The 86,532-nt window shown below is 39.3% G+C and carries 74 protein-coding genes (1 of these 74 cut by a window edge); 37 read left to right on the forward strand and 37 right to left on the reverse strand.

All coding sequences use genetic code 11. The features are described 5' to 3' along the window. Window positions 1-3,045: the 5' portion of a formate dehydrogenase-N subunit alpha gene (fdnG, locus tag CBE70_RS05540; protein WP_100158557.1), read on the reverse strand. The gene continues 3 nt to the left of window position 1, outside the view; 3,045 of the gene's 3,048 nt are visible here — the first part of the coding sequence; the start codon lies at window positions 3,043-3,045; its stop codon lies beyond the left edge, outside the window. A 620-nt stretch (window positions 3,046-3,665) separates the two neighbouring features. Here fdnG and CBE70_RS05545 point away from each other — a divergent pair. The 10 genes from CBE70_RS05545 (at window position 3,666) to CBE70_RS05590 (ending at window position 14,518) form a co-directional block, all read left to right on the forward strand. Then, window positions 3,666-4,823 carry an N-acetylneuraminate epimerase gene (locus CBE70_RS05545; RefSeq protein WP_100158558.1) on the forward strand — a complete coding sequence of 386 codons (1,158 nt, stop codon included), beginning with the start codon at window positions 3,666-3,668 and terminating at the stop codon, window positions 4,821-4,823. Window positions 4,824-4,904: 81 nt separating this feature from the next. Then, window positions 4,905-5,600: an oligogalacturonate-specific porin KdgM family protein gene (locus CBE70_RS05550; RefSeq protein ID WP_100158559.1), complete on the forward strand. Its 696-nt coding sequence runs from the start codon at window positions 4,905-4,907 to the stop codon at window positions 5,598-5,600. Window positions 5,601-5,809: 209 nt separating this feature from the next. Next, window positions 5,810-6,508, forward strand: a complete 699-nt coding sequence (locus tag CBE70_RS05555) for an N-acetylmannosamine-6-phosphate 2-epimerase (RefSeq protein ID WP_100158560.1) — start codon at window positions 5,810-5,812, stop codon at window positions 6,506-6,508. Continuing rightward, window positions 6,505-7,374: an N-acetylmannosamine kinase gene (gene nanK, locus CBE70_RS05560; protein WP_100158561.1), complete on the forward strand. Its 870-nt coding sequence runs from the start codon at window positions 6,505-6,507 to the stop codon at window positions 7,372-7,374. The genes CBE70_RS05555 and nanK overlap by 4 nt, the downstream gene beginning before the upstream one ends. Before the next feature lie 51 nt (window positions 7,375-7,425). Beyond that, window positions 7,426-8,919, forward strand: coding sequence for a sodium:solute symporter (locus tag CBE70_RS05565; protein WP_100158562.1), 1,494 nt, complete (start codon window positions 7,426-7,428; stop codon window positions 8,917-8,919). A gap of 9 nt (window positions 8,920-8,928) precedes the next feature. Further along, window positions 8,929-9,402, forward strand: a complete 474-nt coding sequence (nanQ, locus tag CBE70_RS05570) for an N-acetylneuraminate anomerase (RefSeq protein WP_100158563.1) — start codon at window positions 8,929-8,931, stop codon at window positions 9,400-9,402. Between the two features lie 188 nt (window positions 9,403-9,590). Next, entirely contained in the window at window positions 9,591-10,478 is an 888-nt protein-coding gene (locus CBE70_RS05575; protein ID WP_088494247.1) for a MurR/RpiR family transcriptional regulator, read from the forward strand. Between the two features lie 172 nt (window positions 10,479-10,650). Beyond that, window positions 10,651-11,541: a dihydrodipicolinate synthase family protein gene (locus CBE70_RS05580; protein WP_100158564.1), complete on the forward strand. Its 891-nt coding sequence runs from the start codon at window positions 10,651-10,653 to the stop codon at window positions 11,539-11,541. A 176-nt stretch (window positions 11,542-11,717) separates the two neighbouring features. Then, window positions 11,718-12,434, forward strand: coding sequence for a 2'-5' RNA ligase family protein (locus CBE70_RS05585; protein ID WP_100158619.1), 717 nt, complete (start codon window positions 11,718-11,720; stop codon window positions 12,432-12,434). A 101-nt stretch (window positions 12,435-12,535) separates the two neighbouring features. Beyond that, the gene (locus CBE70_RS05590) at window positions 12,536-14,518 is read left to right on the forward strand and encodes an acyltransferase family protein (RefSeq protein WP_100158565.1); all 1,983 of its coding nucleotides are present in this window, start codon (window positions 12,536-12,538) and stop codon (window positions 14,516-14,518) included. A gap of 81 nt (window positions 14,519-14,599) precedes the next feature. Here CBE70_RS05590 and CBE70_RS05595 read toward each other — a convergent pair whose 3' ends face one another. The 3 genes from CBE70_RS05595 to CBE70_RS05605 are packed head-to-tail and all read right to left on the reverse strand — an operon-like array spanning window position 14,600 to window position 17,438. Beyond that, window positions 14,600-15,313 carry an MgtC/SapB family protein gene (locus tag CBE70_RS05595; RefSeq protein WP_100158566.1) on the reverse strand — a complete coding sequence of 238 codons (714 nt, stop codon included), beginning with the start codon at window positions 15,311-15,313 and terminating at the stop codon, window positions 14,600-14,602. A 42-nt stretch (window positions 15,314-15,355) separates the two neighbouring features. Then, complete coding sequence (locus CBE70_RS05600) at window positions 15,356-16,603, reverse strand: MFS transporter (RefSeq protein WP_100158567.1); 1,248 nt, start codon at window positions 16,601-16,603, stop codon at window positions 15,356-15,358. A gap of 13 nt (window positions 16,604-16,616) precedes the next feature. Next, entirely contained in the window at window positions 16,617-17,438 is an 822-nt protein-coding gene (locus CBE70_RS05605) for an MBL fold metallo-hydrolase (RefSeq protein ID WP_099076083.1), read from the reverse strand. A 345-nt stretch (window positions 17,439-17,783) separates the two neighbouring features. Here CBE70_RS05605 and CBE70_RS05610 point away from each other — a divergent pair, with 345 nt between their 5' ends. Further along, complete coding sequence (locus CBE70_RS05610) at window positions 17,784-19,991, forward strand: extracellular solute-binding protein (RefSeq protein WP_100158568.1); 2,208 nt, start codon at window positions 17,784-17,786, stop codon at window positions 19,989-19,991. 58 nt (window positions 19,992-20,049) lie between these two features. Here the strand turns inward: CBE70_RS05610 and ytfE are convergent, their stop codons facing one another. Genes ytfE through norV form a run of 3 tightly spaced genes read right to left on the reverse strand, consistent with a single transcriptional unit; the run spans window position 20,050 to window position 23,349 of the window. Further along, on the reverse strand, window positions 20,050-20,712 hold the full coding sequence (gene ytfE, locus CBE70_RS05615) for an iron-sulfur cluster repair protein YtfE (RefSeq protein ID WP_100158569.1): 663 nt from the start codon (window positions 20,710-20,712) through the stop codon (window positions 20,050-20,052). Window positions 20,713-20,749: 37 nt separating this feature from the next. After that, window positions 20,750-21,904: an NADH:flavorubredoxin reductase NorW gene (norW, locus tag CBE70_RS05620; RefSeq protein ID WP_100158570.1), complete on the reverse strand. Its 1,155-nt coding sequence runs from the start codon at window positions 21,902-21,904 to the stop codon at window positions 20,750-20,752. Next, window positions 21,901-23,349: an anaerobic nitric oxide reductase flavorubredoxin gene (gene norV, locus CBE70_RS05625; protein ID WP_100158571.1), complete on the reverse strand. Its 1,449-nt coding sequence runs from the start codon at window positions 23,347-23,349 to the stop codon at window positions 21,901-21,903. Before norV ends, norW begins: the two co-directional genes overlap by 4 nt. A gap of 191 nt (window positions 23,350-23,540) precedes the next feature. Here norV and norR point away from each other — a divergent pair, with 191 nt between their 5' ends. Further along, a complete protein-coding gene (norR, locus tag CBE70_RS05630; RefSeq protein WP_100158572.1) occupies window positions 23,541-25,058 on the forward strand; it encodes a nitric oxide reductase transcriptional regulator NorR in 1,518 nt (505 codons plus the stop codon). Window positions 25,059-25,157: 99 nt separating this feature from the next. On the opposite strand, the gene dmsD is transcribed toward norR, so the two are convergent. The 4 genes from dmsD to CBE70_RS05650 all read right to left on the reverse strand — a co-directional run bounded on the left by dmsD (window position 25,158) and on the right by CBE70_RS05650 (window position 29,760). Beyond that, window positions 25,158-25,727 (reverse strand): Tat proofreading chaperone DmsD, encoded by a 570-nt coding sequence (gene dmsD, locus CBE70_RS05635; RefSeq protein WP_100158573.1) that lies wholly within the window; start codon window positions 25,725-25,727, stop codon window positions 25,158-25,160. 78 nt (window positions 25,728-25,805) lie between these two features. Next, window positions 25,806-26,705 carry a dimethyl sulfoxide reductase anchor subunit family protein gene (locus CBE70_RS05640; protein WP_100158574.1) on the reverse strand — a complete coding sequence of 300 codons (900 nt, stop codon included), beginning with the start codon at window positions 26,703-26,705 and terminating at the stop codon, window positions 25,806-25,808. Then, complete coding sequence (locus CBE70_RS05645) at window positions 26,702-27,343, reverse strand: DMSO/selenate family reductase complex B subunit (RefSeq protein ID WP_100158575.1); 642 nt, start codon at window positions 27,341-27,343, stop codon at window positions 26,702-26,704. Before CBE70_RS05645 ends, CBE70_RS05640 begins: the two co-directional genes overlap by 4 nt. Further along, on the reverse strand, window positions 27,340-29,760 hold the full coding sequence (locus CBE70_RS05650) for a DMSO/selenate family reductase complex A subunit (RefSeq protein ID WP_100158576.1): 2,421 nt from the start codon (window positions 29,758-29,760) through the stop codon (window positions 27,340-27,342). The genes CBE70_RS05645 and CBE70_RS05650 overlap by 4 nt, the downstream gene beginning before the upstream one ends. Window positions 29,761-30,206: 446 nt before the next feature. Between CBE70_RS05650 and CBE70_RS05655 the strand changes: the two genes are divergently transcribed. After that, window positions 30,207-30,992, forward strand: a complete 786-nt coding sequence (locus tag CBE70_RS05655) for an AraC family transcriptional regulator (RefSeq protein ID WP_100158577.1) — start codon at window positions 30,207-30,209, stop codon at window positions 30,990-30,992. A 69-nt stretch (window positions 30,993-31,061) separates the two neighbouring features. Here the strand turns inward: CBE70_RS05655 and CBE70_RS05660 are convergent, their stop codons facing one another. Then, entirely contained in the window at window positions 31,062-32,564 is a 1,503-nt protein-coding gene (locus tag CBE70_RS05660) for an MFS transporter (RefSeq protein WP_100158578.1), read from the reverse strand. An 86-nt stretch (window positions 32,565-32,650) separates the two neighbouring features. On the opposite strand from CBE70_RS05660, the gene CBE70_RS05665 reads away from it, so the two are divergent. After that, on the forward strand, window positions 32,651-33,205 hold the full coding sequence (locus CBE70_RS05665) for a TetR/AcrR family transcriptional regulator (RefSeq protein WP_100158579.1): 555 nt from the start codon (window positions 32,651-32,653) through the stop codon (window positions 33,203-33,205). A 98-nt stretch (window positions 33,206-33,303) separates the two neighbouring features. On the opposite strand, the gene CBE70_RS05670 is transcribed toward CBE70_RS05665, so the two are convergent. The 4 genes from CBE70_RS05670 to CBE70_RS05685 are packed head-to-tail and all read right to left on the reverse strand — an operon-like array spanning window position 33,304 to window position 36,986. Beyond that, a complete protein-coding gene (locus tag CBE70_RS05670) occupies window positions 33,304-34,059 on the reverse strand; it encodes an iron ABC transporter ATP-binding protein (RefSeq protein WP_100158580.1) in 756 nt (251 codons plus the stop codon). 1 nt (window position 34,060) lies between these two features. Next, a complete protein-coding gene (locus CBE70_RS05675) occupies window positions 34,061-35,068 on the reverse strand; it encodes an iron chelate uptake ABC transporter family permease subunit (RefSeq protein WP_100158581.1) in 1,008 nt (335 codons plus the stop codon). Then, window positions 35,055-36,017, reverse strand: a complete 963-nt coding sequence (locus CBE70_RS05680; protein ID WP_100158582.1) for an ABC transporter permease — start codon at window positions 36,015-36,017, stop codon at window positions 35,055-35,057. Before CBE70_RS05680 ends, CBE70_RS05675 begins: the two co-directional genes overlap by 14 nt. 9 nt (window positions 36,018-36,026) lie before the next feature. Then, entirely contained in the window at window positions 36,027-36,986 is a 960-nt protein-coding gene (locus CBE70_RS05685; protein WP_100158583.1) for a siderophore ABC transporter substrate-binding protein, read from the reverse strand. 453 nt (window positions 36,987-37,439) lie between these two features. On the opposite strand from CBE70_RS05685, the gene CBE70_RS05690 reads away from it, so the two are divergent. The 6 genes from CBE70_RS05690 to chbG all read left to right on the forward strand — a co-directional run bounded on the left by CBE70_RS05690 (window position 37,440) and on the right by chbG (window position 42,804). After that, window positions 37,440-37,766 (forward strand): PTS sugar transporter subunit IIB, encoded by a 327-nt coding sequence (locus tag CBE70_RS05690; protein WP_069369489.1) that lies wholly within the window; start codon window positions 37,440-37,442, stop codon window positions 37,764-37,766. A gap of 94 nt (window positions 37,767-37,860) precedes the next feature. Then, complete coding sequence (gene chbC, locus CBE70_RS05695) at window positions 37,861-39,219, forward strand: PTS N,N'-diacetylchitobiose transporter subunit IIC (protein WP_023583173.1); 1,359 nt, start codon at window positions 37,861-37,863, stop codon at window positions 39,217-39,219. Between the two features lie 61 nt (window positions 39,220-39,280). Then, window positions 39,281-39,628, forward strand: a complete 348-nt coding sequence (chbA, locus tag CBE70_RS05700) for a PTS N,N'-diacetylchitobiose transporter subunit IIA (protein ID WP_088494268.1) — start codon at window positions 39,281-39,283, stop codon at window positions 39,626-39,628. Between the two features lies 1 nt (window position 39,629). Then, on the forward strand, window positions 39,630-40,487 hold the full coding sequence (chbR, locus tag CBE70_RS05705) for a transcriptional regulator ChbR (RefSeq protein WP_100158584.1): 858 nt from the start codon (window positions 39,630-39,632) through the stop codon (window positions 40,485-40,487). 160 nt (window positions 40,488-40,647) lie between these two features. Further along, window positions 40,648-42,003, forward strand: a complete 1,356-nt coding sequence (locus tag CBE70_RS05710) for a 6-phospho-beta-glucosidase (protein ID WP_100158585.1) — start codon at window positions 40,648-40,650, stop codon at window positions 42,001-42,003. Between the two features lie 36 nt (window positions 42,004-42,039). Then, complete coding sequence (gene chbG / locus CBE70_RS05715) at window positions 42,040-42,804, forward strand: chitin disaccharide deacetylase (protein WP_100158586.1); 765 nt, start codon at window positions 42,040-42,042, stop codon at window positions 42,802-42,804. Window positions 42,805-42,915: 111 nt separating this feature from the next. Here the strand turns inward: chbG and CBE70_RS05720 are convergent, their stop codons facing one another. The 13 genes from CBE70_RS05720 to CBE70_RS05780 form a co-directional block, all read right to left on the reverse strand. Beyond that, entirely contained in the window at window positions 42,916-43,428 is a 513-nt protein-coding gene (locus CBE70_RS05720; RefSeq protein ID WP_100158587.1) for an outer membrane beta-barrel protein, read from the reverse strand. A 60-nt stretch (window positions 43,429-43,488) separates the two neighbouring features. After that, window positions 43,489-44,040 carry an Ail/Lom family outer membrane beta-barrel protein gene (locus tag CBE70_RS05725; RefSeq protein ID WP_100158588.1) on the reverse strand — a complete coding sequence of 184 codons (552 nt, stop codon included), beginning with the start codon at window positions 44,038-44,040 and terminating at the stop codon, window positions 43,489-43,491. 257 nt (window positions 44,041-44,297) lie between these two features. Then, on the reverse strand, window positions 44,298-44,786 hold the full coding sequence (locus CBE70_RS05730; protein WP_232797366.1) for a hypothetical protein: 489 nt from the start codon (window positions 44,784-44,786) through the stop codon (window positions 44,298-44,300). Between the two features lie 17 nt (window positions 44,787-44,803). Further along, the gene (locus tag CBE70_RS05735) at window positions 44,804-45,487 is read right to left on the reverse strand and encodes a hypothetical protein (RefSeq protein WP_100158589.1); all 684 of its coding nucleotides are present in this window, start codon (window positions 45,485-45,487) and stop codon (window positions 44,804-44,806) included. Window positions 45,488-45,511: 24 nt separating this feature from the next. Beyond that, complete coding sequence (locus tag CBE70_RS05740; protein ID WP_198585693.1) at window positions 45,512-47,065, reverse strand: formylglycine-generating enzyme family protein; 1,554 nt, start codon at window positions 47,063-47,065, stop codon at window positions 45,512-45,514. After that, window positions 47,055-48,290: an ABC transporter permease gene (locus tag CBE70_RS05745; RefSeq protein ID WP_157925994.1), complete on the reverse strand. Its 1,236-nt coding sequence runs from the start codon at window positions 48,288-48,290 to the stop codon at window positions 47,055-47,057. The genes CBE70_RS05740 and CBE70_RS05745 overlap by 11 nt, the downstream gene beginning before the upstream one ends. Next, window positions 48,271-48,963 (reverse strand): ABC transporter ATP-binding protein, encoded by a 693-nt coding sequence (locus tag CBE70_RS05750; RefSeq protein WP_100158591.1) that lies wholly within the window; start codon window positions 48,961-48,963, stop codon window positions 48,271-48,273. Before CBE70_RS05750 ends, CBE70_RS05745 begins: the two co-directional genes overlap by 20 nt. After that, on the reverse strand, window positions 48,963-50,966 hold the full coding sequence (locus CBE70_RS05755) for a vWA domain-containing protein (protein WP_100158592.1): 2,004 nt from the start codon (window positions 50,964-50,966) through the stop codon (window positions 48,963-48,965). Before CBE70_RS05755 ends, CBE70_RS05750 begins: the two co-directional genes overlap by 1 nt. 9 nt (window positions 50,967-50,975) lie before the next feature. Continuing rightward, window positions 50,976-51,986, reverse strand: coding sequence for a hypothetical protein (locus CBE70_RS05760; protein WP_100158593.1), 1,011 nt, complete (start codon window positions 51,984-51,986; stop codon window positions 50,976-50,978). 3 nt (window positions 51,987-51,989) lie between these two features. Continuing rightward, the gene (locus CBE70_RS05765; protein ID WP_100158594.1) at window positions 51,990-54,704 is read right to left on the reverse strand and encodes a putative virulence factor; all 2,715 of its coding nucleotides are present in this window, start codon (window positions 54,702-54,704) and stop codon (window positions 51,990-51,992) included. Further along, on the reverse strand, window positions 54,701-57,685 hold the full coding sequence (locus CBE70_RS05770) for a virulence factor SrfB (protein WP_100158595.1): 2,985 nt from the start codon (window positions 57,683-57,685) through the stop codon (window positions 54,701-54,703). Before CBE70_RS05770 ends, CBE70_RS05765 begins: the two co-directional genes overlap by 4 nt. Before the next feature lie 3 nt (window positions 57,686-57,688). Next, a complete protein-coding gene (locus CBE70_RS05775) occupies window positions 57,689-59,164 on the reverse strand; it encodes an SrfA family protein (RefSeq protein WP_198585694.1) in 1,476 nt (491 codons plus the stop codon). A gap of 580 nt (window positions 59,165-59,744) precedes the next feature. Then, the gene (locus CBE70_RS05780; protein WP_100158597.1) at window positions 59,745-61,250 is read right to left on the reverse strand and encodes a vWA domain-containing protein; all 1,506 of its coding nucleotides are present in this window, start codon (window positions 61,248-61,250) and stop codon (window positions 59,745-59,747) included. Between the two features lie 344 nt (window positions 61,251-61,594). On the opposite strand from CBE70_RS05780, the gene CBE70_RS05785 reads away from it, so the two are divergent. The 6 genes from CBE70_RS05785 (at window position 61,595) to CBE70_RS05810 (ending at window position 67,406) form a co-directional block, all read left to right on the forward strand. Further along, window positions 61,595-62,380 carry a class I SAM-dependent methyltransferase gene (locus tag CBE70_RS05785; protein WP_100158598.1) on the forward strand — a complete coding sequence of 262 codons (786 nt, stop codon included), beginning with the start codon at window positions 61,595-61,597 and terminating at the stop codon, window positions 62,378-62,380. Between the two features lie 11 nt (window positions 62,381-62,391). After that, window positions 62,392-63,966 carry a nickel ABC transporter substrate-binding protein gene (nikA, locus tag CBE70_RS05790; RefSeq protein ID WP_100158599.1) on the forward strand — a complete coding sequence of 525 codons (1,575 nt, stop codon included), beginning with the start codon at window positions 62,392-62,394 and terminating at the stop codon, window positions 63,964-63,966. A 71-nt stretch (window positions 63,967-64,037) separates the two neighbouring features. Next, window positions 64,038-64,964 carry a nickel/cobalt ABC transporter permease gene (gene opp1B, locus CBE70_RS05795; protein ID WP_100158600.1) on the forward strand — a complete coding sequence of 309 codons (927 nt, stop codon included), beginning with the start codon at window positions 64,038-64,040 and terminating at the stop codon, window positions 64,962-64,964. A gap of 2 nt (window positions 64,965-64,966) precedes the next feature. Continuing rightward, on the forward strand, window positions 64,967-65,836 hold the full coding sequence (gene opp1C, locus CBE70_RS05800) for a nickel/cobalt ABC transporter permease (RefSeq protein ID WP_100158601.1): 870 nt from the start codon (window positions 64,967-64,969) through the stop codon (window positions 65,834-65,836). Next, a complete protein-coding gene (locus tag CBE70_RS05805) occupies window positions 65,814-66,629 on the forward strand; it encodes an ABC transporter ATP-binding protein (protein WP_100158602.1) in 816 nt (271 codons plus the stop codon). Before opp1C ends, CBE70_RS05805 begins: the two co-directional genes overlap by 23 nt. A gap of 24 nt (window positions 66,630-66,653) precedes the next feature. Beyond that, the gene (locus CBE70_RS05810) at window positions 66,654-67,406 is read left to right on the forward strand and encodes an ABC transporter ATP-binding protein (RefSeq protein ID WP_100158603.1); all 753 of its coding nucleotides are present in this window, start codon (window positions 66,654-66,656) and stop codon (window positions 67,404-67,406) included. A gap of 70 nt (window positions 67,407-67,476) precedes the next feature. On the opposite strand, the gene CBE70_RS05815 is transcribed toward CBE70_RS05810, so the two are convergent. Next, window positions 67,477-67,905: a hypothetical protein gene (locus CBE70_RS05815; protein WP_100158604.1), complete on the reverse strand. Its 429-nt coding sequence runs from the start codon at window positions 67,903-67,905 to the stop codon at window positions 67,477-67,479. A gap of 440 nt (window positions 67,906-68,345) precedes the next feature. On the opposite strand from CBE70_RS05815, the gene CBE70_RS05820 reads away from it, so the two are divergent. The 9 genes from CBE70_RS05820 to CBE70_RS05860 all read left to right on the forward strand — a co-directional run bounded on the left by CBE70_RS05820 (window position 68,346) and on the right by CBE70_RS05860 (window position 78,577). After that, window positions 68,346-69,932 (forward strand): FGGY-family carbohydrate kinase, encoded by a 1,587-nt coding sequence (locus CBE70_RS05820; RefSeq protein WP_100158605.1) that lies wholly within the window; start codon window positions 68,346-68,348, stop codon window positions 69,930-69,932. A gap of 50 nt (window positions 69,933-69,982) precedes the next feature. Then, window positions 69,983-71,629 (forward strand): signal transduction protein, encoded by a 1,647-nt coding sequence (locus CBE70_RS05825; RefSeq protein WP_099076042.1) that lies wholly within the window; start codon window positions 69,983-69,985, stop codon window positions 71,627-71,629. 10 nt (window positions 71,630-71,639) lie between these two features. Continuing rightward, on the forward strand, window positions 71,640-72,569 hold the full coding sequence (locus CBE70_RS05830; protein WP_036914337.1) for a dihydrodipicolinate synthase family protein: 930 nt from the start codon (window positions 71,640-71,642) through the stop codon (window positions 72,567-72,569). 22 nt (window positions 72,570-72,591) lie between these two features. After that, a complete protein-coding gene (locus tag CBE70_RS05835) occupies window positions 72,592-73,644 on the forward strand; it encodes a sialidase family protein (protein ID WP_100158606.1) in 1,053 nt (350 codons plus the stop codon). 20 nt (window positions 73,645-73,664) lie between these two features. Further along, window positions 73,665-74,639: a tripartite tricarboxylate transporter substrate binding protein gene (locus CBE70_RS05840; RefSeq protein ID WP_232797367.1), complete on the forward strand. Its 975-nt coding sequence runs from the start codon at window positions 73,665-73,667 to the stop codon at window positions 74,637-74,639. A gap of 61 nt (window positions 74,640-74,700) precedes the next feature. Further along, window positions 74,701-75,162, forward strand: a complete 462-nt coding sequence (locus CBE70_RS05845; protein ID WP_100158608.1) for a tripartite tricarboxylate transporter TctB family protein — start codon at window positions 74,701-74,703, stop codon at window positions 75,160-75,162. Between the two features lie 19 nt (window positions 75,163-75,181). Continuing rightward, window positions 75,182-76,699 (forward strand): tripartite tricarboxylate transporter permease, encoded by a 1,518-nt coding sequence (locus CBE70_RS05850; RefSeq protein WP_100158609.1) that lies wholly within the window; start codon window positions 75,182-75,184, stop codon window positions 76,697-76,699. 54 nt (window positions 76,700-76,753) lie between these two features. Next, entirely contained in the window at window positions 76,754-77,758 is a 1,005-nt protein-coding gene (locus tag CBE70_RS05855; protein ID WP_100158610.1) for a LacI family DNA-binding transcriptional regulator, read from the forward strand. A gap of 228 nt (window positions 77,759-77,986) precedes the next feature. Further along, entirely contained in the window at window positions 77,987-78,577 is a 591-nt protein-coding gene (locus CBE70_RS05860) for a DUF4291 domain-containing protein (protein WP_100158611.1), read from the forward strand. 51 nt (window positions 78,578-78,628) lie between these two features. Here the strand turns inward: CBE70_RS05860 and metF are convergent, their stop codons facing one another. Beyond that, window positions 78,629-79,528, reverse strand: coding sequence for a methylenetetrahydrofolate reductase (gene metF / locus CBE70_RS05865; RefSeq protein ID WP_100158612.1), 900 nt, complete (start codon window positions 79,526-79,528; stop codon window positions 78,629-78,631). A gap of 278 nt (window positions 79,529-79,806) precedes the next feature. Here metF and CBE70_RS05870 point away from each other — a divergent pair, with 278 nt between their 5' ends. Next, window positions 79,807-80,169: a DUF488 domain-containing protein gene (locus CBE70_RS05870; protein WP_100158613.1), complete on the forward strand. Its 363-nt coding sequence runs from the start codon at window positions 79,807-79,809 to the stop codon at window positions 80,167-80,169. A 113-nt stretch (window positions 80,170-80,282) separates the two neighbouring features. Here the strand turns inward: CBE70_RS05870 and glpD are convergent, their stop codons facing one another. The 6 genes from glpD to gntX all read right to left on the reverse strand — a co-directional run bounded on the left by glpD (window position 80,283) and on the right by gntX (window position 85,579). After that, a complete protein-coding gene (glpD, locus tag CBE70_RS05875; RefSeq protein ID WP_100158614.1) occupies window positions 80,283-81,776 on the reverse strand; it encodes a glycerol-3-phosphate dehydrogenase in 1,494 nt (497 codons plus the stop codon). A 309-nt stretch (window positions 81,777-82,085) separates the two neighbouring features. Beyond that, window positions 82,086-82,844, reverse strand: coding sequence for a DeoR/GlpR family transcriptional regulator (locus CBE70_RS05880; RefSeq protein WP_006534541.1), 759 nt, complete (start codon window positions 82,842-82,844; stop codon window positions 82,086-82,088). A 38-nt stretch (window positions 82,845-82,882) separates the two neighbouring features. Further along, complete coding sequence (gene glpG / locus CBE70_RS05885; RefSeq protein WP_100158615.1) at window positions 82,883-83,722, reverse strand: rhomboid family intramembrane serine protease GlpG; 840 nt, start codon at window positions 83,720-83,722, stop codon at window positions 82,883-82,885. A 19-nt stretch (window positions 83,723-83,741) separates the two neighbouring features. Then, window positions 83,742-84,068, reverse strand: a complete 327-nt coding sequence (glpE, locus tag CBE70_RS05890; RefSeq protein ID WP_100158616.1) for a thiosulfate sulfurtransferase GlpE — start codon at window positions 84,066-84,068, stop codon at window positions 83,742-83,744. Window positions 84,069-84,247: 179 nt separating this feature from the next. Beyond that, window positions 84,248-84,826: a Fe-S biogenesis protein NfuA gene (gene nfuA / locus CBE70_RS05895; protein ID WP_023583208.1), complete on the reverse strand. Its 579-nt coding sequence runs from the start codon at window positions 84,824-84,826 to the stop codon at window positions 84,248-84,250. Window positions 84,827-84,886: 60 nt separating this feature from the next. After that, on the reverse strand, window positions 84,887-85,579 hold the full coding sequence (gntX, locus tag CBE70_RS05900) for a DNA utilization protein GntX (protein WP_100158617.1): 693 nt from the start codon (window positions 85,577-85,579) through the stop codon (window positions 84,887-84,889). Between the two features lie 36 nt (window positions 85,580-85,615). On the opposite strand from gntX, the gene bioH reads away from it, so the two are divergent. Continuing rightward, on the forward strand, window positions 85,616-86,383 hold the full coding sequence (bioH, locus tag CBE70_RS05905) for a pimeloyl-ACP methyl ester esterase BioH (protein ID WP_100158618.1): 768 nt from the start codon (window positions 85,616-85,618) through the stop codon (window positions 86,381-86,383). The last annotated feature ends 149 nt before the right edge of the window (window positions 86,384-86,532 follow it).

Below are 86,532 nucleotides of genomic sequence, written 5' to 3' on the forward strand. Positions count from 1 at the left end.
TGCCTTTTCGATATTGACTAAAAACGCCTTATATTCAGGTGTGAATGAGTTTGCATCACCCACAGATGGCGTTAATGTATTGGCAAGGAAACCTTTACGAGTTGCTCCCTCAAAGCCCCAGTGGCACGGAATACCAATGGTATCGACAACTTTACCATTTATCGTTAGCGGTCTAATTCGCTTAGTTACCACGGCTTTGGCTTTGATATAGCCTCGTTTAGCACTGACTTTGACTTCATCACCTGCCACAATACCTTTTCGAGCAGCTAGTTGTTCGCCAATTTCGATAAACTGATCAGGCTGTGCAATGGCATTGATTAATGAGTGTTTTGTCCAATGGCGGAATAACTCAGTAATTGAATAGGTTGTTGCCACAAAAGGGAATTCATCTGCTTTGCCTAAATGTTCTGCATCATAACTGTATAAACGTGCAACAGGGTTACGAGAGACGTTCGGGTGCAGGATATTATCTTCTGTTGGTGATTCAAAGGGTTCATAGAATTCAGGGAAAGGACCATCTGCCATTTTATCAACAGCAAATAAGCGTCCCATGCCTTCTGGTTGCATAATAAAAGGACCTACACCGCTATTAGGCGCTGCATTGTTATAGTCTGGTACATCAGGGCCAACCCATTGATTACCATTCCATTTGATCAACTGACGTTTTTCATCCCACGGTTGACCTTGAGGATCAACGGATGCTCGGTTATATAACACGCGGCGGTTTTGAGGCCATGCAAATGCCCAACCCGGTGTACAGCCTAAACCTGATGGGTCTGCATTATCGCGGTTTGCCATTTGGTTGCCTTTTTCAGTCCAGCAACCCGAATAAACCCAACAGAAACTGGCGGTTGAACCGTCGGATTTAAGCTGGTGGAAACCATCAAGTTGTTGTCCTTTTTTAAACAACAATTTACCTGCATCATCGTAGATATCTTGCATCGCTTGACCATTAGCTTCTTTTGCCACTTCTTCAGGCTGTGGATCGTAAGGGTCAACGTAGTTCCAAGAAAGATTCATTACAGGTTCAGGGCAAACGCCACCTTCTTCACGATAAAGCTCGCGCAGACGCATCAACAGATGCCCTAAAATTTTACCATCGTGCCATGCTTGTACTGGTGGTTTAGCGCCAGCCCAGTGCCATTGTAGCCAGCGGCCTGAGTTTGCAATTGAGCCATTTTCTTCAGCAAAACAAGATGAAGGTAAGCGGAAAATTTCAGTTTGAATATCTTTTGGTGAGACTTCATTCATCTCGCCGTGGTTTTGCCAAAAATTAGAAGATTCAGTCACTAGTGGATCAATGACAACCATATATTTCAGTTTGGCTAATGCGGCGCTACATTTATTTTTATCGGCAAAGGCAGCTAACGGGTTAAAACCTTGAACGATATAGCCATTCATTTTGCCATCGATCATTAATTGGGTTTGCGCCATGATGTCATAGCTTTTATCCCATTTTGGTAACCAATGATAACCCCATTCGTTTTGTGCCGTTGCGTGTTCACCCCAGAAGCTTTTTAGCAAACTAATAAAGAAATCAGGGGTTCTTTTCCAGTAGTTAACTTGGTCTGCAACCACTGTTTTTGGTGTCACTTGGGATAAGTAAGTTTCTAATGATGTCTGTTTTTCATTAGGCAGAGGCATATAACCCGGTAGGTTTAATGATAATAAACCCAAATCGCTATAACCTTGGATATTAGAGTGCCCACGTAACGCATTGACACCACCACCCGGCATACCCACGTTACCTAATAATAACTGGATCATACCTGCTGCACGGATAGTCTGAGCGCCACCAGTATGGTGTGTCCAACCTAAAGCATAAAGAATGGTTGAGGTTCTGTCTTTTACGCTGGTAGATGCGAGCGCTTCACAGATATAAGTGAAGTCTTCTAATGGTGTACCGCACAGAGTAGTGACGATTTCAGGGGTATAACGCGAGACATGGTGTTTTAAAAGGTTCCACACACAACGAGGATGTTGCAGTGAATTATCTCTTAATGCCAAGCCATTTTCATCGAGTTCATAATGCCATGAGGTTTTATCATAGCTTTGATTTTCTTTATCAAACCCACTGAAAAGACCTTCATCAAAGCTGTAATCTTCACGCACAATAAGAGGCGCATTAGTATAGGCTTTGACATACTCGTGCTGAATTTTATCGTGCTCGATTAGGTAATTAATCACACCTAATAAGAACGCAGTATCAGAGCCAGCACGAATAGGGGAATAGAGGTCTGCAACGGCAGCACTACGGTTAAAACGGGGATCGACAACGATAACCTTCGCATTATTCTTAATTTTAGCTTCGATAACCCATTTAAAACCGACTGGGTGCGCTTCAGCAGGGTTACCGCCCATGATCAGCACAACGTTAGCATTTTTAATATCGACCCAGTTATTGGTCATTGCACCGCGACCAAAGGTTGGTGCTAATGCAGCAACTGTTGGCGCATGACAAAGTCGCGCCTGACAATCGATAGCAATCATGCCTAATGAGCGAGAAAATTTATTATCTAAAATACCGGTTTCATTACTGGCGGCAGAAGAACAAAGCATACCGGTTGTGAGCCAACGGTTAACTTCTTGCCCTTTTTCATTATGGGTAACAAAGTTTTCATCGCGATCTTTTTTCATTAAACGGGCGATTTTATCAATCGCTTCATTCCATGAAATACGCTCCCATTTATCAGCGCCAGGTCTACGATATTCAGGATATTTCAGGCGATTTTCACTGTGGATATAATCGACAAGTCCTGCACCTTTCGGGCATAAAGAACCTCGGCTAACAGGATGATCAGGGTCGCCTTCAATGTGATAAATACTTTTATCGACATTCTTTGCACCATCTCCAAGGCTATACATCAAAATACCGCAACCCACAGAGCAATAAGTACAGTTATTACGAGTTTCAACGGAACGTAATAATTTATATTGGCGAGCATTCGCAATAGATACTTCAGGTGCTAAGCCTAGTAATGCAGCAGATGTGCCTGCCATACCGCCAGCACAGATCTTAAAGAAAGACCTACGACTGATTTGCATCAGTGTCTCCTTGATAAATTGATAAATAACATCCGTACCGGGCGTTTAAAAAACGTCCAGTAAAGATACGATTTCATTTTTCAATCATTCAAGACAGACCTGAGTATCGTTTTGTGAACTCAATGTGATGAACTACTACTTAAAATGACGTTGGTGATTATAACGAGGAAAAAAAATAAATCCATACTAACAATGCGGATACAAATTATATTAAAAAATAACAATTTAGTTTGATTTCCATCATGTTAAATAACTAATTTTTCAATTAGCACACAAGGTGAAAATGGGCATTAAATCGATTAAAAAGATTATTGAAATAAAACGCCATTTTACCTTTGTTATAAAAAATTTTTACTGTAAAAGAAGTGACATTATATTCTGCATAAAATCTCAACAATGAATTATTATGGCTATTTTTTATTCTGTTTTCAGATTTTTATTCCTAAATTTGATTTAAGTAAAGCTGTAAAAATAAAAGGCTAAAAAATAGACATTTTGATCGCCTTCACAATTCAGAAAAGATCGATTTGAAGTTTAACTCCGAAAATAATTATATATTGGAGTTAACTTCAATATACAAAAAATATCCTACTTGATGACAATAATAAGAGCTAATAAGTATGAACAGAATAAAGAAAATATCTTACTCCTGTCTTTCTGTAATGCTAGTGTCAGCAATATTCACCTCTACTAGTTTTGCAGAAAAACTTCCTAACTTACCTGTTACATTTAAAAGTGGGGCAGGAACAATCAGCAAAAATGTTATTTATGTTGGTTTAGGCACAGCAGGAAAATCTTGGTATAAGCTTGATCTTAATAATCAAACAAAACAATGGGAAAAAATAGCAGACTTTCCTGGAACACAAAGAGATCAAGCTATTGCTCTAGAACTAAATAACGATATTTATATTTTTGGTGGAGCGGGTAAAGAAAATGAAAATAGCGAAACAATTAGTGCACTTACAGATGTATATCGCTATTCACCAAAAGAAAATAAATGGGAAAAGATCAACACACGAGCACCTTACGGATTAGTTGGGCACACAGGGATTAATATCAACAATGATCAAGCGATTATTCTTGGTGGTGTTAATCAACAAATATTTGACGGTTATTTCGTTGATTTAAATCGTACTAAATCGAATGAATCTGAAAATAAAAAAGTCATTAGTGATTATTTTAATCAGCCTGCTGAAGGTTACTTTTTTAATCGAAATATAATGGAATATAACGCTGAAAGTAATCAATGGCGATTATTAGGTGTTATGCCATTTAATGGAACGGCGGGTTCTGCATTAGCTTATGATGGCAATAAAATCACTTTAATCAATGGTGAAATAAAACCAGGATTACGCACCAGTGAAGTACAAACTGCCACATTAAAAAATAATCAATTACAGTGGAATTTAGCTGCTCAGAAATTACCCGATCTGATGCCTAATCAGCGGCAAGATGGTTTAGCGGGGGCATTTGCTGGTTATAGCATGCACACTTTACTTGTTGCTGGTGGGGCTAATTTTCCGGGAGCACAGGCAAACTATGCACAGCAACATTACTTTGCGCATCAAGGGTTAGAAAAAACATGGCATAAAGAAATTTATGGCTTTATTAATAATCAATGGAAAGTTATTGGTGAATTACCGCTTCCTCTTGGTTATGGCGTTACTGTTTCACATGATAATTCACTTTATTTAATTGGAGGCGAAACAAATAAAGGTGAAGCTGTTAATTCAGTTATTACTTTAACGATGAAAGATAAACAATTAATTATTGAATAATCTCTTCCTACATATAAATTAAAATAATTCATAAAGATCTCCTTGATTCATTCAGGGGATCTCACCTTTTGGAAAAATATTATGCTAAATAAAAAGAAAAAACTTTTATTGTCATGCTGTGCTTTATTAATGTCATCTCAATTATATGCGACTACATTAGACTTCCGTCATGAATATGCAGATTCGACACGAATTAATAAAGATAGAATTGCATTTATTCATTCTTTTTCAAATGGCATTGGTTTTTATATTGATGCAAGTGTCAAATCAGGTGGTGTTGATGGTGAAAAAGATAAATTATTTAGTGATGTTGTTAATAATGCCATTGAAATGGGGTTAAGCTACAATCATAAATTAAATAATAATGTCACATTACAGCCTGGTCTTATTTTCGAAACAGTTACCGATACTTCTATCTATAAACCTTATCTAAAAGCACAATATAATTTTGATAATGGTTTATATATTGCAGGGCGTTATCGTTTTGATTATGCCCGTAAAACAAAACAGGGTGTTGATGATGAAAAAACAAATCGCCTTGATGGTTTTATAGGTTATAAATATAACAAATTTAAAGTGGAATATGACTACACGCAAATGTATAGCGACGCTATAAAATATGATAATAAAAAACGCAATTATGAGCATAACGTCGCTTTCTCTTATCAAATCAACAGTACTTTCACACCTTATATTGAAGTTGGCAATATGGCTGTAAGCCCTCTTAGTGATTCTCGTCAGACACGTTATCGAGTCGGGTTGCAGTTCCATTTTTAATTTAAGTTAAGTAAAGCAAAATAAAAAAGAGGGAGAGTGGTGGAAATATCACTCTTCTTCTTATTTTATATAGTTATCAGTAAGTTGAGAAAGGTTGGTTATTGTTTGATCTTCTTCACAAATTACTGTTTTTTTGATTGAGAAATTAAACTCCGTAAAATATTATAAATTGGAGTTACATTTCAAAAGAAGAGAACAGTGAGTTCAAAATGGCGCTAATTGAAAAGATGACTAAAGATATTCAACAAAAAGGTGGACTAATTGTGTCTTGCCAGCCAGTTGATAATAGCCCAATGGATAAGCCTGAGATTGTTGCTGCAATGGCTCAAGCAGCGGTAAATGCGGGAGCAATCGCAGTGCGTATTGAAGGAATTGATAATTTAAGAGCAACTCGTCCTCTTATTGATGTGCCGATCATTGGTATCGTGAAACGAGATTTACCTGATAGCCCTGTGAGGATCACCCCGTGGCTTAGTGATGTTGATGACTTAGCTAAAGCAGGCGCGGATATTATTGCTTTTGATGGTACTGATCGAGTGCGTCCTGTACCAGTGAAAACGTTATTAGCGCATATTCATCGTTTAGGAAAATTGGCGATGGCAGATTGCGCCACCTTTGACGAAGGCATGTATTGCCAAGAGTTAGGCACCGAATTTATTGGTTCAACGATGTCAGGTTATACAGGTGGCGAAATACCAAAGTTGCCTGATTTACCGCTGGTCACTGCGTTGGCTGAAAAAGGATGCCGAGTGATTGCCGAAGGGCGTTATAACACACCGATGATAGCTGCAAGAGGAATGCAAGCCGGTGCTTGGGCTGTCACGGTAGGCTCTGCATTAACACGTCTTGAACATGTCTGTGATTGGTTCACTCAAGCATTAAAGTGGCAGCAGGAGTTAGATAAATGAATACATTAGCCATTGATATTGGAGGAACAAAAATTTCGGCAGCACTAATTAGCCGAGATAACCAATTGACACAACATACGCAGATCACCACACCCGCAAGTGCATCACCAACACAACTTTATGAAGCACTCGTTGCTATTACGACACCACTAAAAAACCATGCTAATAGTGTTGCCGTGGCATCAACAGGCATTATTTGTAATGGCATTTTAACGGCTCTGAATCCGGATAATTTAGGCGGATTAAAGGATTTTCCTTTAAAAGAAACGTTATCTGCGATCACGGGGTTGCCATGTTGGTTATTGAATGATGCTCAAGCCGCAACATGGGCTGAATATGATTATCGTCGTGAAACTATTTCTGATATGGCGTTTATCACTGTATCGACAGGTGTTGGCGGTGGCGTTATTCAACAAGGACAACTTTTTACAGGAAAACGAGGTATTGCCGGCCATTTAGGGCACACCTTAGCAGATCCTCATGGCCCACGTTGTGGCTGTGGTCGCTATGGTTGCGTTGAAGCCATCGCTTCAGGTCGTGCGATTGCCGCACAGGCAACTGGAGAACTTGCAGGAAAAGATGCTAAATCGATTTTTGCTGCCTTTCATCAGGGGAATTCACAAGCAAAATCGCTTATTAAGCGCTCAGCAAACACAATTGCAAATTTGGTAACAGATATTAAAGCAACAACCGATGCCGATTGTGTCGTTCTTGGCGGTAGTGTTGGGTTAGCGAAAGGGTATATAGAACTCGTTCAAGCAGCCATGACACAACAGCCATTAGCATTACAAGTGCCGATATTATCGGCTCACTACCATCATGATGCCGGGCTCTGGGGCGCTGTCCTGTGGGCTAGAGAGCAATAAAAAAACTGTCGTAAAACTTACCTTTTACCCTACATATGGCAGGACTAAAAAATGCAATTACATGATTTTGGTTTCATTAATTATGCAGTGCTGTTTGGTTATTTAGCAGCAATGCTACTCGTTGGTGTTTATTTCTCTAAACGTCAAAAAACCGCGGATGATTATTTCCGTGGTGGCGGTCGCGTTCCTGGTTGGGCTGCGGGTGTTTCTGTGTTTGCAACCACATTAAGCTCGATTACGTTTATGTCCATTCCTGCAAAGGCTTATACCTCAGACTGGACTTTTATTATTGGGCAATATTTAGCTATCGCTATTTTGCCATTAGTCTTTTATTTCTATATTCCATTTTTTAGAAAATTAAAAATCACTTCGGCTTATGAATATTTAGAAGCACGTTTTGATGTACGCAGCCGTTTATTTGCCAGCCTTTCATTTATGTTATTCCATATTGGTCGGGTGGCCATTATTACTTACTTAACTGTACTTGCTTTGCGCCCTTTTATGGGTATCGACCCAGTTGTTTTAATCGTACTGATTAGCTTGCTATGTATTATTTATACTTGGATGGGCGGAATTGAAGGTGTTATTTGGACTGACGTTATTCAAGGATTATTACTTTCAGGTGGTGCAGTTCTTATTTTCATTATGATCTGCTTTAAAGTTGACGGCGGAATTAGTGAAATTTTTACTGCAACATCACAAGCCGATAAATTCTTTCCTACGACTCAATTTCGTTGGAGTTGGACTGATAGCACAATCCCTGTATTGATGATCGGTTTTTTATTCGCGAATATTCAGCAATTTACCGCAAGTCAGGATGTTGTACAGCGTTATATCGTGACAGATTCTATTGAAGAAACAAAACGCACACTGATAACAAATGCGAAACTAGTTGCCATTATTCCTATCTTCTTCTTTGCTATTGGATCTGCCTTGTTTGTGTATTACAAACAGAATCCTAATTTCTTACCTGAAGGCTTTAATACGGGGGGAATTTTACCTCTGTTTATTGTGACTGAAATGCCTGTTGGTATTGCTGGATTAATTATTGCAGCTATTTTTGCTGCGGCTCAATCCAGTATTTCGAGTAGCTTAAATAGTATCTCAAGCTGTTTTAACTCTGATATTTACACGCGTTTAAGTAAATCTGAACGCAGTGCTGAACAAAAAATGAAAGTCGCAAGATTAGTCATTATTGTTGCTGGTGTCTTCAGTAGCTTGGCAGCAATTTGGTTAGTTTTATCTGATGAGTCTGAAATTTGGGATGCTTTTAACAGCCTGATTGGTTTAATGGGCGGCCCAATGACTGGTTTGTTTATGCTGGGTATTTTTGTTAAACGTGCAAATGCAGGTAGTGCAGTTGTAGGGATCATTGTCAGTATTATTGCAGTATTAGCTGCACGTTATGGCAGTGATCTTAATTTCTTCTTCTACGGAGTCATTGGTGCCATGTCTGTTGTTATTGCAGGAACAATTACAGCACCGCTTTTCACATCAGCAAAACAAATTTCATTAGATGATAGTGAAATATCAGGAAATAAATAGGGAATAATCATGTTATTTGGACATATATCAGATTTGGCTACGATGTCAGAAATGAATCCCGCGTTGCGTGATGCGATGGAAAAAGCGTTAACACTTGATCCCGCTTCACTTGCTCCTGGGAGTTATAAAATTGATGGCGAAACGCTGTTTATGAATGTGATGACGTTTGACACTCAGCCTCGTGAGCAAAAACGAGCTGAATTACATCAGCGTTATATTGATATTCAAATATTGCTCAGTGGTGAAGAAATTATTGATTTTGGTATACAGGGTTCAGCTCAAGATGTGACGCCTTATAATGAAGCTGATGATTATCAACTAACCGATACAATAATAGGTCAACAGACCTTAACGCTTACACCAAGCATGTTTGCTGTTTTTATGCCTTATGAACCTCATAAACCGGGAATTTCGGCTGAAAAGGGAGCAAATACACTGAAGAAAGTTGTTGTTAAGCTAGATGTCACTGCATTAACTGACTAACAATTACTGTTTTTATTAAGCGCTTTATTTCTGATGTATCAGTAAGTTGTATTCTGATGACATAAGGAATAAAGCGTTTTTTATTATCACATTATTGTATGAGCAAGGCTTTTTTTAACTGGTTGGAATTGGTACTCTTGTTAGCAGAATTTTTTTCCGTGTATCTTCTGCAACCAAGGATAATCTCCATGACAGAACAGGCAACGACCCGACTAAAGCCGGGTAAAATACTTGATACGCTAGGCGCAATGAAAAATAGTCTAACGCGAGTATCACAGCGTATTGCAGACTATATCCTGTTCCATCCTACAGAAGTTACTCAGCTCTCTATTGCTCAACTTTCACAAGCGACAAAAGCGGGTGAAGCGACGGTTGTGCGTTTTTGTCGCACATTGGGTTATAAAGGGTTTCAAGATTTTAAAATGGATTTGGCGATTGAAATGGCGACCTCTGATAATGAAGAGTCACCTATTCTTGATGCCGAAGTAACCCATCAAGATGATATCCATACCATTGGTTTAAAACTTCAAGCAACGATTAATAACGTACTATCAGAGACATTGAATCTGCTCGATATGAAGCAAGTGCAAGGTGCTGTAAATGCTTTATTATCTGCAAACTATATTTTTATTTGTGGTGTTGGCTCTTCAGGAATTACAGCCGAAGATTTAAAAAATAAACTTATGCGAATTGGTTATCGTGTTGATGCTGTTACAAATAACCACTTTATGTATATGCAAGCTTCGTTATTAAAACCAGGCGATGTTGCTATTGGAATTAGCCATTCAGGTAATTCTCCTGAAACTGTTCATGCTCTTAAATTAGCTAAAGAAGCAGGAGCCAGCACCATTGCATTGACTCATAATTTAGGTTCACAAATTATGGAGTATGCTGATCACCATTTAATTAACGGTAACCGACAAGGGAAATTGCAAGGCGACTCTATTGGTACAAAAACAGCACAACTCTTTGTATTAGATCTTCTTTATACACTATTAGTACAAGCTCAGCCTGACATGGTTAAAGAGCAAAAGTTACGAACATTAAATGCGCTAAAACAGACTCATTCTGCATAAGTTCATCTCTATTTTGTGTGGTTTTTAGTGAAAATTAGTTAAAGATCACACTTTCATTTTTCTCTTCCTTTAACGCTCATTTCGTTATTGCGTTCTGAAGTATAGCTCTCTAATATAGAGTCAAACTCCATAAATTAAACAATAAAGAAATTAACCTCCAAAGGAAGTGATCATGAACAAACTCTCTGGACTGATTGCCGCGCCTCATACCCCATTTGCGACTGACGGTAGCGTTAATTATCCTGTCATTGATGAGATAGCAAAACACCTTATAGCAAGCGGTGTGACGGGTGCTTATGTATTAGGAACAACGGGTGAAGGTATTCATTGCTCTGTTGAAGAACGTAAGAAAGTAGCCGAACGCTGGGTTGATGCCAGTCAGGGTAAGCTTGATCTTATTATTCATACAGGCGCACTCAGTATTGCTGATACGCTAGAACTTGCTCGCCATGCCGAAACATTAGATATCAAAGCAACATCAGTGATTGGTCCTTGTTTCTTTAAGCCAGGCAATGTTGATGACTTGGTTGAATATTGCCGTTTAGCCGCAGCCAGCGCGCCATCAAAAGGTTTTTATTATTATCACTCCACCATGTCAGGCTTGAGCATTGATATGGAAAAATTCTTACAAGCTGCGGGTAAAGCTATCCCAAATCTATCAGGTATGAAGTTTAACTCTCCTGATATGTATGAATTCCAGCGTTGTTTACGTGTAGATGGTGGAAAATATGACATCCCATTTGGGGTTGATGAATTTATTCCTGCTGGATTAGCCTGTGGTGCATTAAGCGCTGTCGGCAGTACTTATAACTACGCTGCGCCACTATACCTTGAAATTATTGAAAAATTTAAAGCAGGTGATCATGAAGGCGTTACCGCTTGTATGGATAAAGTAATTGCGATTATTCGTGTGTTAGTCGAATACGGCGGTGTTGCAGCAGGAAAAGTGGCAATGCAACTGCATGGCATTGATGTAGGCTCTCCTCGCCGCCCATTACGCCCAATGACCGCAGAGCAAACAGCAGATGCTCTCGCGAAGTTTAAAGCGGCTAATTTTCTGTAATTGATTTGACTTTGATTGAGTATTTATAGATAACCCATTTTTAACATCTCCCCCATTGATGTAACAGTGGCTTTTAGATGAAAGCCACTTTTTTATTATTCACTCTACAACTTGATTTTAAATTTCACTCCAACCAAAGTATTAGCAATAATTATATTCTTTACTTAGGTGTATTTATGGCATGTGAATTCCTGACCCAAGCAACACTCAAAAAATTGTTAACAGGTGAAACTTGGCAACGACAAATCAATGATGAAAGTATTATTGATGTCAGCTTAAATGCGGGGCAATTAATAATTTGTCAGCCTGAAATTGAGGAAAGCTTTATTCCCTTTAGTCAGAAGCTCATGGCTTATTGTGAGCCGCTTGCACTTAAGTTTCCATTTATTGAATTTGCTCAGCCACAAGAATTTCATTCCACATTATTAACGATTTTTAATCAACAAAATGAACAATTTAAACTGCAACGGCCCGTATTATTAGCATGGTGCCATGAGATTGCTCAAATATTTAATCAAACAAAACGAATTGAAATTTCATTTAATAATGTTGTGTTAACGTCTAATGGTAGTGTGATATTAACGGGCGTTTCAAAGGAATTAGAACGATTTAGACAAAAGGTTTATCAACAGATCCCCATTGAGAACACACTTCATAAAAATATTATTCATATCACGCTTGGGCGATTACGTGAAAATACGTCATCAGCAGAAATGAAGACGCTTTATGATGAGTTAGAGCAGAACCGATCATCATTAATGTTTTATGATATTAATACCCCTATTGTTATTCGACATCCAAAATTTGTGGTGAGTAAAGGTTCACTTTCATCTGAAGTGCAATTAGGTTTAACGATGGAATTTAATCAGTTATGGCCATTTAGGTGTTATTAATAGTAAATATTAAATAGTCTTTTTCTTTTTGTGACTAAAGCGATATGGCTAATTGGTATATAATCCAGCAATTCTTTCTATTCGGATTATGTGTTTGAATTATGAATGTAAAATATCGTGCTGATGTAGATGGTTTAAGAGCGGTCGCTGTTATTTTGGTTATTCTTTTCCATTTGGATCATCGCTTAATTCCTTCAGGGTTTATTGGCGTCGATATTTTCTTTGTGATTTCTGGTTTTTTGATCTCGTTGATAATTAAAACTTCATTGTCACAAGGTAATTTTTCATTTCGTGATTTTTATAATCGTCGATTATGGCGATTACAGCCACTTTATCTTGTTGTATTAATTGCAATACTAGTGATCTCAGGGCTTTTTTATCTCCCTAGCGATTACTTAGATATTACCAATAGCGAAAAATATGCCTCAGCCTTTCTCTCTAATAAATATTTTGCGAGAGCAACAACCAGCTATGCAGCGCAAGATGCACTTTTTTTACCGTTATTGCATACATGGTCTTTAGCGATAGAGTGGCAATGGTATCTTTTCTTACCTTTTGCACTTTATTTTCTGCATAAAATCAATGCAAAAGAAAGCGTTAATCATTTTTATTTGGTGGCGTTAGTTACTGTTATTTCATTTTTTTTGGTGTTTCTTTACCAAAAAGACCAACCGAAAAATTATTACTATTTTAGTACGCGGATCTTTGAATTTATGTTGGGTGCATGTGTTGCCTACTTCCCAACAAAGATAAAACCTAACCGAAGAATAAATGATGTTATTAGCTTAATTGCGCTAGGTGTTATTGTTTGGATTGCATTTCAAAATGATATTATTGCAGGTTATCCGAACATTAATACGTTGTATGTTTGTCTTGGTGCCGCTCTCATTATTTATACCGGACAGCATGGAAGTATTATTAAAAAAATACTTTCATTAAAGCCAATTGTGATCGTTGGATTATTATCTTACTCTCTCTATTTATGGCATTGGCCATTATTTGCAGTTGCGCGTTATATTGGTGTGTTTAATACAGAACTACAAAAAGGAGCGCTGTTAGCCTTAACCTTATTGCTCTCAATTACCTCTTATTTTCTTATAGAAAAACCGCTTAGAAGAAAGCGTTTAGCCTTTAAATATTCCATCACACTTTTGTTAGTTATTCCTATTTTATGCACTTTTGGGTTAAATGCATTAAATGAAAAATATCAAGGCATTGGAGCAAGACTTGGGCAAAATTACGTTAATTTAGAAGCTAAATTGAATCAGTTTGATTATCCTAATCGAACGAAATGTATGAATTTTGAAGCCTCAGATCCAGATAAAATGTGCCATGTTGGTGCAGTGGGAAGTCAGAGAAAAGCTTTTTTATTTGGTGATTCCCATGCAAATCATTATTGGGGCTTTATGGATATATTAGGTAAAGACGCCAAGATAGATGTATATGCTCAAGCAACTTCATCATGTATTACACTTCCTAATATTTATCTTTATGACTGGTCTAATCATAAAAATACAGTTTATCAACGTTGTTACGATCAGACGGCGAAATATTATCAACTTATCAAAAACAACCACTTTGATTATGTAATATTTGGGCAAGTTTGGAATAACTACGCGTCAAATCATGTCATTAATAAACTAGGTGATGTTAGAACCGTTGAGGAGTCTCGTAAACGCGTTGAGAAAGCGATGCGTGAAGCACTTGATCTTATTATTGCCACTGGTGCTAAACCCGTTTTTATTAAAACAGTCAATTCTATGCCAAGTGGTTTTATGACCTGTTTTTATGAAAATGCAAAATTAAGAAAAGACTTTGCAGATAATAACTGTAACCCAAAAAACTATAAAGGTGAGGGAAATACATGGATGAATCAGTTATTTGTTAAATTAAAAAAAGACTATCCAACTTTAATTATCATCGATCCTAAAGATGTACAGTGTGATAAAAATATCTGCTTAACCGATATAGAAGGTGTACCGGTTTATCGAGATGTAGGGCATATTACAGATTATGCTTCCACAATTTTTGGCATGATGTATCTAGAACGCTTTGGTAATCCGCTAGTCATAGAAAATCCTTAATATGACCATCAATCGATCATCAAAATAATCAAAGAGTGCGCAGTTATCTAAGATAAAGCGCACTTTTTATTTTTGAATATATTAATGATCAAGAGAAACAGAATGAACGTGTTCAAGCTGTTTTAGTGAGCAATAAAATTCAGGTAAGGTAATTTTTTGTCTAACTAACAGTTTCAAATTCACTTCAACACGTTCTTTTTTAATATCGCGAATAGTCAGATTTTCAATTACGTCTTTATGGCTTTTTAAATATTCAATTAAAAGGGGAACACCGCTTTCATGAGTAAATAACATACGCACTTTTATCTTACCTAAGCGTTGGTTTTTCATCTGAAATAGCACCACTTGTGGGCTAAGTTGAATAGCCATAAAAAAGAGAACGGTCACAATCATGGCATGCCAATAAAAACCTGAGCCGCAAGCAATACCAACCCCTGCCGATGCCCATACGATGGCGGCTGTTGTCAAACCTGAAATTGCATCATCACGTCGATGTAATATAACACCAGCGCCAAGAAAGCCGACGCCACTGATAATTTGCGCCGCTAGTCTCATGGGATCACTGCGAATATTATCGGAGATATTGGCGTAATATTCCGCAGATTGAATAGAAACGATAGTTAATAGACAACTGGCAACCGCAATAATGACACAGGTTTTAAAACCGACAGGTTTTCCCTTTGATTCACGCTCTAAGCCAATAAGGCCACCTAAAATAAAGGCGGCCAGTAATTTAGCGATACTTGATAGTGATAAAGGGCCAATGCTGCCAACAAACTGAATTAATGCCTCCATGGTTTGCTCCTAACGTTGGCTTATTCCTTTATTATTTTAAGACTATGGTGTTGCAATACTTTCTTGTGCTTTTTTATCTTCATTATTTTTCTTTTTGGATACATCATCTTTAAAGAAGAAGATAAAAAATATGGTTACAACGGCGGCAACGATTGCTGGGTATATCCAGAATGTTGACCACTGTGGTAATGCAGCATCACCTGTTTCTGTTACGGTTGAATTAAAGATTTGACCACAAATAGTGGAAGCAAATAATAAGCCGAAACCATTAGAGACAATAAAGCGTAGGCCTTGTGCTTGAGCACGAATTTCCGGTTTGGCTTTGCGGTCAACATAGATATCACCAGCGGTAAAGAAGAAGTCCCAACATAATCCCTGTAACATTAAACCGATAACGATAAAATAAAACTCTGTATTTACCGCTGCATAAGAGAAGAATATTGAGCGAATGATCCAGCTAACAGCACCTAAAAGTAATGTAATTTTGAAGCCAAACTTCATTAAGAAGAACGACAATACAAACATAAACAGCACTTCACAGGCTATACCTATTTGCATAATAGACGCCGCGTTATTAAAACCTAATGCTTTAATAAAGACAGGGATATAAGCGGAATAAGCCGTTTTAGGGATCATTAAAATAAAGATACTAAACATTAAGATAGCGAAATAACGATCTTTAAATAATGAAAGTGCATCTAAACATAAAATATCACGAGCAGAGAATGGTTTACCTTTCGCTTTAGGTGGCGTATTAGGTAAAGTAAAGCAGTAGAAACCGAGTAAAACACCCACAGCAGAAGCGATATACCAAGTCATCGTACTACCAGAGAAGCCCATTTCACCTAATATAAATCCGATAGCCATAAAACCGAATGTACCGAATACACGAATAATAGGGAAATATTTCACGCCATTAATATGGGAGAAACTAATACTATTTGAAAGTGCAGTTGTTGGATAAAACAATAATCCAATAATGAAAATTAAGAATAAAGTCATACCACTGTTTTGTGCTTCAATAAATTGAGGAACACAAATAATGACTGCAGCATTAATTAAATGAAGGATGCCCATGACTTTTTGTGAAGCAAAGAAACGGTCAGCCACCATACCAATAAATAATGGGGAGATAATTGTTGCGACGCCTAATAAAGCGTAGGCATTACCAATAATGCTTGCCATGCCATAGGTACTTAATACTAGTCCCATGGTCATATTCCATGCACCTTGCATGAAATATTGCACAAACATCATAATCAGTAAGCGAGAGGTTATTTTCATATCCATCATCGTTCTCCTCTTAATTTGTTTCTAACGTTAATCCGTCGTAGGCAACGCGGATATTGTGAGGAGCACAAACAGCTTCTAATTCGTGGTGAAGTAATTTACCACTATGTGAAATATGCGAAACGGCAATTTGTGTATCTTGATGTAAACAACCTTGCTGTTGCAGTTTTTCTTTCGCTGCAAATACGGTTTCTAAGCTCATATGATTATCAGTACGATCTTTACCATTGAGTCCATAAGTACATTCAAAAACAACGATATCAAGTGGTTTGTTTTCTAACCATTTCCATGTTAATTCAGGGAACCAACCAGAATCATGACCATAGAAAATTACCTTGCCATCTTTCTCAATATGATAAACATAGCAAAGTTCCCATTTCGCATGATTAGCGAGTAATGGCGTAATTTTATAACCATTTCTTTCGACAGTAACAAAAGGAATTAAGCAGTGAAAAGCAAAACGCTCTTTGCTGTAACCGGGTAAAACTTCGATACAGCCATTAATGGCGCGATCATTACCAAAAATATGAAGGGGATGGTTAATTTCAAAACCATAACCTTCCATGCGGCTAAACAGATCGCCAACATTGAAATGATCAGGATGTGTGTGAGTGAATAGAAGACTTTCAAAATGGGTCGCATCCATTCCATCACGCATTAATTGGTAGCTAAATGTAGGCGATACATCGATTAACATAATGTCATCGACAATGGCAGAAGAGTGAGTTCTGATATCTTTCCCACCAAGTTCTCTTGCTTTCAGGCAGTGTTCACAACGGCAGAAGGGATTGGGTATGCCTTCTGAGGCTGCCGTCCCTAAAAAATGAAGTTTCATAAGAAATCCCCTTATCCTATTGTTTTATTATGATTTTATTAATTATCTGGTGTTGGCTATCTATAAGATATAGATAAATTTGAACGTTCCAATAATAAAATGATGGATATTGTTTGCCAATAAATGAAGATCAGATCAGTGATCTCATTCAAATTAAATTTATTATCTTATTGATTATTATCTAAATAATTTTTAATTGATATTGATAATCATTTATTTGCGATAAGTAACAAGCGCTTGTTTTATAAACAAATTAAAAATGGAACGTTCAAATCAATTAGCAGTAGTCGCGATAAATAATTCAGGTATGCTAGTGAAAGCAGAAATTGAGATGGAAAAAGGTCAATGGCAACGATTAAAGATATTGCAAAACTAGCAGGTGTCTCACATGGAACGGTTTCTAACGTATTGAATAAACGTGGAAATGTAAGTGTTGAGAAAATTGAAGCTGTGTATCAAGCGGCCAAACAAATGGGCTATCAATTAAATACACAGGCTCAACTGTTAAGAACCAATAAAAGCCATAAAATTGCGATACTTTTACCTCAATTAGTTTCTGAAAAATATGCCGTTTTTTTTAATTCGTTAAGGCAGTCTATTGCTCACTTTCCTGAGGTTACTTACGATCTTTTTTTAACGGATGACCTTGAAACCACAGAGTTAGAGGTATTACAGAAAATTGCGGCGGGTGGTTATAAACAAGTGATCACCGTGAGTTGCCTTAACGATGCGAATATCTATTTTGACACGTTAAAATTACCCCCTTCTCAAGTTGCATTTGTTTATCGTCAACCACTCAATACACAACGTTTTTTTACACTCGATTTTGCTCAAGCGGCAGAAGCTATTTGCCAACAGATTGCAAAAACTACAGGTAAATTAGTGGGCATTTTTATGGAAAGTCGTGATTATTTAAATAATCAAAACTTTGCCAATGAATTACAAAATCGACTCTTAGAGAATGCTCCCAATAAAAAAAACGTGGTGCTTTGTGCATCAGATGAAGAGAGCTATAAAATTGCGTTTGATTTCTTTTCTATGGAGCAAATTCCAGACATATTTATTGCTCAAGATATAGAGAAAGCACGTTATTTAACACAAGCGAGTTATTTCGGTAGCCATAATGATTGCCCGCCTATTTTTGCATTGAGCGATAATATTCCACCGGTATTAAAAGGGTTGTATTACTTTCCAATGAATTACGCTCAACTTGGATTAGAAGTTATGGATGCACTAATGCAAGTTGAGGATGAAAGTGAAATAACTGAAATTAATGTAACTTGTGTGGGTAATCAAAGTGACCATCTTTATACTTTAACGCCGGCGGTTATCAGTGAGGATAAAGCAGATATAAGTCTTAACTTACTGATTTTACCTAGCCCTTCAACCAGTGCATTAAAAAAGCTGTTGCCTCATTTTTATCGTCAAACAGGGATTAAAGTTAATTTAGCGATTCATCCTTACGATGAAGTTTATCAAATTTTAAGTCAGTTACATTTACATCCATATTATGATTTATTGCGTATTGATATGGCGTGTTTTCCTTGGTTTGCGGAAAGAATATTACAGCCATTAGATAAGATTGGTAATGGACTAACGGACTTATTAAATAATTTTTCACTGCCTACTCAGCAAAAATTTAGTTTAGTGAATAATGTTGCTTATGCCATGCCTTTTGATGCCAGTGCGCAACTTTTGTTTTATCGAAAAGACTTGTTTGAAGATCCTATTCTAAAAAGAATGTATTACGAAAAAACCGGTAATGAGTTAACCGTACCGACAACATTTGAAGAATACGATAATGTGACGCAATTTTTTACTGAACAACATGAAGAAGGACAATTAAGTTGCCCAATGGGTGCTTCAACAACATTGGGCAGTGCAGGGTTGATTGCAACAGAATATCTATTACGTTATTACGCCAAAGGTGGACGTTTAATAGGAAGTCATAATATTCCTAGATTAGAAATGCCTTTAGCAGGTGAAATATTAGAAGAATATTTAAAACAGTTGTCGATCACTGAGAATATTCATAATAAGTGGTGGAGTGAGTCGGTTAGGCAGTTTGAGCAAGGTGATCTTGCTATGCTGATCGCTTATATGAATCTATTTAATGATGTCGCTCATAGCAATATTTTACCCAAAACAGGTTTTGCACCTGTACCCGGAAGTATTCCTCAATTAGGCGGTGGCGTATTAGGTGTTTCGCGTTATAGCCAAAAGTCACAATATGCAGAACAATTTTATCGTTGGCTTTATTCCCCAATGGTTATGGATCACCTAATTTTATTAGGTGGAAATAGTAATCATCAAAATTTCAGCCATAACCAAGAAATTAGCCATCGTTACCCATGGATGACATTGGCTTATCAAGAAATTAATAAGGGAATACGAGAATCTTCGGTACCTAATGGTAAGTTATTTAATTTACGCCAAGCCGAAATTATTATCGGGCAAGGTATTACTAATGTCGTTAATAATATTATGACGATAGATGAAACTATCGAATATATAAATCAACGTTTGTTGATTGATACACAAGGTGAGCGGTAGATTTTATTGGTCACTATAAAAATAGCAGGGGATGATAAGATCCCCTGTGTATGAATTATTACTCGCCCGCTAATGCTCTTGGAAATAATAAATTGTTTTCTAAGCTAATATGATTCATTAAGTCATCAATAAACTCATTAATACCATTATAAAGCACTCGCCATGTGGTGCAGGCTTCTGGTGGTGGTGTGACGTTTTTGGTAATAAACTTAATTACTTCAACAATTTCTCCTGCATCATCATGTTCGTGTTCCATAACACTAATGGGTGCACTGGCTTGGCTTCCTAATCCATTTTTTATCATAGGAAAGAGAATGCGTTCTTCTTTCATCATATGGCTTGTCAGTTCATCTAATAATAGTGTTAACTGACGAGCTAATCCTTTCGGAACAGTCGGCTTTGCTTCATGAACCCGTTCTACTTTTTCCGCTTGTAGAATAAGCTCCGGTAATTGTGCTCTGTGTTTGTTATGATAACGAACAATAATAAAATCAATAATTTCACTTAATGGTGCTTGTCGCCAATCTTTTTCTAAAGGTTGTTCTGAAAGGGCGATGAGTTTATTTTCAATTTCATCTATATCGAGTCCTGCTTTTTCTGCAGATTTACTTAATGTTCTTTTTCCTCCACAGCAAAAGTCGAGGTTATATTGACGAAATATGGCACTGGCACCTGAAATAGATAAAGCCAGTTGTCCTAGGGGTTGGTTACGTAAGCTCATGGTTATATCTCGAATTATTTAGAGTGTATTATTTAAATTAAGCTGGCAGTGCGCGTAATAAAGCAAAAGCTTCTTTTACTTGTTCTTCTGTTACCACAAAGGCACGTAATACGTCATTTTCATCAAAGCCTTTAGCAATAACACCCGATTGAGTTGTATTAATATTCCACGTCAGATCATTACGTGCTGTTTCACCCGCAAGATGCAGTGGCATTAACGGTGTTTTTACCCGAATAATCATTGGCGGCAGATTAAGCGGTGCATTATTTTGACCCACTAATGATTTTGCTAGATGCATTGCGCTTAATTGGATGGGTTGTAAAAAAGGTAATAAATGGCCCTTTATTTGAGCACAATCACCTAAGGCATAAATATCTTTATCACTGCTTTGCAGATATTCATTCACAATAATCCCACGGTCAGTATGTAAACCTGCAAGATGAGCAAGCTCTATATTCGGTGTGAGTCCTGTTGCGGCAATAACACAATCAACTGTTAATTGATGATGCTGATTAAATATCGCTAAAATGCTGTTGTCTGTTTGTGTTAATGACTGTAACGGTGAATTGAGCATTAATCGAACACCAATTTCAGAGAGGCTCGATTGTAAGCGACCACTAAGATCGGATGGGATCAGGGAAGATAATAATTGCCCTGAAATATCTGCAAGGATCACCTCTTTACCCGCTCGACTAAAATCCATGGCTAATTCAGTGCCAATTAATCCTGCACCTAAAATTAATATACGTTTAGCTTGATAAATTTGTGCTTCATAAGTGCGATATTCTTGTTGGCTATTTAGCGTAAACATTAACTCATTGCCTGAAATAGCGGGGCAATAAGTTTTGGCACCTGTCGCTAATACCAATTTATCGTAATACCATTGCTCACCTTGGGTACTCTGAATACGTTTTTCATCCGTATTAATATCAACAATTTGCGTATAAGGATAAATCGCTAATTGATACTGTTGTGCAAAGTCTTTGGCTGTTTGTTTGGTTAAATCATCCGCATTTTGAGCCTGACTGATAACATGGCTTAAATCCGGCTTGTTATATTCATCAATACTGTCTGATGCAATGAGCGTAATGGGAATATCTGCATTAAATTTGCGAATATTTTTGACTAATTGGCGTGCGGCAAACCCCGCACCAATAATAACAATCCCATTATTGAGAAGATCTGTACTCATTTTGCCTCCTTTGCAAGCGCATCAAAGACATCTTTTCCTAATGAACATTCAGGGCATAAGAAGCTATCAGGAACTTCGCTCCATGGTGTATTAGGTTGAACGTTTTGCACGGGTTCACCTATTGCGGGATCGTAAATCCATTGGCACACACTGCATTGCATACAAGGACCTAAATCGACAGCTTCAACATTTGTGGCAACTTCAGATTGTGATGAGGTTGTACAACAAGATTGAGTTGCAGGAAGTGGCGCTAACGCCCATTGACGAGCAATTTCACGACCATATTCACGACAAATTTCTTGTGCTTGCATATCTGGGCGCCATTTGGTTTTTAGTGCCAGTGCAGTTTCAAATCCAGCGTCCATCAAGCGAGTTTGAATGCGATCAACGGCGCCACCATTCCAACCATAACTGCCAAAAGCAGCCGCTTTTTTATTACGAAAACGTAAGCCAGTCATCTCTTCAAGCATCGCGGCGATTTTTGGCATCATCACATTATTCATCGTGGATGAACCAACAAGCACGCCTTTAGAACGAAACGCACTGGTAATAATGTCATTTTTATCACTTTTGGCGACGTTATAGCTTTTTACAAACACATTAGGATCAATTTCATTGATGCCTTGTGCAATGGCATCTGCCATCATTCGTGTATTGTTTGACATCGTGTCATAGAAAATCGTGATGCGATCTTCTTGATAGTCTGCTGCCCATTTTAGATATAATTCAACGATTTGTGTTGGATTGTCCCGCCATACCACACCGTGGGAAGTAGCAATCATATCGACAGGTAAATTGAAGCCTAAAATTTCATTAATTTTCGGTGTTACAAGGCGGCTAAAAGGCGTCAAGATATTGGCGTAATAGCGTTGGCATTGCTCAAATAATTCTGTTTGGTCAACTTCATCGTTAAATAAACGTTCATCACAATAGTGCTGACCAAAGGCATCATTACTAAATAAAATCGCATCACCCGTTAAATAGGTCATCATGCTGTCAGGCCAATGTAACATTGGTGTTTCAACAAAAATCAGTTGTTTGCCATTGCCAATATCTAAGCTATCGCCTGTTTTAACGATATTAAAATTCCATTCAGGGTGATGGTGATGACCATTGATTGAGTCAATCGCGTTTGCTGTGCAGTAAATTGGGGTATTAGGAATAAAAGACATCAGCTCAGTGAGTGCGCCAGCGTGATCTTCTTCTGCATGATTAATAATAATATAATCAATTTCTTCCAGATTAATTAGTGTGCGTAAATTTTGCACAAATTCACGGCTAAATTTATGATCAACCGTATCAATAAGCACATTCTTTTCTTCACGTATTAGGTAACTGTTGTAGCTACTGCCTAATAATGTTTTGTATTCAGTGCCATGAAAATCACGAACTTCCCAGTCACGTTGTCCAACCCAATTAACATTATTTTTAACATGAATAGCCATTTTGTATTGTTCCTTCTCATTAATCTTTTCATAGGGATATGTATTGATATAATCAAGAAGCATGCCAGTTTTTATCTTATTGTTTTTTTAATGATTTTTGTTTTTGTGGCGATTTAAATATTGTCAATATGACTATCTTTATCATGTCAAAATGACCATAATAATAGTCATAATGACTATGAGGTGTTTTTATGGGCTTTTCCGTTGATGTGCTGGCTAAAATTGCCATTGAATTACAAAAAGATGTAGGTCATCAAGATAGGTTCCAGCGGCTGGTGACTACGCTTCGGCAAGTACTCAGTTGCGATGCAGCAGCGTTGCTTCGTTATGAGCCTCATCAGTTTATTCCATTAGCCATTGATGGTCTTGTGCCTGATGTATTAGGGCGGCGTTTTTTACTTGAAGGGCATCCTCGTCTTGAAACGATAGCGCGAGCAGGCGATGTGGTTCGTTTTCCTGCGGACAGCGATTTACCCGATCCTTATGATGGGCTTATTCCAGATAGAGAACATTTAAAAGTCCATGCCTGTGTGGGATTGCCATTATTTGCGGGACAAGACTTAATTGGTACGTTAACGCTTGATGGAATGGATCCTCATCAGTTTGATACCTTCAGTGATGAAGAATTACGTTTAATTGCGGCATTAACCTCTGGTGCATTAAATAATGCGTTATTGATTGAGCAACTCGAAAATCAAAATATGTTATTTACGCCAACTAATACATTTAAGCCCACAGTAAAAACAGAAATTATTGGTTTATCGCCTTCAATGATGCAACTGAAAAAAGAGATAGAAATTGTTGCACCCGCAGATATGAATATTTTAGTGAGTGGCGAAACAGGAACTGGTAAAGAGCTGGTGGTAAAAGCCATTCATGAAATGTCTAATCGTGCAGATAATCCGTTAGTCTATTTAAATTGCGCCGCACTTCCTGAGAGCGTGGCAGAAAGCGAATTATTTGGGCATGTGAAAGGCGCTTTTACCGGCGCAATTAGCCATCGTAGTGGTAAATTTGAAATGGCAGATAACGGAACGTTATTTCTTGATGAAATAGGGGAGTTATCATTATCACTCCAAGCTAAACTACTGCGTGTCTTACAATATGGCGATATTCAACGAATTGGTGATGATCGTAATTTACGCGTTAATGTACGTGTATTAGCAGCAACAAATCGTGATTTATGGGAAGAAGTATTGGCGGGAAATTTCCGTGCCGATCTTTTTCATCGGCTAAGTATTTTTCCTTTGCATGTTCCACCATTACGAGAAAGAGACGAAGATATTTTGCTATTAGTGGGCTATTTTTGTGAGCAATATCGTCAACGTTTTAATCTTACTCAAGTGATTATTAGTCCTGAATTACGTCTTTATTTATTGCACTATTCTTGGCCGGGTAATGTGCGTGAATTAGAACATACGATTCACCGAGCAATTGTTTTAGCAAGAGCTGGAAATAAAACCGATAGTCTTATTTTACAAGTCAGCCATTTTGCTTTGGGGGCTGAAAATCCAACTCACTCTGGTTCTCAATCGTTACCTTCTGAAGAAAAAAATCTAAAAGAAGCTACGGATGAATTTCAGCGAGACTTAATTAAACAAGCATTGCTACGTAATAACCAAAATTGGGCGGCAACCGCGCGAAAATTATCACTTGATCCGGCTAACCTACGTCGTTTAACAAAACGCTTAGGATTAAAATCATCATAATTTTAAAAAGAAATATCCTAAATAAAAAAAGGTAATTTGGGTGCGTGGTCCAAATTACCTTAAATAATTATGTTAGGATGATAAGTTGTTAATAAATTTCTATTTTCTGAATGCGTTCACCGTGATGGTTACCAGTTCTGTTAACGTGCTATAAAATTGGCTATACCCACTCATTTTTAATTTATTTAAATAGTGAGGTAGCCATGTGGTCAAATGAAGGGATAATAATTCATTAACCGCATCTTCTCTTTTTTCTGATGCCAATACCGCTGCTTGAAATAACATCAAACCGATATGATCAACAGGCTCTGGAAAAGGCGAGTTTACTTTTAAACGTTCCCGTTTTAAAAATTCGCTCAGTGCAAGGGTAGAATCCCCTTGTAATAAACCTTCCGGATCTAAATAGACCGAACCCCAAGGGGGGGCAGGCAACGCATTAGGGCCAACAAAAAGATTTTGCCATTGGGTTTTTAATTGCTCTGTATCGATAGAAACGGAATCAATTAAACGTTCACACAGACGGCTTTCAATTTTACAAGGCCACTGCGCTGCAAAATCCCCAGTTTTAAAAAAGTTGAGTGCAGTTTTATTGGTGTCATCATCAGGTGGGAATAAATAACAAATTCCCAATAAATTAAATGCAGCCGCATAATAAGAGAGTCTGCTCATAATTTTTGATACTTCCTTAAACAAACCCCAATCAATGAGGTTTGTTTTTTATTATTTAAACGACATGCTCAATTACAACTAGTGAATTGAGTAGAAAACATAGCGCAACATAAAGTCAGCGATAATTGCGATAACACAGCCAAGTGCAAAAATAGACTCAGTGGATTTACCTTGATTTTTAGGGGCTAGGAATTTCACTAAACTATAACCACAAGCCAATACTGCAAAGGTTGCTAAGATCCAGCATGTAGTGCGCAATGAACCAATGGAGTAATAGACTTGAATAGGTGATAACGGGAATGTCACCGATTTTTGGCTATATAGCGTACTCGTTAAATATTGCTCATAAAAAGGTTGATACAGTAATCGACCGATTAAGCTAAATGCCATTATTCCCCATAACTGCCATTTCCAGCGCATTGGGAAAGAGGCTTGAGGTATTTCAATACCTAACTTACTTCCTACGCGTTGTAATACTTTGAGCAGCAAAAAGAAAATAGCGGCACCAAGCGTTAACATTGCCCCGAAGAACATCACGTAAGTGTTTGGATCCATCCATGTCAAAATGGAGGTATGGCGATAAATTGATGCCATGCAGTAAATATCAAATAGCCCAATCAGAATACTGGTACTTAATAACAGCATTGAGAGTTTACGAGTGCGCCAGAGCCATAAGAAGGTTAAGCCTAGACAACCGACAAAAATAGCAGTGACGGCAACTTCACGACTTAGCCAAGCAGAAAAAACATTTCTAATCGCATTAGGGGCATTTAATGGCACGCCTAAGTGAGTGATTGAGGCAATAGAGCCTATACCTGCTAATCCACAAATAACAAATAAGGCCAATAGCATAAAGCGATAATAGCTTTCTGCATTGAGATAATGAGAAAGGCGACGAGCAAAAAGCCCTGTTGTTAGTGCAAGACCAATGGTCGCATTCATCATAAATGTGAAGATTAATAATGACCATTCATTCATTTTCTTTCTCCCTTATTATTGATCCCGTCATTATTGGCACCCTGATGTGGGTTAATAACAAGGTTTGGATGCGTTATTTCAGGGGAAGGTAAACCCGTGACATAATCTAAATCGCCATAGCGTTCACGTAGTTCATCAATAGGGCCAAATTGGATTGCACCTAGCGGACAAGTGGCGACACAAACTGGTTGCTCACCTTTTTGCTGTAAATCGATACAAAAGTCGCATTTTGACATCTGTTTAGTGTCTGGGTTCATCTGTGGCGCGCCATAAGGGCAAGACCACGCACAAGCACCACAACCGACGCATTTGTCTGTATCTACCATGACAATGCCATCACCTTCACGCTTATGCATTGCTGTTGTTGGGCAGTTTTTAACACAAATAGGATCGTCACAATGGTTACAAGAAATAGATAACGTGTAAGCAAAGACATTATTGATCAGCGCACCTTGAGGATTACGGTTATAACCACCGCCCGTGATTTCATAGACACGGCGAAATTTGCGTCCGACATCAAGGTTGTTTTTATCTTTACAAGCAACCTGACACGCCTTACAACCTGAACAGCGAGCGCTGTCGATATAAAACCCTAACTGTTTATTGCTCACAGCGGGATAAACGATAAATTTACTCATGCTTTTGCTACCTCGACCAATAATGTTTGGTGAGCATTGCCGTGTGCCATTGCGGTGCTTCGGGATGATGTTAATACGTTGGCACATCCACCTTGATCTATGCCTTTTGCATCAGGTTGCCACCAAGCACCTGCTTGCAAGGCGACGACACCAGGCATAATTCGTTGTGTTAATTTGACGGGAACCATCGTTACCCCGCGATCGTTATACACTTTGACTTTCTCGCCCTCTTTGATGTTTCTATCTTGGGCATCTAAGGGATTTAACCAGAGTTCTTGGCGTTGTACTTCTTGCAACCAAGGGTTGGCAAATTGCGTTGAGTTTGCGCGGTTACGCCCTTTCCAAGTGATAAGTTGTAACGGGAATTTATCCGTTAACGTATCTTCAGGGCCCTCAATGGCGGGTACATAATGAGAGAGTGCAGGAATATCGACATTATTCATGTCATATAAACGCTTAGAGAAGATCTCAATTTTGCCTGATGGTGTTGGGAATGGATTATTCTCGATATCTTGGATATTTTTCTCAAACGCCACATTTTGAGTGTGAGGACGATGTTTTAATAGATGACGACGTTTAACCAATAACTCTTTAAAGGTTGGAATACCGTCTTCAGGACGTTTAACACTTGCGTCATCAACTAAATATTCAATCCAATCACGGTCAGTCTCTTTACCTTCGCTAAATTGTTCGCCTACACCTAATTTATCGGCAACTTCACGTAACCAATCGTAGTCAGTACGACGCTCAAATTCAGGTTCAATCACCTTTTCAGAAAGAATAATGTAGTCGCCATAACTCCATGTACCACCGATGTTCCAACGTTCTAAGAAGCTGGTTTCTGGCAGTAAAATATCGGCATATTTTGCACTTGGTGTCAGATAGAGATCACTACAAACGATAAATTCTACTTTCGATTCATCTTCAAGTACTTTCGCAGCATGAAGAATATCGGTGTTTTGGTTTGTCATGTAGTTACCCGCCATTGAGAAAATCATCTTGATTTCAGTATCAAGTTTCTCTGCATTCAGTAACCCATTTTGTGGTGTGACTAAATTTTTATCTTCACACGCTTGTACCCAGTTGGTGATATTGATTTTCGCTTTTACTGGATTGGTTAATAGGCTTGGCCCTGCGATGGTTTTACGCAATTCAGAGTTTAATGCCATTCCATAACCCGCGGCCCAACCACCACGCACTCCCACATTTCCCGTGATAGTGGCAAGTAATGTTGCACCACGCGCCGTCCGTTCACCACAAATATGGCGCTGAGGTCCCCAGCCTTGCATTAAAGCAGCAGGTTTTGTCGATGCGTATTCACGAGCTAATTGTTTAATAGTATCAGCCGGCACTTTGGTAATAGTTTCTGCCCATTCAGGGGTTTTCTTAATGCCATCTTTTTTACCCATTAAATAGGCAACTAAAGACTCATTTTCAGCCACACCTTCGGGCATTTGGTGTTCATCAAAGCCAACTGTGTATTTATCAATAAAGGCTTGGTCATGCAGGTTTTCACTGACGATGACATACATCATTGCATCCATCATCGCGTTATCTGTTGTTGGCAGTAAAGGTATCCATTGATCAGCTAAAGAAGAAGCGGTATCAGAATAACGAGGGTCAACGACAATAAATTTAGTGCCATTTTTCTTCATTTTTTGGAAAAAATGGTTTGAATGACCAAAAATAGTTTCATTAGGGTTATGACCCCATAAAATTACAAGAGGGGTATTTTCTAATGTGTCGAGTGTACTGCCACTGGCTGCGGTGCCGTAAGTATAAGGTGTGACCGCAAGAGTATTACCGTTACTGACAGAGTGATAGTTTTCCAGAAAACCACCAGTGATATTAAACAGGCGACGTAACATATTCGCACCTGAGAAAATACCACCAGTGACGCCCGTACTTAAGCTTACAAAGCGAGACGCTGGGCCATATTGCTGGTTAATGCGCTGCATATTTTGCGCAATAAGTGTGGTGGCTTCTTCCCAAGTAATGCGTTCAAATTTGCCTTCGCCACGTTTTCCAACGCGTTTCATTGGGTATTTTAAACGGTCTGGGTGATAGACAAATTTACGATAACCACGGCCTCGTACACAGGCACGCATAATAGGCATATCTTCATCTAAATCAGCATCTGGGCGTGTGCTAATACGGGTGACTTTGCCATCTTTTACATGAGCACGAATGTCACATTTACCACCACAGTCAAAGCTACTACAGGTTGAAACAACGCGCTCACCATCTTCGGTTGTTATTGATTTTACTGGGATAGCGTTACCTGTTGTCGCAGCAAAAGCGTTTGATGCGAGAAAAGGAAGGGTGATTAATGCTGAGCTCGCTTGAATAAAGTGACGGCGGCTAACATCGTTGAGAATGCTCTTTGTATCACTATCGTGATCGGACTGATTGCTCATAATGAACTCTACCTTAAACATAATAGGCGGATCCCGATATACCCGATACTTGATATAAAGAATGTGCGTGATTTTTCTAGGCTATGAATAAAGGGAATGTCTGGTATCCGCTGCATTATTATTGAATGCATAGATAATTGCAGAGCGCTCGAAATCACCTCTGCGAGAGGGATAGTAGTTGATTAATCTTTTGCCAACATTCTAAAACCAGACAATGACATTTGAATTTCAGCCTATTTATGATGGGTGTTAAAAGTGCGTTTTTTGTTTGTTAATAAGGTTTGTTAAATAGATATCAAGAAGGTTTAAATTTCACATAAGTTACATTCGTTATTTATATGAATATATAGCGATTTTGGTTATATAGGTCATTATTTGCCAGTGTGTCGAGCATGGGATAACTGCTATATTAAAAGGACGAAAATAAAAAGAGAGTGACCTAAATTGTGAGAAATGTACCTTTAAAAAGCGTTGATTCACTTGACCGAGATGTTATTGCGCTGGGTACAGACTATTTGCCCAATACATTGTTAGAAACGCATCAACATCGTCGAGCTCAATTTTTATACCCTGCCACAGGCTTAATTGAAGTGAGTACAGATGATGGTGAATGGGTTATTCCACCGTCTTGTGGTGTATGGATCCCGCCAGAAACAGGTCATGAAACTCGTATGTTAGATGTAAGTACTCGAAGCTTGTATATCGAGCCTTCCGCAGCACCTCGTCATAGCAAACAGTGCGAAGTTGTCAGTGTTTCTCCTCTTTTCCGTCAACTATTGCTTGATGCCGTGGATGTGCCTGCTGAATACGATAAAAAAGGGCGAGATGGTCTTTTAATGCAGTTAATCCTATGTGAATTAGCGAAAGCAAAACCGTTACCGTTTTTTGCTCCGATCCCACAAGACAGTAAATTAGCTAAATTATGCCGTGATTTTATTCGTAATCCTAAAATAGATTCTTTACCCCAACAGTGGGCAGATAGATTACATAAAAGTGAGCGTTCTTTTAGCCGCTTTTTCCGTCAGCAAACAGGAATGTCATTTTCACAATGGCGACAACAAGTCTGTTTATTGAATTCATTAACACAAATCTTATCAGGACGCGGTATTACCGAAATTGCCTTTGATTTGGGTTATAACAGTGCCGGCTCATTCTCGACGATGTTTAAAAAACAGATGGGGCAATCGCCTTCTCATTTTAGTATGGATGCACTGGATATTGATAGATTTTAGTTTATAAAGATATTCGTTAGTCATTAAAAACGCGCCATTTCGGCGCGTTTATTTTGCATAATATCTTTGCTAATTTAAGCTGGTTTTCCTCACTGCATTACGTAAACAATAAGGCAAAAAGAGTAAACTGAGAGCGGTAATAATTGCCGTCGCGATTAGTACAACAAAGAAAGCATTTTCAAAGGCGATATTTGCTTGAGATATCACAAGAGAAGCCACGTCAATTGGCAGTCTTTCTGCCACAATAAGAGCCTCATCTAAACTGTCATATACCGCATCATCAACGGTTAATGAATTAGGTAACATCAGTTTTAAGGTGTATACCGTACTCATCAAACTGCCCATAAATGTCACGCCAATCACACTGCCGAGCTCATAAGCCACATCTTCAATTGATGCTGCCATGCCCGCTTGTCTATCTGCGACACTCAACATAATTGATGTCGATGCGGTGGTAAAAATAATACCTAAACCAAAGCCAATTAAGAATAAGCTACCAATTAACACCATTGGAGATGTTGTTTGATAAACGGCAATTAACCACAGATTTCCCACTAAAGTAAGCATAAATCCAGCAATAATTAAGCGAACTTCACCTAAACGTACCAAGAAATAACCTGCCAATGGAGAAGCAAGTACGGAGCCAATAGGAATGGGTAAAATGACCAGCGCTGCGTTAAGTGGGGTAAAACCCGCAACAAGCTGTAAACGCTGGCTAAGCAATAATTCAATGCCTACAATGATCACCATAGAAAGTACGGCCATTAAAATACCGATGCTAAAATAGCGGTTTTTAAATAACCTAAAGTCAATCATTGGGTGAGCTTGCTTACGTTGGCGTAGAGTAAATAGAGTGAGAAAAACGGCTGCAACAATGGTGGCAATCGTAGCTTCATTCCACTGTGTATAAGGTTTCCCTATCTCTTTTAAGGCATAAATGGCACTGATCAAACCCACTAAAATGAGTACTGAGCTTAAATAATCAATTTTATGAGTACTATATCCCGAAAACTTAGGGATAAGCCAAATAGAAAACGGTAATACAAAAAGAACAATGGGGACGTTAATTAAAAAGACAGAGCCCCACCAAAAATTATTTAATAAAATACCACCAATTAAAGGCCCTAAAGCAGCACCGCCAGAAGCAACCGCAGACCAAATGCCAATCGCAATAGCTCGCTCTTGTGGATCGCTAAAAACTTGGCGCACTATTGATAGTGTAGCTGGCATACTCATTGCGGCGCCCACGGCTAAAAAACCTCGAGAAGCAATTAAAGTGGTCGCCGAAGGTGAAAATGCGGCACACAATGAAGCGAGTGCAAATAGTGGCAATCCACTAATAAATAATGTTTTATGACCAATTCTGTCTGTGAGCATACCTGCTGCAGGTAATAATCCGGCAACAATTAATGGATAAGCATTCATTATCCAAAGTTTTTCTGAAGCACTTGCGTTTAAATCATGAGTTAAACGTGGCAATGCGGTATAAAGCACGGTTACATCAACAACAATGAGAAACAACATGCTAGATACCAAAAGTAATACTATCCAACGTTTATAATCTTTTATCATAGAAATCTCAGTTATTTTTATGTGTATTATTTTTACTAGCGGCTACAATATAAATCCATACGACCGTATTGAAAAGAGGTTTTTTTATGGGACGTCAAAGAACCATTGATAGAGAAAAACTGTTAGAAGCTATCTTCGACATTGTAATGGAGCAAGGAGCAGCAGCATTAACGATTGATACTGTTGCAAAAAAAATGGGGATCTCAAAAGGGGGCGTTCAATACTGTTTTAGTAGTAAAGAGGCAATGATTGATGCCATGTTTGAACACTGGGAAGGCAGTTATGAAACGCAATTTAAAAAAATCGTTGAAAATGATAACTCACCTGATAATCGTGTCGTTGCGCATATTCACGCCACACATCATCACGACAAAGTCTCTTTTGCCAAAGGGGCGAGTTTGATGGCAGCATTGCTACAAACGCCTGAATATCTGCAAAGTACAAAAGAGTGGTATCAGCAACGGTTAGCTGGTGTAGATACAACAACAGAAGCCGGAAAACGTGCACGATTGGCATTTTTAGCGACAGAAGGCACTTTTTTACTGCGTTATTTTGGATTAATGGATATTGATGATAATGAATGGCAATCTATTTTTGAAGATATTGACTCAGAGTTACTTCAGCAAAGGAAAAAGCAATAAAAAAGCATGTTGTTAATGAGAAGAACAACATGCTTTTTATTGAAGATAATCGGGCTAAATGGAATTAGTAATACATTGTAATTAGTAATACATTGTAATTAGTAATACATAGCAATTAGCTTATTATCTAGCTCTTTAACGTCAACGGGGGTATCAAAAATATCTTCGATAATATCTGCTTTCATGATTTCTTTTGGTGAACCGTGATAATACAGTTGTCCGTTACGCATGGCTAAAATATAGTCAGAATAAACAGAGGCAAAATTGATATCATGAATAACGATAATAATGGTTTTTCCTAATTCATCTGCGGCTTTTCGCAGAAGTTTCATCATGATCACCGCATGCTTCATATCAAGATTATTCAGTGGTTCATCAAGCATGACATATTCTGTGTCTTGGCATAGTACCATCGCAACATAGGTACGTTGACGTTGCCCACCCGATAATTCATCTAGATAGCGATGACGAAATTCAGTCAGATTTAAAAAGTCTAATGACTCATCAATGACTTTTTTATCTTCGAGCGTTAAACGACCTTTGCTGTAAGGATAGCGCCCAAAACCGACTAATTCTTCTACGGTTAAACGACTAACAAACTGGTTTTCTTGGCGCAGTATTGAGAGATTTTTAGCAAGAACATCGCTATCAGTTGCAGCAACATCCATACCATTAACGCTCACCATACCACTTTCAGGAAGTAATAGACGTCCAATAACAGAAAGTAGTGTGGATTTACCCGCGCCATTAGGGCCTATGATCGAAGTAATACCGCCACGTTGAATTGTTGTTGTAATATTATCGAGAACGGTTGTGTCTTGATAACGTTTTGATATTTTGCTGATTTCAATCATATTAAAGTCTTCTTAACACCAAATAGATAAAGAACATCCCACCAACAAACTCAATCACAACAGAAAGTGTTCCTGTCATTTTTAAGCCATATTCTAAAACTAGTTGTCCACCGATTAAGGCAATAGTACCCAGTAGAAAAGCTACGGGCATCAAGAAACGGTGTTGGCTACTACCACTAATGTGATAAGCAAGGTTAGCCACAATTAAACCCAAGAAGGTTAACGGGCCAACTAAAGCGGTAGAAACTGCAACTAAAACAGAAATCAGTAACAAAATATAAGTGGTCTGTTTGCGGTAATTAATACCAAGGTTAATGGCATTTGCTTGTCCTAATGCCATTACATCAAAGCTATAACGCATACGCCAAAGTAAAACACCGACAACCACAATCATGGCTAAGGCACAAAAGATAAGATCAGGAGTGGCACGAGTGAAGGTGGCAAACATGCGACCTTGTAAGATGGAAAACTCATTAGGATCCATCAAGCGTTGTAATAGCGTAGCCGAACTACGAAATAGCGTTCCTAAAATAATCCCAATCATCAGGACTAAATTAATGTTAAAGCGTACAGAGCTAAACAGCCAACGATAGAGCACCACTGAAAATAGTACCAACAATGCTGATTCTAAAAAGAACTTTGATAGGTTCAGCATCCACGAGGCAGGCATATCGCCTTCAAAGAAGACAAACACAGTTTGTAGCAACACAAACAGGGCTTCTAACCCCATAAGTGAAGGTGTCAAAATACGGTTATTCGCGATGGTTTGAAACAATATCGTGGAAACACCAGCGGCAAACGCCACCACAATCATCGTAAGTACAATATATGCACGATGAGTCAGAATATAAGAGATATTGCCGTTTAGGTTTATCGTCATAAATAACACAATAGATAATAACGATGCCCCTAATAATAACCAGATACGAGACATCGGCGAGAGGCGCGTTTTCTTATGTTCGACAGCGCCAGTACATTTGCTAATTATGGATGAATTAACTTTTTGCATAACGTTGCTGCTTTAATATTAAGAAAAGGAAAATAACGGCACCCACTGCACCTAAAATAACGCTGGCAGGAATTTCAAATGGGTAGCGAATAAGGCGACCAATCACATCACACAGTAAAACAATCGCACCACCACTCAAGCAAACCCAAGGAATGGTTTTGCGGATATTATCACCCATCACTAAGCTCACCAGATTGGGGACAATCAAGCCGAGGAAAGGTAATGCACCGACAACAGAAACAACGACGCCACTAATTAGTGCAATAATGGATAACCCAATGATCATCACTTTGCGGTAATTGAGTCCCACATTAATGGAAAATTCACGCCCCATTCCGGCAACAGTAAAGCTATCTGCAACCCAACACGCCATGATTGCTAGTGCACCGACAAGCCATAACAGCTCATAACGGCCTTGTAACACACTTGAGAAATCGCCACTTGTCCATGCATCTAATGATTGCAGTAAATCGAAATACACCGCTAAGAAGATGGTAAGTGCGCCAATAACCGCACTGAGCATAATGCCAACCAAAGGAACTATCAGTGTTGTTTTTAAGGTGATCCTTTGCAAAAGCAACATAAACAACAAAGTACCAAGAAGGGCAAAAACAGTTGCGACCATCATTTTGGTAAAGATGCCAGCCGCGGGAAAGAGCAGCATGACGACTAATAATCCAAGACTTGCAGATTGTGTTGTTCCTGCAAGAGAGGGTTCAACAAAGCGGTTTTGGGTGAGTAGTTGCATGATTAAACCTGCAACACTAATGGCACCACCGGCGAGTAATAATGATAGGGTTCTTGGAACACGGCTGATAAAGAAGATATCGCGCATATCGGGATCAGAAAAAAGCGAAGCAGGAGTAATATCTCCTGCGCCGACAAATAGACTGATCATTGAGAGGATAGCGATACCTCCTATCCCCAATGATAAATGGAACGTTTTCATTCAGTTATTTTATTTTTTTTGATCCAATGCCTGATTAATTGTATCCATTAAGCGAGAGTAAGTTTGGATCCCGCCAGAAATATAAATGGAACTTGCGTCAAGATAGATAACTTGGTCTTTGTTCCAAGCATTTACTTTTCTTACCAGAGCATTATCAAGAACTTGTTGAGCTGGTTGTGAATCTTCACGACCAATCGCTGCGTCACGGTCAATAACAAACATCCAGTCTGGGTTAAGTTTTAACAGTAATTCAGAGTTAACGATGTTGCCGTGTGAACCTGGGCTATCAAAAACATAAGCTGGTTCAAAACCTAATACATCATAGATAAAGCCAAAGCGAGAGCCTGGGCCATAAGCTGAAATTTTACCGCCACTGACTAAAACGACCATCGCTTTACCTGCATCTGGTGTTTTGGTTTTTACGGTATCAATTTTGCTATTGAAATCAGCCAGTAATTTTTTGGCTTGTTCTTCTTTGCCAAAAATTTGACCTAATGTTGTTGTACGCTCAGCAAGGCTTTCAACGAAACGCTTAGGATCGATATCCATTGAAATCGCTGGTGCAATTTCACTTAATTTTGCATACGCATCACGAGCACGGCTACCACTTAAAATCAGATCTGGCGCTGTTGTGCTGAGCTTTTCATAGTTCGGCTCAAATAATGCACCTTCATTGATATAGTCGTTCGGATTGGTGTATTTCTCTAAGAATTTTGGTAAATGAACATTCGTTTGTGGAAGACCAACAATAGAAACGCCTAATGCATCAATAATATCAAGGGTTTCCATATTCATCACAACCACTTTTTGTGGGTGTGCAGGGATTTCAGTTGTCCCTTGAAAATGTTCAATCGTGAGAGTTTGTTTCTCTGCTGATTGTGTTGTTGATGTGTCTTGAGCGTTATCACAACCTGCGATAACAAGTGAAGAAAGCAGTAAGAACAGTGGGCTTAATGACTTTTTAAACATTCTCTTTCCCATATTGTTGCAACACGAAATAACACGGATCTTTACAGCAGTGGCCTAAATGTCGATCCACAAAGAAGACGATAATACCATCAAAAGCATAAAGAGTAATGATACTAATTCACATTCTCATAATAATAAAGGATTAACTTGACTAAAATGGCGAAATTTTGAGAGTGGTCATAGGTGTTAATAAGAAAGACAAATTTCGTGACGAGAAAGAACTCTTCAGATTATTTGCTCAATTTGTGAAGAGTGTCAAAAGAGTAGGTCAAGGAGAGACAATTCTGAACCTATAAGAAATATCGTTAACTAGTATCATTGCGTATACTTTATTCAAGCAGAAACAATCCTTATTTTAATCTTACTTCGGTTTCTGTACTGACACAGTAATGAATGCACAAGAGAAAGCCTTGTTATCTCTAGGGTAAATCGTTGCCAACTCAAGAGGGTTTTATGCAAAAGAAATATATTTACTTATTTTGTTCTGCTGGCATGTCAACATCTCTTCTCGTGACCAAAATGCGAGCACAAGCAGAAAAATATGAAGTTCCTGTGGTTATTGAAGCATTTCCTGAAACCTTAGCGGCACAAAAAGGACAGGATGCGGATCTGATTTTACTTGGTCCACAAATTAGCTGGATGTTGCCTGATATCCAAAAATTACTCCCTAATAAACCGGTCGAAGTGATCGATTCTTTGTTATACGGAAAAGTAGATGGCTTAGGTGTGTTAAAAGCCGCTGTCGCCTCTATTAAAAAAGCATCTGCAACAACAAATTAATTCTATTTTTTATTTTTTTATTATTTCTATTCCAGTCAAAGAGCGAATTTTTCAGCAAGCCGAGCAATTAGCGGCATTTTAAGGGTATTTTTCTATGAGTAAGTTTATTGGTTCACTTGAAAAGGTACTCCTTCCTTTTGCGGTTAAAATTGGAAAGCAACCTCACGTTAATGCGATTAAAAATGGCTTTATTCGTTTAATGCCATTAACCCTTGCAGGGGCAATGTTTGTTCTTATCAATAACGTCTTTCTTAGTTTTGGTGACGGCTCCTTCTTTTATTCTTTAGGTATCCGCCTTGATGCATCAACAATAGAAACTCTCAATGGTTTTAAAGCCATAGGGGGGAATGTCTATAATGGTACATTGGGCATTATGTCGTTGATGGCACCGTTCTTTATCGGAATGGCATTAGCAGAAGAACGTAAAGTTGACCCGATTGCGGCAGGTTTACTTTCTATTGCAGCCTTTATGACAGTAACACCTTATAACGCCGGTGGTGCTTATGCAGTAGGCGCTAATTGGTTAGGTGGAGCAAATATTATTTCAGGTATCATTATTGGTCTTGTTGTGGCTGAAATGTTTACCTTTATTGTGCGCCGTAACTGGGTTATCCGTTTACCAGATAGCGTACCTGCGTCTGTTTCACGTTCATTCTCTGCATTAATTCCGGGCTTTATTATCTTATCAGTTATGGGAATTGTCTCGTGGGGATTAGCGACGTATGAAACGAACTTCCATCAAATTATTTTAGATTCTATCTCAACACCATTAGCATCAATGGGCTCTGTGGTTGGTTGGGCTTACGTTATCTTCACCTCTTTACTGTGGTTCTTTGGTATTCATGGATCACTCGCACTTGCTGCACTTGATAGTGGCATTATGACGCCTTGGGCGTTAGAGAACGTCTCAATTTATACTGAATATGGTTCAGTGGAAGCTGCGCTTGCAGCGGGTAAGACCTTCCATCTCTGGGCGAAACCAATGTTAGATTCCTTTATCTTCTTAGGGGGTACAGGGGCAACACTGGGACTTATTCTGGCTATCTTTATCGCATCTCGTCGTGCCGATCATCGCCAAGTAGCAAAACTGGCATTACCAGCAGGTTTATTCCAAATTAACGAACCGATTATTTTTGGTCTGCCTGTGATTATGAACCCAGTGATGTTTATTCCATTTATTCTTATTCAGCCTATTCTTGCCGCGATTACTGTGACTGCTTATTACTTGGGGATAATCCCACCAGTGACAAATATTGCGCCGTGGACAATGCCAACTGGGCTAGGAGCCTTCTTTAATACCAACGGTAGTATTGCGGCACTGTTATTAGCACTGTTTAACTTGGGTGTTGCCACACTGATTTATCTTCCTTTCGTGATTATTTCAAATAAAGCTCAAACTGAAATTGAAAAAGAAGAAAGTGAAGAAGATATTGCCAATGCATTGAAATTTTAAGTAATAGAAAACACAAGTGCAGAGGCTTCTCTGCACTTGCCAGTGTCAAAGAGGAAATATGATGTTAGATATTGAAAATGCCGTTGATAGCAGTGCAACCGATGATGAATTTGAAGAGATCATTATGGGGCTTATCATTAACTCCGGCCAAGCACGTAGTGTGGCTTATGGTGCATTAAAAAAAGCCAAAGAAGGTGATTTTGATGGCGCGAGAAAATTAATGGAACAATCTCGCGAAGCATTAAATGAAGCACATAAAATACAAACTCGTTTAATTGGTGATGACCAAGGTGTAGGAAAAACGAAAGTCAGTTTGGTATTAGTCCACGCACAAGATCATTTAATGACATCGATGTTAGCCAGAGAGTTAGTGACAGAATTAATCGAGTTACATGAGAAGATAAAATAAGATGAATACCGTGGTGGAGTCATTGAGAGCACAAAGCGAAATACGCATGGTCTATGAAGATCAGCTATTTAATGGCAAGAACTTTCATGTCTTTATTTATAATAAAACAGAAAGTGTCAGTGGGTTGCATCAGCATGATTATTATGAATTCACCATTGTATTAACAGGGCGCTATTATCAAGAGATTAATGGTAAAAAGATTTTACTTGAGCGTGGTGATTTTGTTTTTATTCCCATTGGTTCTCATCACCAAAGTTTTTATGACTTTGGTGCAACACGCATTTTAAATGTGGGAATTAGTAAAGCCTTTTTTGATAAACATTACCTCTCGTTATTGCCTTCTTATTTTATTGCCTCACAAGTTTATGAATTAAAAAATGAGTTTCTTTCCTATATTGAATCCGTTATTGGCTCATTGAATTTCCGCCATACCGAATTTAATGAATTTATTGAAATTGTCACCTTTAATGTGGTGAATAGATTACGACACCATCGAGAAAATAGAACACAAGACGATATTCCCTTATGGCTAAGAGACACTGTAAGCGAGATGCATGACAAACAAAAATTTGGTGAAAATGCACTGGTAAATATGGTGATGTTATCAGGGAAATCACAAGAATATTTAACCCGAGCAACTCGGCGTTATTACGATAAAACACCAATGCAAATTATTCATGATATTCGAATTAATTTTGCGAAAAAACAATTGGAAATTACAAACTATTCGATAACAGATATTGCTTTTGATGCGGGTTACAGTAGCCCAAGTTTATTTATTAAGACATTTAAGAAAATAACTTCGCTGACACCAAATAGTTATCGGAAAAATTTATACAGTATTAAAGAAACAAACTAATTCATTATTAAGCGTAAGAAATTAATCAACGATAAAGATTAATTTTATTGAAAATAGAGAGAAAGAAGAAAATAAGTTTATTTTCTTTATGGCTCTTTACGCCTTAATTTCGCCATTAATACACAAATAACAGCACTATTACGCTGTATGGGAGTATTTTATGAGTCATAAATTAAAAGTAGTTACCATTGGTGGTGGAAGCAGTTATACGCCTGAATTATTAGAAGGTTTTATTAAGCGTTATCATGAATTACCGATCACTGAATTATGGTTGGTGGATGTTGAAGAAGGAAAAGAGAAGCTTGATATTATTTTTGAGCTTTGCCAACGTATGGTAAAAAAGGCGGGTATTCCTTTAACTATTTATAAAACACTTAATCGCCGTGAAGCATTAAAAGAGGCTGATTTTGTCACAACACAATTGCGTGTTGGTCAATTGAAAGCAAGAGAGCTTGATGAATCTATTCCTTTAAGTCATGGTTATTTAGGACAAGAAACTAATGGTGCTGGCGGGTTATTTAAAGGCTTACGCACGATCCCTGTTATTTTCGATATTATTAAGGATGTTGAAGAAATTTGCCCTAATGCGTGGATCATCAACTTTACGAATCCCGCAGGGATGGTAACAGAAGCCGTTTATCGTCATACCAATTTTAAGAAGTTTATTGGGGTTTGTAATATTCCAATCGGTATGAAGATGTTTATTACAGATGTTTTGAAGTTAACGGATAAAGATGAACTCTCCATTGATTTATTTGGCTTAAATCACATGGTGTTTATTAAAGATGTTATTGTCAATGGTCAATCCCGTTTTCCTGAATTATTAGATGGTGTGGCTTCAGGAACATTAACGGCAGGCTCTGTGAAAAATATTTTTGATCTACCATTTAGTGAAGGGTTGATCCGCTCTCTTAATATGCTGCCATGCTCTTATTTACTGTATTACTTCAAGCAAAAAGAGATGTTAGCTATTGAAATGGGTGAATACTATAAAGGAGGCGCTCGCGCCAAAGTAGTACAAAAAGTCGAAAAGCAACTGTTTGAATTGTATAAAGATCCTGATTTAAATATCAAACCAAAAGAGTTGGAATTACGTGGTGGTGCTTATTATTCTGACGCAGCCTGTGAAGTGATTAATGCTATTTATAATGATAAACAAGCTGAGCATTATGTGAATATTCCTCATCATGGTCATATTGATAATATTCCCGCAGATTGGTCAATTGAAGTGACCGCTATTTTGGGGCGTGATGGCGCTAAACCTCATCCACGTTTAACACATTTTGATGAAAAAGTGATGGGATTAATTCATACCATTAAAGCCTTTGAAATTGCAGCCAGCAAAGCGGCTATTAGTGGTGAATTAAATGATGCTTTATTAGCGATGAACCTAACACCGTTAGTACTTTCAGATAAAGATGCAGAAGTACTTACACGTGAAATGTTATTAGCACATAAAGCACATCTACCTAATTTTGCTAAAGCAATTACTGAGTTAGAAAAAACCTCTCATTAATTGTCGGTAGATAAAAATAAGTAATAAGGAGACAGAATGGCTGGTTTATTAATTGTGAATGCGGATGATTTCGGGTTGAGTAAAGGTCAAAACTACGGCATTGCCGAGTGCTTTCGCCATGGTGTGGTTAGCTCAACAACGGCACTTGTAAATGCTGACGGAATTCAACATGCAGCACAATTGCGTCATGAGTTGCCTGGATTAGGTGTTGGGCTTCATTTTACGTTGACGATGGGTAAACCGCTGTCTCCTTTACCTTCTTTAACGCGTGAAGGTGTACTAGGGAAATGGGTATGGCAAATGGCTGAAGAGGGTAATTTACCGCTTGATGAAATTCGTATTGAGCTTAAAGCACAATATCAGCGTTTTATTGAGATCTTTGGTTGTGCGCCAGACCATATTGATAGTCACCATCATGTGCATATGTTTAAGCAAATTTTTCCTATTGTGGCGGAATTTGCCAAAGAAAAATCGTTACCAATGCGAGTTGATAGGTCTTTAGCGCAAAAAGAGGGCATTGATACTCAAGGTGTGATCAGTAGTGAGGGTTTCGATAGTCAGTTCTATGGTGATGAAATCACACAGGCTTTATTTTTAAAGGTGCTTGATGAATCAAAAGCACGCCGTGAGCACTCTCTTGAAGTGATGACACATCCTGCTTTTATTGATAATTCGTTACGTGCAAGTGGTTATTGCTTTCAGCGCCTAACAGAGCTTGAAGTGTTAACCGATATCACACTAAAACAAGCGATTGTGGAAAGAGGTTATCAGCTAGGCACTTACCAAGATTTAATAAAATGATTTAGAAAGTCGTTTAGACAATCGGTGTCTGTGTTATTCCCTAGTGTGGGTCTTTTGGTATTAATTTGCCTCTGTTTTTATAAAGCAGAGGCTTTTTGTTTTTTATAGAAATCAAAACCGATAACCCAAGTTTGCAATTAATGTATTCGTTGGGAGATGACGCTCAGCTATTTTAAAATAGCTACCTTCATAACCAATAATGAGCGCCATATTTTTATAAGGTGTGAACGTAACGCCTGCGCCCCAGCTTACAGAACCTGCATTATCATTCATTTTTTTATTAGTTTTAACTTTATATCCCAGTCCACTTACGCCTAATGTGCCATAGAGTTCCAGATAAGGTGTTAGGGCATAAACAGGCCCCATAGAAAGTGAGGCATAACGTAATCGCTGATTATTTGAAAAGGATTTTTGTGCAATAATTGCTGAAAATTGTCCTGCTATTTTTTTGCTATTGGGTTGACTCTGTAATTTTAAGCTAATTCCATTTAATGCAGGAGCCTCTTTTACTTTCACATAAGCATAGCCAAGAGAAATAAGATTATTATTATTTTCTGCTAAAAGTGGTGAAGAAATAAATATAGAAGACAAGAGTAAAGCTGAAATGCTATTTTTAATAAACATAATAGTGTTCTCTTATTAAAAATAAGCACATATCATAAAATAATATGTGCTTTACATTAATTAAAAACGATAACCAATATTTGCAATAAAACCATCTAAAATTACTCGATTATCTGTGTTTTTAAATTTAAAACGGCTATTTTCATATCCGAGAGAAATAGAAACCATTTCTGCTGGATTAATGATTAAACCTGCGCCCCAACTAAATGTATTTTTCTTTAATTTTTTTAGTTCTGAACTTTCAGATTTAAATTGAATTTGGCTCATGCCTGCCGCGCCATAAACACTAATAAAATCATTTAAACGTAAGGTAGGGCCAGCCATAACAGAATAGTAACGTGCATTCACGTCTTTAAAGAAAGTATTAATAGGTTTATTTAAATCATATTCATTTTGGGCATAAGTTGCTGTGGCTAAAATACCAAATTGTGAATTAATTTCTTGGCGAATAGAGAAAACACCACCATGCATAGGATTTTGGCCTTCCATTTTAACTTGTGCATAACCTGCTGAAAGTGTGGTTTTATCTAATTTAAAATCGTTTTGAGCATAAACAGAAGACGTCGCTAATAAACCAGCTATAAATAAAGTTGATAGTAATTTTGTTTTCATTAGTTATATCCCATAATTAAAATAATAAGAATGCGTTATTAAGCGATGGGATTATAGTGATGAGTCCATTTTTAATGGAATAAAAAATAGCACGTTAACTTAAATGTGGTTGTTTTCTTAAAGAGGTCTGTTAATTATTATTAATGTTGTATAAATAATATATTTTGTAATATAAATAACCATGGAAATAAATAAAAAAACAAGAATGAAAACAAAGAAAAAGGCTCTCTAAATAATAATAGAGAGCCTTTTTAGGCTTATTTAAGCCCTAAGTCACTTTGTAGGCTGAGTACTTGATTTTGTAAATTATCTAATTCGAGTTGTTTTTGCATAACTGATTTTGAAGGGTTATTTTGTGCCGCTTTCATTTGTTTATCAATTTCATTGATCTGTTTTTGAATATCATTTTGCCCTTTGGTTTTTTGGCGAATTTGATTTAACAGATTGGTCATGGATTGATTTAATGTACGTTGGTTTGCTTGTTGGGTTTTGAGGTTCGCATTGGTTTGTTGCTTTTCTTTTTCGATGGCAGCAAGAACCGCTTTAAACTCTGTATTTAATGCTTTCTCATTTGCTAGAATAGCTTGTTTTTGCTCGATGCGATTGTCGTAAGTCCCTGAATAATTACAGTTAAACTTAGTAATTATACTAACATCACCTGCTGTTGGATCACAATCAGCGGGATTGGTAACACAACCGCTTAATAGTAAGGTCATGCCAACAAGGGAAAGAGGTAAAAGTTTCATTATCATCCTTTTTAACGTTAACTAAGTCTTATTGCTGTGCGTTGAGTATAAAGGCTATCAAGTTCTTCTTGTAAAGAGGCAACTTGTTGCTTCATCCCATTGATTTGTTTATCAAGCTGTGCGGTTTTTAAGCCATCTTGGCGACTTTGAGCCGCGATATCACGCCATTCACCTTCACGTTTTTTCATATCTGCTAAGCGCGAACGAAGTGCTGCAATATTGGCATCAATACCTTTGAGTTGTTTCTCTGCGGCTTCTTTATTTAAGCGTTGTTGTTTTATATCTTGCTGAATTTTGGCAATGGCCTTTTTATCATCAGCAATAACGGCTTTCGCTGTGTTAGAAGCGCTTTGTAAGCGCTGATTTTCATTTTGAATATCAGCAATCATCGAATTGAGCATCTCTTCTTTTGTCGCATAATTTTGGCGTTTATTGTCTAAATAGGCATTGGCACCAATACCGACACCACAACCCGCGACAGCAGCAATGAGCATACATGCGCCTTTATTGCTGGAATTTGAGACTAAACAGCCTAATGCGCCAATAGCGGCACCACCCGCACAAGCCGTAATACCTGATTTGCTGAAAAACTCCATATCACTGTTGTTTTTCAAACGAGGATCAGTACCGTTATTACTTTGGCACCCTGATAAGGCAAGTAAAGTACTAATGCTAAGTACCGCCATAAGTTTTTTATTCATACCACACCTATCCCAAAGTCTCTGTTATTGTTTTTTGCACGCTTCAAGCCATTCGTTCCGTGAAACTTTACCGTTAGCCCAATATCCTTGGAGTCCTTTCATATACGTTGAAAGGTACGTATTTAAATTTGATTTGCCTCTGGCTTCCATCAATTGGCGTACAACGTCAATTTGTGGTTTTACTAAAGAAGCATCATACGTTGTTGCCATATCGACTAATGTGTCTGCGTAATAACTCACGACAAAATCGAGAGTTTTTTTATGTTCGTTGACTTGTTCTTGACGTCGTTCACATGTGGCATCTTTCGTGCCTGCTGGGCAGTTTTTCTCATGCAGTGCGATTAATCGATCATAAAACTCGCCATCATCTTTTAATTTGGTACATAAAAAAGCACCTAATTGCAGTGAAGTACGGATAGCTTGATCACGTTGCTCATCACGCAGTTGTGCATTTGCTCGTAATGTATTTTTCAATTCAGCTAATTGTTTTTTCAACGCTTCATCTTGGACTTGGGTTGATAGCGTATTCAGGCTATTAATGGAATTATCGCTATGGGTTTTTGATTTATTAGCGGGTTTCTCATTACCTAATTGTTGCCACTCTTTTTCTATCTCTTTGATTTTGTCGCGTGATGTTAATGCTGGGGCAACAATCGCTAAACGAAAGCCTGTGTATTTGTTTTTATTTGCACCTGTATTGGTGTAATAAGGCTCTTCTTGACGCCATGAACTGCGCATATCACTTTCTGGGGTGAGATAACTTCCCCCGCGCACAATAAATCCACCAGCTTGTCCATGTAAGCGGTCGAGTTTATTTAATCTAAAAGGCTCAAACATCATTTCAGCGACATTACCTAACATGTCATGTAAGCCTAGTGGATTGGGTGATAACAAACCGGTGAGTTGTAATGAGCCATTAGCGGATTGGCTACCGGCTGACCAAATATAATTTTTGGTACCTTCTGGCATTGGAAAACGCACATCGCGAAATTCGGAGGCAGAGACTTTTAGGCCACCACGCGCCGCAAATTCCCACTCAGTTTCTGTTGGTAATCTTGCAAAACCTTTTGCGCCATCTTCAACGGGTAATGCTTCTGGATGTTTGCTTCTTAACCATTGGTTATATTGATCTGCAAATTGCATCGCTTCATACCAACTGATGTTCACTTTTGGTAAACGTAATTTATTTGAAGCAACAGGGCACTCTTTACCGTTAATCACGCTTTGCATGGCGTTATATTGCAGATCGGTAACGGGGTATTTTGCCATAAGGTAGTAACGGCCTTTTTCTTTACCTTTTAATGGAAAGCTGCCCGCAATATGTTCTGCTCGTGATTGTTCTAAATAACCCCATTCATCACCCTCTTGCCCTAGGGTCACACTATAATCTTGTAATGGCTGGCTTAAGGGGATGGTGACTTGACGAAAAACCATTGAACCTTCACAAGGGAAAGGCAAGATCACATCATCAGGCAATACTTTTGGGTTAACGAATTTATCGTCCCATTTGGCAGATGCGGTAAAACTGCTAGATAACAGCGCGAATGATAAAGTTAAAAGCGATAAATTAAATTTCACGTAAGCTCTCCGCAGGTTCAATCGAAACGGCACGTAATGCGCCAATGCTTGCCACCACTAAAGCCACAAGTAAGGCACTGCACATGGCAATCAATAAATCCCAAAATGTTAACTGACAAACAAAGGCTTGTTCAGGTAAATGTGTGCCTAATAATGTGGTAAATAAGGTGCTCCCGATGCCATAAAGCCCAAGGGCTAAAATAAAGGCAATACTCGTTAATAACAGTGCTTGCAACACAATATATAAAGAGACTGCAAATTGACGAAAACCCAACAGGCGCAGTACTGCCATGTCTTTACGTTTACGGTCAATATTGGCAAGGAATGCGCCAATTAATGAGGCAATACAGCCTAATAGAGATACCCAAGCAATCACGGAAAAAATAACGTTAAGAACGTAGCTGATTGCTTTTACAGAATCTATTTGGCTTTTTTGTGTCATCACATCGATGTGTTGTTGTCTAAACCAATCATCTAATGGGGCAATGGCATCTAAATTTTTTGCATAAAGGCGAGCTTTAGCAAACTGGGTTCTTGGTTTCGCTTCAGTGCCTTGTGTTACGCCAAAAAGAGGTGCTTGATAACCATCTCGGTAATCTTCCATTGCCACTAAAACATCAAGAGAAACAAAAGCTGCTGCTCTTGGAAATTTGCTATCACTGATAATGGCACCGACAGTAAAGGTGCGTTTGGCTCGTTCATTAACGCCATTAAGCTTGCGGCTGATAAATAAGCGCACACTATCGCCGACATTCGCTTCTAGTTTCTGTGCCGCATTGGCAGAAAGCACTAAAGTGTCTGCATTTTGGGGAATAGCAACACCCTCTAATAAAGGATCGTTTTCTGCCGTCGGGATAACTTCAGCATTATCAATAAAGTGTTGTCCATTAATCACAATATCGGCTTGTGTGTTTAAGCTACGTGTTAATGGGATAACAAAGCGAACCTCTTCTTTGTGTGCAACATCATTAAACCAACTTTGTGGATAATTACCATTGCCTAACATACGTATTTCGAGGTTACGAGGATCATTTAGTAGTTGGTTGTGAAGCTGTGTCACAATGCCGTTTTTTAGTCCAAACAGCAGTAACAGTGGTGCAATAACTGAGACTAAAGAGAACACAATACAGAGTGCAACTTTGCGATCATAAATTAAGTCACGCCAAGCGAGTGAACTGAGTAAGCCAAGGCGATTAGGACTGGCGCTATTGTTTGATAAAGACACTACCGCCCCCTTGTAGTTGTGCATGATAGTGACTAAATTCAAAACGCTCGACTAAAGACCAATCATGACTAACAACCAACGCAGAGATATCGAGTTGCTTTACCATCTCCACAATCAATGCATACAACGCTTGTGCATTATGAGGATCGAGAGCGGCTGTTGGCTCATCAGCAAGTAATAAAGCCGGTTCATGGGCGATTGCGCGAATAAATGCAGCGCGTTGACGTTCACCAATGGAGAGCTGGCGAGGAAGGCGATTAAGTAAAGGGTGTAATTGCAGATGCTCAATGGCGTGATCGAGCCAAGCGGAGTGCGGTGTTAATCCCAGCATTTTACGCGGTAATTGAATATTTTGCATGACGGTTAAAAAGGGAAGTAACCCACCACTTTGGAGCATAAAACCTAATTTTTCAGCACGTAATGATGCGAGCTGAGCTTGTTCATTACTTAACACCGCTTGCGTGATAATTAAATCATCACCGAGTTGAAAATGGGTTAATCCATCGGGACGTAAAATCAGCCCAATCATTTCCAATAAGGTACTTTTACCACAACCACTTAAGCCCGTTAGCGCACCGATCTCCCCTTTCTCAAGAGTCAATGAAGGAAGCGCAACACGAAAGCCATGTTGCGCATCACCACGCGTAATTGCCATGCCTTCAATCTGGATCATTAAGGCAGGTTTTCCAGTGGAACAGGATAAACGTGATCGCGAGGATCGCTTTGTGGTGCAAGGGATATCCAACGATCAACATCTTCGTTATAGCGTTGATAATATTGCAACTTCGTATTGAGTCGGCGGATGAATTTCTCTTGCTCTAAACCATCCCAGCTTTTCCATGTCTCTTCATCTAAACCAAGTACCTCACTTAAATAAGGGAGATTTTCGACGTATTCACCGAGTAATCCCATTTCGCCTAATTTGGTTGCTGAACCTTGTTTGATTTGATTTGGATCGTTACCCATGGTAGCAGCAATCGAACGTAAATCCGCAAACATATTGTCTGGTGAAATTAGACCTTCATTAGCTGCATTAACGATTTTTTTCATGACATCGCTTAAATCACTCAGCTCACTTTTAGTCAGTAAAACTTGGACTTCTGTAGTTGGGATATTTTGCTGTAATAAGTCACGGTCGCTTATCCATGCTTTAAACACAGGGGGGGCTTTAGTACCTTGTTTTTCACCTAAGTAGGCTAAACGCATGGCATACCCTAAATCGTGTGCGTCGTTAAGCAAGGTATCTGTCTCTTTATCTTTGCTATAAGCAGGATCGGCATTTAATGCACTACCTACAGCCGCTTCTCCACGATAAGCCGTTTGAATTTGAGTCGTTACAGCGGTTGCTAAACTATCAACCATTCGACCAAAGCTATTGATATCCCCTGAATTAATTGGGTAGTAAAGTGACTTGTGTAAGAAAGGATTAAGAGTTAGCGCTTCATATTGTGCTTGTGCAGAAGCGTGATTTTTGGCACCTGATGGTGTTTTTAAATGCAGTGTATAAAGAGCAACACCGCGATAAGCGGCTTCTTGGCGAATTTGTTCAGCATCGAGCTTAGTTGATGAAAGAGGATCATCTCCCGTTAATGCGCCTGCATCGGTGATTAAAATAACGTAACGTGCACCAAAGCGAGTCCAATCAACATCATCGAGGGCTTGCATTACACCAGCATAAGCATCTTCATCAAAACGACTACTTGAGACTTTAGCTTGGCGTAATTCTTTAACTTTATTCAGGAAATCAGGGCCATCTTTTACATCATTGGGATTTACAAACATCTTGCTGTCGTATTCCAATGCAGGTACGGCTTTGATATTAGAGCGAAACGCCACTAAGCCAAATTTGACCTTATCCAACATGTTGTCTTTTTCGACTTGCGTGTAAACCTTTTGAATCGCTTCTTTGGTTCTATCAATGTAAGGATCCATCGAGATTGTTGAGTCGATAACAAACACTACGGCAGCAGAAAAACCTTGCATCATATTGTCAGCATCTTTGCTGTTAGGTGTTGCTGGTTTTGTACTGTTTGCTGTTGCATTCGCATTCTGTGCGTCTTTGCTGTCTTTGGTTTGAGAAGAGACAGAAGCCACATTGAGCACTCGCACTTTATAGCCCGCATCAGTAAAGACTTCATCTGAGCCTAATACAGGCAATAGATAGAAATTACTTTTCTGATCAATCATATAATCAGGCTCTTTTGCTAAAACAGCCGGATTCACTTTTTGGTTTTTGATATCTGCTAAAAAAGGTTTGTACTGTTTTTCCGGGGTGGGGCTTTCAAGTAAGCTTTCAACCGTTTGCTTATCTTTGAAAAACAGCATTGGGTTACGACCCGCAGGGTTAGTAAATGCGAGTGTTAACTGCATTTTCCACTCTGATGTACAACTTGCATTCATCCAACCACTGATATGACCTAAGCTATCTGGGCCAACTTGTAGCCACTCATTAGCGCCTTGTTTTTGGCGTTGATAAACATAAAAGCGGCTAAATGCAGGTTGCTCTTTACCTTTTGCGCCAACAGTGTCAGCAACTTGGCAACCTGGATAAGTTAATACACGTTGATAGAGGGTCTTTTTACCCTCTTGTAGTAGCGGTTTTTTCTCTTCAGCACTTGCTGGCGCTGTTAGAATTAAACCGCTGAGAATAAGAGTAAGCCAATGCGCCTTTTTCATGCGACTTTCCTATTTTTTCAAAGCTTCAAGACGCGCTTTTGCGTCACTGTTTTGTGAGTCATGATTTAGAACCGCTTCGTACCAATAAATAGCCGTTTCTTTGTCTGCACTAAAGCAGCCTTGTGTGGATGCGGTTTCTGGATCGTATTCACGAGCATAATTCAGCGCGATTTCAACATCACCTGCTTGTGCTTTATAAGCATATAAGCGCTGAGCAACATCACATTGATTGTTCTGTTTTGCGAGTGAGATCGTTGCAAGGATAGTTTTGCTATCTGGTTGGCTTTGTATGCAACTTTGTACAAAGGCTAATGCAGTACCCGATTTCATGTTTTCAACACTACACACACTTGGGGTTGCGGGTTCTGGTGTCGGTTGTGGTGCAGGCTCGCCAGCAGGATTACCTCTTAATAAGAAGAACCATGTTAAGACACCCGCTAAAATTAAGATCAAAATAATGGCTAAAATTAAGCCAATTTTTGATTTTTTCGGCGCGGGTGGTGTTGGTCGCTGTGGCGGTTCATCTACTTTAATTTCAGGGATAATCGGCTCTGGTTCTTCAGATTCAATTTTGATAGGTTCTGGCTCTGGTGGCGCTTCTTCAACAATAGGCGCTGGCGGAACAGGCTGATTATCTAATGTTGCTGTTGATTTTAATGCTTCACTTTGACCTTGCGCTTGTGAGGCTAATACGCCATCACGGATACGTAATCGCCCGATATCTTGTGTTTCATTATCGTCTTTTAACGTAAATTGATATGCCATTTGTAAGTTGCTAACGAGGGGATCAACCAACGTTTTATCAAGAACGATTTGATAACCGTCATCAGCATCTTCAAGTGAAAGCTGGTGGAAAAAGGCATTACCTACCCATTCCCCTTTATCATTTAAGAAATAGCGATCTTGGTTACGCTGAATGCTTAAATAAACGGGGGAAGCGTCACCGTCCCAATTACGAATACTTAATACCGCAAAGCCGGGACGAGCAGGTTGTACGGGTTTTAATTCTGGGTTAAACACGAATTATGACTCCACGACGGATGATTTCATGGTTTGAATTATTTGGCCTAATAGTGCGTTTTGTTCAGCACTGATCTCTCTTCCCGCAGAATGCCCCGCATTCTCAGTAATAATCGCTGATAAAGCGATAAGCCAATCAATCACAAATAAAAGGGTGTAGTTAACAGGGTTGGTAGGTAAGCGGACTAAACGCTCATCATCACCCCATTGCACGCTAGTGTTATCGGGTCTTTCAAAGATTTTATGACCGACATTGATTTTGCTATCTGGCTTCTCAACACCGTTATCTTTGAAATTAAACCAAGTAATAAAATCACCCAGTACATTATAAACACGAGATGATTGCTGTTCGGCTAAGTCATCACGACGAGCAATGGCTTCAGTCCCAGCAAGGGTTTTCAACATGCGTTGTTCAACACCTAGGCGATTAATCGCCGTGATAAGCTCATCAACTAACAGCACCATAATTTCTTGGTCAATACCCAAATAGGTTAACAAGGTATTGTTATCAGGCAGGCTACGCAGATGATTTATCCATAATGCCATCACTTTTTTAGGATAGGTCACTTCATTGCCGTGACCTTTAGGGGCTTCATTTTCTTCTGGCTCTAGAGAAATTGGCGCATCGCTAAAGAGATCGAAAGTTGGTTGCTCCATAGCCGCGAAGGCAGAAACTGGCGCTTGAGTCGCTTTTTTATTATCTGAAAGCGTCTCAATAACCTCTTTTTCTTGCATATACAGGTCGTAGAGTGATTTGCGAGAAGGCAACAGGTAATCCAGTAAAGCACCTTGTAAATAAGGGCGACTTTGCATAAAGCGTAAAATAGTGGCTGCGTTACGGCGTTTGACTTGAAGCTCTTCTTCACCACCTGATTGATACCATTTTTCAAGATGATGACCGATTAAATCACGTTGAATTTCTTGCAATTGCTCACTAATACGTTCAAGTTTCAGTGATTTTAACGCCACGGTTTCAAGGTAGTCGGCAAGGCGTTGCATACCGCCATCGTTAAGCGACAACATTGCATCCCATGCTTGGTCTGGCTCACGAATATAGCGTTGGACAGTTTCGTCTTCAGCAAAGGTTTTTTTCATCAGATGTAACTGTGAAACACTGTCCTCGTTTAAGACAGTCTCTTTGCCATTACTGATTTGAATAAATGGGGTAGGTACACCCGGTTTACGCACTAAGAAAGTGTTATTAAAGGCTTCACCATTGATCCAATCTGATGACATCCATTCATATTGACCAAAGCGCTCTAACATGGCCATTTTGATCATGCCACCTTTACCCCATGATTGGCGTAATAACGCTTCATTCATGGTTAAAGAGTTGGTAATACGCATATCAAACATGGTCATTGCCCAAATTAAACCAGAAGGGCGTTTAGCGCGCGTTAATGCATCTTTACCTTGTGTGTTATTGATCCACTCTGTGAGGACAGCACCAACTTCTTTCACATCTGATTGTTTGTTTGATGCAGTACACACCACTAACACATTCATCTCTTGGTTATCGGTATAACGCTCAAACAGATAGGCAACTTTACCGCGAAGAATGAGCTGTGCCAGAGGGTTAGCACTGTCATCGTTGACCTGACGACGTACATCTGCCATGGTTTCAACGCCTAAACGACCGCGATAGCCCGGAAAATCGAGTAGCTCAACGTGTTCAAACAGGGCTTTACTTGGCGCATCTAATAACGGAACGACTAACTCAACGGTCAGTGCAGTTAACTCTGCTAACGAAAGGGTAACAGGAGCATCAATACGATCGCCATGAACAGGACAAATGCTTATCTGGCTATCATTGGCAGTATTGAGACGCTCTAGCATATCCACGTTCATGATACTGTCTTCTTGTACTAACTCGCCGTCTTGCTCTTTGACTAAAGATGAGAGCGGAGCCAAAACAAGAGATGCATTACCTAAAGAGGCAAGTGTGGTACTAAAACGTTGATAAGCGGATGTCAGCTCTGCAATATCGCCCCATAAAACAGAAAAGAGCTTAGCGCGTTGCGCAATACTGAGATAAGGCGCTAATTCAATTGCTTTAGGCCAATAGGTTGCCGCCAATTTTTTCTGGCTTTTTTCCGCATGGCGTTGCAGATAATCCCATAATGAAACAACATCATCATGAGTAATACCAGCAACAGGCGTGGCGCTGCATTGTGTGCTTAATGAACTGATTAAACGAGAAATTTTCTCGTCATCTAATTCAAATTCAATTTTTTCCTGATTAAAGTCATACAGGTAAGCATTGGCGAGAATCTTAACTATCTCAATTTCGCTGAAAAGATGTAGCTCGACAGGAAACGCTTGCGTACCTTTTGTGGTGCTGCGACTAAAGCGAGTGACTAAACCCGTTGCCTCTTTGCCACCACCAGGCGGGTTAATGTGGTCGATAAAATCAAGGGTTTTACCTGACATGCTCGTTCTTAATCGACCTTCTTGCCCTGCGGCAAGCGCTGAAATCAGGTACGATTTTCCTGCCTGAGACAGACCAAAAAAGCCCACAGACATTGGGCGTTGGGTTGCTAAGCTGAGATTTTTCGCCATATTACGGCTACGACGCAGGCGATAGATAAGGCTATCGGCTTCGGTGTTTAAACGAGGTGCATTACCTCTTACTGCCGTTACCCAATCAATGGCTTTACCTGCGCCTTGATAAATGGCATCCCATTTGGCTGTTAACTGTTTTTCATCCATCATATTCATTTACCTAATACACTCCCGCTATCCAGCCAATAGGATGTTTCACCAATACCACTATCTGCTAACGTATTGAGTTTGAAACTTAAACCGTTCTTATTAACGCCACCTTTGCCATTAATAAGCTCCATCTCTTCAATACGTAATTTTTCAGATTTATTGTCATCATTATGGCCGGAGGCACCTCTTTCTTCTCCCAGTTTGATATGCAATACGCTGTCTTCTTGGCTAAGTTGCTGTGCCAATTTCGGATTTTTAATGCGTAAGGTATAAAGTGGAGACGCTGGCCAACGGGCATTATCTAATTGACGGAAACCTAAGCGTATTCCGCCTCTGACTTCAAAATAGGTATCAGGATCAGGCTCAAATTTATCCTGAATATCACGGTAGTAAACGTCATTATCGGAAATAGTGTTGTTGTTATCCAACATTCCTAAATAACGTACTGTTGAGTAAGTTTTAAAGTTACCTGTCGAGAAGTAGAAGTTGAGCAAACGTGCATTTTCAGCCATTAAACACAACATCGCACCGACTGCCGCGGTTGATTTTGGATCGTCAATACGGCCTTTTTTGTTGAATGGATACCAACCCCCTGTTTTGTAGCCATGTAATGGCAGAATACGAGAAGGCGGTACAGGCTGTAATACTTTTAATAGTGCTTGAATACCCGGTAAACGAGAAGGGCGACCCGTCAGCAGTAAAACATCACAAGAGTAGTAATAAAGCACTTCACACAGCGCTTTTAAACTACGTGTGATATTAATACGTTCACCTGAGATAAATTCAGCGTGCAGTTGCGCAAAGTTAATTTGTACAGGCACATTTAAAATGGAGAAGCTTTCGCCACCACCGAGCTCTTTATTGGTTGCGTCATCAATATAACGACGTACATGTTCTGTCGGTAGAACGTTAAGTAACTCACCAAAAGTACTGTTAATGCCTTCATGAGGAACTAATGGATCGTAGTTTTCATATTGGCTTAAAATATTTAACCCAATCGGATTAAAGATTTGTAGGGTAAGCTGTTGGCGCAACACTTGTTGCCCCGCATCTAAACCTTCACTCCCAAAAAGAGAAGACATCAGCGCATCAGCATCAGAAATACCCGCATCCGTTAATGCTGTGCGTAATGCAGGCAATACACAAATCTGGATGATATCTAATAAAATATCATCACCTGCAATTTTGAATCCTTCACGGAATAACTGTGTTGGAATAATTTTAACGTTGCTACCGGTACCTGTATCCAGTTTATAGCGAGTGATAACGAGATCGGTTGTTCCGCCACCAATATCAATTGAGGCAATCTTTAATGTGCTATCACCCGTTAATGCGCGGTTATCTTCCCGCACTTGGCTGGCAAAAAAGGCTTCAGTACGCTCACCAAATTTAATTTGTGTTTCGTTGTAGAGGTAAACTAGCTGACCACAAGTGGCTTCATCCCATTTCACATGGATGTTTGGCATCGGTATACGACATTGCGCATCTTTACCATCAAAACGCAGTTTTTCGTCGGTTGGGTCCCAATTCATTGCTTTCCAAATTAGCCCTAATGCGTTTTCCATGCACGTTTCAAAAATAGCGCGCTCTGGTTTTGGCATTGCAGGTGGAATAGTTAAAATGATATTGCGCAATTGACGAGGCGCACTTGCGTGACTCATTTTAAGACGTTGAGCTGGGCTGTTCATTTGTGTTAATGCCTGCGCTAACACTTCGGTTAACATCATGGTCATTAATGAACTGCGAGTATAGTTTGGCGTAAATACTGGCATGCGAAAGTCTGGCTCTAAACGGAATAACGGTTCACCGTGATCGTTTAAAAGATAAGTCATCGGTACAGCAGTCGCCAGTGGCTCTCTGTCTGTTTGACCAAAAGAGCGACTAAAGCGCCAACCCGGAGAATACGGCGAGTCATCCCATAAATAGCGTTTAGGGCTTGAAATACCCGTTGAGCCTTCAGTACCTAAGCGTTGCGCTGCCATGCGATTGGCTTCAGGGCCAACGCGACCAATGGTAGGCCACATAAAGGCATTGTTTCGACCGCTATTAACTGAAAAATCTTGTTTACCAAATTCCGCTTGCGCAAATTCAACACGGCTTTCAAATGGTTCATTATAGATTTGATAAGGGTGGCTGAGATCACGCAGCGTCATTTCATAGAGTTGCGTTAACCCTTTGTTATCATTGATGTGATCTTCAATTAAGATCCCACAGGTACGTGAGTTACCCACATCAAGAATAAGGTCAACTTCAATCGCTGGCTCTTGCGGTTTGGTTTCGTTAATTTTGATTTCAGGTAAGCGGAGTTTCTCACCTAAGATATTGAGTAAATTGAGATAATGTGCCTGATGTTGAAACTCTTTGAGCGCATCTTCAAGTTCATCATGGTACATTTTGGTCACAGCCAGCGCTCTTTCGCTAAAGACTTCCTTTAACCAACCATCAATCCATGGTGTTTCAAGGAAGTTCTCAACTTCATAGCCTAAATAGGCCAGCGCAAAAGCAACACCTGAGCGAACATCTTCTTCGTTTGGTGCCAGATAAGCTGTATTAGTGCGATTCGGCTCAATTCGAGTATCAAATGCCACAACAACGCGGTGTGTATGTCCATCTTCATCTGGTTCTGGCAGTTGATGGAACATCATTCTTACCCAGTTATCAGGGCCTTGAGAGAATGCGCGTGGTGGATTAAAACGGAAAAATGGCACGGGTAGCCATGTGTCATTTAATAGCGTTAATGACTCTTCAAGAGAGAAGCTAAATTCAGCTTCTCTCGGTGTTTGAGGCTGATTTTTAGGTGCAGGATAAAGATAGTTATCGTCTCGTTCATTATAGATGAGTCGCATTAACGGGCCGTTTTCGCCTTTTTTAACAAACTCACCGTACTCTTTGCGCTGTGGTAGCTTAAAGCCAAAATCCAGAAACTGAATATTACTGTCTCGGATAAGGGTAATTTTATCTTTATAATCGGTCAGTGGCGCTAACATGAATTAGTTATTCTCCCGCTTCATTGATAATGGGAATGGCTGATTGTTTTCATATTTCCCTTGGCAATCAGCAATATTTTGGCTTCCTGGTTGACAGATAATATTTGGCATCAAATAGTTTGAACCATCACTACACAGAGCTTGACCTTGGTTATTAATATTTAATCCGCCTTGATTAACGGCTGCATTGACAGGTGCTTTGCAGGTCACGCCATCACTGCGTGTCATGACGACTTGTCCTTTACCATTATCAATTTGGTAATTCAGGCTCAGTGGTTTACCTGTTTTTTGATCTTGAATTCCTGCTCCTGCTTTCCATTGACCATTTAGGAATTGAGTTGAGCCATTCGCTAACGCATTCGCAGGAATGGTCAGTGGTGTTGTGTTATCTGCTGTCACAGGTGGTGTGACATCTGGTGGTGCATTGGGATCAACCGGAGAGTTAGGCGTGTTGCTCTCATTTCCCGTATTTGGGGTGTTATCTGTTTTCGGTTGCTCATTTTGTGCAGCCGGATCAACTGGCGGTACATTCGGTTGTTGCGCATCTTCAGGCAATGTTCCTTCAGGCAATGCACCTTGGTTATTGTCTGTTTGAGGATCAACCACAGGCAAACCCGTATTAGGATCAACCACTGTGCTGTTACCGTCAGTGCCATTTATCACATTTCCATTCGCATCTACAGTACCTAATGTTCCAGTGTGAACAGTGCCTGTTGGCACACCGACTGTGTGACTGTTAGTAACCACAGTAGGGACTTTCGGCTTTTCAAGCGTAGGATCTGGCAATTTAGGCGCTTCAATATTTGGCGTTTTAATATCGACCGTAGGTAACGCTGGCGTTGAGAAACAGCCTCTTAAAAAGAAAATAGCGAGTAGAAGCAATAATAAAGGTAACAGCCACCATAAGAAACGCCACCAAGGGCGCTTAGTGTCCGTAATGATGACTTTTTCTTGTGCTGGTGGAACCGCTGTTGATGTTGGTGCGATTGGCGCAGCAACTGGCTTTAAGCAAGCGACAGGGTCAACTCTAAGTTGTTGATTGGCGCTGACAAACCCCCAAAAGGTAATGATTGGCTGTCCATCAACAATAAAAATATGGTTTTCGTCAGGAAATTGGATAGTTTTACTGAGCAGGGCACCAAAAAGCTGACTTTCTTTATTTCCAGCCCTTTGCTGCTCTTGTTCGCTAAAGGCGATTAAATCATCTTGATTCTTTTTTAGTAGCGCATAAGCGGCAGTACGCTCTTCTTCTGAAGCCGCAGACCAAGGAATAACAGAGCCGTCAATCGGTGAATACCAGTCAATGCGTTCGCCAGTTTCATTTGGCTGAGGAATAGCAAGACATTGAGAAATATGTGCCTTTCCTCTTAAACGCAGAGTTTCACGCAACTGCAGTGCTGAGATATAAACAGCCTGTCCATTTTCTCCCATAGGGAGGTAACTTTCTAATTTACCACTTCGTAAGAATGCTTTATTCACGACGATCATTCCGCTAGGCAAGATTATCTATGGGTAAGTTGGCTTATCCGTAAATAGGCTTTAAGGCTAAAAATAAAGATACAAAATTGATATACATTTTATATTATCAGAAATTGGGTGTCTATCTAGCGGATTATTTAGGGTTGATTAACTGATTATTATTAAAGGCTTTTTTATTTTTCTTGAGTGAAAGAGGGAATATTAAGATAACGATTATGATAATTAAATAATGACGTTACAGGTTGCGCTATATTTTCTTAAATATATGGATTAAATCACCGAGATATTGAGTTTTACATTAAAAAATAATGAAATAGAAGAAAAAAAAGACAAAATATAAAAGAATAAACTATTAATGATCATCTAACTGTTGTGATAATAATCACAAAATAGGTTTATTTTGAATAATGAGGAAATAAAAAAAGGAAAAAATACCTAATTAAGGAATGCTCTTAAATAGATAAGATATAGAGCTTGTCAACTTCAATATAATAATAAAATACACGTCATACGTGAAAAAATTCACCCTCAATGTGAAACCAAAGAGGGTGAATTAAATATTAGAAACAGTAATCAATCATTATTTACAGTTCTTTGGAATATAATCTTCAATTGCCTTTCGAGTCATTAAAGTGACTTCATTAGCATTACGTGCCGTGAATACTTTACCGCCTGTTGCATTTGCCACACAGTTACCTGCGCCTGTACCTAAAATATCTACCACGTTAATGACGGCGCGAGGGTGAGCGCGCTTTAAGGTTCTGGCTGCGGCACATGGGTCTTGATCGCAAGACTCTAAACCGTCTGATAACAACACAATAATAGTGTCACGATTATTGTCTCTAATTAAATTACCTGCACGCTTGATAGACTCGGCTAATGGTGTGCCACTATCGGGTTCAATGCGCTTAATGTAACTGAGTAATTTTGACCTTTCATTACCACCATAAGTAGGGCTTGATTTCACAACACCACAGTCAGATGCCACAACGGTGGTAATTTTCATATCTGACGGAATGTTATTAATGATTTTTATTGCTGCGTTTCTTGCGGTTGTGATCCGTCGAGGTTCGGCATCATAACCTGGGAAAAGTTGTCCAGTTGAAGCGATATAGTCTAAATCACTCTCCGTTAAATTCATACTAAGTGCCATAGAGCCAGAAGCATCAAAAATAAGAATGACCTGTGGTGCTAATTCTGGTGGACGATCAGCAGGGCACATTTGTTTAATTTTACTGGCTAAGCGATTTTCACAGGTTGCATTTGCTACCTTCTCTGTGACTCCCGTTTTTTTCAATTCATCTTGTACGCAAGCTTCTAGTGGCGTGAGTTTTTTCACTGGCACAGGCTTGGGCACTGGTGCAGGTTCTGGTACAGACTCAGGAATAGGCTCTGGTATAGGTTCTGGTACGGGTTCAGGGATTGGCTCTGGCTCAGGAACAGGCTCTGGTTTTGGCGGTATGATAACGGCAGGTTTCTCTTCAACCACAGGAGGAACTACTTTCGGATCAAAACAGCCTTTCAGCCAAGATGCCAGTAAGACCAAAAACAGCAAAAATAACAGCAGTAATAACCAACGTAGCCAGCGATTGCGTGTTTTGGCCGGTACATCAGCGAGTGCGGCACCTGCTGCGGCAGCACTTGCACCAGCGGTGACTTGTGCAATAGGTGGCGGCAATGGTGTTGTGCGTGGCCACCATGTAATAACGGGTTGCCCATTAATAATATAGACACTTTCGCTATCAGGTAGCGTTGATGCTGTATCTAAAAGATGGCGCTCTTCATCCGTAATTCTATTTTGCGATGCTAATAGCGCCGTTTGCGTTTTAATATCGTTAAGGCGTTCATCTAAAATACGTCTTATTTCTTGCTGCTCTTGTCCTTGTAGCGACGTTAAGGCGACAGGATTACCAGAAACAGGAGAATACCATTCAATCACGTCATCCGATTTTTTCTCTGGGGTAGCAAATAGAGAACGATACTTAGTCGGAAAGTGTTGAGTCAGCAATTGAAGTAATTGCTGTTGATATGTTAAGGCAAAATCGGCGCGGGTTATATCAGCCGTTAATCGTGAGATTCGATTCATATTTTAGAGAGCCTTATGTGACGGCTATATTCGTTTAAAGAAAGCAATTTAAGATAGCAATATTATTGACTATAACGGTTTTATAAAAAAGGTGAAATTAAAGCGTTCGCTTTTTTAATATAAGACAAAATTAAGTTTTATTTCTAAATTCGCTCAATTTATTTCTCTATTTTAACAGGGGAAATAATCCATTTGCTTATTTATTGAGTACGGATGAATATTGATATAGCACATAGAGCATCAAGGCATTACAAGGTATGTTACCCACACTAAAAAATAGCCAAATCATTCGCTTTTAGGGGAATTTATTCCTCTCTTTACGTTGATATAACAGCAGGTTTCTGATGATAAATAAAATAAATAATAACCAATTACTTAATGATGTAACTCGCTACTGGAATATCAGAGCTGAAAGTTATAGTGAGTCTAATCAACAGGAATTACTGAGCGAGAAACAACAGAAATGGCGTCATCTGTTATTGGGGCATATCAAAGAAGGTGAAACCTTAAAAGTGCTTGATATTGGAACGGGGCCGGGTTTTTTTGCCATTCTATTAGCGTTATCGGGTCATGATGTCACGGCAATTGATGCCACTGAGGGGATGTTGCTGGAAGCGAAACAAAATGCGCAAACGCATAAGGCAAATATTCAATTTATTCGCGGTGATGTACACCAACTGCCTTTTGCCAGTGAACAATTCGATTTAGTGGTTAGTCGCAATGTGACATGGAATTTAAAAGCGCCTCAAAAAGCGTATTCGGAGTGGTTTCGTGTATTAAAACCGGGTGGTAGTTTGATTAATTTTGATGCTAACTGGTATTTACATCTCTTTGATGAGAATTACTGGCAAGGTTTTGTGGCAGATAGAGAGCGTTCAATTGAAAAGCAAGTTGAAGATCACTACGTCAATACAGATACCAAAGAGATGGAACGAATCGCTCGCCAATTACCATTAAGTCAAATTAAACGTCCACAATGGGATATTAATACTCTGTTAGAGATTGGTTTTAGCCGATATATGATTGACACCCGTATTGGTGATTTTGTGTGGAACGAAGAAGAAAAAATCAATTATGGTTCAACACCGATGTTTATGATCCACGCACAAAAACAAAGAATAGATAATTAAAGGAGAATAACGTGAAGCCCTTATTTTCAGTGTTCCCAACACTATTATTAACACTTGCATGTGCTTTTCCCGCATTAGCCGATAAAAGTAATAATATGTTGGATTATGCCAGCACAAAAGATATTCGTGATATTAACCCGCATCTCTACTCTGGTGAGATGGCGGCTCAAAATATGGTATTTGAATCTCTTGTATTAAATACCGAAAAAGGTGTTGCACCTTATTTAGCGGAGCGTTGGGATATTTCTCCTGATGGAAAAAGCTACACTTTCTTTTTACGTCATGATGTAACTTTTAGCGATGGCGAGCCCTTTAATGCTAAAGCAGTAAAATTAAATATTGAAGCTGTGCTAGACAACTATGAACGTCATGCGTGGTTAGAGTTAGTTCGTCAGATTGATAGTGTTGAAATTGTTGATGAATTCACAGTTAAATTAAATCTAAAAAACCCTTACTACCCAACATTAACTGAATTGGGTTTAACTCGCCCATTCCGCTTTATTTCGCCAAATTCTTTTATTAATGGCAAAACAAAAACGGGTGTTGCGAACTATATTGGTACAGGGCCTTGGGTATTAACTGAGCATAAAAAAGACCAATATGCTGAGTTTAAAGTTAACCCAAATTATTGGGGAGAGAAGCCGGTATTAAATGGCGTGATGTGGCGAGTGATCCCCGATAGACAAACCATGTTACTTTCTCTACAAAAAGGGGATATTCAGCTTATTTTTGGCGCAGATGGCGACATGTTAGATATGGATTCATTTGAAGCTCTTATGGCATCAGATAAATTCAAAACCGAAATGAGTGCACCAATCGCTTCTCGTGCGATTGTGCTCAATAGTAGCCGTGTAATGACATCCAGCCAAAAAGTCCGCCAAGCATTACAATATGCGGTTGATAAAGAAGGAATTGCGCAAGGTATTTTAGCGGGTAGCGAAAAAGTCGCTGATACTTTAATGGCGCGCAGTGTGCCTTACTGTGATTTTGTTTCCCCAACTTATGCTTATCAACCAACAAAAGCGATTGAACTATTAGAAGCCGAAGGCTGGGTATTACCAAAAGGTAAAATTATTCGTGAGAAACAAGGCGAGAAACTACAGCTATTGCTCTCTTATAATGTGAATAATGCTGTTGAGAAAGAGATAGCTGAACTTATTCAAGATGACTTTAAAAAGATTGGTGTCGGTTTAACGATTTTAGGTGAAGAGAAACAAGCCTATTTAGATAGACAAAAAAATGGTGAGTTCGATTTACAATATTCACTCTCATGGGGAACACCTTACGATCCTGCTTCTTTTGTTTCATCCTTTAGAATACCGGCTCATGCGGATTACCAAGGACAAAAAGGGTTGGCAAATAAAGTCCAATTGGATGCAATGATTGGCGAATTATTAATTACGCCTAATGAAGCGCGTCGTCAGGAACTCTATAAGACTTTGTTTACCTCATTAGCCGAGCAAGCGGTCTATATTCCGTTAACTTATTCGCGTACTAAGGCGATTCATCGCGCTGAATTAGAAAATGTGGGCTTTAATCCATCTCAATATGAAATACCGTTTGAAAAGATGCGCTTTAAGCCTTAATTAATGCATCAATGAGATTAACCAAAATAAGTGAGGCACGTAATATCAACGTGCTTCACTGATCAAATCTTATGCTACGTTATATATTCTGGAGAGTGCTGGCTATTTTTCCACTGGCACTGATCATTTCATTTATTGCCTTTATTCTGTTGGAATTAGCGCCGTCTGATCCTGCGGAAGTCGCGCTACGCGTCAATGAAATAGTACCAACCCCCGAAGCCATCGAAGGCATGCGCCATGAGCTGGGGTTAGATAAGCCTTTTTTTACGCGTTACTTTTTGTGGTTAATGGCAGGATTGCAACTCGATTTTGGCACCTCTTTTCTTACAAGAACTCCTGTTATTCAAGAGATGTTAAGGGCGTTACCTCCAACACTTTGGCTAGCCTCAACGGCTCTATTCTTTACGATTATTCTGACACTCCCTTTAGCATTATGGTGTGTGGCTAAACCTCAAAGTTTTACGGATAAATGTATTCGTTTCATTGTGTTTGTTTTAACGGCTATTCCTAATTATTGGTTAGGATTGTTATTAATTTGGGGAGTCGCTGTTTATTTAGATTGGTTACCCGTCAGCGGGATGTTATCGCCTCAGTCTGTTATTTTGCCTGCTCTGGCGCTCTCTTTAGGGTATATCGGCACTTATTTACGGCTATTACGCGGTGCAATGTTAAATCAATGGCACCAGCCTTATGTCTTTTATGCCAAAGCGCGTGGATTACCCGATAATCTTATTTTGCGTCGCCATATTTTACGTAATTCGCTGTATTCCAGTTTAACGGCATTGGGAATGAGTATTCCGAAGCTTATTGCTGGTACGGTAGTGATTGAGAATATTTTTGCTTGGCCTGGAATAGGGCGACTATGTATCAGCGCTATATTTGGTCGTGATTATCCGATGATACAAGCTTATATTTTATTGATGTCACTGTTATTTCTCTTTTTTAATTTTTTGATGGACGTCATTCAAATGATGGCAGATCCACGGTTAAGGAGATAATGATGTGGCGGATTTTTTGGCAACGGCTCAGAAAAGATAAAAGTGCACAACTGTGTTTATTGGTGATTATGATTGTGGTTATTGCAGGAATATTTGCCCCTTGGTTGGCACCGCATGATCCCACATTAACTTCGATACGTTTGAAATTTAAGCCCATAAGCTTTGATTATCCGTTGGGTACAGATAATTTAGGGCGCTGTATCTTTTCAAGATTATTGTTTGGTATAAGAACAACGGTATTTTATGCCTTATTAGCCATGAGTGTGACATTAATGATTGGCTGGTTAATGGGGATGTTAGCCGGATTTTTCCATGGTAAGACAGATACATTGATTATGCGGTTATGTGATGTGGTTTTGTCATTCCCAGCAGAAATTATGATCTTAGCATTAGTGGGAATAATGGGACCGGGTATTGGGAATATCTTAATTGCCGTTATTTTAGTGAAATGGGCATGGTATGCCAGAATGATCAGAGGGGTTGTTCGCCAATATTCTCATCGTAATTACATTGCATATGCTCAGGTGATTGGTGCTCCTTCTAGTCATATTTTACGGCGTCATTTATTACCCGTCACTTTTGCTGAAACTATTGTCTTAGCATCAACGGATATTGGTAGTGTTATTTTAATGATCTCAGCACTCTCCTTTTTAGGGTTAGGTGTACAACCACCAACGCCAGAATGGGGCAATATGCTTAGTGAAGCAAAAAATGTCATGGTATTACACCCAGAGCAAATGTTACCCGCAGGAATTGCAATTACCCTTGTTGTTACTGCATTTAATTTTTGGGGTGATTTCTTACGTGATGTGTTTGATCCGGATAATCGTCAGTCAGTAGGAGAAAAGCATGAACAACTTACTGACGCTTGAGCACGTTTCTATTACTCATCAAGAAAGTGGCAAAAAACTGATTGATGATATCTCTTTCTCGATAAAGCAAGGGCGTACATTAGCGATTGTAGGAGAAAGTGGTAGTGGCAAAAGTTTGATTAGTAAAGCTATTATGGGATTGCTGCCGGAACAATTAGTCATGTCAGGGGAAATTTTCTTAAATGGAAAGAAAATCAGTCATGAGGCGCTTTTTCAACGTCGAGCTTTATTGGGGACATTTTTAGGTGTGATTGTGCAAAATGGCATGAGTGCTTTTGATCCTCTGATGAGAATAGGAAAGCAATTTTGCCAAACTTTAATCTACCATTTTTCCTATTCTAAAAGGCAAGCCGTAGAAGAAACTGAGTTGGCATTATCTCATGTATTTCCTCATCAATTTCAATCTATTATGCAAGCATTTCCTCATCAATTAAGTGGTGGACAATTACAACGTGTGATGATTGCGATTGCACTTGCCTTATCACCGAAGTTATTAATTGCAGATGAACCGACAACGGCGCTTGATGCACCTCTTCGCCAAGATATTTTAAAACTACTCCAGCATGTCGTCACGACTCATCATTCAACACTGATTTTTATTTCTCATGACTTAGGGATAGTCAATAAAATTGCTGACGATATATTGGTCATGCAAAAAGGAAAAATGGTTGAATGTGGCGAAAAAACAACCGTTTTATCGCATCCAACACAAGAATATACGCGTTATTTAATTAATGCACGCCAACAGCTTTCATTACGTTTTGAACAATTAATTAATAAAAAAATATATTAATATCATCATAATAAAAGAGGGTTTATGTTATTAAACGTTGAGAATATTAGTAAGTATTATACTCAAAAAAATAACACACTATTTGGTGAAAAAGTGAAGGTTATCGACTCACTCTCTTTTAGTATTAATTCGGGGGAAGTTTTTGGTTTAGTGGGTGAAAGTGGCAGTGGTAAAAGTACGTTAGCGCGTTTAATTTGTGGATTAGAGTTACCTGATAGTGGTGCTATCTCTTTAAATAATAAGCCCGTTACAAAACGACTTCATCGCCAAGGTATAATTAGTATCGTTTTTCAAGATTATATGACTTCTGTTAATCCGACATTAACAGTAGGCGAAATTATTGCTGAGCCGATTAAAATCATTAATCCAAGTATTAATCCTCAAGCACTGAAAACACTTATTTTTGCTTTTTTAGATAAAGTAGAATTACCTAAAAGCTACTATACACGTTATATATTTGAACTTTCTGGAGGGCAGGCTCAACGGGTATGTTTATGTCGAGCATTAGCATCTTATCCAAAACTTATTGTATTAGATGAAGCGCTTAGCTCTTTAGATATTCCCACTCAAGTTCAAATATTAGATTTATTAAAACAGTTAAAAGAAGAATTTACACTCTCTTATCTTTTTATTAGTCATGATATTCAAACAGTGGCTTATTTCTGCGATAAAGTGATGTTCTTTTTACAAGGTAAAAATATTGAATTGTGTGAGATAAATAACTTAGGTGAAGTTACGCAGGATTATTCAAAAAAATTAATTCAATCAGTTATTTAATCAGTTATTTAATCAGTAAGCAGCAATAAAAAACAGCAATAAAATACTGCTGTTTTTTTATTGGTAAAAATTAAAGATTATTCATTAAATGTTCTTGAACCGCTTTTGCATCGTTTGCGGCATTGAAATCAATACCAAAATTCAGCGTGCCTTCTTTGAGTTCAATACTACGTGGTGTTGCTTTAGAGCAGGTAATATTCTGTATTTTTTCTTTTACTGTCTCTTGTGCTATTTTAGAGCTCTCACAAGTATTAATTACGCCTTTTAATCCTTCGCTACAATAACTATCAACACCTGTTGTTTTTAAATCATCAGCAGTAAATGCAGACCAATCAAAAATGACTTTTATATTGGCATCACAGCTTTTATTTAAATCGACAACACGAGACTGAATATTCTCCTCAAATTTTTGTTGTAATTCTTTTTCAGCTAATGTCGCTGAAAAGGTAGAGGAGGAAATAAGAAAAAGGGAAAGACTAATAGCAATATTTTTCAACATAATTAAATACTCCAAAAAAGAATATATAAATTTAAATTAACTTATTAAAAATAAAGTAATAGAGCGTTATAGCAATAGGAATATTATTGTTTTTGCTTGTTTCATTATTTTTTGAATAATATCTCTCATTATTAGGGAGATATCTTTTTATAAAAGAGCGTTTGTTGTCGAAATATTGCTATTTTTATAAGTGCTTTTACTTACTTTATTAATTAAATGTTCGTTAGTGTTATAACGAACATAATCGATTCAGTACATCTTCTAAGTAACCCATAAAGTAAAATAAATAAATTACTAATAAAATCAGCGTGTTAAATTATCTATGTAGATCTGTGTCACAAACCAATCTTATTGTGATTGTTTTTTCGTCATGCTCGAATTAACTTGCTAACTCGAAGTAGCAAAAATTAGCATAGCGTTAGCAAATGATGAGGGTTCGCATGGAACAACAATATTTTATTGGCGTTGATGTTGGCTCAGCCAGTGTCCGTGCAGCGGTATTTGATAGCAATGGAAAGCGTTTGGGCTTTTCTGTCCGCCCTATTGCTCAATTCCGCCCAAAAACGGATTTCGTTGAGCAATCTTCCACCGATATTTGGCAGCAAGTTTGCACTACTGTAAAAGAGTCGGTGGCGTTATCTGCTATTGACCCTATCCATGTGAAATCTATTGGTTTTGATGCCACTTGTTCTTTAGTTGCGGTGGATAAAGACGGTAAAGGGCTTTCTGTTTCACCAAGCGGTAAAGCGGAACAAGATATCATCATGTGGATGGATCACCGTGCTGTACAAGAAACGGTTACCATCAACCTGACCAATGATCCTTCACTGCGATATGTCGGTGGTGAAGTGAGTATTGAAATGGAGTTGCCAAAAATTCTATGGTTAAAAAATCATTATCCAGAGCGTTATCAAAACGTATGGCGATTCTTTGATTTAGCTGACTTTTTAGTATGGAAAGCAACATCAGGGGATGTAGCAAGTACCTGTACATTAACCTGTAAATGGAACTATTTAGCACATCAGGGGCAATTTAGTGAGAGTTTGTTAGCCGATGTAGGTTTGGATGAATTATTAGAAAAAGTACCACAAACCATCCTTGCGTTAGGTGAACAAGCGGGTTGTTTAGATGAGTCGGTTGCCAATGCGTTTGGCTTGCACACGGGTGTCATTGTTGCTTCAGGCATTATTGACGCACATGCAGGTGGCTTGGCATTAACAGCATCACAACCTGAAGGTAGTTTGGCAATTATTAGTGGTACGTCTAACTGCCACATGATCGTAAGCCAATATCCTATTATGGTGCCGGGTGTTTGGGGACCTTACTTTGGCGCGATGTTACCAGAATTGTGGCTAAACGAAGGTGGTCAGAGTGCTGCGGGTGCGTTAGTTGAATGGTCTATCCGCCGTCATGAATCATGGGCTGAATTAGAGCAAGAAGCGAATGAAAAAGGCGTTAATTATTATGCCTTATTAAATGAAGCTGTCGCTGAATTGGAAGAAACAGAACAATATCCAACTGCACAGTTTCATGTTTTAGCTGACCATCATGGTAATCGTTCACCGCGTGCCAATCCTGCTGCAAAAGGCATGGTAAGCGGATTAACGCTGGAAAGTGGTCGTGTTGCATTGGCTCGTTATTATCTTGCGACACTGCAATCTATTGCTTATGGCACACGCCATATTATTGACACACTTGAAGATGCTGGACATCAAATCAATCGCATCGTGATGTGTGGTGGAGCAACGAAAAATCCATTGTGGCTACGCGAATACGCCAATGCGACAGGTCGTGAAATTCATTTAGCACAAGAAGAAGATGCGGTGAATTTAGGGGCTGCATTATTAGGTGCCGTAGCATGTAAAGCCTTTGATGATTTCTCTAAAGCTGCCAGCGCAATGGTGAGAGAAGGTGGCATTATCACACCAGATAGCGACACGTTTGCCTTCCATCAAGCTAAATATCAAGTTTATTTGCAGATGTATCAAGATCAGCAGCGTTATAACGAAATGATGTCAGATTGTTGACCACTAATTTTTCCGATTATGAACCGAGTTTACCTTACCAGGGATATCTTATGTTGAACTTAAATCTACCAAAATTACCAACAACCATCACAGCCGGTCAGAAAGAGATCCTGATGGTCACCAACGCAGACTTACGTGAGCCTGCAAACGTAACGTGCTGGCCTGTACAGAAAAAATTTGAAGATAAACTGGCCGCGGCATTAGAAGCTCAAGGTTACAAAATGAAGCGTGCTCATGAAATTAATGAAGCTCGCGGTCATGGTTTTATCAGTAGTCAGCGTGAAGGTTGCGATATGTTTGCCGCAATCGATCCTGATGCTCCAGTTATCGTGTTATTAACCGCATGGCAATATTCACACCATATTGCTTCTTCTTTAGCACATCATCGTGGCCCTATTTTACTGCTGGCTAACTTTGATGGTACATGGCCGGGTCTGGTGGGCATGTTGTGTTTAGCGGGTACGATGACCAGTTTAGGTAAAAATTATTCACGTTTATGGTCAGAAGAGTTTGATGATGAATTCTTTGTAGATGGCTTAGCAACTTGGTTGAAGTATGGTTATGTAAATCATAAGCTTAGCTATCTTACAGATATTGCGCCAACACACAGGGTAATGGCGACAGAAGCCGGCGAAGTGGGTCGTAAAGTCGGCGAATATATAATTAAAAATAAAGAAATAATTGGTTTGTTCGATACATTCTGTATGGGAATGATTAACGGGGTCTTCCCACAACAGGCAATGATCAATATTGGTATGCCAATTGAATCCCTTTCTCAATCTGCGTTACTAGTCGAAATGGCGAAAGTACCGACAGAATTAAGAGAGGCATGTTTACAGTGGTACGAAGATAACGGGATGACGTTTATGTTTGGTCAAGATGACAAAACTGAACTCACTCGTGAACAAGTGATGGAGCAGTGCGCCATGATGATTGCAATGGCGCGTTTCGTAAAACGTTTTGGTTTAACAGCAGTGGGTGTGCAATATCAGCAGGGCTTAAAAGATTGTTGTCCTGCGTCTGACTTTGCTGAAGGTGCGATTGGTTCAACCGCACGTTTCCCACTGCCAGATGAAAACGGCGAGATTATTTGCCCTAACACGCCAATTCCTTGTATCAACGAAGTGGATATGGGTACGGCTATTCCTCAAACGATGTTATGGCGTTTATTAACATCATTAGGATTACCGGCTGAAACCACACTACATGATATTCGTTGGGGTAGTGAGTATGAAGGAACATTCTACTGGGATATGGAAATTTCAGGTTCTGTTCCTTTTGAACACCTCAAAGGTGGCCTAAAAGGTGCAACAGGTTATCGCCAGCCTCCGATGTTCTTCCCTAAAGGGGGTTCAACTATCGCAGGTCAAGGTAAGGCAGGACGCTTGTTATGGGGTCGTGCACACTATGAAGGTACTGATGTAATTATGCATATCGGTACGGGTGTGGCGGTAGAATTACCTGAAGCAGAATTTGAACGTCGCCGTAGAGCAACTAACTACGAATGGCCATTATTAAACTGTACGTTAGATGGCGTAACTCGTGATGACCTTATGGCGGGACATCAAAGTAACCACATTACTGTGGCTTATGTTGATGAAGATAAATTGGCGTTTGTGCTAAAAGCATTCGTTGCTCAAGCACTGACTCAAGGTATCCAAGTGAAAGTGGCAGGCGATGCCATTAACTTACTGTAAGGAATTGATGATGAGTCAGCAAAAATACGTCGGTGTTTGGCCTGTTATGCTAACCCCTTTTGATGCTAAAGGGGAGATTGATTGGGCGTCATTAGAACGCCTTGTAGATTGGTATATTGATTCTGGTGTACATGGATTATTTGCCGCCTGTCAATCAAGCGAAATGTTTTATTTAAGTGATGAGGAAACTCAAGCACTCACCCGTTTTATCGTTGAAAAAGCAGATGGAAGAGTACCTGTAGTTGCTTCTGGTCATACTGCAACCGCATTAAGTCAGCAAAAAGAACAATTGCAGGCAATGGCTGGTACGGGCGTCGATGGCGTCATTATGATCAGTAATCGCTTGGCTTTAGTCGGGGAGTCGGATGATAAAGCGCTGGAAACACTGCAAGTCTTAACCAATGTGGTACCAAAAGAGATTGATTTGGGTATCTATGAATGCCCTTATCCTTACAAACGCTTGTTATCTGAAGAAATTGTAGAGTGGTGTGCGCAAAGTAATCGCTTTACCTTTATCAAAGATACGTGCTGTTCTCTTCCGATGATAGAACGTCGTTTGGCATTATCAAAAGGAACTCGTTTGCATCTTGCAAACGCCAACAGTCAAACGCTATTAGCTTCATTCCAAGCAGGATGTCAGGCATATAGCGGTGTTATGGCAAACTTCCATCCAGAGCTTTATGTTTGGCTTTATGAGAATTGGAAAGATAAACCAGAGCAGGCTGCGGTGTTAGCAGATTATTTATCAACAGCAGCGATGACCGAAACACTGGATTATCCAGCATGCGCTAAATATCATCAGCGCCTGATTGGTAATTTCAGCACACTGGTCTGCCGTTCCCGTAACAGCAGTCAGTTTGAAAACTCATTCTTCCCTTCTGCCGTCAATAGCATGACTGCATTGGGTGAGAATATGAAGAAGTGGCTTTCGTTAGATTAATTTAGGACACAGGAGTAGGAATATGCCTTTCGTGATGAAGGAAACCCAGTTTGTGCTTGATAATGCACATTCACTTTTTAATCACTGCCATGCTTCAACGATTGTGCGTGTGCCTAACTCTGAGCGTTTGTTAACCGCTTTTTTCGCTGGTGATAAAGAAGGTAGCGGTAATACCGCTATCTGGCTAGTGATGAAAGAGGGTGATCATTGGCAACACGCTCAACCTGTTGTTAAAAATCCGGGTGTTGCGCACTGGAATCCAGTTTTACATGTTGACCCATCAACAGGTAATATCTGGCTGTTTTATAAAACGGGTCCCGACGTACATAGTTGGACGACCCAATACGTTATCTCGAAGGATGGCGGAAATAGCTGGAGTTTACCGAGTGAACTGGTTTCTGATGATGTGACACCTAGAGGTCCTGTGAAAAATAAAGTGTTAGTGATGTCGAATGGCGAGTGGTTGGCACCGGGGTCGGTTGAGGATGACCAATTCTGGGATGCGTTTGTCGATATTTCGAGTGACAACGGTCAACACTGGTTGCGAGTAGATATTCCAATTGAACATCATAAAGGTGAACAGGCGGAACATGAAATCTGGCAAGGTTTAAAGGACGATGCCTTATGGGAGACTGATCTACAACGCGTTTTTCAATGGGATGGCGTGATACAGCCAACACTATGGGAATCCCGGCCTGGGCATGTGCATGCCATGATGCGGAGTACGCGCGGTACGATTTATCGTAGCGATTCAACGGATTATGGGCGCAGTTGGTGTCCAGCTTATGCAACAATATTACCAAATAATAATAGCGGCATTGATGTCGTCTCCTTCGCAGATGGTCAACTGGCATTAGTGTATAACCCGAATTCAGGTAACTGGAGTCGTCGTTATCCTATCTCTGTCAGTCTTTCATCCGATAATGGCAGTACTTGGTCTGAACCATTCGATTTACTCGATGGGGAAGGCGAATTTTCATATCCGGCTATTATTGCTGAAAACAATACCCTACACGTGACCTTTACTTGGAATCGAAAAAACATTGTTTATCAGCAATTAATGGCTACTCAATAAAAATGTGGAGAAAGGGTTTTATGAAAAAGAGTCTACTCGCAGCGTTGGCGATTACGATGACACTGGGCATGGGGAATGCAGTTGCCCAACAGTTAACGTATCCTACAAAAAATATTGATGTTGTCATCCCGAAAAACCCGGGTGGTGGTACTGATACTTCTGCACGTACTATCATTGAATTTGCAAAAGATGTGATGCCAGCTGGACGTATTTTCGTTCCGGTGAATAAGCCTGCTGGTAATGGTTTAACAGGTCTGATTGAAGTGGCTAATGCGCGCCCAGACGGTACAAAATTAGTTATGACAACCGTTGAACTCGCGATGTTCCCACACCAAGGAAAATCACCAGTTACTTATAAAGACTTCACCCCAATCGCAACAACTATCGCTGATCCAGTGGTGTTAGTTGTTAATGCAGAATCACCTTACACCACGTTACAAGAGTTTATCGATGGCGCGAAAGCGAATCCGGGTAAACTGAAAGTCGGTAACTCAGGTATGGGTGCTATTTATCACTTAGCTGGCGTTAATATCGAACGTACTACGGGTGCTAAATTTAACCATATCCCTTATAACGAAGGTACTGGCCCTTCAATTGCTGCTTTAGTGGGTAACCACATCGATGGCGTATTAACAACTCCGGGTGCAGTTAAATCTCAAGTTGATGCCGGTATTCTACGTGTTCTTGGTGTAATGGATGAGCGTCGCTTCCCATTATTCCCAGCCGTACCTACTTTCAAAGAAGCATTGAAATTAGACACTAACGTGAAAATGCGTGCTTGGGCTGTATTAGCAACAACAGCTAATGTACCTGATAACGTGAAGAAAGAGTTAGTTGGTGCATTCTCTGAAGTGGTTCAAAAACCTGAATATCAAGAAGCACTGAAAAAACAAGGTATTATGCCTGTATTCATCACTGGTGACGATGCTTACCAAATGATGAAAGAAGACCACGAGATGTACGCTGAGTTAATTTCAACAACCCTGAAAAAATAACTTTTCTATTATTATAAACCACCCTACCTGTTACGGCAGGTAGGGTCGGGGAGATCCCGACATGACAAAAATCAATACAATCATCGGTGCGATTTCAGTGGCTTTCGGGGCACTAATTATCTATCTCTCCCGTGATATGAGCATGTTTGATGATTATGGTGTGCCTGGGGAGCGTTTTTGGCCTTATGGTCTTGCCATCTTATTTATTTTACTGGGGATTTTTCAATGGATTAGTATTGTGGTTGATAAAATCAAACACGTACATAAGTCTGTTGACCTAAGTTCTACCGCAGTTAAACGCGCTTATGGTTTAGGCCTCTTTATGTTGGTTTATGCCACTGGTCTGCACTTTTTTGGTTTTATTATTCCGTCACTGCTTCTTATCCCGATCATTATGTGGCTGATGAATGAAAGAAAACCTATTGCACTGGTTATTATTCCGGTCGTAATGGTTGCCGCCGTTTATGTCTTCTTTGACATTATCTTTAATTCACCTCTGCCAACCTCCGTCTTTTTTGAGTAAGCGGTAAAGGAGCTTTGAGATGGAAATACTAGACGCTTTAATGGTCGTTTTCAGTCTGGAAACGATAACGATGATCCTGTTGGGGGTATTCGCGGGTATTATTATCGGCGCATTACCAGGCCTAACAGTGAATATGGGGATTGCATTACTTCTCCCATTGACTTACTCCTTCCAAGGAATGACAGGGATCCTCCTATTATTAGGAATGTATTGTGGTGCCGTTTACGGTGGTTCAATTACTGCGATATTGATTAGTACGCCGGGTACTCCCGCTTCTGCTGCGACGGTATTGGATGGTTATCCAATGGCGAAAAAAGGTGAAGCAGGAAGAGCGCTGGGTTTATCCACGATGGGTTCTATGTTTGGGGGGATCTTTAGTACGATTGCCCTGATTGTAATAGCACCTCAATTGGCAAAAGTAGCGACGGGTTTCTCTGCGGCTGAGTATTTTGCGCTTGCTGTATTTGGCATAAGTATTATTACCAGTGTATCATCGCAATCGATTGTGAAAGGACTAATGGGCGGAGCAATTGGTTTAGCAATTGCAACCATTGGGCTTGATCCAATGACATCAGGGCCTCGTTTTACCTTTGATACGGTTTATTTAATGGGTGGTGTTTCGTTTATTCCTATCCTGGTTGGCTTGTTTGCTTTCTCTCAAGGGCTTATTAGCTTTGAAGAAGAGTACCGTGAGCGCAAGCAGAAGAAAAACGAAAAAATCAATGCGCGCATTCACCGTGTTTTACCAACATGGGCTGATTTTAAACGCGTGTTACCGACTTACTTCCGCTCATCTGCTATTGGTACAACGATTGGCGCTATTCCGGGAACGGGGGGAGATATTTCATCATTTATCTCTTATAACGAAGCGAAACGTTGGTCTAAACACCCTGAAGAGTTTGGTCATGGTTCACCAGAAGGTGTGTCTGCACCTGAAGCCGGTGCAAACTCAGTAACAGGCGGAACCATGGTGCCTTTAATGACCTTGGGTATTCCGGGAGATGGTGCAACTGCCATTATCATGGGTGCATTTATGGTTCAAGGATTGGCATTAGGGCCTCAGCTCTTTACGGACAATCCAGTTGAAGTAAACAGTATCTTTATTGGTTTGATGATGGCGAATATTTTCCTCGGGATCTTAGGTTTCTTATGTATGAAACTCTTCGTTCGAGTGATGGATGTTCCACGTCGCGTATTAGTACCAATTATCTTTGTATTATGTAGTGTAGGTGCTTATTCTGTGAACCATAGTATCATCGATGTATTTGTGATGATGGGGGCAGGGTTACTCGCTTACATTATGATTAAGCTCGATTTCTCCATGTCTCCTGTGGTTATCGGGATTATCTTAGGGCCGATGGCAGAATCAAACTTACGTCGTGCTTTAATGATGTCTCAGGGTGATTTATCTATCCTGTATACACGCCCAATTACAGCGACATTCTTAGGTATTGCGATACTGACGTTAGTTCTACCTATTATTGGACCTTCGTTAAAAGCGATGTGGAAGAAATACCGAGCTAAGCCTGCTCAGTAAAGGTTAACTGGCCCTCATCATTAAGATGAGGGCAATATCAATGATGGAATATTAATGGCAAAAACAGTTGAACAGATTGCAAATGACCTGAATTTGTCTATTACCACAGTCAGATTGGTATTAAATGGCAAAGGTGATCAATACCGGATCAGTGCAAAAACGCAAAAGAAGATAGCAGACTATGTTGAGGTGTTTGGTTATACCGTCAACCATGCGGCTAGAAGCTTGAAGCTTAATAAAACAGATACTTACGGATTGGTTATCCCTCGTCTTTCTAACCCATTCTTCGCCGCCTTGGCAGAAAAATTAGAGATGCATTGTCACCAAATTGGTTGCCAGCTAACGATTAGCTGTACTTATGGTGATATCAAAAATGAAAATAAGCTCGTGAAATCAATGGACGAGCGTAATGTTGATGGTATTTTTATTGTTTCATCAAGCCGCAAAAATCAGCTACATCATGTTAAGCATCGTCAAAAACCATTAGTTTTTTTAGATAGAGATTTCTCTGTCAGTGAGGCTATTTGCGTCGCTTCAGATAACTGTGACAGTGGTGCTCAGCTGACAAGAGCGATGATAAAACAAGATGCACCAATCCATTTTTTTGCAGGTGATGCATTATTACCAACGATTGCCGCTCGTTTGCGCGGTTATGTGCAAGCCATAAAAGGGCATTACGGTGATGATAACCGTGTCACGGTCTCTTATGCTGAACACAATACGACCAAAGATGGTGAGCAGATGATGAAACAGTATTTAGAGCAACATCAGCAAATACCTTCTCATTTTATTGCCTCATCATTGCCTATTCTTGAAGGTTTATTGAGTGTTATCCGTCAACGTGAAGGGAGTATTCCTGCGCATCTTCATATTGGTACATTCGATGATCACGTAATGCTGAGTTTTTTACCTAATAATGTGTGGTCAATGAAGCAGGATGAAGCGTTATTAGTAGAAAAAGCCTTTGAAATCATGACAGCAAAGATAGCTGGCACCTCGGTTAAATCCCCTGCATTAATAAAAACACAGCTTATCGAGCGCCTGATTTCTACCCAATGAGGCGAATAGCAAGCTTAATTATGGATCTCGCACTGGCTCAAGCTGAAAATAAAACAGTAAAACGATAATCGTTCTGTTCTTTTGTTATTCTTTTTTTTATTGTTGTAAATAGACGTTACGCGATGAAATAACTTAACCGAAATAGCGCCTCTTGATTATCAGTAGGTAGAGGCTCATAATTTAAGCGGATAGTTCCATTTTATTAATATAAAAGGATATTAAAGAAAGATGAACGATGATGTTGACCGATGTCCTGAGTGCGAAGTAAGGGCTTATTATACGGATGATTTTGTTCGTGTTTACCAAGCCTATTCTAATACTATTGCTCAGAGCGCAGTCGCAAACGGAACTTTTGTTTCGCCCCCCTTTAGTATGACCCGCATGACGTGGGTAAAACCTTCCTTTCTTTGGATGATGTACCGTTCTGGCTGGGGACGTAAAGATGCTAATCAAGCGTCTATTCTTGCGGTTGATATTACACATGAAGGTTTTCAAGAAATGCTGACACAAGGTGTTGTGAGTCATTTTGATCCAGACCGCTATACCAGTGCAGACGCGTGGAAAGAGGCGACGGAAACCAGTAATATCCGCATTCAGTGGGATCCTGAACGTGATATTTATCTTAATCGACTCAGCTATCGCACCATTCAAATTGGCTTGCGTAATCAAGCCGTTGAAAAATACTGCAAAGAGTGGATTGTGAATATTACAGATATTACCGATAAGGTACGAAAAATAGATACTTGTATTGCTAATGGTGATTTAGACACCGCATACAGCCTATTACCCGTAGAAAAACCTTATCATTTTGGTGAATAAATTCACCAAAATGTCACCCCGCTTAATTGGCGGGGTAATTGTGTTATAGGATCAAGCTCTGATAAGTTCAGGGCGAACACCTAGCGTATGACAAATAGCGTAAGTTAATTCTGAACGATTAAGTGTATAAAAATGGAAGTCTTTAACGCCTTCACGGCTTAAAATTTTCACCATATCAATAGCAATCGAAGCACCTACCAAACTGCGGGTTTCAGGATCGTTATCTAGCCCATCAAACATTTTATGCATCCAACCTGGAATTTTCACATTGGTTAAACCAGCAAAGCGTTTTAGCTGTTTAAAATTAGTGACAGGTAAAATTCCCGGTACAATTTCAACATCAATACCAGTTGAAACACAGCGATCACGAAAACGTAAATAGCTTTCGACATCAAAGAAAAATTGAGTAATCGCGCGATTTGCTCCCGCATCTACTTTTCTTTTTAAGTTAATTAAATCCGCTTGTGCGCTTTTGGCTTCAGGATGAACTTCAGGATAAGCCGCAACAGAGATATCAAAATCACCCACACCTTTAAGTAAGTGAACTAAATCTGTGGCATATATGTCGGGCTTTTGAGTATTGTCCGGTAAATCGCCTCTTAAGGCGACAATATGGCGAATACCACTTTGCCAATAATCTTGTGCGATATGTTGTAGCTCTTCACGGCTGGCATCAACGCAAGTTAAATGTGGCGCAGCTTCTAATCCTGTACGTTCTTTAATGCCTTTAATAATTGAGTGCGTTCTATCTCGCTCACCTGAGTTTGCACCATAAGTCACAGAAACAAAACTCGGTTTTAAGGTATTTAAGCGCGCAAGAGATTGCCAAAGGGTGTTTTCCATCTCTTCGGTACGAGGTGGGAAAAACTCAAAGGAAACTTGGATCTGACCATCAAGTTCGGCAAGATTTTGGTTTAATGCTTCATGTTGGCTTGCGTGATAAAAGCTCATACCTGTACCTCATCAATCATGTCACTGTGTTGTTATTCTTATTTAAGTATCACTACCTATTTACCCATCTAACCATTTAGACGTCTAGATGTAGATTCTCTTAATTAGGTTATTTAGTCAACAACTATTCACCCTATTTCTGATGAGGATATTTCAATAGAAATGAGAGAAAACTTCATGTTGAAGTCTTCTTTATAAAGAAAATCAGCTTCATCATGCATAAGCGGTATGATTTTTCTTCTACAATTAAGCGAATTAACTTATTGAAGGAAGGCGAAATGATCACCTGTAAACGCGTGTATAACGATAAAGACGGGACGAATGAAGGTTATCGTGTATTAGTTGATAGATTGTGGCCTAGAGGCGTGAAGAAAACCGACTTTCATTATGATGAGTGGAATAAAGAAGTTGCACCTTCGACTGAATTACGAAAATGGTTTCATGCTGGAGGGGGGGATTTTGCTGAATTTACACAACGTTATATTGGAGAATTGGCAGATGCTCCTGAACATTGGCAACCTCTCCTTGTGATAGCAAAAGAGCAACCGCTAGTATTACTTTATTCAGGTAAAAATGAGCAACAAAATAATGCAACAGTGTTAAAAGCTTTTCTAGAAAAACAGTTAACTCACGGTCAATGATGAGTAATTTTAGTGTTTTGGTAAAAAAAGCAAAAAAAAGTGGCGCGGTATTAGGCGCCACAAAAATTGCTAATAAAAACATCGAACAGAGTCAGAGACTATTTTTGCTACTCTTATGCAGTGTGTGTATTTGCCGCCAACCATTGACTAATACGTTGTTTTTGTTCGTCATTTAGCCACATGCCAAGTTTAGTACGACGCCAAATAGCATCATCAACTTCGATAACCCACTCATGTTTCACTAAATAACGTAATTCTGCTTCATACAGATTATGACCGAAGTTTTCGCCCATACCTGCGAGCTCAGTAATACCTTCAAGCAGTAACTCGGTGTTGCTACCATAGGTACGAGCAAAACGCAGTGCGAGTGCTTCCGGTAACCATGGGTGACGCTGGCGAATCAGGCGTGAATAGCCATCACGATCACAACCTTCTAAATTACCACCCGGTAATTGACCATTTTTAGTCCACGGTTTACCCATGTTAGGGAAGTAAGCAACGAGTTTATCAACTGCGTGTTCACCTAATTTACGATAAGTCGTTAATTTACCACCAAAGACAGATAACAGTGGTGTTTGGCCATTATCATCGTGAACATCTAAGGTGTAATCACGGGTAATCGCTTGTGGTGAGTCAGATTCGTCATCACATAATGGGCGCACACCAGAGTAATCCCAAACAACATCTTCTTTCGTTAGTTGTTTCTTGAAATGGTCATTGTAGACTTTCAGTAAGTACTGAATTTCGTTGTCATCAATTGCCACATCTTTAGGATCGCCCTTATATTCCACGTCGGTTGTACCAATGATAGAAAACTCATCCATCCACGGAATAACGAAAACAATACGGTTATCTTCGTTTTGTAAGATGTATGCTTGTGGCTCGTTATGAGCACGAGGAATAACAATATGGCTACCTTTAATTAAACGGATACCATAAGGTGATTTCAGTTTTAAGCCTTCATCAAACAGTGTTTTAACCCAAGGGCCAGCCGCATTGACGAGCGCTTTTGATTGATAGAGCGATGTTTCACCAGTACGTAAATCCTGTGCTTCTACCATCCATAAATTATTTTCACGCCAAGCACGAGTAACTTTAGTTCGTGTGCGTACTTCACCGCCACGACGAACGATTTCTTGTGCGTTGAGTACCACTAAACGTGCATCATCAACCCAACAGTCTGAATATTCAAAACCGCGTGTTAATTCTGGTTTTAAAACAGAGTTTGCACCAAATTTAATGCCTTTACTGCTTGGTAAGCTGACACGTTTTCCTAAATGATCATAAAGGAATAGACCAATACGGATCATCCAAGCTGGGCGCAAATGTGGTTGGTGTGGCAGACGGAAACGCATTGGAAATGCGATATGTGGTGCTAAGCGTAATAACACTTCACGCTCAGCCAGTGCTTCGCTCACTAAGCGAAATTCGTAGTGTTCTAAATAACGTAAACCACCATGAATAAGTTTAGAGCTTGCGGAAGATGTCGCACTTGCTAAGTCTTGAGCTTCCAGCATAAGTACTGAAAGGCCTCGGCCAGCTGCATCCGCCGCAATTCCAGCGCCGTTTATTCCGCCGCCGATGACAATCAAGTCTTGAGTTTTCATAACATCCTCCTACGAATGCGCGAAACAATTCTTTAATGTTCGTTTTCGCTCATAATTGTAATGAAGTTTGATGAAAATGCCAACTATATAACTGATAAAAAACATAACCGCGTGATATGGATAACAATTTATTATCATATCCACATGTTTTGTGGGTTTATTAAAAATAAGCAACATTGTTAATGTATTAATAAAAAAGAGAGTGGGTAAGTCAAAAAAGAGAGTAAATAGAATGAGTTAATCAGAATTTAGTGGGGAATAGGCGAAAAAAAAGTACCTGATAAGGTACTTTTTGAGGATTTTATTCAATTAACATAATTCGAGTTGAACGTTGTGTTGTTCGACAATTTTTTGGATACCTGCTGGTGGTTCTTGATCGGTAAATAAGTAATCGATCAGATTCATATTACCTAAATTTACCATCGCATTACGACCAAACTTAGAATGGTCAGTCACCAACATTACACAGCGTGAGTTTTCGATAATTGCGCGTTTAGTTCGAACTTCATGGTAATCAAACTCAAGTAGAGAACCATCCATATCAATACCGCTTATCCCTAAGATACCGTAATCAAGGCGGAATTGAGAGATAAAATCAAGTGTGGCTTCACCGACAATACCACCATCTCGTGTACGCACTTCACCACCTGCAAGAATTAAGCGAAAGTCTTCTTTGCCCATCAGTAACGTTGCCACATTGAGGTTGTTGGTCACGATACGTAGGTTTTTGTGGTTAATTAATGCATGTGCGACAGCTTCAGGTGTTGTACCGATATCAATAAACAGTGTTGCACCATCAGGAATTAAGCTTGCTACTCGTTGTGCGATACGTGATTTTTCATCAGACCACATAATTTTACGATCATGATAAGCCGTATTCACTGAGCTTGAAGGTAATGCCGCACCACCGTGATGACGTTGGATTTTGTTCTTTTCCGCTAATTCATTTAAATCACGTCGGATTGTCTGTGGGCTGACTTCAAAATGCTCCACCAATTCTTCAGTGCTGACATAGCCTTGTAGGCGTACCAGTTCAATGATGGCATCATGTCGTTGCGTTTGCTTCACAGGTATCCCCTAATGTTAAAAATATCATGTTAATTTTATTATGATCTACGAGATAATTGATGTCGATTATCCCACAAAGCCATCAATAAGCCGATAAGGAAGCCTGCAAAATGTGCAGTATTTCCGATAGAGTCACCTAAAACGCCCATATAACCCGCGACAATCCACAAAATCGAAAAGACGAGTAAGCCTGTTGGCGCGCCAATTCCCTTTTCTGGATTACGCATTCCCGTTAAGCCTACATAGCCAATTAATGCGTAAACAACACCAGAAAGTCCACCAAAGTTGGAGCTTGTAAACAGTGATTGTGCCCAATTACTGAAGAGCGCAGAAACGAGCATGATGACAAATAACTTACCTGTGCCTAATCGCTGTTCTGTTTGACTTGCAAGATACCACCACATTGCAAGGTTAAAGGCGATATGCATTAGTGAGAAGTGAACAAATGCAGGGGTGATATAGCGCCAAACTTCAAAGTTCAGGCTCTCTTTATAAGGCCACGCTAGATGGAGCATAACATCATAATCGCCGACCACTTGTTGCCAAATAAAAATAAGGATACATAAAATTACCACCAGTACCGTTAATGGACCTGATTGTTGCACCATATTTTTTATCGAAAAGGCTGGGCGATATTTGATACCAGTATTTTTCGGATCACCAGTTTGCCAACTTGCAGCTTGGTAACGTGGGTGAAAAGGCTCACGTAAAAAAGTATTTAGTTCTTTTTCAACCACATCCAACTGATGTTGGTCTTCTAACCAAAGTGAGATCTGCTGATTTTCATTTTTTGCGTGAATTCGCACACCTTTCGTTGCCATGTAATTGACAAACAAATCAGCTGCCTGAGGATTAGAAAGCGTAATAATGTGGATCATTAATAAAACTCATCTGTAGTTATTGCAGAGAAGTTGTCGCTTGTGGAAACTCTCTTAGCCATGCTTCAAAACCACCGTTAACACTATAAACGGTTTCAAAGCCCATGTTGACCAGATATTGAGCTGCGCCTTGACTGCTATGGCCGTGATAACACATCACCATAACAGGCACATCAAAGTCAGAATCTTGTAAAAATTTATTTAGCGTATCATTGGTGAGATGAAATGCGCCGGTAGCATGACCAATGCGGTAACTCTGAGGATCTCTAACATCAACTAATATCGCCGATTGAGATGTCCAGAATTGATAGGCTTGTTCAATGCTGAGAAATTGAAACTTATCCATAATTGTCTTATTTATTATATTGTTAATTGATTTATTTGTTCTGAGCTAGAGAACGATACATTTATCATAACGTCAAATAGGTAAAGATGACGTTACACTTTGTAAATGATTATTTTAATAAACAAATCCCCCATGATATCAGTGCAGGTGAGTATCATAGGGGATGTGATACTGAGGGATCAGTAGTAGGAGTGTTCGCCGCGTTGGTGCTCAGTTAAATCTTTCACACCTTTTAACTCATCTGGGAACAGGTTTAACAGTTCTTTTTCGATACCATCTTTTAATGTGACATCAATCATTGAACAACCGTTACAACCACCACCGAATTGTAAGATAGCATAACCATCTTCAGTGATTTCCATTAGGCTAACGCGACCACCATGACCCGCTAATTGTGGGTTAATTTGCGATTGTAGTACGTATTCTACGCGTTCAATTAGCGGTGCATCAGCATCAACTTTACGCATTTTTGCGTTAGGTGCTTTCAGGGTTAATTGTGAGCCTAATTGGTCAGTGACAAAGTCAATTTCTGCATCTTCTAAGAAAGGTGCGCTGATGTCATCAACATACGCAGAAAGTTTTTCGAATTTAATTTCAGTATCGTTTGGCTCTACGGCATCTGGTGGGCAGTATGAAACACCACATTCAGCATTAGGTGTGCCTGGATTGATAACGAATACACGAATTTGGGTGTTGGGTTCTTGGTTAGCCAGTAGTTTGGCAAAATGCGCCTGTGCGGCATCAGTAATAATAATCATATCGTCTTGCTCAATAGTTGACTGTTCTGGTTGGTTATCATACGCCCAATTGGCGGTTAACTACAAGGTTCGACAAATCGCCCATACCTCAACAGAGCGTGCTCCCGCACAAAATAACAAGGGTACAATGCTCTTTAATGTCGCGCCTGTAGTGATAACATCATCAATTAGTGCCAGATTTTTCCCTGATACCGACACTGTGTTATTTAATACAAATGCATTCTTTAAATTTTGTTGCCTTTGCTTGGCATTAAGATGCGTTTGCACCAGTGTAGCACGAGTTCTTATCAGGGTATCCGGTTGATAAGCACAATTTAGCCACCTTGCCAAAGGCTTAGCGATAGCTTCTACTTGCTCAAAGCCTCTAGACCAACGGCGATGACGATGCGAAGGAACGCTAATAATTCTATCGGGTTTCTGCACCAAATTTTCTCGTCGATATGAAAGCCATCGCAATAGAAAAAGTCGTGCAAGACATAACGCTATTTGAGGGCGAGGTTGGTATTTATAAAGGTGTAATAATTTATTTAATGGCGGTTGGTAGTCAGTGACTGTCAACATCTGTTTCCATGGTGGAGGTGATTGTAAGCAGCGTCCACATAGCATCATAGAGTGAGAGGAAGGATATAAACAGCATGGGCAACGATTATGTTGTTTAGGTAAATAACGAATACAACTCGAGCAAATACCTTTAGTATCATAATGTAAGGGTTGACGACATAACCAACAATATCCTGTTATTGTTATCCACATAATGAACATCCTTGTAAAAGAAAAGAGAGCATAACAATGAATAAATTGTATTGGCAGACAATCGGTGAAGGAAAAACAGATCTTGTGCTATTACACGGATGGGGATTGAATGCACAGGTTTGGCAATCATTAATACCGCGATTAAGCTCGCATTTTACACTGCATCTCATTGATTTACCGGGGTATGGTCGTAGCCAAGGTTTTCCTGCTCTTACATTAAAAGAGATGGCAGAAATTGTTTTTGCCAAAGCCCCTGATCATGCAATCTGGTTAGGGTGGTCTTTAGGGGGATTAGTTGCGAGCCGTGTTGCTTTGGATAATCCCAATAATGTGCAAGCGTTGATTACGGTAGCTTCTTCGCCTTGCTTTGGTGCTTATGGTGATTGGCCCGGAATCAAACCTGATGTTTTAAAAGGTTTTGAACAGCAATTAAATGAAAACTTTCATCGCACTGTTGAACATTTTTTAGCACTACAAACATTAGGCACACAAAGTGCCCGTGAAGATATGAGAGCATTAAAATCAGTGGTATTAGAACAACCACTTCCTTCTGTTGAAGTTCTTAATGGTGGATTAGAAATTTTGAGAACTGAAGATTTACGAGAAGAATTGAAAGCGTTGCGTTGTCCTTTTATTCGTTTTTATGGTTATTTAGACGGCTTAGTTCCTCGGAAAGTGGCTGGATTATTAGATGCTATTTATCCTCAATCACCTTCGGTTATTTTCCGTAATGCAGCCCATGCTCCGTTTATTTCTCATCCTGATGAATTTAGTGATGCACTTATTGATACATGTAAAAAGTAATTTCAGATACGTCAAGGTAGAACACGAGTATCGTTTTTCATTGAGATAAAGAAAACCCCTATAAGAAATGAACTGCACCCCAAAAGTTGGACACCAACTTTGGGGTGTTTTTCTATGGCTAAATATTCTCTTGATTTTAAACTCAATGT

The organism is Proteus columbae, assembly GCF_002777965.1.
Lineage (GTDB): Bacteria > Pseudomonadota > Gammaproteobacteria > Enterobacterales > Enterobacteriaceae > Proteus > Proteus columbae.

Coding starts and splice junctions, on each gene's coding strand:
- CBE70_RS05545 (WP_100158558.1), top strand. CDS start 3,666: ATGAACAGAATAAAGAAAATATCTTACTCCTGTCTTTCTGTAATGCTA.
- CBE70_RS05550 (WP_100158559.1), top strand. CDS start 4,905: ATGCTAAATAAAAAGAAAAAACTTTTATTGTCATGCTGTGCTTTATTA.
- CBE70_RS05555 (WP_100158560.1), top strand. CDS start 5,810: ATGGCGCTAATTGAAAAGATGACTAAAGATATTCAACAAAAAGGTGGA.
- nanK (WP_100158561.1), top strand. CDS start 6,505: ATGAATACATTAGCCATTGATATTGGAGGAACAAAAATTTCGGCAGCA.
- CBE70_RS05565 (WP_100158562.1), top strand. CDS start 7,426: ATGCAATTACATGATTTTGGTTTCATTAATTATGCAGTGCTGTTTGGT.
- nanQ (WP_100158563.1), top strand. CDS start 8,929: ATGTTATTTGGACATATATCAGATTTGGCTACGATGTCAGAAATGAAT.
- CBE70_RS05575 (WP_088494247.1), top strand. CDS start 9,591: ATGACAGAACAGGCAACGACCCGACTAAAGCCGGGTAAAATACTTGAT.
- CBE70_RS05580 (WP_100158564.1), top strand. CDS start 10,651: ATGAACAAACTCTCTGGACTGATTGCCGCGCCTCATACCCCATTTGCG.
- CBE70_RS05585 (WP_100158619.1), top strand. CDS start 11,718: ATGGCATGTGAATTCCTGACCCAAGCAACACTCAAAAAATTGTTAACA.
- CBE70_RS05590 (WP_100158565.1), top strand. CDS start 12,536: ATGAATGTAAAATATCGTGCTGATGTAGATGGTTTAAGAGCGGTCGCT.
- CBE70_RS05595 (WP_100158566.1), bottom strand. CDS start 15,313: ATGGAGGCATTAATTCAGTTTGTTGGCAGCATTGGCCCTTTATCACTA.
- CBE70_RS05600 (WP_100158567.1), bottom strand. CDS start 16,603: ATGGATATGAAAATAACCTCTCGCTTACTGATTATGATGTTTGTGCAA.
- CBE70_RS05605 (WP_099076083.1), bottom strand. CDS start 17,438: ATGAAACTTCATTTTTTAGGGACGGCAGCCTCAGAAGGCATACCCAAT.
- CBE70_RS05610 (WP_100158568.1), top strand. CDS start 17,784: ATGGCAACGATTAAAGATATTGCAAAACTAGCAGGTGTCTCACATGGA.
- ytfE (WP_100158569.1), bottom strand. CDS start 20,712: ATGAGCTTACGTAACCAACCCCTAGGACAACTGGCTTTATCTATTTCA.
- norW (WP_100158570.1), bottom strand. CDS start 21,904: ATGAGTACAGATCTTCTCAATAATGGGATTGTTATTATTGGTGCGGGG.
- norV (WP_100158571.1), bottom strand. CDS start 23,349: ATGGCTATTCATGTTAAAAATAATGTTAATTGGGTTGGACAACGTGAC.
- norR (WP_100158572.1), top strand. CDS start 23,541: ATGGGCTTTTCCGTTGATGTGCTGGCTAAAATTGCCATTGAATTACAA.
- dmsD (WP_100158573.1), bottom strand. CDS start 25,727: ATGAGCAGACTCTCTTATTATGCGGCTGCATTTAATTTATTGGGAATT.
- CBE70_RS05640 (WP_100158574.1), bottom strand. CDS start 26,705: ATGAATGAATGGTCATTATTAATCTTCACATTTATGATGAATGCGACC.
- CBE70_RS05645 (WP_100158575.1), bottom strand. CDS start 27,343: ATGAGTAAATTTATCGTTTATCCCGCTGTGAGCAATAAACAGTTAGGG.
- CBE70_RS05650 (WP_100158576.1), bottom strand. CDS start 29,760: ATGAGCAATCAGTCCGATCACGATAGTGATACAAAGAGCATTCTCAAC.
- CBE70_RS05660 (WP_100158578.1), bottom strand. CDS start 32,564: ATGATAAAAGATTATAAACGTTGGATAGTATTACTTTTGGTATCTAGC.
- CBE70_RS05665 (WP_100158579.1), top strand. CDS start 32,651: ATGGGACGTCAAAGAACCATTGATAGAGAAAAACTGTTAGAAGCTATC.
- CBE70_RS05670 (WP_100158580.1), bottom strand. CDS start 34,059: ATGATTGAAATCAGCAAAATATCAAAACGTTATCAAGACACAACCGTT.
- CBE70_RS05675 (WP_100158581.1), bottom strand. CDS start 35,068: ATGCAAAAAGTTAATTCATCCATAATTAGCAAATGTACTGGCGCTGTC.
- CBE70_RS05680 (WP_100158582.1), bottom strand. CDS start 36,017: ATGAAAACGTTCCATTTATCATTGGGGATAGGAGGTATCGCTATCCTC.
- CBE70_RS05685 (WP_100158583.1), bottom strand. CDS start 36,986: ATGTTTAAAAAGTCATTAAGCCCACTGTTCTTACTGCTTTCTTCACTT.
- CBE70_RS05690 (WP_069369489.1), top strand. CDS start 37,440: ATGCAAAAGAAATATATTTACTTATTTTGTTCTGCTGGCATGTCAACA.
- chbC (WP_023583173.1), top strand. CDS start 37,861: ATGAGTAAGTTTATTGGTTCACTTGAAAAGGTACTCCTTCCTTTTGCG.
- chbA (WP_088494268.1), top strand. CDS start 39,281: ATGTTAGATATTGAAAATGCCGTTGATAGCAGTGCAACCGATGATGAA.
- chbR (WP_100158584.1), top strand. CDS start 39,630: ATGAATACCGTGGTGGAGTCATTGAGAGCACAAAGCGAAATACGCATG.
- CBE70_RS05710 (WP_100158585.1), top strand. CDS start 40,648: ATGAGTCATAAATTAAAAGTAGTTACCATTGGTGGTGGAAGCAGTTAT.
- chbG (WP_100158586.1), top strand. CDS start 42,040: ATGGCTGGTTTATTAATTGTGAATGCGGATGATTTCGGGTTGAGTAAA.
- CBE70_RS05720 (WP_100158587.1), bottom strand. CDS start 43,428: ATGTTTATTAAAAATAGCATTTCAGCTTTACTCTTGTCTTCTATATTT.
- CBE70_RS05725 (WP_100158588.1), bottom strand. CDS start 44,040: ATGAAAACAAAATTACTATCAACTTTATTTATAGCTGGTTTATTAGCG.
- CBE70_RS05730 (WP_232797366.1), bottom strand. CDS start 44,786: ATGAAACTTTTACCTCTTTCCCTTGTTGGCATGACCTTACTATTAAGC.
- CBE70_RS05735 (WP_100158589.1), bottom strand. CDS start 45,487: ATGAATAAAAAACTTATGGCGGTACTTAGCATTAGTACTTTACTTGCC.
- CBE70_RS05750 (WP_100158591.1), bottom strand. CDS start 48,963: ATGATCCAGATTGAAGGCATGGCAATTACGCGTGGTGATGCGCAACAT.
- CBE70_RS05755 (WP_100158592.1), bottom strand. CDS start 50,966: ATGAAAAAGGCGCATTGGCTTACTCTTATTCTCAGCGGTTTAATTCTA.
- CBE70_RS05765 (WP_100158594.1), bottom strand. CDS start 54,704: ATGAATATGATGGATGAAAAACAGTTAACAGCCAAATGGGATGCCATT.
- CBE70_RS05770 (WP_100158595.1), bottom strand. CDS start 57,685: ATGTTAGCGCCACTGACCGATTATAAAGATAAAATTACCCTTATCCGA.
- CBE70_RS05780 (WP_100158597.1), bottom strand. CDS start 61,250: ATGAATCGAATCTCACGATTAACGGCTGATATAACCCGCGCCGATTTT.
- CBE70_RS05785 (WP_100158598.1), top strand. CDS start 61,595: ATGATAAATAAAATAAATAATAACCAATTACTTAATGATGTAACTCGC.
- opp1B (WP_100158600.1), top strand. CDS start 64,038: ATGCTACGTTATATATTCTGGAGAGTGCTGGCTATTTTTCCACTGGCA.
- opp1C (WP_100158601.1), top strand. CDS start 64,967: ATGTGGCGGATTTTTTGGCAACGGCTCAGAAAAGATAAAAGTGCACAA.
- CBE70_RS05805 (WP_100158602.1), top strand. CDS start 65,814: ATGAACAACTTACTGACGCTTGAGCACGTTTCTATTACTCATCAAGAA.
- CBE70_RS05810 (WP_100158603.1), top strand. CDS start 66,654: ATGTTATTAAACGTTGAGAATATTAGTAAGTATTATACTCAAAAAAAT.
- CBE70_RS05815 (WP_100158604.1), bottom strand. CDS start 67,905: ATGTTGAAAAATATTGCTATTAGTCTTTCCCTTTTTCTTATTTCCTCC.
- CBE70_RS05820 (WP_100158605.1), top strand. CDS start 68,346: ATGGAACAACAATATTTTATTGGCGTTGATGTTGGCTCAGCCAGTGTC.
- CBE70_RS05825 (WP_099076042.1), top strand. CDS start 69,983: ATGTTGAACTTAAATCTACCAAAATTACCAACAACCATCACAGCCGGT.
- CBE70_RS05830 (WP_036914337.1), top strand. CDS start 71,640: ATGAGTCAGCAAAAATACGTCGGTGTTTGGCCTGTTATGCTAACCCCT.
- CBE70_RS05835 (WP_100158606.1), top strand. CDS start 72,592: ATGCCTTTCGTGATGAAGGAAACCCAGTTTGTGCTTGATAATGCACAT.
- CBE70_RS05840 (WP_232797367.1), top strand. CDS start 73,665: ATGAAAAAGAGTCTACTCGCAGCGTTGGCGATTACGATGACACTGGGC.
- CBE70_RS05845 (WP_100158608.1), top strand. CDS start 74,701: ATGACAAAAATCAATACAATCATCGGTGCGATTTCAGTGGCTTTCGGG.
- CBE70_RS05850 (WP_100158609.1), top strand. CDS start 75,182: ATGGAAATACTAGACGCTTTAATGGTCGTTTTCAGTCTGGAAACGATA.
- CBE70_RS05855 (WP_100158610.1), top strand. CDS start 76,754: ATGGCAAAAACAGTTGAACAGATTGCAAATGACCTGAATTTGTCTATT.
- CBE70_RS05860 (WP_100158611.1), top strand. CDS start 77,987: ATGAACGATGATGTTGACCGATGTCCTGAGTGCGAAGTAAGGGCTTAT.
- metF (WP_100158612.1), bottom strand. CDS start 79,528: ATGAGCTTTTATCACGCAAGCCAACATGAAGCATTAAACCAAAATCTT.
- CBE70_RS05870 (WP_100158613.1), top strand. CDS start 79,807: ATGATCACCTGTAAACGCGTGTATAACGATAAAGACGGGACGAATGAA.
- glpD (WP_100158614.1), bottom strand. CDS start 81,776: ATGAAAACTCAAGACTTGATTGTCATCGGCGGCGGAATAAACGGCGCT.
- glpG (WP_100158615.1), bottom strand. CDS start 83,722: ATGATCCACATTATTACGCTTTCTAATCCTCAGGCAGCTGATTTGTTT.
- glpE (WP_100158616.1), bottom strand. CDS start 84,068: ATGGATAAGTTTCAATTTCTCAGCATTGAACAAGCCTATCAATTCTGG.
- nfuA (WP_023583208.1), bottom strand. CDS start 84,826: ATGATTATTATTACTGATGCCGCACAGGCGCATTTTGCCAAACTACTG.
- gntX (WP_100158617.1), bottom strand. CDS start 85,579: ATGTGGATAACAATAACAGGATATTGTTGGTTATGTCGTCAACCCTTA.
- bioH (WP_100158618.1), top strand. CDS start 85,616: ATGAATAAATTGTATTGGCAGACAATCGGTGAAGGAAAAACAGATCTT.